Here is a 115,343-nt window from a genome sequence, read left to right as displayed (position 1 = left end):
TAGCTCCAGCGGCTAGAATCTCCGGCCATTTCGCTCTCTCGCTCGAAGCAAAAAGCGCTTCAAGGTCGAGAGTTGAAAGTGGCCTGCGATTCTGAGCGAGCCGCTTGCGCTTTTAAATATAATTTGCGTTTTTTTGAGTAAGTACCATATACTATTTGTATTAGATACTAGGATGTAGAGGTGAATGATGTGTTAGATCGTTTGCAAGCTGTAGAAAACCGTTATGAGAAGTTAAATGAATTGTTAAGTGATCCAGCGATTATTAGTGATTCAAATAAGCTTCGTGAATATTCAAAGGAACAGTCTGATATACAGGAAACGGTAGAGGTGTATCGTGAGTATAAGGATGTTCGTGAGCAATTAAAAGATGCGAAAGCAATGTTAGAAGATAAGTTAGACGCAGAAATGCGTGAAATGGTAAAAGAAGAAGTTTCTGAGTTAGAATCACAAGATAAAACATTATCAGAGCGTCTGAAAATTTTACTTGTTCCAAAAGACCCTAATGATGATAAGAACGTTATCGTTGAGGTTCGTGGAGCTGCTGGTGGAGACGAGGCAGCTTTATTTGCTGGTGACTTATACCGTATGTATAGCCGTTACGCTGAGGTACAGGGCTGGAAAACGGAGATTATTGAGGCTAGCTATACAGAGTTAGGTGGATATAAAGAGATTATCTTTATGATTAATGGTAAAGGTGCTTTCGCGAAGCTGAAATTCGAGAATGGTGCTCACCGTGTACAACGTGTTCCTGAAACGGAATCTGGTGGACGTATTCATACATCTACAGCAACTGTAGCTGTATTACCAGAGGCAGAAGAAGTAGAAATTGATATTCATGAGAAAGATGTTCGTGTTGATACATTCGCTTCTAGTGGACCTGGTGGACAGAGCGTTAATACAACGATGTCAGCGGTGCGTTTAACGCATTTACCGACTGGTGTAGTTGTATCTTGTCAGGATGAGAAATCACAGATCAAGAATAAAGAAAAAGCGATGAAAGTATTACGCGCACGTGTTTATGATAAGTTTAGACAAGAAGCGCAAGCTGAGTATGATCAAAACCGTAAACAAGCTGTTGGTACGGGAGATCGTTCAGAGCGTATTCGTACGTATAACTTCCCGCAAAACCGTGTTACAGACCATCGAATCGGTTTAACGATTCAAAAGCTAGATCAAATCTTACAAGGTAAGTTAGATGATTTCATCAATGCCTTAGTGATGGAAGATCAGGCTCAAAAGATGGAGGCAGCTGAGTAATGCGTGTCTATGAAGCCCTGAAATGGGCTTCTTCTTTTTTACAGGAAAATGGACGAGATGAAAATGCGGGAGAAATTGTCCTTTGTCATGTATTAAAGGTGAACAGAACAGGATTACTTATGAATATGCGTGAAGAAATAACTGAGGATCAAGAGAAAAGCTTTACGGAGTTTATCCACAAGCATGTAGAAGGTATTCCTATTCAATATATGATTGGTTATGAAATGTTTTATGGACGGTCTTTCTTTGTGAATGAAGAAGTATTAATACCAAGACCGGAAACAGAAGAGCTTATAGTGGGAGTATTAGAAAGAATCGAGCACCATTTTGGTGATGAGAAACTACATGTAGCAGATATAGGTACAGGTAGTGGAGCGATTTCTATTACGCTTGCTTTAGAAAATGAAAATCTTCATGTTTATACAGTAGATATTGCACAAGAGTCGATTGAAGTTGCAAAAGAAAATGCAAAAGCTTTAGGTGCAGAAGTAACGTTCTATCACGGTGATTTATTGTCACCATTTCATAAAACGGGTCAAAAGCTAGATGTTGTTGTTTCAAATCCTCCATATATACCGGAAGAGGATTGGCGTGGTCTTTCTCCTGTTGTGAAAGAGCATGAGCCGAAGAGAGCACTTGTTGGTGGTGAAGACGGATTAGATTTCTATCGCCGTTTTATGGAAGAATTGCCGAATGTGTTGCAGAAGAAAGCGATTGTGGCGTTTGAAATTGGAGTAGGACAAGGTGAGGATGTAAAAAGATTGTTACAACAAGCTTTTCCACATGCTCATGTTGAGGTTGTTTTCGATATTAACGGAAAAGATCGTATGGTATTTGCAGAGATGGAGTAAGGTTCACACCTTACTCTATTTTTTTGTGGAAAAATTCATATAGATTTTGAATTTAATAGTTTAGAAAGATGAAAGTCTGTCCACACTGTTTGTAGAAGGGACGGTGGAGGAAATGAAAAAACAAGTTATTGCTTATCTTCTTATACTATTAATTGGTGCACAGTTACTTGTGCAGTTTGGATATATGAAAGCTGATGCGAAAGGGCCTTCAGTTATTCCGAAAGAGGCCGTTCGATTACGAATTTTAGCAAATAGTGATTCAGATAAAGACCAGGCATTGAAACGTAAAGTGCGTGATGAAGTAAAAGCACAAATTGATGGGTGGGTAGCGGATTTAACTTCATTTGAAGAGGCACGCAAAGTAATTCAAAGTCATATTCCAGAAATCGAGAAAACGGTGGAAAATACGTTAAAAAGAGAAGGAAGTAAAGATTCATTTCAAGTGAAATTTAGTAAGAATGTAAAGTTTCCTACAAAGGTATACGGGAATTTTATTTATCCAGCAGGAGAATATGAAGCAGTATTAATCACAATTGGAGAAGGTGAAGGGGCGAACTGGTGGTGTGTATTATTTCCACCAATGTGTTTCTTAGATTTTTCGAGCGGGACAGCTGTAAGAAAAGAAGAGCACGTTGTGAAGGCGGAATCTCCTGAAGAGGAGCAGGTGAAACAACTAGATGAGGAAGTAATAGATAAAGAAGAGAAGAAAGTAGATAAGGTAAAAGAAACGAAAGCTGTAAAGCAGGAAGTAGTAAAAAAAGTAACAGCTTCTGAAAAGAAAGTAGTAAAAAATGAAACAAAAGTCGAAGAGCAGCCTGTAAGTAAAGAAGAAATGAAAACTGTGGAAAAAGTGGAGAAACCTGTGGAGAAAAAACAAGAAAAGCAAAATGAGTATGTAAAAGTAGAAGAGGAAGAAGAAAAGCCAGAAGTTAAATTGTTTATTGTAGAAGCTTTTACATCTTTATTCTCTAAATAGTACTATTAATAAATCCCTCTTCATATATAAAAATGAGGAGGGATTTATTATGAAGAAAGTGTATTTTGCTACGAAAGCAGATGTGGAAAGATTACATTCTTTTTTCGGACAAGCTAATAAAAAAGATGATAAAATAAATGAGTTGTACGCACAATTTATGATTTTGGAAGAGGCGGAAGAAATACGAGCTGTAATTGGTTATGAACAAAGTGGGGAAGATGTGCTTATTCGTTCTTGTTTATTCACACCTCATGTGGATAAACAGACTTTCTTATATTTTTTTGAAATGTTTTTGCAGTATATGAAAGAAAAAAGTGTTCAACAATTGTACTTACTAACAAATCATCCACAATCTGTACCGATCTTTCAGTTCTTTGACTTTTTTACTATAGAAAAGGATGAGGTTTCAGAGGGAATTCAACAGCTAGAACATTTTTGTAAAAATATAAAAGAGCAGAATGCAATAATACTAAATTGTCAGCTATACACAAAGTTATCCACGGATTAATTAGGTTTATCCACATTTTGTGGATAAACCTTGTTTGTCTTTTGGATAAATCTCATAGTAAACTAAAAATAGACAAGTATTTAAGGGTAGAAAAGGACGTGGAAAAAAATGCATACAAATATGTGGGTTGTGGATAATGTTGTGGAAAGAAAAAAATATTATCCACAGTTACAAGAAGCAGCAAAATTATTAAGAGAAAATGAGGCGGTGGCTTTCCCTACGGAAACAGTATATGGGTTAGGTGCAAATGCGATGGATGATGAAGCAATCGCGAAAATTTTCGAAGCGAAAGGAAGACCGAGTGATAATCCACTCATTGTCCATATAGGTACAAAATCTCAGTTAGATGGGATTGTGAAAGAAATTCCACCAGTTGCAGAGAAGTTAATGGCGCATTTTTGGCCAGGACCATTAACAATTATTTTGCCGAGAAAAGAAGGGATTTCAGAGAAGGTGACGGCAGGACTTAATACGGTTGGAGTAAGAATGCCTGATCATCCAATTGCACTTGCTCTTATTGAAGAGGCGAATGTACCTGTTGCGGCACCAAGTGCGAATCGTTCAGGGCGTCCAAGTCCAACATTAGCTTCTCACGTATATGAAGATTTGAATGGGAAGATTGCAGGTATTGTTGATGGTGGTGCAACTGGAGTAGGCGTTGAATCAACTGTAATTGATTGTACAAGCGCGGTTCCAACAATATTACGTCCAGGTGGGATTACGAAAGAACAATTAGAAGCGGTGATAGGTACGGTTTCTTTAGATCCAGCTTTAAAGGATGAGAAGGAAAAACCGAAATCACCTGGAATGAAATACACACATTATGCACCGAAAGCACCACTTAGTATTGTTGAGGGCTCACGTGAGTTTATTCAGCATCTTGTGGATGAGAAAAAGGAAGAAGGATTTAAAGTAGGCGTATTAACGACAGAAGAGTATCAGCATGTATATAGTGCAGATGTTATATTATCTTGTGGTGTTAGAAGTGACTTAGCTATTGTTGCGACTAAATTATATGATGTACTTAGAACATTTGATGCAAGTGAAGTGGATGTTATTTTTAGTGAGTCATTTCCTAATGAAGGAATAGGGAATGCAATTATGAATCGTTTAACAAAAGCGGCAGGACATCATATTATTATTGAATGATAAGGTAAGATTAGCAAACAGAATATTTCTCCTTGGATAAGCATATTGTGAAGTAGCACGTCCAAGGAGGGGCATGAATGACGTTTGAACAGCTAATACCTTTAATAATTATGGCGTTCGCCTTAGGGATGGATGCGTTCTCGGTGAGTCTTGGTATGGGGATGATGCCCCTAAAGTTAAGACAAATCCTGTATATTGGTATGACGATAGGGATATTTCATATTATTATGCCGTTTATAGGAATGGTACTAGGTCATTTTTTATCAGAGAAGTATGGAGATATCGCACATTTTGCGGGTGCTATTTTATTAATTGGACTAGGGTTTTATATCGTATATTCGACCATTTTACAAAATGAAGAGACTAGAACAGCCCCTATTGGAATTGGTTTATTCGTATTTGCATTTGGCGTCAGTATAGATAGCTTCTCAGTAGGACTTAGTCTTGGTATTTATGGGGCACAAACAATTATTACGATTTTACTTTTTGGATTTGTTAGCATGTTATTAGCGTGGATTGGTTTATTAATTGGGAGACATGCGAAAGATATGCTCGGTACATATGGTGAGATAGTAGGTGGTATTATTTTGATTGGGTTTGGATTATATATCCTTTTTCCTATATAATTTTATGTAGGAGGGAATTATGAACAAGTTATTGGAATGGTATGTTAAATTTTTAACCTTCTTTCCTCGATGGCTAAGAAGACTTATAATTTGGGGTATTATTTTGCAAATTTCGATGCTAGGTTGGATTAAGTTAATTCGTGAATGGTGAGATAGTTCCTTTCTGTGAATATTTTGTTTGTACTATATTTATTGCGCTAAAAATTACAGATATAGAAAGGATGAGATGAATGACGAGATTGAAGCAAGTTTTTGGTATTATTATTAGTTTTTTTGTTTTTTGGTTTAGTATGCTCGGTGTACAAATGTTTGCTGAGTTTTTAGATATTGAGTCATTGAAATTTGTTGCGGGAAAGACTGAGGCGGCGCGTGCTTTTTACTCTCCGTACCCGTTTTTAATTGTTTTTCTTATTACATTGCTTTCCCTATACTTCTTCGTAATTAAGCTAGGGAAGCCGAAAAAAGAGAAAATGCCTACTTTAGAGGAAAAGAAGGAAGAATTACAATGATAAAATCCCCTGCTAAAAAGCAGGGGATTTTATATTTGAGTGATGGGAGGAATCTAGCCGCCTTGCTTTTAAATATATCCAGCTTCAGCGGCTAGAATGGTCGGTGGCTTCGCGTCTTCCTGCGAGGCAAAAAGCGCCTCTACGTCAGAAGCTCCATTCCCCTCCCATTCTGAGCGAGCCGCTGCCGCTTTTAGATATTATCCAGCTTCAGCGGCTAGAATGGTCGGTAGCTTCGCGTCTTCCTGCGAGGCAAAAAGCGCCTCTACGTCAGAAGCTCCATCCTCCTCCCATTCTGAGCGAGCCGCTGCCGCTTTTAGATATTATCCAGTTCCAGTGGCCAGCTCTTCGCATCTAAGAACCTCTGCTACTCAAGGTAAAAAGCACCTTTTGTGCGAGAGAACCTTAGCTGGTCAGAGCTAAACAGGCCACTTCCACTTTTAAACTGGCCTAACCAATTCAAATTGTTCTCCTAATTTTGCATAGTTGTGTCCTGCTAAGCGGCTTATTGGTTTGAGTCCTTCGGCGTGAATGCGCCCTTTTTCATATAGATGTTCGGCAATGTGGAAACGAACGACGCGTCCAATTAGTAGATCACAAGCTGGTGAGTCTTCCGTTCCGCCAAGTGGAATTGCACGTTCTAATACGCATTCCATTCGAATATTTGCTTCTTTTACACCTGGAACAGAGATGACTTCACTTTTGATTGGTGTTAGTTTTGCTAGTTCAATTTCACTTTCATTTGGCGGGAGGTTAGCTGCTGTTTCATTAATTGCTGCTACATATGATTCGTCAGAAATATGTACAACAAATTCTCCTTTTTCAATTGCGTTTCGGGAAGTGTCCTTTCTTTCTCCAGCTTTTCGTTGTACAGATACTGAGATAAGTGGTGGATTAGCAGCGACAATATTGAAATAACTATATGGCGCTCCGTTTAATACACCGTCTTTTGTTACAGAAGTAACGAATGCTACAGGACGAGGGATGATACTTCCAGTAAGTAATTTGTAATTATCTTTTTCAGTTTGTTCATCTGGATTAATGGATAACATGCTTGTAATCCCCTTTCTAAATATGAATACTTATTGTTTGTTTACAAGATAACGATGAGAAAATCCTGCTGGAAATAATATTTTGTTTCATAAAAAGAACTTACTTCAATTGTAATGAAGTAAGTTCTTTTTTCAAGAATCTCAAATTTGAGATAAAAATTAAAGTAAAACGTATGCCCCAGGTCCGATTAAAGCTACACCAACAGCGACAGCGATTAACATTAAGTTATATTCATATCCGTTTTGTGTTACCCAGTAACCATTTTTTCCGTGAACAGTGAAGATAGCCATTAACATTGTTCCGCCGATAAATAATGAACCAACTACAATGAAAATACCTGATGCGAATAAGAAACCACCTAGTAATTCAGTTGCGCCAGCCATAAATGCCATAAATACACCAGGGCGTAAACCGATTGACTCCATCCAGCCACCTGTTCCTTTTAAACCGTAACCGCCGAACCAACCAAATAATTTTTGAGCACCATGACCCATGAATGTAATTCCTATAATAAGACGAATAATAAGTAGACCGAAATCCATCATTTTTCAAAACCTCCTAAAAAGTTATTAACTTACCTTACGTAAGTAATAATAAAATAGTTACTTACTTTAGTCAAGTGGGTTTTGAAAAAAGTTTGAATTAAATTTTACAAATTAACAACAAAAAATAAAATGTAGTAAAGACCTCTAGACAAGTTGGGCAAAAAAAGAGAAAATATAAATAGAAGTTAACTTCTAATTGTTATTCAGACAATCAGAATTGACTGGAATTTTGTGAAGCGCTACAATAAGAGTCTATTAGTAATGACGTAATTTATTTCGAAAGCGTTTTTACAGTATAATATTCGAAGTATGAAGTCTTACATGTATCCCGAGCTTTACTAGGGATTGCCCTATAAACTTTTAGGTAAATTATAAGGAGGACTATCCTATGTTTAAAAAATTATTCGGTCTTGGTTCAAAAACAAATGAAGAAACAATCGTAGCTCCATTAACTGGAGCAGTGAAAAATATTGAAGAAGTACCAGATCCAGTATTTGCTGGTCGTATGATGGGTGACGGTGTTGCAATCGATCCTACTGAAGGTGTAGTTGTATCTCCAGTTGATGGTGAAATCGTACAATTATTCCACACAAAACATGCTATCGGAATTAAAGCGAAAAACGGTACAGAAATTTTAATCCACGTTGGATTAGAAACTGTAAAAATGGAAGGCGAAGGTTTCGAAGCTCACGTTTCTGAAGGCCAAGCTGTAAAAGCTGGAGATAAATTAATCTCATTCGACCTAGAATTAATCCGTGAAAAAGCGAAAAGCACAATTACTCCAATTGTTATTACAAACACAGATGCAGCTGAGTCTATTAAGACAACTGTAGGCGTAGCAGCTACAAAAGGTTCAACAGAAGTAATGAAAGTTACAATGAAATAATTGCTATATAAGAGGAATCCGTTTTGTATGAAATGGATTCCTTATTTTTGTTGTATGTTCAGCAGGTATGTTAAAATACTCTAGGCACTTGGAAATAGGGCTTCACATATATGTGGATAAGGCGCATTTTTCTTAGAAAAAATATAAGAGAAATGCGCCTTTTGTATATTCACATTTCTTTTGTTCTATTCTAATGTAAGTTATGATGAGTGATAAGAAATGGAATATAGGGGTGGGTTTGAATGAAACGAGTGTTATTTGTTTGTACTGGCAATACATGTCGTAGTCCAATGGCTGAGGCGTTGCTTCGTCATCACGGAGGAGATAAGTTTGAAGTGCAATCTGCTGGTGTTTTCGCCTATCCTGGGAGCGATGCATCGGTACATGCGAAGGAAGCTTTAGCTGAAAAGGGAATTGCAATCGATCATGCCGCGCAGCAGGTAAACGAAACTTTGATTGGTTGGGCAGATATTGTAGTAACAATGACGGAAAACCATAAGCAAATTGTCCTTGGGCATTATCCGAGTGTCGAAGAGAAAGTAGATACATTATATGGAGTAGCTGAGGGAATAAGTAAGGATATTTCAGATCCATTTGGCGGATCACTTTCTATTTATAAAGAAACGTTAGAAGAGATGGAAAAACTTGTACAAACTTTACTGAAAAACCATTCAGAAGGTTGATGTTTCGTGTATAATACGATATTGGAGATCACTTCGTCCCATTAAAGGATCGAGTGAGAAATGAAGATAATGGATTGAAACTTTGGAGGGGTAAAAATGAAAGTAGTAATAGCATCTGATCACGGCGGTATGAATATCCGCAAAGAACTTGTAAGTTTATTAGAAGAGTTAAATATTGAATATATTGATTTAGGTTGCGAATGTGAAGCTGGTTCTGTTGATTACCCTGACTTTGCGTTTCCAGCAGCTGAAATGGTAGCGAATGGTCAAGTAGATCGTGGTATTTTAGTTTGTGGGACAGGCATTGGTATGTCAATCGCAGCAAACAAAGTGAATGGTATCCGTTGTGCGTTAGTTCATGATACTTTCAGCGCGAAAGCAACGAGAGAGCATAATGACACTAACATGCTAGCAATGGGCGAGCGTGTAATTGGTGCTGGTCTAGCGCGTGATATTGCGAAAATCTGGTTAACAACTGACTATGAAGGTGGTCGTCACGAAAACCGCGTAGGAAAAATTAAAACATACGAAACAAAGTAATAGATTCTAACTATCAGTAGTGTGCAATATAATTTGGTGAACCAACCTGTGAAAGGAAGAGGCGTAATGACAGAAATCGTAAAGGTAAGAGAACAGCTACAAATGTTGCTTTCTGATTTCCAAGAACAAGCTTCATTACAAAGCGGTCAAATTTTTGTAGTGGGTTGTAGCACGAGCGAAGTGCTAGGCGAAAGAATTGGAACATCAGGAACGATGGAAGTAGCAGAGGCGATTTTCTCTGAGTTAAAACAATTTCAAGAGCAAACAGGTATTGAATTAGCGTTTCAATGTTGTGAGCATTTAAACCGTGCTTTAGTAGTTGAGAGAGAAGTAGCGATAAAATATCAATTTGAAATTGTAACAGTTACGCCTGTTAGATCAGCAGGTGGTGCATTGGGGACATACGCGTATCACAATTTGAAAGATCCGGTAGTAGTTGAGTTTATTAAAGCTGATGCAGGAATGGATATTGGTGATACATTTATCGGTATGCATTTAAAGCATGTAGCTGTTCCGGTTCGTACAAGTGTGAAGGAAATTGGAAGTGCGCATGTAACGATGGCCAAAACACGTGGAAAACTAATTGGTGGGGCACGTGCTGTCTATGCGGCAGCGGAAGAGACTACCACTTGCCGTTAAATATGAGAAATTAGGAAGTCATATAGTAACTGTTTATCATAAGATAAAAGGTATGTTGTCTGACTTTATAATAGAAGAAAGAAAAGACCGATTTTCGGTCTTTTTTTTTCTTTTATGATATAGAAAGTCATGTTAGAATGTAGTTGAAAACATGAAGGTTCGAAAGAATTACAACCTGAATTTTCGTTTTTTCTGAATAAATGAGAAAAAACTATTGGGAATCGATGTAATTCGTTCAGAAAAGGGGGATTTTGGTGGATCATTTAAAACGTCAAGATGAAAAGGTATTTGCTGCAATTGAGGCAGAACTAGGAAGACAGCGTTCAAAGATTGAGTTAATTGCTTCGGAAAACTTCGTAAGTGAAGCAGTAATGGAGGCACAAGGTTCTGTTTTAACGAATAAGTATGCTGAAGGATATCCTGGAAAACGTTACTATGGTGGCTGTGAACACGTAGACGTAGTAGAAGATATCGCACGTGATCGTGTGAAAGAAATTTTCGGCGCAGAGCACGTCAATGTTCAACCACACTCTGGTGCACAAGCGAACATGGCAGTATACTTCACGATTTTAGAGCAAGGCGATACAGTACTTGGTATGAATTTATCTCATGGTGGTCACTTAACACACGGAAGCCCTGTTAACTTCAGTGGAGTACAATATAATTTCGTAGAATATGGCGTGGATGCTGACTCTCACCGTATTAATTACGATGATGTATTAGCAAAAGCGAAAGAACATAAACCAAAATTAATCGTTGCAGGTGCAAGTGCATACCCTCGTGTTATCGATTTCAAGCGATTCCGTGAGATTGCAGATGAAGTGGGCGCTTATTTAATGGTTGATATGGCACATATCGCTGGTTTAGTAGCTGCTGGTTTACATCCAAATCCAGTACCACATTCACATTTCGTTACAACGACAACACATAAAACGTTACGTGGCCCGCGTGGTGGTATGATTTTATGTGAAGAGCAATTTGCAAAACAAATTGATAAATCAATCTTCCCTGGTATTCAAGGTGGTCCACTTATGCACGTAATCGCTGCGAAAGCTGTTGCATTTGGTGAGGCACTTCAAGATGATTTCAAAACATATGCACAAAATATCATTAACAATGCGAACCGCTTAGCTGAAGGTCTCCAAAAAGAAGGACTTACACTTGTTTCTGGCGGAACAGACAATCACTTAATCTTGATTGATGTTCGTAACTTAGAAATCACAGGTAAAGTAGCAGAGCACGTATTAGATGAAGTTGGTATTACAGTGAACAAAAATACAATTCCATTTGAAACAGCAAGCCCATTTGTAACAAGTGGTGTACGTATCGGTACAGCAGCTGTAACATCTCGTGGTTTCGGTTTAGAAGAAATGGATGAAATTGCGTCACTTATTGCCTATACATTAAAAAATCATGACAATGAAGCTGCATTAGAAGAAGTACGTAAGCGTGTAGAAGCGTTAACTAGCAAATTCCCAATGTATCCAAATCTATAATAGATTGAAGAAGACTGCCGAGACTTAATTGTTTTGGCGGTCTTTTTTGTGGACATATATTATTTTTAAAGTATGTATACAAATGATGAATAAATTTTGGCGATATAATGAAGGATACAGCTCCCATAATTGGTAAAGATACTAGATAGATTCATCGTAAAATCATGATTTTGCCAAATTTGCCCTTGAATATTAGTAGCGTTTTCTTTACAATCGTAAATAGTGTAAAAAAGCGTGCAAACGCATGAATATCATCTAAAGGAGAGATTCACATGGGAAAACTGTATGTATTTGATCACCCGTTAATTCAACATAAGATTACATATATTCGCGATAAGAATACAGGTACGAAAGATTTTCGTGAATTAGTGGACGAAGTAGCAAGCTTAATGGCTTTCGAAATTACTCGCGACCTTCCACTTAAGGACATTGAAATTGAAACACCTGTAAGCAAAGCGACAACAAAAGTGATCGCTGGTAAAAAACTTGGTTTAATTCCGATTTTACGTGCAGGTTTAGGAATGGTTGATGGAATTCTGAAATTAATTCCAGCAGCAAAAGTAGGACACGTTGGTTTATACCGTGACCCTAAAACATTGCAACCGGTAGAATACTATGTGAAACTTCCAACGGATGTAGAAGAGCGTGACTTTATCGTACTAGATCCGATGCTAGCAACAGGTGGTTCTGCGGCTGAAGCAATTAACTCTCTGAAAAAGCGCGGTGCGAAACAAATTAAATTAATGTGTATCGTTGCAGCTCCAGAAGGGGTAAAAGTAGTACAAGAAGAACATCCTGATGTTGATATTTATGTAGCAGCATTAGATGAGAAATTAAATGACCACGGATATGTAGTACCAGGTCTTGGTGATGCTGGTGACCGTTTATTCGGAACGAAGTAAGACAACTGACGAGCAGGGGAGATTCCCCAGCTCGTCTTTTTTTGCTGTAAGCAAGTAGGGGAGGGGGAGAGGATAAATATACATCGTATATACAACATAAGTTGCATACACCTCACATATAATATAGAAGTCTTACGTCTGAGGAACACTATATTATGGAAGAAAAGCGTTATATCTCGAAAATATAATAGTGACAAACTTGTGAACATTTCCTTCTATTATAAAGAGAAAACTGTTAGAAATTGCATATATGTAACCAGTATTTAGAAGGGGAACGTTTTCATTTTTGGGAGGAAATGCCTAATACTCAAATTTTTAGATTTTTTACGATTTCTCGTTGACACTGTTAATACCCTATTGTATGCTAACAACGGGGATAGATGGTAGGGCTTTCAGTGACAAAATTACATCTATTCCGTGACGAAAATGTAAACTTTTTGTTTTGTATAGGATTTATGCAAAAAAATGAGTTATTATTAACACATCGTGAATGAGGGTTACATATTGGAGGGATGAATCCTTGCAAAAAAACGATCGCAGCCATATAAAAGCTTATGCTTTAATGTCAGGTATTCTCGCTCAGTTAGTCGGTTCTATTCTTGTTGGAACCTTTGGTGGGCAGTGGATTGATAATAAGGTTGGAACGTTTCCGTTGTTTCTTATTATAGGGTTATTACTCGGACTAGGAACAGGGGTATACGCAATGATTCGACTCATTCGACATTACTATTCGGGAGAGCAATGATGATAGACGTACATGGACTTGTCCAAAGACAAAAGAAATATATGTACTACTTGCTTGCGCTTCTAGTGCTAGGATGGGGATTTACCTCTTACAAGGATGTATTTCTTGGACTGATTATCGGTACGATTTTCAGTTTTCTTAGTTTGCGCATCATTGCACGTAGAACAGACAAGCTGCTAGATCGCGTAACAAATGGAGAAAACGTGAAGTTCAAGGCAACAGCGGTAAGTACATATTCAAGATTCGCCACGATTGGGTTATTAATTTTATTTGCAGCCAAATATCAAGAGTTAATCGCGATGTGGGGCCTAGGTGTAGGATTGCTGACAGGATACCTTGTCATGATCATAGATTTTCTTTATTTAGAGTATAAGAGCAGGGAAGAGAGGTGAATTACTAGTGGAACACGGTAAATTAGTTGAATTTCTAGGTTTAACGTTCGATTTGTCATCAGTTATGATGGTTACTGTAGCAGCAGTTATTGTTTTCTTAATCGCTGTTATCGGAACTCGCAGCTTAGCTCTTCGCCCAACCGGGATGCAAAACTTCATGGAATGGGTGTTTGACTTCGTGAAAGGGATTATCAATAGTACGATGGACTGGAAAACAGGTGGACGTTTCTTAACGCTTGGCGTTACGCTTATCATGTTTATCATCGTATCGAACTTCCTTGGTTTACCATTCATGTATTCAGCAACTGAAGCTGGCGAACATATTGCATGGTGGAGATCACCAACGTCTGATCCAGCAGTTACATTAACATTAGCCGTGATGGTAGTTACCCTCACCCATTATTATGGAATTAAGATGAAGGGTACGAAAGAGTACGTAAAAGGTTATTTCCAACCTATGAAATTCTTATTCCCATTAAAGGTTATTGAGGAGTTTGCTAACACATTAACGTTAGGTCTTCGTTTATTTGGTAACATTTATGCAGGTGAGATCTTATTAGGATTACTTGCTAAGTTGGGCGGAGCATCAGTCCTTGGGGCAGTAGGTGCGCTTGTACCAATGTTAGCATGGATGGGATTCAGTGTATTCGTTGGATCAATCCAAGCATTTATTTTCGTTATGTTAACGATGGTTTATATGGCTCATAAAGTAAGCCATGACCATTAATATAATTTAAGTAAGAAAAAATTTATTTTTTTATAATACAAAGGAGGACAAATTAAATGAGTTTAGGTGTAATCGCAGCTGCAATTGCAATTGGTTTATCAGCATTAGGTGCAGGTATTGGTAACGGTCTTATCGTATCACGTACAATCGAAGGTGTTGCTCGTCAACCAGAATTAAAAGGCGCACTTCAAACAATTATGTTCATCGGGGTTGCTTTAGTTGAGGCACTTCCAATCATCGGTGTAGTTATTGCATTCATCGTAATGAACAAATAAGGGAGACTCCCCTTACATAGATGGCGAAGAGTGTTTTTCCGAACTTTCTTCGCCATTGCTTTATGAACGAAACGTATGTCTTTTTTTTTCATATGATCAATCTAGATATTTTGAAGGGAGTGAATCCTTGTGCCAACTTTATTATTAGGGGCTGCCATTCCATTTGGAACGATTGCTTATACATTGTTCATTTTCTTACTTCTGTTAGTGATGCTACGCAAATTTGCGTGGGGTCCTTTAATGGGGATTATGAAAGAACGTGAAGAGCATGTTACTAATGAAATCGACGCTGCAGAAAGAAGTAACGCTGAAGCGAAGAAGTTAGTAGAAGAACAACGTGAAATGTTAAAACAATCACGTGTTGAAGCACAAGAGTTAATTGAAAGAGCGAAAAAACAAGCTGTAGATCAGAAAGATGTTATTGTTGCTGCTGCGAAAGAAGAAGCAGAATCAATTAAAGCATCTGCTGTACAAGAAATTCAACGCGAAAAAGAGCAAGCAATTGCTGCTTTACAAGAACAAGTCGCTTCTTTATCTGTTCAAATTGCTTCTAAAGTAATTGAAAAAGAATTAAAAGAAGAAGATCAAGTGAAGTTAATTCGCGATTATATTAAAGAAGTAGGAGAAGCGCGATGAGCAATGGGATTGTAGCAAAACGTTATGCTGTCGCTCTTTTTAAAATTGCTAAAGAAAAACACGTATTAGAAATGTTTGAAGAGGAATTACGCCTTGTACAAAACGTTTATGTAAAGAACGGAGAACTACATAGCTTTTTAACGCAACCGAACATTTCAAAAGAGCAGAAGAAAACGTTTCTTGCAAACGTATTCGGATCTGTTTCTGAATCTATTTTAAATACGTTATATATTTTAATTGATAACAAACGCATTGATATCTTACCTGAAATTGCAGATGAATATGTTGTTCTTGCTAATGAAGAACGTAACGTAGCGGATGCAACTGTATATTCTACTCGTCTTCTATCAGAAGAAGAGAAGCTTAACATTGCTGAAGCATTTGCAAAGAGAACGGGCAAAGATGCAATTCGCGTGAAAAATGTTGTAGATGAAGATTTACTAGGCGGCATTAAAGTACGTATTGGAAATCGCATTTATGACGGAAGTTTACAAGGAAAATTAGCACGTATTCAGCGTGAATTAATGAAGAATAGATAGGGGTGAAGCACATGAGCATCAGAGCTGAAGAAATTAGCGCACTGATAAAGCAACAAATCGAGAACTATCAGTCTGAAATCGAAGTTAGTGATGTTGGTACAGTTATCCAAGTTGGTGACGGTATCGCGCGTGCTCATGGTCTTGATAACGTTATGGCTGGTGAACTTGTAGAGTTCTCTAACGGCGTTATGGGACTAGCACAAAACTTAGAGGAAAACAACGTAGGTATTATCATTTTAGGACCTTACACAGAAATCCGTGAAGGTGACGAAGTTCGTCGTACTGGTCGCATCATGCAAGTACCAGTAGGAAAAGAACTAATTGGTCGTGTTGTAAACCCATTAGGTCAACCAGTTGATGGTTTAGGCCCAATCAATACAACAAACACTCGTCCAATCGAAAGTCCAGCACCAGGTGTAATGGATCGTAAATCTGTTCATGAGCCACTTCAAACAGGTATTAAAGCGATCGATGCCCTTGTACCAATTGGTCGTGGTCAACGTGAGTTAATCATCGGTGACCGTCAAACTGGTAAAACAGCAGTTGCACTTGATACAATCATTAACCAAAAAGATGAAGACATGATTTGTATCTACGTAGCAATTGGACAAAAAGAATCAACTGTACGTAACGTAGTAGAAACACTACGTAAGCACGGTGCATTAGAGTACACAATCGTTGTAACTGCATCTGCTTCTCAACCAGCTCCATTATTATACCTAGCTCCTTACGCTGGTGTAACAATGGGTGAAGAGTTCATGTACAATGGTAAGCACGTATTAGTAGTATATGATGACTTATCAAAACAAGCAGCGGCTTACCGTGAGCTGTCATTACTATTACGTCGTCCTCCAGGTCGTGAAGCTTACCCAGGGGATGTATTCTACTTACATTCTCGCTTATTAGAGCGTGCAGCAAAATTAAGTGATGCAAGAGGCGGCGGTTCTTTAACTGCACTACCTTTCATCGAAACACAAGCAGGGGACGTATCTGCATACATCCCAACAAACGTAATTTCTATTACGGATGGACAAATCTTCTTACAATCTGATCTATTCTTCTCTGGCGTACGTCCAGCGATCGATGCGGGTACTTCTGTATCTCGTGTAGGTGGATCTGCTCAGATTAAAGCGATGAGTAAAGTATCAGGTACACTTCGTCTTGACCTTGCATCTTACCGTGAGTTAGAAGCGTTCGCTCAGTTCGGTTCTGACCTTGATAAAGCAACTCAAGCGAAATTAAACCGTGGTGCTCGTACTGTTGAGGTATTAAAACAAGGATTACACAAACCATTACGTGTAGAGAAACAAGTTATCATTCTTTACGCTTTAACACGTGGATTCCTAGATGATATCCCAGTAGTAGATATCACTCGTTTTGAAGAAGAATTCCATGCTTGGTTAGATTCTAATGCGACTGACTTATTAGAAGAAATCCGCACAACTAAGAAACTTGCGGATGACGACAAATTTGCAGCAGCAATTAACGGATTTAAAAAAGTATTCGTAGCTTCTGAATAATAATAAAAAGTGAAGCCGACTGTTCAGCCCCATCGGCTAAGGTTCTTTCTCACAGAAGGTGCTTTTTACCTTCTTGTGGGGAAGGTTCTTAGACGAAAGGGGCTAGGAGGCGGAACTAGATTAATAAAAGCGGAAGCGGCTCGTTCTGAATGTGAGGGGAAGAAGTGAAGCCACCGAGCATTCAAGCCGCTGGAGCTAGATAGTATATATAAAAGGCATCTCGGGCTCTGAGATTGCTAAAGGTCATGTAAAGGAAAAGAGTAGGTGCACCTATTCTTTTCCTTCAATCATGAGCAAGAATATCTTGCAACGTAGATTAGGAAGAGGATTCTTACTAATCGTGCCAACTTCCGGAAAAAAGGTGGTGAAAACCTGTGGCATCTTTACGCGATATAAAAGCGAAGATTAACTCGACAAAGAAAACGAGTCAAATTACGAAAGCGATGGAGATGGTATCTGCATCTAAGTTAAACCGTGCAGAGCAAAATGCTAAATCTTTCGTTCCGTATATGGAAAAGATTCAAGAAGTAGTAGCGAGCATTGCGCAAGGAAGCAAAGGGATTAATCATCCAATGCTAAATGCGCGTCCTGTAAAGCGTACAGGATACATCGTTATTACGTCTGATCGCGGACTAGCAGGTGGTTATAACAGTAACGTATTACGTACAGTAAGTAACGTAATTCGTGAACGTCATAATATGGATTCAAACCAATATTCTATTATTGTGCTTGGACGACTAGGACGTGATTATTTAAAACGTCGCGGCTTTAACATTATTGATGAAGTAGTTGGATTATCTGACCATCCATCATTTACTGATATTAAAGACCTTGCTTCTCGAGCAATTGCGATGTTCGCAGATGGTGCTTATGATGAGCTGTACATTTACTACAACCATTACGTAAGTAAAATTTCACAAGAGGTAACGGAAAATAAAATTTTACCGCTTACTGATGTGGCGTCTGACAAACCAACGACAGCTTATGAATTCGAACCTTCTGAAGAAGAAATTTTAAAAGTACTATTGCCACAATACGCAGAAAGCTTAGTGTACGGTGCATTACTAGATGGTAAAGCAAGTGAACACGCAGCGCGTATGACAGCAATGAAGAGTGCTACAGACAACGCAATGGAAGTTATCGATTCACTTACACTTTCATTCAACCGTGCGCGTCAGGCAGCGATTACGCAAGAAATTACGGAAATCGTTGGTGGAGCAGCAGCGTTAGAATAGTAATAAAAAGTGGAAGCGGCTCGTCCAGAACAGGAGGGCATTGGAGCTCCTGACGAAGAGGCGTAGTTTGCCTCACAGGAAGGCGCGAAATGACCGACTGTTCTAGCCGCTGGAACTAGATTCAATAAAAAGTGGAAGCGGCTCTGTCAAAAGAGTCGCGTAAGCTATAAACCAATAAAAAATTAAAAGCTAGCTGCTCGTAGAAAGTTGGCTAATTAAAAGAAAGCTAGGAGGGAACCCGATGAATAAAGGGCGCGTTACGCAAATCATGGGTCCGGTTGTAGACGTTAAGTTTGATGGCGGAAAGCTACCAGAAATCTACAACGCCCTTACGGTAAAACAAAGCAACGAAAACGGAAGTATTAACTTAACATTTGAAGTTGCACTTCATTTAGGTGATGATACAGTTCGTACAGTTGCAATGTCTTCCACAGATGGACTTGTTCGTGGCACAGAAGTAGAAGATACTGGTAAACCAATCTCTGTACCAGTTGGTGATGTAACACTTGGTCGCGTATTTAACGTATTAGGTGATGCAATTGACTTAGATGGTGAGGTTCCTGCAGATGTACATCGTGATCCAATTCACCGTCAAGCACCTGCATTCGAAGAATTATCTACTAAAGTAGAAATTCTTGAAACTGGTATTAAAGTAGTAGACTTACTTGCTCCTTACATTAAGGGTGGTAAGATCGGCCTATTCGGTGGTGCCGGCGTAGGTAAAACAGTATTAATTCAGGAATTAATTAACAACATCGCACAAGAGCACGGTGGTATCTCTGTATTCGCTGGTGTAGGTGAGCGTACTCGTGAGGGTAATGACTTATACCACGAAATGAGCGATTCTGGCGTAATCAAGAAAACTGCGATGGTATTCGGACAAATGAACGAGCCACCTGGAGCACGTCAACGTGTTGCATTAACAGGTTTAACAATGGCTGAGCATTTCCGTGATGAGCAAGGACAAGACGTACTTCTGTTCATCGATAACATCTTCCGTTTCACGCAAGCGGGTTCTGAAGTATCTGCCCTTCTTGGTCGTATGCCATCTGCGGTAGGTTACCAACCAACACTTGCAACAGAAATGGGTCAATTACAAGAGCGTATTACATCTACAAATAAAGGGTCTATCACGTCTATCCAAGCGGTATATGTACCAGCCGATGACTATACTGACCCAGCACCAGCTACAACGTTCGCTCACTTAGATGCAACAACAAACTTAGAGCGTCGTTTAACACAAATGGGTATTTACCCAGCCGTAGATCCATTAGCATCTACATCTCGTGCACTTTCTCCAGAAATTGTAGGAGAAGAACATTATGAAGTAGCTCGTCAAGTACAGCAAACTTTACAACGTTATAAAGAGCTTCAAGATATCATCGCTATCTTAGGTATGGATGAGTTATCTGAAGAAGATAAGTTAGTTGTACATCGTGCTCGTCGTATTCAATTCTTCTTATCTCAAAACTTCCACGTAGCTGAGCAGTTTACAGGTCAAAAAGGTTCTTACGTACCTGTAAAAAATACAGTTAGTGGTTTCAAAGAAATTCTAGAAGGAAAATATGATGACCTTCCAGAAGATGCATTCCGCTTAGTAGGTGGCATTGAAGAAGTTATTGAAAACGCGAAGAAAATGATGGCGTAAGGCCTTAGGAGGGACGAAGTATGAAGACATTTCCAGTCAGTATTGTAACTCCTGATGGACCGGTTTACGAAAAAGAAGTAGAAATGGTAAGTGTAAAAGCAGAGAGTGGGGAAATGGGGATCTTACCAGGTCACATTCCAACTGTTGCACCATTAAAAATTAGTGCAGTTCGTCTGAAAAATGGTGGACACACTGATTATGTAGCAGTAAGCGGTGGCTTTATCGAAGTTCGTCCAGATAAAGTGACTGTATTATCATCATCTGCTGAAGAAGCAAACCATATCGATATCCATCGCGCAAATGAAGCGAAGCGTCGCGCTGAGCAACGTCTGCAAGATAAACAAGCACATGTTGACTTTAAACGTGCAGAAATGGCATTACAACGTGCCGTGAACCGTTTAAACGTTTCCGATATGAAGTAAAAAAATCCGTAAGGGCTTTGCCTTTACGGATTTTTTTTTTGTTTGTTTTATGGATAATTTTACAAAACTGGTATAATTATATTGATGCTTGTATAAGTAGAAGTGTACAACAATTTATATTTCATAAAGGGGATGAATCAATGATTGGTGAAATGAAGCGAGAAGCATTGTACTCTTTAAAGGGAAAATGGGGACTAGGTGTTGGATCAACAATTTTATATTTTATTTTAAGTTATGTCGTTTCGATGGCTGCAATGCTTATACTATTAATTCCAGGAATTATTATATTTCTCTCAGTTGCAAGCTTAACTGGATCATTTGAAGAGGAAACGATGTCAATTGGAGCAGGTATTACCTTTGGGATTTTTTATTTCATTATGATAATTTTGAGTAACGCATCGTATGGGATTACATCATATGGTTATACAAATGTATTTTTACAGATTAGTAAACGAGAAGATGCTAAAGTAGATTACTTATTTGAAGGATTTCGTGGCTTTAAAAGAATGATGAAAACAATGTGGGCAATGCTTGCTATTTTGTTATATACAGGTACATGGATTCCGATGCTGTTAATAGGCTTATTTGCATTGTTAGGTGAAGAAGGGAATACGTCATTTGCAATAGCTTTCTTCGTACTATTAGCAATTTCAATTGTTGGTATGATTGTGATGTATTTTTCTTATGCACTGACGTATTATGTGATGATTGAAAATCCAGAATATAGTGTTTCGCAGGCGATGAAGGAAAGTAAGAATCTTATGAAGGGTCATAAGTTAGATTTGTTTCTTTTATGGCTGAGCTTCATAGGATGGGCTATTTTAGCGCTTTTTACTTTTGGAATAGGATTTCTTTGGCTTAGTCCGTATATGAGTACGACGACAGCACACTTTTATCGCTATATTTCAAAAGGTGAATTTCAATAGGAACATGCTATACTAATAGAATTATTGTGTATAGGAGGCGAGGCTACGCATGATTAGTGATTTAAAAGGAGAAGCACTAGATTCATTAGAGGGAAAATGGGGATTAGCTGTTGGAGCTACACTACTCATTTCAATTCTTATCACGGCTTTTAGTTTTAGTGTTGATTGGGGATTTTCTTTAATTTTCGGTTGGCAAAAAACAAATGGTTCACTTTCAACGAATATTCTTACATTTTTTGTTACTGGACCGTTAACTTTAGGTGGATATTACCTTGGTTTAAATATCCTTCGTGAACAGCAAGCTAGTATTGGTAATGTATTCGTTTGGTTTTCAGAGGGAAAGAGATTTCTAAAATCATTTTTATTATATTTATTAGTAAATCTTTATCTTTTCTTATGGATGTTATTGTTCATTATTCCAGGTATTATTAAATCATTTTCTTATGCGATGACATACTTTATTATAAACGATCATCCTGATTATTCACTGAACCAGGCTATTACAGAAAGTCGTCGTATGATGGATGGACATAAGATGGAGTATTTCATTTTATGTTTAAGTTTTATTGGCTGGTTTATATTAAGTTGTATTACATTAGGGATTGGATTCTTATGGTTAATTCCATATTTCTATACAACATCTGCAGCTTTTTACGAAGAGATCGCAGAAGAATATTATGAGAAAAATATTTAGCACTAAAAAACCCCCGGTATGAATTATTTGTTCATACTGGGGGTTTTTTGTAGAAACTTTATAAACTCATTACTAGTAAGTGGTTTACTGAAATAGTAACCTTGCATATATTTACAGTTATGTTTTTGCAGAAACTTAAGTTGTTTTTCGGTTTCAATTCCTTCGGCAACGACTGAAAGATTTAAAGTATTTGCGAGGGAAAGTATTGTAGAAACGATGGCTCGTTCTTCAGGACGATGATCAGCTAATTGTGTAAATTCTCTCGGTACTTTTAATGTGTCGATTGGAAAAATTGATAAATAAGCAAGAGAAGAATACCCAGTACCGAAGTCATCAATGGAAGTTTGGATACCGTACTCTTTTAATTGCTTCAGTCTTAATAACGTTTCTTTCTCGTCAATCATTGCAATTCTTTCTGTTAACTCAAGGGTTACATATTTTGGATCAACTTGCACGTCGTTTAATATTTGTGAAATGCTTTCGATTAATTGATCTTGCCGGAACTCTTTTGCGGATAGATTAACACTTATTTTTAAATTTTGGTAGCCAAAGGTATGCCATATTTTTAATTGGAGACAAGCTTCTTGTAATACCCAATGTCCAAGTGGGACTACTTGTGGCGTCTCTTCTACAATTGGAATAAACTCACATGGTGAAATGTCACCTAATAGTGGGTGTTTCCAACGTATTAAAGCTTCAGCACCGATAATTTTATTTGTTGTCGTATCAATTTGTGGTTGATAAACGAGATAAAATTCTTTGTTTACTAAAGCGATTGGCAAATCTTTTTCGATTCGAGCTTTTCGTTCCATTTTTTTATATAGTTCTTTCGTGTAAAGAGAGCTACCGTTTTTTCCTTTATTCTTTGCTTCGTACATGGCCATATCAGCATGCTGCAAAATGGATAGCGGATCTTCACCTGCTTCAGGATATATTGCAATTCCGATGCTCGGTGAGATTTGTAAATGTTGATTTTCGATTTCAAATGGCTCATTCATGGCCGCCACAATCCTATCAGCTATTTTTTGGACATCTGGCTTTTTTTTGTAATTCTCGATAAGGATTGTGAACTCATCCCCAGCTAGCCGTGCGAGTTTCATATTTGATGTTGCTATTTTTTCGAGCCTTTTTGCTACTGCGATGAGTAATAGGTCTCCTACTCGATGACCGAGGGTATCATTAATAACTTTAAAACGGTCTAGGTCGAGAAACATAACAGCAAAAGGCTTTTTCGATATTTTTGCTCGTGCAATTGCTTGTTCTAAATGTTGATGAAATGCACGACGATTTGCAAGCTCTGTTAAAGTATCATGGTATGCTAGGAAGTTGATTTGTTCTTGTTGTTGTTTGCTTTCCGTAATATCTTTAATCATTAAATAAACCCCAGAAATTTTCTCCTTTAAAAAGATCGGTACGGCGGTAACGTGCAAGTAGTAAATATCTCTGTTTTTATGGTATGCCCGTATTTCTAAAGAGATAGAATATCCCTTTTTCACACGATGAAAGGCGTTAATCATTTCTTCTAAATCTTCTTCGTATATGAGTGAGTAGTAAGGCTGGTTTAATAATTCATTCGTTTGATAACCGAGTAAAGTAGTACCAGCGTTATTTACTTTGAGAAAATTGCCGTACAAATCTAATGTGAAGATTGGATCTGGATGATGCTCGTATAAAGATTTAAACATTTGTTGATTATGATAAAGTTCATTTTTCTGTTCTACTAAATCTTCTGTACGTAGTTTAATTTGTTTCTCGAGTTCTGAGTTGAATTGCATTTGAGCTAGCAATAATATTTTATTTTGTTTTCGAACTAAACTATGACGTATGAGAACGAAAGAGAAAGTTATTATAAGTCCGATTACTATAATAGGCGCAAAAACGTATTCAACTAATATAAAAACAATAAGCATTACTACCGAAATATACGGTAATGATAATCGGATTGATTCACCAATTTTAGGTGTTAGTAGTACTTGTTCTTGTTTTTCAGGCTCTTTTGTATGGAGAATACAGGCGATTGCTACTAGTGCTAAGGTTACTTGATAGAAAGGAGTAACTGTAAACATAGAATACTCTGGTATGAAGTATTTTATATAAGCATAAATCGCATCTGTAGTAGCATATAAAATTAAAGCACTGCCAAGAAGTGCACCGACCTTTTTAGGTAATAAGGATAGTGGTTTAAATAAAAGGTTGATTCCTATTAAGAGAAAGAGTAAATCAGCCATTGGATAGGTAAGTTGAACAAATATGTCGATATAGGATGTTGTAAAGATGTGAATAGTTCGTTCAATAAGTAAGTAGTAACTTAAAGTAAATTGGGCTGTAACGATAATACAAATATCACATAGCATAAAAAGTTTTTCTAATAAATCTCGGTTGTAAATGATTTCGTATAGAAAGGCAAACGTAAAGCTAACTAAAAAAAGTAAGTAAAAAAAGTCAGATGGATCAACGAACGTATAGAAGTCTTTTACAATTAAACGCTGATAGGCAACGACTATATCACCGATAAAATAAGAGAGAGCTCCAACAGATAATATGATCCAAAATAAACGAGATAGCCCTTCTTTCATGTTTGAAAAATAAAGTATATAACTACAAGCGATAATATCAATTAATAGGGTACTCGTTCCGATTAATAGCTGAAAAGGAAATGAGTATTCATACAGAAAAGGCATCGCTACATAGTGAAGCGTTATAGACAGCAATACAATGCTTATAAGAATACTTACATGTGTTTGTTTTTTCATTTATATCACCTACGGTTTCTTGAAAAGCATATATAAGTTTTATATTTATTTTGCACAATTATAGCAAGTTGTAAAGATAGATTTTAATAATTCTTGTTTCTGTCTCCCAACATATCGACATAGGAATTTGAAGTTTGCTATAATGATTAGAATAGTTGCATTATTTAGAAAAATTTAAAAATAATAATTACTGCAACTAGGACATATTGTTTACTATGTGAACTTGTTCTTAATTTAGGGGGGAGGGTTTCACAATGGCAAGTGTATATGAAAATAGTTATATGATCGTTTTGATTTTCTTGCTATTAGGTATATTGCTGCCGGTAGTGGCTCTTACATTAGGCAGGATGCTGCGCCCAAATAAACCAAGTGCAGCAAAGGCGACGACGTATGAGAGTGGAATTGAGCCTTTTCATGATGCAAACATTCGGTTTCATGCTCGTTATTATATTTTCGCTTTATTGTTTGTGATCTTTGATGTAGAAACTTTATTTTTATATCCTTGGGCTGTTGCGTATGACAAGCTAGGTTTATTTGCATTAATTGAAATGCTCATCTTTGTTGTAATGTTGCTAGTTGGATTAGCGTATGCTTGGAAAAAGAAGGTGTTACAATGGTTATAAATTTTGAGGAATTACATCCAAATGAACGAGCAGAATTAGAACGAAATATCTTTTTTTCTACATTGGAACAGTTGAAAGGATGGGCGAGGAGCAATTCTTTATGGCCGATGACATTCGGACTGGCGTGCTGTGCAATTGAAATGATGGGAGTAGGCTCATCACATTATGATTTAGATCGATTTGGGTCATTTTTTCGGACTTCACCAAGGCAATCGGACGTCATGATTGTATCGGGAACGGTAACGAAGAAGATGGCTCCTATTGTTCGGCGCTTATATGATCAAATGCCCGAACCGAAATGGGTTATTGCGATGGGATCTTGTGCGACAGCAGGTGGTCCGTATGTAAATTCATATGCTGTTGTAAAAGGTGTAGACCAAATTGTACCAGTTGATGTGTATATTCCTGGTTGTCCCCCAAATCCAGCTGCTTTAATTTATGGAATTAATAAATTAAAAGAAAAAATTCGTTACGAAGCAAAGACCGGGAAGCAGGTGACGAATAAATGAGTAATCCAAATAAAGATTTAGAGGAGTTGAAAAAAGAAGCAGCTAGGCGTGCAAAAGAAGAGGCGAGAAAACGCCTTGTAGCGAAACACGAGGCGGAAATAAGTAAGCTTGAGGAAGAAGGTCAAGAAAAAGAGAAAGCGCTACCAAAAAATAATGATATTACTATAGAAGAAGCAAAACGACGTGCAGCAGCAGCTGCCAAAGCAAAAGCGGCAGCGTTAGCGAAGCAGAAAAGAGAAGGAACAGAAGAAGTAACGGAAGAAGAAAAAGCGAAAGCCAAGGCGAAGGCAGCAGCGGCTGCCAAAGCAAAAGCGGCGGCGTTAGCGAAGCAGAAAAGAGAAGGAACAGAAGAAGTAACGGAAGAAGAAAAAGCGAAGGCGAAGGCAGCGGCCAAGGCAAAAGCGGCGGTGTTAGCGAAGCAGAAAAGAGAAGGAACCGAGGAAGTAACGGAAGAAGAAAAAGCGAAGGCGAAGGCGGTGGTAGCGGCCAAGGCAAAAGCGGCAGCATTGGCGAAGCAGAAAGCCTCGCAAGGTGATGGGGATTCGGGAGATGAAAAGGCAAAGGCAATTGCAGCGGCAAAAGCGAAAGCAGCAGCGGCTGCAAGAGCGAAGACAAAGGGGGCTGAAGGTAAGAAAGAGGATGAGCCGAAGCAGGAAGAACTGTCCGTAAATCAGCCGTATTTAAATCAGTATGTTGAGGCTATTAGGGAGAAGTTAGGAGAGGGTGCATTAGTAGATTCCTATATTAATAAACTGTCAAAGGATGTGCCAACTCTTGTGGTGGATCCCGAAAAATATTATGAAGTGATGGAGTTACTGCGATTCCATGAGGGACTTGCTTTTGATTATATGTCAGAGCTACATGCGACGGATTTTGTGACACATATGGAAGTGTATGTTCATTTGTTTTCATATGGTAAGAAACAATCGGTAGCGGTGAAGGTAAAGCTAGACCGGGAAGCGCCGCAAGTCGAATCTGTGACAGCGCTTTGGAAAGGGGCTGACTGGCCGGAGAGAGAAGCGTACGATTTGCTCGGTATTGTATTTAAAGGGCATCCGAATTTAACGCGTATTTTAATGCCAGATGATTGGGTAGGATATCCGCTTAGAAAAGACTATGAACCGTATGATGTGGAGGTGTAGCTATGATCCGCACGGAAGAGATGCTTTTGAATGTAGGACCTCAGCATCCGAGTACACATGGTGTGTTCAGGCTCGTAATTAAGATTGACGGGGAAATTATTAAAGAAGCTACACCGGTTATTGGGTATTTGCATCGCGGGACGGAAAAGATTGCTGAGAGCTTACAGTATACGCAAATTATCCCTTATACAGATCGAATGGATTATTTATCAGCCATGACGAATAATTACGTCATTTGCCATGCTGTAGAGACGATGATGGGGCTTGAAATTACGGAGCGTGCCGAATACTTGCGAGTACTTGCGATGGAGCTAGGAAGAATTGCGAGCCATCTCGTTTGGTGGGGGACGAATCTTCTTGATATAGGAGCGGTCAGCCCGTTTTTGTACGCGTTTCGTGAACGAGAGATGATTATAAATTTATTAAATGAATTATGCGGGGCACGGCTTACTTTTAACTATATGAGAGTTGGCGGTGTGAAGTGGGATGCGCCAGATGGTTGGATTGAAAAGGTGGAAGAGTTTGTTCCGTATATGAGAGAGCAACTGGCAGGTTATCATGATCTTGTTAGCGGTAATGAGATTTTCTTAAATCGTGTGAAAGGCGTTGGTATATATAGCGCGGAAGAAGCGATTTCGTATTCTTTAAGCGGAGCAAATTTGCGGTGCACTGGAGTAAACTGGGATCTCCGCAAAGATGAGCCGTATTCGATTTATGATCGTTTTGATTTTGATATTCCTGTTGGAAGCGTGGGAGATGCTTGGGATCGCTACGTTTGCCGAATGCAAGAAATCGAGGAGTCTTTAAAGATTGTTGAGCAAGCGGTTCAGCAGTTCCCGAAAGATGGAGCTGTGCTGGCAAAAGTACCGAAAATTATTAAGGCACCTAAGGGAGAAGCGTTTGTACGTATCGAATCGCCGCGCGGAGAGATTGGTTGTTATATCGCTAGTGACGGAAAGAAAGAGCCGTACCGTTTGAAGTTTCGTAGGCCATCTTTTTATAACTTGCAAATTTTACCGAAGTTATTGAAAGGTGAAAACATCGCTAATTTAATTACGATTTTAGGTGGAGTTGATATTGTACTTGGGGAGGTTGATGGCTAATGATTGAGACGCTCTTACAATCACCTTCAAGCTGGACGAATTTCTTCATTTTTTTCGGATTAGCGGTACTTCTACTATTTGCAGTCCTTGGCTTCGTTACATATGGAATTTTGGCAGAACGGAAAGTGATGGGGTTTATGCAAGGGCGGATTGGACCAAACCAGGTTGGAGGCCGATTCGGTTTACTGCAAACGGTAGCTGATGTTTTAAAACTATTATTGAAAGAAGATAGTATTCCGAAAGCAGCAGATAAACCGCTGTTTATATTAGCGCCTGTCATTGCATTTGCACCAGCATTTATGGTGCTTGCAGTTATCCCGTTCACTGATAAATTTCAATTTGCAGATATTGGAGTCGGGTTACTTTATTATATTGCTGTTTCCGGTATTACGACGATAGGTGTTGTAACTGGGGGATGGGCATCGAATAATAAATATTCCCTTTTAGGAGGGATGCGTGCGGCGGCGCAAATGATTTCTTATGAGATTCCGCTCGTAATGAGTGTAATTGGTATCGTTTTGTTAGCTGGTAGCCTGAATTTAAATGAGATTGTAGCGGCGCAGGAGAAGGTTTGGTACATTTTCGTACAGCCAATTGGCTTCGTCGTTTTCTTAATCGCAGCAGTTGCAGAGTTAAATAGGACGCCGTTCGATTTGCCAGAAGCGGAGTCAGAACTTGTTTCTGGATATCATACGGAATACTCAGGGTTTCGCTGGGCGTTTTTCATGCTTTCAGAATACGTATATTTCTTCGGGATGGCATCGTTAATTACAGTGCTCTTTTTAGGAGGATGGAATCCAGTCATGTTTCTTGGATTTATCCCAGGTGCCGTATGGTTTGCTTTGAAATTTAGCAGTGTAGTCTTTCTATTAATTTGGTTCCGCGTTACGTTTCCGCGTATAAGAGGTGACCAGTTAATGGAATTTGGATGGAAAGTATTATTGCCGATTGCACTTGCAAATATTTTCTTAACGGCATTGATTAAGGAGTTATTCTTCTAATCTATGAGGGGGGTGCCAGTAAGAGATGAAAGGACTATTTAAAGGGTTAAAATATACATTAAGTAATTTGAGTAAGAAGAAGGTAACGTATGATTATCCAAATCAACCGTTGCCGTTGCCAGACCGTTTTCGGGGGATTCAAAAATTTTATCCGGAGAAATGTATTGTTTGTAACCAATGCTCTAACATTTGTCCGACAGACTGTATTCAGTTAACAGGAAAGAAACATCCGGATCCTACGAAAAAAGGGAAAATTATCGACACGTACGATATTAATTTTGAAATTTGTATTCTTTGTGACTTATGTACAGAAGTTTGTCCGACAGAGGCAATTGTCATGACAAATAACTTTGAACTCGCGGAATATTCACGTGATGATTTATTTAAAAATTTGCAGTGGCTTGACGAAAACGACGAAAACGTCAGGAAGGAGAATAAGGCATGAATGGCGAGTTTGTAGCATTCTTTATACTATCCTTGTCTGCAATTATCGGCGGTGTTCTTATGTTGAACTTAACGAAAGTTATGCACATGATGCTAGCTCTCGTTCTAACATTCCTCAGCATTGCAGGTTTGTATTTTCTTTTATCAGCCGAATTTATAGGCGTTGCACAAATTTTACTTTACTCTGGTGCAATCACAATTATTATGATTTTCGGCATTATGTTAACGAAACATAACGCGGAAAATGAATCGCGTCTTACTCTTCGAAAATGGATTATCTTCTTTGCAGTTGTAGCATTTGGAGCGGTTATGTATTTCGCTGTTAATAATGTTGATTTTGCAAATGAAAGCACACAAGGAAGTTTACCTCTCCATGAAAACAACACACTTCAAATCGGTACGCTTCTCTATTCAAAATATATTATCCCATTTGAACTAACTTCAGTTATTTTACTTGTAGCACTCGTTGGCGCGATTATACTTGCGAAAAAGGACGAGAAAGAGGAGGAATCCAATGAGTAGCGTTCCAGCTTCTGCATATTTAACACTTGCGATTATTTTGTTTTGCATCGGTCTATTTGGAGCTTTAACAAAGCGGAATACAGTAATCGTATTAGTTTGTATCGAATTAATGCTGAATGCTGCCAATTTAAACTTAGTGGCGTTTAGTAAATTAGGCTTATTTCCGAATTTAACAGGTCAAATTTTCTCACTGTTTACGATGGCTGTAGCGGCAGCGGAAGCGGCGGTAGGACTCGCCATTTTAATTGCTTTATATCGTAATCGTACGACAGTTCAGGTGGATGAAATGGATACGCTCAAAGGATAGCATTGTGACCGAAAAAGGGGGAAGGAAACAATGATCGATTATGCATGGCTCATACCGCTTTTCCCACTCGTTTCGTTTTTGTTACTTATTATATTCGGGAAGAAAATTAGAGAAGGAAGCAGCGTACTTAGTATTTTTTTCGTCTTTCTCTCCTTCATACTTGCGGTACTTGTGTTAATAGAAAGGTTTTCAGAAGCAAGCGTGAAGCATAGGTGGGTGTGGCTTAGAGCTGGAGATGTGGATATATCATTCGGCTTTGAAGTGACTGCATTAGGAGCTTTAATGTTATTTATCGTTACGCTTGTGAGTCTGCTTGTACATGTGTATTCGAAAGGTTATATGAAAGGTGATGAACGATTACCAACCTTTTACGCATATTTAGGACTCTTTACATTTGCGATGTTAGGGCTTATTATATCAACGAATTTATTACAGCTTTATATATTTTGGGAATTAGTTGGCCTTGGTTCATTTTTACTTATTGGTTTTTATTTCTTTAAAGAAGAAGCGAAGGCTGCTGCAAAAAAGGCTTTTATTATGACACGTATTGGTGATGTTGGTTTATTTATCGGGATGATTTTAATTTTTTGGTACGCAGGTAGTTTTGAATATGACGCAATATTTAGGGCGATTTATACAGGTGATCTACCTCCTTACATGATTACAATAACAGCGATATTAATTTTTATCGGGGCGATGGGGAAATCAGGTCAATTCCCGCTTCATACATGGTTGCCAGATGCAATGGAAGGGCCAACGCCCGTTTCGGCACTTATTCACGCAGCGACGATGGTCGCAGCTGGCGTATATTTAGTAGCAACGATGTTCCCTTTATTTTCAGCAAGTACAGTGGCGATGCAGACCGTGGCAATCGTTGGAGCTTTCACTGCAATCTTTGCGGCCTCTATCGGTCTTGTGCAAACAGATATAAAGAGGGTGCTTGCTTATTCGACAGTTAGCCAGCTCGGTTATATGATGCTTGCGTTAGGTTCTGCCGGCTATGTAGCTGGTATATTCCATTTAACGACACACGCTTTTTTTAAAGCACTACTATTTTTGGCAGCAGGAAGTGTAATTCATGCTGTGCATACGCAAAACATTAATAAAATGGGCGGTTTACAGAAGAAGATGAAAGTAACTGGTATGCTATTTTTAACAGGTACCCTCGCCATTAGCGGTGTTCCACTGCTTTCCGGTTTTTTCAGCAAAGATGAAATTTTAGCGGCGACTTGGATGAATGGCAATTACGTTTTATTTACTTTAGCAGTAATTGCAGCGTTTTTAACAGCGTTTTATATGTTCCGTCTATACTTTCTTGTCTTTACCGGAGAAGCGAAGACGAAGGAAGAAGTGCATGAATCGCCTCGCGTTATGACGTATCCAATGCTTGTTCTCGGCGTTCTTGCGGTAGTGGCAGGATATATAAATACACCTTGGTTTGGGACGTTTCTCGGAGATTGGTTGACGAAAGATGTAGGGTTTAAGGTTGAAGAAGCGCATGGACCAGTTTGGATTATGATTGTTGCGACACTCGTTTCATTTGCGGGAATCGCTCTTGCATATTTCATATATGGAAAGAAATCAATTTCTAGAGATTGGGCTGGGGGTACGGAAACATCGCTTTATAATCTTTTGAAAGAAAAATATTATGTCGATGAACTATACAACATGACGGTGATCTCTATTACGAAAGGAATCACTCATGTGCTTCGCTTATTTGAAGTGTATGTAGTCGAAGGAATTGCAGTTTTAATTGGAAGTGTAGTTAAAGGCACAAGTAATCTTGGCTCGAAACTTCAAAACGGGAATGTACAAGTGTACGGTACTGTAACGGCGGTTTCGCTCGCTGTACTCGTCATTATTTTGCTCTATACGGGAGGGGATTTACGATGAATGATTTGTTGTTAACGTTCTTCATTTTTTCCCCGCTTTTAGGAATTTTATTGCTTGTATTAACACCGAAAAAGGAATTGCGTACAGTGCGAGCGCTTGGCTTATTTGGGACGGCACTTCCATTTGGAATCGCTATAGTCCTCGCTTGTACATATGCTTCTGGAAAGAATTTGTCACTATTTGATGAAAAGGTGAAATGGATTAAGTTCGGAGATTTAACAGCGGTGGATAAAAGGTGGTTTTCTATTTATTACGAGCTCGGTATTGATGGTTTGTCACTTGTCATGATGGTACTGACGGCTCTTCTAGCGATGCTTGCAGCAATTGCAGCCTTTTCTATTAAAAGAAATTTAAAAGCATTTTATATGTTGTTACTCATGCTAGAAATAGGAATGCTCGGTGTCTTTGCTGCTCAAAATTTAATGTTGTTTTTTATCTTCTTTGAAATTACGTTGCCACCAATGTTCTTATTAATTGGAAAGTGGGGAAAATTGTCGAGTGAAAAGGCTGCGTATAGTTATTTAATATATAACGGTATTGGCTCAGCTATTTTGCTCATTGTTTTCTCAATTTTGTTCGCGAAAACAGGTACAACAAATATTGTGGAGCTGAAAGAGATATTAAGAAGCGTAAACGCAGAGGGAGCACTCGTCATCCCAAGTAGTTTGCAGCTTAGTGTATTTATTGCCATAATGATTGCTTTTGCAATTAAACTACCTGTTTTTCCGTTGCACCGCTGGATGGTCAATGTACACATAGAAGCGCATCCAGCTGTAGTTATGCTTCATGCGGGTGTTTTGCTGAAGATTGGAGCGTACGGTATTATTCGCTTCGGGAAAGGGCTATTCCCGGAATATTTTCACGATATTGCAACGCTAATTGCTATATTAGGCGTAATCAATTTATTATACGGTGCCTTTTTAGCGCTCATCCAAACGGACTTTAGGAAAGTACTGGCTTACTCTAGTATTTCGCATATGGGAATTGTGTTAATGGGACTTGCTTCACTTAATGCACCTGGTACACAAGGAGCACTATTCCAAGTTGTATCACATGGTTTAATTGCAGCCTTGCTTTTCTTCCTACTCGGTGTTATAGAACAACGGTTTGGAACTTCGGATATTACGGTGCTAGGCGGACTTGCGAAAAGTGTACCGATACTTAGCGGATTCTTTTTAGCAGGAGGAATGGCTTCGCTTGGATTACCAGGGATGTCTGGGTTTGTTAGTGAATTTCTTGCCTTTCTCGGTTTATTTCAAGGAGAGCCCGTCATTGCTGCAGTCGGTGTGATTGGCATCATTTTAACCGCTGTATATGTATTAAGGGTGACACTTCAAGTGACATTTGGAAAGAAAGAGTGGGAAGCAAAATCTGATATACACGGATGGGAGTACGTCCCTGTTTTACTACTTATCTTTTGTATTATTGCAATTGGAGTTATGCCAGAAATACTAGGGGATCCGCTTCAAAATACATTGAAAACATTGGGGGTGAAGTAGGATGGATATGAATACGTTACTTAGCTTATCGTGGCATCTAATGGTGCCAGAATTTATTATTCTCGGCGCCGCCATCCTTCTTTCCATATGTGATTTGTTTTTTAAGCTGAACCATAGATATGTAGCTCTTGGTGCGATTGCTGCCATCGTATTAGCAATCGTGTCATTAATTACTCTATATAGCGAACCAGCGGGAGATATTTTAAATGGATCGTTTGTGTTAGATGGATTTTCAAAAGGGTTTAAAACGTTGCTATTAGGTGCCTCAGCTCTCATTTTATGCACCGCAATGAGCGATGATAAGAAGAATCCAATTGAAGATAAGGGTGAATATTATTACTTATTTTTAATGGCACTTCTTGGCGCGATGTTCATGGCTTCTAGTGTTGATTTTATTACCCTTTTCGTTGGTTTGGAGTTACTTTCACTTTCTTCCTATATTTTAGTAGGAATACGAAAAAAGAGCCGTGCATCAAATGAAGCGGCAATGAAATATGTCATTAGCGGAGGAATTGGAACAGCGATCACGCTCTTCGGAATGAGTTATTTATACGGTATTACAGGTTCAACTAACATTGTAGATATGCAAAAGGTACTCACTGGGGAGCTTGCTAGTGGTATTCAGTTATTGTTAGCTCTCGCATTTCTTTTATTGCTAGTCGGTCTCTCATTTAAAATTGCCACAGTGCCGTTTCATATGTGGGCACCTGATGTGTATGAAGGAGCGGCTACACCTGTTACTGCTTTTCTTGGAACGATTTCTAAAATTGCTGGGTTCCTACTCATTATTCGTTTGTTCCTTATGGTTTTTGCAAGTGTATTAATACAAGGAGATATGCAATCTTTATATGGGCATATGAGTATATATATTGCGGTGCTAGCAAGTATTACGATGATTGTTGGGAATGTAGTTGCGTTAAAACAATACAATATAAAGCGTTTATTTGCTTATTCGGGCATTGCTCATGCAGGATATTTACTCGTTCCACTTGTGACATTATCACCATTTACGATGGATAGCATGTGGTTTTATATGCTGGCATACATGCTTATGAATATAGGTGCATTTGCTATCATCCACGGCTTAATCTTACAAAATGATGAGGAAAATATAACGATTTTCACAGGTTTATATAAAAGGTCACCATTTGCAGCGATTATGATGACAATCTTTATTTTATCGCTGGCTGGGATACCAGGAACGGCTGGCTTCATTGGAAAGATTAACATCTTTTTAGGCGCGCTTCATGTAGAGCCAGCACATTACGTACTAGCTTCGATTATGATGGGTACGACAGTTGTTTCATTCGTATATTATTTCCGTATTTTACAACAAATGTTTTTCTGCACGGGAGAGACAGAAGAGAGGATACGGTTACCGTTAAATATAAAGGTTGTTATGAGTCTTTGTGCAATTTCGATTGTAATACTAGGGATTATGCCGATGATTGGGTACAATTTCTTTTATGAATATTTTCCATTAATGAAAGATTTCTTCTTCTTAGGGAACGTGGTACAATAGTGAAAATAAAAGGTGTGGAGTCAGTACTCTGCGCTTTTTATTTTGTGTTAACTTGTAATGTAGATATACGTTTTTGGAAAGAAAATCACGATGTAAAATGTAAGATGTCTATGTGCATTTGAAAAAGTGTAGCTCCTACTTATTATGGTATCGTTTTTATATTCTTTCATAAGTAGTAGCTGAGTAAAAAGGGGTCGATTTTTTGGCACAACTTTTAGGGCAACAAGCACTGATTGCCATTGTTTCGCATTTATTGTTTATTACCATTACGTGGTGGGCCTTACAAGGCATTCACATTGAGCGTTTAATGAAGTCCGGAAAAGTGCTGCAGACGCGAGTATTACTCATCTTAATTACAATTGCAATTGGGACATCTGTAAGTAACTTTTTCCTTGATTATTTAGGCTATTCGAAGAGTTTAACGTATTTAGTAAAGTAAGTGTATAGAACCTCAAATCTCCGTTAACAATGGGGATAGGAGGGGATGAAATTGAAGCTTAAAGCCATTCTTATTGTTGCACTTAGTGTTGTTTTATTTTTGGTTGGATATAGAGAGATGAAACCGATAAGCGATGAACAGAAAATGGAGAGCATGATCAAGGCTTTAGAGAAAAATGATGCTAAAGTAGAAAAATGGTCATGGTTAGCGAGAGAAACAAAAACAATTTCTAACATACATACGTTTCAAAAGTTGTTAAACGATGTGAAGGAAAAGGCAAATATTCAAAAGTGGGAAGTAGAGCAATCTCCAGATGGATATAAAGCTACATCCTATAAAAAGCTTTCTTCTTATGAAGAACGAGTAGTAGTAACTTGGAGTAAAGAAAATACTAAAGAAAACACTTTCATTATCTTTGAAGTAAGTGGGGCGAAATGGGACCCGAAGTATGTTCAAAACATCAATAAAATTTTTAGTGAAAAACCTATAATTTACACTTGTGTTCAAGGTGTACTGAATGATAAGATTGAAGGTGTTTTGCAAAATAAAACCAATCAGGTTTTGAAAGATCTTTCAGCAAGAGCGATCGAACAAGTAGAAGAAAGAGCATTTGTGTCAGTCTCCGCATACAATAAAAAGTGGGATGACGCTCTTTCAACAAATAGAGAGAAAATAAATGTGCAAATAGCAATACGTTCTACAGACAACAAAGATACAATTGTGGTTGGCACACCGATCATAACTTCTGAGTATTGAGTGAATAGATACTGAAAAAAGGACACGGAGGGGAATAATTTGGAAAAGATCATCGTCCGTGGCGGAAAGCGGTTAAACGGCACAGTGCGTGTTGAGGGCGCAAAAAATGCTGTATTACCTATAATCGCTGCAGCCCTATTAGCGAGTGATGGAAAGAATGTACTATCTGAAGTACCAGTTTTGTCTGATGTATACACAATTAATGAGGTATTACGTCATTTAAATGCTGAAGTCGTATTTGAAAATAATCAAGTAACAATCGATTCTTCTAAAGAACTAAACATTGAAGCACCATTTGAATATGTACGTAAAATGCGTGCATCTGTTCAAGTAATGGGACCATTATTAGCACGTAACGGTCGTGCTCGTATTGCACTTCCTGGTGGATGTGCAATTGGTTCACGTCCAATTGACCAACATTTAAAAGGCTTCGAAGCAATGGGAGCAAAAGTACAGGTTGGTAACGGTTTTGTTGAGGCATATGTTGAGGGAGAACTAAAAGGAGCTAAAATCTACTTAGACTTCCCAAGCGTAGGCGCGACAGAAAACATTATGTCTGCAGCTACATTAGCAAAAGGGACAACAATTCTTGAAAACGCAGCGAAAGAACCAGAAATCGTTGACTTAGCTAACTTCTTAAATGCGATGGGAGCGAAAGTACGCGGAGCTGGAACTGGAACGATTCGTATCGAAGGCGTTGATAAATTATATGGTGCAAACCACTCTATTATTCCTGACCGTATTGAAGCGGGAACATTCATGGTTGCAGCAGCAATTACTGGTGGAGACATCTTAATTGAAAATGCTGTACCTGAACATTTACGCTCAATTACAGCGAAAATGGAAGAAATGGGTGTTAAAATTATTGAGGAAAACGAAGGTGTACGTGTTATCGGCCCAGATAAGTTAAAAGCGGTTGATATTAAAACTATGCCTCACCCAGGTTTCCCAACAGACATGCAATCACAAATGATGGCATTATTACTACAAGCTGATGGAACAAGCATGATTACAGAAACGGTATTCGAAAACCGCTTTATGCACGTTGAAGAATTCCGTCGTATGAATGCTGATATTAAAATTGAAGGTCGTTCTGTTATTATGAACGGTCCAAACAGCTTACAAGGTGCTGAAGTAGCAGCAACTGATTTACGTGCTGCAGCTGCATTAATCTTAGCTGGTTTAGTATCAGAAGGTTATACTCGTGTAACTGAGTTAAAACATCTTGACCGTGGCTATGTAAACTTCCATAAGAAATTAGCTGCATTAGGTGCAACTATTGAACGTGTAAACGAAAAAGTAGAAGAAGTGAAAGAACAAGAAGTTTCTGATCTTCACGCTTAATTGAAATAGTCTCTATGTCTTTTGACATAGGGGCTATTTTTTTGGGTTATTACTGTTATAGTCAATAAATTCTATACTTATGCACGTACCAGTAAAAATATTTAGAAAATTTCTGTTTTATACTCTCCCCCTTAAGTATGTTCTAAAAGAAAGAGTTGTTCCATAAGAATAAATGGAGTAAAGCTTTTATATTGGGGGAAAATAGGATGAAATTTTCAAAGCCACTTTTTATTACAGTAGCGCTCTTAATAGCGCTCGTTATTATTGTACCTGCAGCCCTTGTTATTCCATTTGCGAAAGCAAAAGTAGGGGAAGAAACGGCCTCTAAAACTCCTCCAGCGATAGAAAGTATACCAGCTCCAGGAAAAGTAGATACAGCTGTTCAAGTTGCTGTATATCGTGAGAAACAAAAGAAGGTAGAATCATTACCTATGGAGGAGTATGTGACAGGTGTAGTAGCTTCTGAGATGAATGCCAGTTTTGAAATAGAGGCACTAAAGGCACAGGCATTAGCAGCAAGAACATTTGTAGTACAACGTATGCTAAGCGGAGGGAAGAAAAATAATGCGGACGTGACAGATACGGTGAAAGATCAAGTGTACAAAAGCAAAGATGAATTGAAGAAGCAATGGGGCAATAACTACGAAAATAATTTGAAGAAAATCGAAGAAGCCGTTTCGAAAACAGCAGGACAAGTTTTAACGTATGATGGAAAACCAATTTCAGCATCCTTCTTTTCAACGAGTAATGGTCGAACAGAAAATGCAGCTGACTATTGGGGAAATGATTATCCGTACTTGAAAAGTGTAGATAGTCCGTGGGATCAAGCCTCTCCAAAGTTTACGAGCGAGCAAACATTTACAGTAGCTGATTTTCAAAAACGTCTCGGTGTGAAAGTGCTAGCAGACGGGAAGATTGGAAATATTAAAGACCTTACGGAAGGAAAGCGTGTAAAGGATGTAGCTTTTCAAGGAAAAACATTAACAGGAAAAGAAGTTCGTGAAAAGTTAGATTTACGTTCGTCTGATTTCACGTGGAAACAACAGGGAGATAAAATCATCGTTACGACGAAAGGCTTCGGTCACGGCGTTGGTATGAGTCAATACGGGGCGAACGGCATGGCAGCGGAAGGAAAGAAATATACAGATATCGTCGCTCATTACTATAAAGGCGTTGAAATAAAGACGATGAATGATTATGAAGGAAAATTGATGGTGAAGAAATAGGTGTCAGAACTCTGGCATCTATTTTTTCTGTTTAAAATATCATAATTTTCCATTAACTGTTTGATATAATAGGATAAAAAGGCATTTGGGGGAAATGAAATGGCGTTACTAGAGTTGAAACAATTAGGGAAGACGAACCAGTTACCGGCAATTGAGCTAAAGGTTGAGAAAGGACAATGTATTGTTTTGCAATGCAATAATCATACAGCTAAAGTGTTACACCGCATTATTATTGGTGAAGAAGAAGCTTCGACTGGCAATGTACTGTTTGAAGGAGAAGTGATTGGAAAGAAAAATTATTCCCGCATCGGTTTTTGTTTTTTGAAAGATGAGGCATATGATCGTTTGAAGGTGAAAGAATACTTTAAGTTTTTAATAGGGCTTTATGAATCAAAGATAAGTATAGAAGAAGTTGTGCAGTCTGTTGGTCTCCTAGATAAGCTAAACGTTAAAATAGAAAAACTATCATTTTCAGAGAAGCGTCGTCTTCATATTGGACGAATGATGATTCATAACCCGGATTTAATCATTTTGGAAGAACCGGAGCAAAATGTAGATATAGAGAGTACGGTTATTATTCGAAAAGCAATTATGAAAATGAAAGAGCAAGGAAAGGCAATCTTTATTACGTCATCATTTCTATCGGATGCCCTTTCGTTAACAGAGGATGTATACATATTAAACAACGATGGTGTGAAAAAGATAGAAATTGAGCAAGAGGAAGTGGAAGAAGTCGGTGAAGAAAAAGTCATTCAAATGATTCCGCAAATGAAATTAGAAAGAATACCTGCGAAAGTGAACGATAAAATCATTTTACTTGATCCGATGGAAATCCATTTCATTGAAACGCAAAACGGAGTAACGCATATTCACGTTCGTGAAGGTGATTTCGTATGTGCCTTAACATTAAGTGAACTAGAAGCAAGATTAACAGGTTTTGGTTTCTTTAGATGTCACCGCTCTTATCTTGTGAATTTACAAAGAGTACGAGAAGTGATTACGTGGACTCGTAATAGTTTTAGTTTAATTTTGGATGACGAAAGAAAAAGTTCAATCCCGCTTTCGAAAGGACGCATGGATGAATTAAAAGGCGTGATTGGACTGTAAAAGTGCTCCAATAAGCTCAACATGCGATTTATTCAACGGTAAAAATACTCCTTTTACCGGTATTTTACTGCGTAAACCCTTTGTTTTTCATATGATTGAGTCAAGAAAAGCGAAACAAACGAACGAAAAGCGCTAAAGCGACTTTCATCTATAAAGAAGAAAAACAAAGGGGATGAAGAAATGACATTGGCAATTGAAATGAAAGATGTAATGAAAAGTTTCGATGGAAAAACGGCACTTCAAAATGTAAATATTGAGGTGAAGCGAGGAGAGATATTTGGATTCCTCGGACCGAGTGGATCTGGTAAGACGACAACAGTAAAAATTTTAACTTCTCAAGTGCTCCATAGTGTTGGAACGGTAAGAGTATTAGGGAAAGATATTACAGGACCAAGTAGCATCGATTACAAACGAATTGGTATTTTAACAGATAACAGCGGTTTATATGAGAGACTTAGCATTTATGATAACTTATTATTATTTTGTGACTTATATGATTGCAAAAAAGAACGAATCGATGAAGTACTAGCGCAAGTGAATCTATTAGATGATAAAAAAACACCAGTAAAAAAATTATCAAAGGGAATGAAGCAACGCGTCACGCTAGCGAGAGCAATCCTTCATAAACCAGATATCCTCTTCTTAGACGAACCAACATCTGCACTTGATCCAGTAAACGTACAAAACATTCATAAAATCTTAAACGACTTAAATAAAGAAGGAACGACGATTTTCTTAACGACTCACAACATGGATGAAGCAGAAACGCTTTGTAACCGCATTGCCTTCCTGTGTGGCGGAGAAATTGTAGCACTGGATACGCCAGAGAACCTGCGCTTACAATACGCTAAGGATCAAATAGAGGTCGTATTAAAAGATAAACAAAAAGAAGTAGTGCAAAAAGATGAATTAGGCGCAAACCGTATTTCAGAATGGATGAAAAAGGGCGAACTGTTATCTATTCATTCACACGAACCAACGCTAGGCGATATCTTTATTGAAGTTACTGGGAGGGGATTATAATGACATTTTCAATGAAACGGTTTTCGGCTATTGTAAGAAAAGAAATAAATGATGCAGGTAAAAACTCACAAGTTATATTAATGGCGCTATTACCTATTCTACTTGCTGTATTCTATAGTAATATGGATTCTATAAAAGAGTTCTTTGCAGGTTTTGTTATTGTAATGACGATTACCATGGTGGGAAGTTATGTGCAAGCAATTATTATTGCAGAGGAGAAGGAAAAACACACGTTACGAGTATTAATGTTGTCTCCAGCAAGTCCAATAGAAGTTATTTTAGGGAAAAGTGTATTAACTGTATTTTTTGTACTAGCATCTAGTTTTATTAGTTTAGTGATTTTAGATACTTTTAAAGGAAATATTGGTATGCTAGTTATTATTATTTTAATAGGAACATTGTTATGTGTCGTTTTAGGTACTATAGTTGGCTTACTATCCCAAAATATAGCACAAACATCCATAGTGGGGCTCCCGATTTTTCTAATATTCATAATGGGGCCGATGTTAAAGGAAATGGTTAAGAATGAATTTATTATAAAAGTAGTTAATCTTCTTCCAACAAATCATGTTATGGAAGCATTGCAAAAAGTTATAAAGGGAGAAGGATTTATTGCGATTCAAGAACATATTTTAAACAATACAATTTGGACTATATGCCTTATCATTCTTTGTATTATTGTTTATAAAAAGAAACAATTAGATTAAAAACTGAGCCAAAAGTGCTCAGTTTTTTCTTTTTTCTATCATTTCCTCGGAAATTTTGCAATTCTCATACATATTTTTACAGATTTTGTCGAAAAGTAATTAGTTATACGTTGTATAGGATACGTGAATATTGTTCAAAATGATTGCTGAGGTGATGATGGAATGCGAGGAAGAAATAATAAAAAGTCGCAAAAGGTAGTACATTTATTTCAAAAAAGATGGGTGTTTCCGGCACTATACATTGCTTGTGCAGCGGTAATCTTAATGGTTGCGCTATGGTTCCAAGGAGCTAATCCGAAGAAGACTCCAAACCACGATCAAGCAACACCGTATACACAATCGGAAGATCCAGCAGTACCAGTAACAAAATCTTCAGAAGTAGTGAAAATGCCAGCTGCCGCGAATGCGGAAGTAGTCGTACAGAAGAAATTCTATGAAGATGCAGCAACTGAGGCGGAACAAGAAAAAGCACTTGTCTTTTATAACAACACATATTCCCCAAACAAAGGAATTGACATTGCTGCGAAGAATGGAAAAGAATTCAATGTTGCTGCTGCTTTAAGTGGTACAGTAACGAAAGCTGAAAAAGATTCACTTCTTGGTTATGTTGTAACAGTTGATAGTGGAAATGGTGTAGCGGTATCTTATCAAAGCTTAGGCAGTGTGAAAGTAGAAAAAGGTGCAAGAGTTGCACAAGGTGAAGTATTAGGAACATCCGGTCTAAGTGCAATGAATAAAGAGGCAGGTTCTCACGTTCACTTTGAAGTACGTAAAGACAATGTGGCTGTGAACCCTGAACGTTACTTAAATAAATCAGTAACAGAAATTAAAGCTGATGCAGGTGCTGCAAAGGCTACGAATGCTTCTGGTAAAAAAGCTGATGACAAATCTCAAAAAGAAGAGAAGTCAACGAGTACGAAACCAGAAAGTAAAACAGAAGACAAGTCTCAAAAAGAAGAGAAATCAACAAGCGGTTCAACTAGTGACAAAAAAGAAGAACCGAAGAAAGAAGAAAAATCAACAAATGGTTCTACAGAATCATCTAACGATTCTTCTTCACAAGAATAAGAAAGTGAAAAAATCAGCTCCCACTAGGGGAGCTGATTTTTTTATTTCCATATAAAAATACTCAATTTCGAGAAAAAAGTTGCAATAACAAGGAAAAATGACGAGATTCTCGAATATATATTACAAAAGGGAGGGGATACTGTGTCATTTTTATTTGTTCTGTCGACTGCTATTATTTTATTGTTTGTTTTATTCACTTTATATTATTATATTGCCGGTAAGAAAGAGGTTCCCCACCATCAATTATTAGAAGAAGAGTTTGAAAGAGAAGAATGATGCCTTATATATAAGGTGTCATTTTTTTTCGCCAAAATAGTCACTGTTAACGTATTTCTCACAAAAAAATGTAATTTTTCTTAACTTAGTCCGCAAAAATAGTGAACATGTAGCATATATCAGTAGTGCGGGCAATACAATGGTATAAACCAAAGCAAAGAGAGTGTTTGAGGTGAGAAATCGTGAATCATTTCATTATAAATCCAAGAATGTTTAACGCTTACAAACAGCACTCACACTTACTTCTTAGTCGTATGCAGCGAGGCTCATTTCACCCTTCTCACATCCAAATTAGGGAGGCGAGTGGTGTGCACGATTACATCAAAGAGAGAACTATCAAGATTGGTAAGTATATCGTGGAGACAAGAAAGACAGTGCGTGTCATTGCAAAGGAATTTGGGGTATCAAAGAGTACAGTCCATAAAGATTTAACGGAACGTCTACCAGAGATTAATCCAGAGCTCGCAAATGAAGTGAAAGAAATTCTTGATTATCATAAGTCTATTCGTCATTTAAGAGGGGGAGAAGCAACAAAACAAAAGTATAGAAAAGAAGATGTAGAGAAGCCTGTACGTCAATAATGTTACAGTAGCAAACATTCCGTTCACATTCGGTAATATTTTTCAGAAGAATTCTTTTTGCGAATATTACGTTTCTGTTAAATTTATGATAAAATCAGAAATTAGGTGAAAAGAATTCGGGTGTAACCTGATTTTGAATATCGAGGAGGAAAAAACGGGAATGTTTGCGCGAGATATCGGAATTGACCTAGGTACGGCTAACGTATTAATTCATGTTAAAGGTAAGGGTATTGTATTAAATGAGCCATCTGTTGTGGCGATTGATCGTAATAGTGGTAAAGTATTAGCAGTAGGTGAAGAAGCGAGAAGCATGGTGGGACGTACGCCTGGTAATATTGTAGCAATTCGTCCACTTAAAGATGGTGTAATCGCAGATTTCGAAATTACAGAAGCAATGTTAAAGTATTTCATTAACAAATTGGACGTAAAGAGCTTCTTTTCAAAACCTCGTATTTTAATTTGTTGTCCAACAAATATTACATCAGTAGAACAAAAAGCAATTCGTGAAGCTGCTGAGCGTTCAGGTGGTAAAACAGTATTTTTAGAAGAAGAACCAAAAGTAGCCGCAGTTGGTGCTGGTATGGAAATCTTCCAACCAAGCGGTAACATGGTTGTTGATATTGGTGGAGGTACAACAGATATCGCTGTACTATCTATGGGTGATATTGTTACCTCTTCCTCTATCAAAATGGCTGGCGATAAGTTTGATATGGAGATCTTAAACTATATTAAACGTAAGTATAAGCTATTAATCGGAGAACGTACTTCAGAAGATATTAAAATTAAAGTTGGTACAGTATTCCCAGGTGCACGTAGCGAAGAGCTTGAAATTCGCGGACGTGACATGGTAACAGGCTTACCACGTACAATTACAGTATGCTCTGAAGAAATTACAGAAGCATTAAAAGAAAATGCAGCTGTTATTGTACAAGCTGCAAAAGGCGTATTAGAGCGCACACCACCAGAACTATCTGCAGATATCATCGACCGCGGTGTTATTCTAACAGGTGGCGGAGCTTTACTACACGGTATCGACATGCTTCTAGCAGAAGAACTAAAAGTACCGGTATTAATTGCTGAAAACCCAATGCACTGCGTTGCGGTTGGTACAGGTATTATGTTAGAGAATATCGACAGATTACCAAAGCGTGCTTTGAGATAATTTGAAAGAACTAAGGCTAATGCCTTAGTTCTTTTTTCGTTTTTATATTTTTTTATTTTGTTTTTTTGCGAAAATGGAAGGAAAATAGAGAAATATGAAGGAAACAGGTAAAATATTCATATATATGGTTAAATTTAATATTTCCTTATTTGAAAACGTTTATAATATAATGAGTCGAATACGACATTAAGGCAAATAATGTTTCAATACATATTGCCTTTCCCTAATTTGGGCATACACTCTTTTCTACCTCCGTGTCAGTTGCAAAAATGTGCAACTATTTTAATGGAATAGAGTGTGTGCATTTTTTTTTAGGAAGTTGTGCTAAATATAAAATGTTACTTTGTAATGACAAACAATAAACAAAATGGGATAATAGCAATATGTCCAAGTGGTAAGACCAATATTACAAAAGGGGCGATTGTTACATGCTAAATATAGAACAAATTAAAGAAATCATTCCTCACCGCTATCCATTTTTACTTGTTGATAAAATATTAGAAGTAGATGAAGGCAAAAGAGCGGTTGGGATTAAAAATGTATCCGCAAACGAAGAATTCTTTAACGGACACTTCCCTGACTATGCAGTTATGCCTGGTGTACTTATTGTAGAAGCATTAGCACAAGTCGGAGCAGTTGCAGTATTAAAGAAAGAAGAAAACCGCGGAAGACTTGCTTTCTTTGCAGGTATCGACAATTGCCGTTTCAAAAAACAAGTACGCCCAGGTGATCAGCTTCGTCTAGAAGTAGAAATGACACGCGTACGCGGCCCAATTGGAAAAGGAAAAGCAATCGCAACAGTAGATGGTGAAGTTGCATGTGAGGCAGAAATTACATTTGCGATTGGTGATAAAAAAGAATAGATAGTACTGAAAAATCTCCTTGTGAAAAGACAAGGGGATTTTTTAATTTCTGCTATATAACGATGAGACGATAATATACAAACTAATCAGAAAATATCTTGTAAATAGATGGTAATTACCATATACTTACTTTATTATTTATCTAGAAAATAGGATAAGTGATAAAGGTAATAAAGAAATAAGGGCATTGTCATATTGTTAAGGTACTTAAATAAGACAAAGTAGAAGGTTATTGATTATGATGAAATGTGGGGAACTCAGCAAGAATATTAATTAGACGTATGAAATCGAGCATAAGAGAGAGAAAAGGGAAATGTCGCATTTCACAAAAGGAGATTATGAATATGTTCGGGAGAAAGAAAAGAAAACCATTACGACAATTAATTACACATAAAGAGCCTAAATCGCGTATTACAGAACAATACCGCAACATTCGCACAAACATTGAGTTTACATCTATAGATAATCATGTTCGTTCTATTATTGTTACTTCAGCCGATCCAGGTGATGGGAAAACAACAACAATCGCAAACTTAGCAGTTGTTTTCGGACAACAAGGAAAGAAAGTTTTATTAATTGGAGCTGATTTGCGTAAGCCGACGATACAAAACTTATTTGCCATTCATAATTCAAATGGGTTAACGAACTTATTATCAGGACAAGCAAAACTTATGCAATGCATTCAAAAAACAGATATAGAGAACGTATACTTAATGGCAGCAGGTCCAATCCCGCCAAACCCAGCAGAACTATTAGGGAGCCGGACAATGGATGAGGCGTTGCTAGAAGCATATAACATGTTTGATATTATATTAATTGACACACCACCTGTCCTTGCGGTTACGGATGCACAAATACTTGCGAATAAATGTGATGGAATCGTACTCGTTGTACGAAGTGAAAAGACGGAAAAAGATAAAATCGTAAAAGCGAAACAAATATTAGATAAAGCATCAGGAAAACTACTAGGTGTTGTTTTGAACGATAAAAGAGAAGAAAAAGAGCAGTATGGTTATTACTAAAATATGAAAAAGCCAACAAAAAAAATGTTGGCTTTTTTGTTTTCTGAAAATTATTTATCAAGTTATACAATGTAAAAAGCATGATATGATAAAATTTTTGGGAAATCATTGGAATGTGTTGTCATATTTAAGATTATTTTGTAAGATTAAACTTGTTTCTTGTGAACAAATATAGAACTGAATTATTAAAAATAAAAAATGTAAGATTTATATGTTATAATTTTTCCTATGTGTAAATTTTAGAAAGTTGGAGGAACTTATGGAAGAAACAATTAGTTTAAAAGAGTTATTTCATATCTTAAAAAAACGTTTAGCAATGATCCTCGTAATTGCATTTGGTGCAGCTATTGTAAGTGCTATCATTAGCTTTTTCTTCATGACACCAATCTATCAATCTTCGACGCAAATTCTTGTTAATCAGAAGAAGCAAGAAGGATCTGCAATTCAATTTAATGAAGTGCAAACAAATATTCAATTAACAAATACATATAAGGTTATTATTAAGAGCCCTGTTATTTTGGATCAAGTGAAAGAAAAGCTAGGTTTAAATATAACAGTACAAGAGCTAAACAAGAAAATTGAAGTAGCTAACGAGAAAGACTCACAAGTAGTGGCGTTAACTGCGCAAGATAAAGATCCAAAACTAGCTCGTGATATTGCTAACACAACTGCAGAAGTGTTTAAAGGTGAAGTTGCTAAAATTATGAGTATTGATAACGTAACAGTGTTATCAAAAGCAGAAGTTGCAGAAAATTTATCTCCAATTAAACCACGTCCAATGCTAAATGTAGCAATTGCTTTCGTTATTGGTTTAATGGCTTCAATAGGTCTTGCATTCTTACTAGAATACTTAGATAACACAGTGAAAAAGGAAGAGGATGTAGAAAGCTTACTTGGCTTACCGGTATTAGGGATTGTAGCTCGTATGGATGAAGAAACAATGAACGTGAAATCACACGCTCCATCATCAAGAAAAGTGAGGGGACAAACAATTGGCTCTTAATTTATTTAAAAAGAAAAAGAATCATCGTCAACGCCGTCAATTAATTGCTCATCAACAACCGAAATCACCAATTTCAGAGCAATATCGTAATATTCGAACGAATGTTGAATTTGCAGCTGTTGATACGAATTTACATTCATTAATGGTCACGTCTGCAAACCCAAGTGAAGGGAAAACGACAACGACAGCGAATATGGCAGTTGTTTTTGCTCAACAAGGAAAAAAGGTTTTATTAATTGATGCAGATATGCGTAAACCTGCAATGCATCAAATGTTCCAAGTAGATAACATTTTTGGACTTACGAATGTACTAACACATAGTGAACGTTTAGAAAAATGTGTGCAAACAACATTAGTTGATAATCTACACTTTTTAGCATGTGGTCCAATCCCACCAAATCCAGCTGAATTATTAGGTTCAAAATCAATGAAAGAACTTCTTGGACAAGCATACAGTATGTATGATCTAGTTATTTTTGATATGCCGCCAATTTTAGCTGTTACCGACGCACAAATTATGGCAAATGTATGTGATGCTTCTATTCTTGTAGTTCGTAGTGAATCAACAGAGAAAGAAACAGCAGTAAAAGCAAAAGGGTTATTGGAGTCTGCAAAAGGTAAATTGTTAGGTGTTGTTTTAAATGACCGTGAACGTGAACAAGGATTATATTATTATTACGGTGCAAACTAATTAAAAGAGTGAGATATGGTTGAAACATATCTCCTTTTCTTCCTTGAATATGAGATGTCTCATATTCAAGGAAAAAAAGATTAGTAGAAGAGAGGGAGGATAAAATAAATGATTGATTTACATTGTCACATTTTACATGGCATCGATGACGGTGCACAAACAGTAACAGATAGTTTAGCAATGGCGCAACAAGCCGTAGCGGAAGGAATACATACAATTGTCGCAACGCCGCACCATCAAAATGGCAAATATGTAAATGAACGTACCTCAATTATTCATCACGCAAAACAATTAAATGATGAACTACAACACCATAATATTCCACTTACCATTTTACCTGGGCAAGAGGTCAGGTTATATGGAGATTTATTAGAAGACTATGAAGCTGGTAAAATCGTTACCTTGAATGAGACGAATAAATATATATTCATTGAATTCCCATCAAATCATGTACCTCGTTATGCAGAACAACTACTATATGAACTGCGTGTAAAGGGAATGATTCCAATTATCGTTCATCCGGAACGTAATGCCGAGTTAATCGAGCGGCCAGATAAGTTATATAACATTGTAAATAAAGGGGCATTAACGCAAGTAACGGCAGGTAGTTTATTAGGGAAATTCGGTAAAAAAATTAAAAAGTTTTCACTTCAACTTGTAGAACATAATTTAACACATATGGTCGCTTCAGATGCACATAACACGACATCAAGAGGATTTCATTTAGCGGAAAGCTATGAATTAATTGAGAAAGAATTCGGAATGAATGTTATGAGTGATTTGAAAGAAAATCCGTACTTATTAATTAGCGGGAAGGCAATTTACAAAGAAGATCCGGAACAAATTCGTCGTAAAAAATTGTTCGGTATTTTTTAAATAAAAATTGGTGATGTCTCCTAACCGTTATCAATGGGGGCACTCGGTCGTGCTGTGGGTAGAAAATTTTTATTTCGAACCTACCTTAGACGCTTGTCGTCGGGAGTATGACGTGAGGATGGGTTAGATGCCCATAATTTTATTTGTAATAGAAACTCTACCTATAGAGTTATAAATATGACTCTATAGGTAGGGTTTTTGTTATTGTTACATATGAATAAAAAGATATAGGAGGGCTACAATTGAAAAAGGTAAGAAAAGCAATTATTCCAGCAGCTGGCCTGGGAACAAGATTTTTACCAGCAACAAAGGCAATGCCGAAAGAAATGTTACCGATCGTTGATAAGCCGACAATTCAATACATAGTAGAAGAAGCGATAGAATCAGGAATTGAAGATATTATTATTGTTACTGGAAAAGGAAAGCGCGCGATTGAAGATCATTTTGATCATTCTTTTGAATTGGAGCAAAGTTTACTAGAAAAAGGGAAGCATGAGATGTTAGAAAAAGTACAAGCTTCTTCAAAAATTAACATTCATTACATAAGACAAAAAGAACCAAAAGGTTTAGGGCATGCAGTATGGTGTGCTCGTAAATTTATTGGAAATGAACCATTTGCAGTACTACTTGGTGATGATATTGTCCAAGCAGAAACACCATGTTTACGCCAATTAATGGATCAATATGAAGGTACACAGTCATCTATAATTGGTGTACAAACGGTGCCTGAAAATGAGACGCATCGTTATGGAATTATAGATCCGATTGAGCAAAATGACCGTCGTTATCAAGTGCGTCAATTTGTAGAAAAGCCGGCAGAAGGTACAGCACCATCTAATTTAGCTATTATGGGTCGTTACATATTAACATCAGAAATTTTCATGTTCCTTGAAAATCAACAAACAGGTGCTGGTGGGGAGATTCAATTAACAGATGCGATTCAAAGGTTAAATGAAATACAAAGAGTGTTTGCTTATGACTTTGAAGGAACTCGTTATGATGTTGGGGAGAAGTTTGGGTTTATTAAAACAACGATTGAAATGGCACTTCAGAATGAAGAGCTGAAAGGCGAATTAATGGAATATATGAGTAGCCTTGTTGAAAAAGAAAATATACATATATAAAAGTGGGGTGGAAGAGTTTTGACCTTAGTAAAATTATCTGATGGGGATGTCACAGAAGTAAATGAGAAAAAAATAGATTGGGAAGTTGTAAATGCTCGTAAAGGGTATTTATTTACTAAACGTTGCATGGATTTTATAGGGGCTTTATGTGGCTTGATTTTATTATCACCGCTCTTTTTAGTTATAGCGTTGATTATTAAATATGAAGATCCAAAAGGAACGGTGTTTTTTAAGCAAATTCGTGTAGGTAAAGATGGAAAAGAGTTTCATATGTATAAATTTCGCTCTATGGTTGCGGATGCGGAAGAAAGACTCAAAGATTTATTACAATACAATGAAGTATCCGGTGCAATGTTTAAAATGAAAGAAGATCCAAGGATAACAAAAATAGGGAAATTTATTAGGAGAACGAGTTTAGATGAGTTGCCACAATTAATTAATGTTTTAAAAGGTGAAATGAGTCTTGTAGGTCCAAGGCCCCCTTTACCACGTGAGGTAAAGGAATATACAGCATATGATAAACAAAGATTATTAGTAATTCCAGGTTGTACAGGACTTTGGCAGGTAAGTGGCAGAAATAATCTTGGGTTTAAAGAAATGGTTCAATTAGACTTACAATATATAGAAAAAGGTTCGATTCTATTTGATATTTTTATTATTTTTAAAACAGTGAAAGAAGTATTTTGTAGTAAGGAAGCATATTAAGATTCTTAGTTCCTTTTATTTTAAAAAAGAGCGTGAATATATAAATTTAGAGATAAAAATCTTCCTGCATGTATAAAGAATGAAAACTAGTGAAAAAAGATAAGCTAGAAATTAGAGCATAATTTAGGGGTGTAAAATGATAGATGTGATTATACCTGTTTATAATGGGTACGAAGAAACAAGAGAGTGCATTGAATCGTTATTGAAATCTAAAAATTTAGTAGAGCATCATTTTATTTTTATAAATGATAAGTCACCAAATGAGCATATTTTTGAATTATTAAATAGTATTGATGATAGACGTGTTACGATTTTAAATAATGAGAGTAATTTAGGTTTTGTTAAAACTGTCAATAGAGGAATGAAATTATCTGAGAATGATGTGATTTTATTAAATTCTGATACTGTTGTTACAGAAAATTGGATTGATAAAATGTATAATGCTGCATATTCAAATGAAAAAGTTGGTACAGTGACAGCGTTAACTAATAATGGTACGATCGCTTCGGTTCCGTATTTTAACCAAGATAATAAATTACCGGAAGGGTATACAATTGGAGAATTTTCCAATTTAGTGGAGAGAGTCTCAGAAAGGGTATATCCAACTCTACCTACAGCTGTAGGACATGCAATGTATATTAAAAGAAGCATAATTAATGAGGTTGGTTTTTTTGATGATGATTCTTTTGGAATGGGATATGGAGAAGAAGAAGATTTTTCATGTCGAGTAATCAAAAGTGGTTATAAAAATGTTTTAGCGGATGATACATTTATTTTTCATTATGGTAGTACATCTTTTAAGGGCGAAAAAGCAAATCTAATCGCTCAGAATAAGAAAAAGCTTTATAAGAAGCACTGGATTCATCCTTTTAATGTGAAGAGGTTTTTATTATTTGATAAAAATGTGAAGAATATATGTAGTAAAATTCAGGACGAAATGAATAATTAATTTTGAAAGGTTTGGAAAATGAAAAAAGTAGATCAGTTCATCATTTTCATGCTTCTTATAGGAGTATTCTTTTTAAGGTATATTAAGGTCTTCTACGAACAATGGTATATATTGGATATATTTCTGTTAATATATGTTTTTGTTAATCTTGTACAAATTAATAAGAAAAGTTTAGGGATGTACCTTTGGTATTTTATATCAGTGTGTATTTTTATTTTCTGTGTGTCTTTAAATGTGATGGAATATGGAGCGGGTAAAGTCTTTTCTGATAATATTATGATGGCCCTTATGCCAATCACATTAATAATATATTTTTCATATTTAAATCAGAAATATTCTTTTGATATTCTTTTACAAACATCCAGAAAAGTGATACTATTTTTGAATGTTTATTTTTGGATAAACACTCCTATTATAGTAATACAATTTTTAACTGAAAACTTTATGATGGGACGTTTTCTATCATGGGGAATGTATAATTTTGATCATATGACAGGATTTATGGGACCATTTGGAACAGGAATTTTAAATGTTTTTTGGGTGAGTTTGTTAATAGGTAACATATTATTTTACTTGATAACTCGCAATAAAAAGTGGTTTCTTATGTTTGTACTAGAGGTTCCGATTATGTTACTTTTATCATATTTTAATGAAAATAAGGCGTTTATCCCAACTGCAATTTTATTTATAGCAGTAATTTTAGGATATGTGTTTTTATGCAATAAAATCACTGTTAAGGCTGTTGTTAAATTACTTATTCTAGGTGGCATAGGCGTTATAATTGGGCTTATAATGTATGAGTATATAGAAATAGTAAAGGAACAGGTAGATAGTTTAATTGAAGTAGCTTTAGATTTTGATACAAATGCTGCTCTGAATACCCATAATGAACGTGCCTATTTGAATTATCTAGCATTTAAATACTATCATGCGGATGGCTTAGGATTGGGGATAAATAATATTGATTTTAAAACTCAAATGATTCATAAAAATTTAGGCATAAATAGTTTTTCTTTAATGCTAATTCAAGGTGGTATTTGGTATTATCTGGTTAATCTGAATATCTATGCCTTAGTTGCAGTTGGGGCTTTAAAGCGGAAATTTGATATTCAAGCAGTTAGCTTATATATAACTTTCATCGTTATATTTGCTTTTCTATCTTTCGTAACGCAACCGTTTAGAGATCATTACACTATGTTTATGGTAGCGATTTTAATTTTATTTGTAGCACTTTTTGTGAAAAACAATAGTAAAACAGAAACAGGAAATACTAAGATTAATTGAAAAATTATAATTTTTGACTGAAAAGAATCTGCCTATAAATAAAAAGTCCCTTTAAATTTTTAGGGACTTTTTATTTATGTGGGCCATTTATTAAGTTGAAAGTAGTAAAAATTTTTAGAGGGGGGAATTTAAATTTGAGTAAGGTTTCAATTATAATTCCTGCTTATAATTCAGAGAATACAATAAAAAGCACTATTTATTCTTGCCTGAATCAAACATATAAGGATATAGAAATAATTGTTATAGATGATGGTTCAAGTGATAACACAGGTAATATTGTAAAATCAATTGAAGATTCTAGAATTAAATATAACTTTTATGAAAATCAAGGTAGATCTATAGCAAGAAATACAGGATTGAAATTAGCTGAAGGGAAATATATTCAATTCTTAGATTCGGACGATACAATAGATCCGAAAAAAATTGAAAAAGCAATACATTTATTGGAAGGGAATTCCGAAATTGATGCGGTACAATGTGGAACTAATTACTGGAAGAGAAATCAATTGATAACGAAAATACAAGCTAAATCTCTTTCTAGAAAAAAAATGGACAAGTTATTATTAAGGAAAAATTTATTTCCAATTCACTCAGTTATTTTTAAAAAAGAATTAGCAGGCCATTATCCCGAAAAGTTATCTTATTGTGAAGATTGGTATTTCTGGGTGAAAACATTATTAAAGGTAAATATATTTTCACAGACAGATTATTATGGAGCTAATGTATTTGTTCATGAAAATAACACAATGACAGATTACCGCAATATGTTATTAGGTGAGTTTTACATATTATTAAGGATTAAAAAGGAAGTTGATTCTAAATCTTTAATTAGAGATTTGAAAATAATGAAGCAATTTGTGAATTATTGTTTAAAATATGATGCTGATGATATAGATAATTTGGATATCCCAGTTTTTAAAATTGCTCCATATTTAAGATATATTAATTATATAATTAATTCCTCTAAAGGAAAAAGACTATTGAAAAAAATGGTGATATTAAAAAATAAAATCATTAAGAAGAAGCAAGTTTATTAGAGCGAGATATAAAGGAAGTGTGAATAGAGTGAGAGTAGCAGTAGATGCATATTTCAATAATAATTTGGGGGATGATTTATTCCTCGATATTTTAGTAGATAGATATAAAAATGTTACTTTTGATTTTATGCTATGTGATGAAATGGCATGTAAGGCTTTTACTAATCATCCTCGTGTAAATTATAAAAGCCGCAAGGAAGTTTTGCGAAATATTATAAAATATGATGCTTATGTATTTATTGGAGGTTCAATGTTTCAAGAACCTGAATATTGGAAGAAAGCATGGAGGAAATTTAATTTAACAGTTTCTATATTTAAATTATTTAAAAAATCTACATTTGTATTAGGATGTAATTTTGGTCCATATGAAACGGTAGAATATAAAGAAAAATATTTGAGAACCTTTAAGAAACTCACACATATGACAGTTAGGGATCAATATTCTTTCGACTTACTAAAAGATAAAGGTATTAATATTACTGTACATCCGGATATTGTCTTGTCGAAGAAATGTTATGAAAGAGAGAGTGGAAAATCTAATATTGTAGGGATTTCAATAATCAATTGGCCTAAGAATAATAATGAAAAAGGCTACATTGATTTTAATGTAAATTTGATTAAAGAGTTAGTAAATGAAAATAAAAAAATAAGAATTTTTGCCTTTCAAAATACTAGTGAGATTAGTGATTATAAAATTATAAATAAAGTAATTAAGAAATTGGACAATAATGTTCAAAAAGAAGTAGAGGTTATTTCTTATGATGGAAATATAAAATCCTTTTTAGGAAAATACTCTCAATGTGACTCGATGATAACAGCTAGATTCCATTCACTAATTATATCTCTAATTAATGGTCAAACTATTTATCCTGTGATATATAGTGAAAAAACATTAAATACAATGAAATTTTTAGGGATAGATGTAGAGTATATGAGGCTTGAAGAGATATCAATAGGTAATGTTGCAGAGGTAAAAAAGAATCTTATTGAAGATGAAGAAGCATATAGAAAAGATGAAATTGTTCAATTGGAAAAGAAGGCACAAGGACATTTTTTACATTTAGATAATTTATTGAGAAAATGAGTGGAACATTTATGAAGTTGATTAAATCTTTTTCAGTATTAGCGCTTATAACAATAATAACGCAGCTTTTAATGATGTTTAGAAATATGTTAATGGCAAATCATTTTGGTGTTAGCGCTGAAATGGATTCTTACAATTTAGCTAATGTACTTACTGTTAGTACTATGGGAATTGTTTCAGCGGCCGTTACGACTATTTTGATACCGTTATTGTCAAATTTAGATGATTCTAGAGAAAAAAGAGAATCCATTAATACATTTATAACAGTACTAGGGCTATTTAGCTTGTCTCTTATCTTATTCTTTTTTATACTTGGTTATCCGCTAATTAGTTTGTTTACACCTGGACAAGCTAGGGAAATACAAGTATTAACATTTCAATTAACTTTAATTTTAGCTATCTCACAATTGTTTAAGGTGTATACAGGAATTTCTACAGCATTTTTACAGACAAATGAAGACTTTATTAACCCTAAAATTGCAACTTTATTGGCTGGTATAGTAAGTGTGAGTTATTTTGTTTTTTCAGCAAGTCCTAATATGCATGCTATAACAATTGTATTAGGGGCTTCATTTATTGTCGAAGCAATTTATGTTGCGATAAAGCAAAGAAAGATAGCATTTGAATTGAAATTATGTTTAAAGCTCTCCAATCCTACTTTTAAATTGTTAATGAAAAATACTTTACCCATTATATTAAGTTCGGCAGCATTTCAAGTTTCTTTAGTGTTTTCTAATTTTATTGCTAGTTATTTTGGGACTGGATATGTATCAATCTTTGGATATGGAAATCAAGTTGTGAATATATTCCATAGCTTAATAATCTTAAATATCATTATGATACTATATCCTAATTTGGCAAGAAAATTTGATGAGAGTATTGATAATGCTAAGAAATCTTTGATTACGTATATAAGCTTGACAAATTTATTAGTTATCCCAATTGTATTTGGGTTTATTGCTGTAGGCGATATCATTATAGAAATCCTTTTCGAGCGGGGTAATTTTAGTTCGGAAAATACAAAACAAGTATATTTAATGAGTGCAATTTTATTTCTATCTTTTCCCATTAACACTGTTAGGGACTATATATACAGGAGTTTCTATTGTCTAAATGATACGCGGACTCCATCACGTAATTCATTATTTGTGGTAGCGATTAATATTATTTTAATTATTCTCTTAATTCCTTTCGTTAAAGTTTATGCTATAGCCATAGGACCAGTCCTTTCATCAATTATATCATTAGTACTATCCTATAATAAACTCAAGAGGAAAATTGGTCCATTAGATAGTGGAAAAGAGATGTTAAAAAACCATTGTATTCTTATACTTAATGGTTTTGTGATGTGTTTGTTAGTAATTGGATCGAAAAAGGTTTTAATGCAATTAGATTTATATTCTATAGTTGAATTGTTTATTCTTGTGATTATAGGTGGAGTAGTATTTATTTCCATGTCCTACTTTACACAGAAAAAATTAATTTTAGGAGCGTTAAAAGTTAAGAATAATTCTCAGTGATTTTGAAGTTTTAATAGATTGTAAAAACTAGAATAGGAGCTGTAAAGAATGAAAGGCATTATTTTAGCAGGTGGAAGTGGAACAAGATTATATCCATTAACAATGGTAACAAGTAAACAATTGTTACCTATATACGATAAACCAATGATTTATTACCCACTATCTACATTGATGTTAGCGGGAATTCGTGAAATTTTAATTATTTCAACACCAGAGGATACACCACGTTTTGAATCTTTGTTAGGAGATGGATCTCAATTTGGTATTTCTCTTCAATATAAAGTACAACCTAGTCCAGATGGATTAGCACAAGCATTTATTATTGGTGAAGAATTTATTGGTGATGATTCTGTAGCTATGGTATTAGGAGACAACATTTATTATGGTAGCGGGATGAGAAAAATGTTACAGCGTGCAGCTCAAAAAGAAAGTGGAGCTACAGTATTTGGTTATCATGTACATGATCCAGAGCGTTTTGGTGTAGTTGAATTTGATGAGAATGGGAAGGTATTGAGCGTAGAAGAAAAACCAGAAGAGCCAAAATCGAATTATGCAATTACTGGTCTATATTTCTACGATAATCGTGTAGTTGAAATTGCGAAAAATGTTAAGCCATCGGCACGTGGTGAATTAGAAATTACATCTATAAATGAAGCGTATTTAAATAAGGGTGAATTAGAGGTTGAATTATTAGGACGTGGATTTACATGGTTAGATACAGGTACACATCAAAGTCTTGTGGATGCAACAAACTTTGTAAAAACAGTTGAAGATCATCAAGGAATTAAAATCGCAGCACTTGAAGAAATTGGTTTTATTAATGGATGGATTAATAAAGAAACTTTAATTGAATCAGGTGATCAATGCTCTAAAAATGGCTATGGTCAATATTTATTAAAAGTAGCAAACGGTGGTATTAAATACTAATTTGGAGTGAACATAATGAAAATTGTAGATACAAATTTGTTAGGTGTAAAGGTAATTGAACCAAAAGTATTTGGAGATCACCGTGGTTGGTTCATGGAAACTTTTAGTGATCAGGCAATGAGAGAAGCAGGTATTGATTTACAATTTGTACAAGATAATCAATCATTTTCTGCAACCAAAGGAACACTTCGTGGTTTACACTATCAATTAAACCCTAAAGCACAAACCAAGCTAGTACGTTGTACACGTGGGTCAATATTTGATGTTGCAGTAGATATTCGTAAGGGAAGCCCTACATACGGTCAATGGTTCGGTATTGAGTTAAGTGCTGAGAATAAAAAACAGTTATTAATTCCAAAAGGATTTGCACATGGATTTATGACATTAACGGATGATGTTGAGGTGCAGTATAAGGTTGATGAATTGTATGCACCTGAATGCGATCGAGGAATCATATGGAACGATGCTGAGGTTGGTGTAGAGTGGCCAATGGAAATTCAACCAGTGCTATCTGAAAAAGACGAAAAAGCACCTTCATTAAAAGAAGCAGAAAATAACTTTGTATACGGGGAGTAAAAAATGAAAATTTTAGTAACCGGTTATAATGGTCAGCTTGGATATGACGTAGTAAAACGTGGAGAGAAGCAAGGATTAGAAATGCAAGGTATTGGAATAGAAGATTTAGATATTACAAACGAAGCTGCGGTTGATGAATTTGTAGATAAAGTAAAACCAGATGCAATTATTCATTGTGCAGCATATACGGCTGTTGATAAATCTGAAGATGATAAAGAACTTTGTTGGAATGTGAATGTAGAAGGTACAAAATATCTTGCGACAGCAGCAAAAAAATTAAATGCTAAATTTGTTTATATTAGTACAGATTATGTATTTGATGGAGAAGGAACTCATGCATTTGTAGAAACTGATGCGCCTAATCCGGTTGGGTACTATGGTTTAACAAAGCATGAGGGGGAAAAAGTAGTTAGAAGTTTAATAGATAACAACTTTATTGTGCGTATTTCATGGGTATTCGGTATTAATGGAAATAACTTCATTAAAACGATGCTTCGTTTAGGTGAAACACGTAATGAACTGAACGTTGTGGGAGATCAAATAGGATCACCAACTTACACGTATGATTTAGCTCGGTTGTTAGTTGATATGGTTGTAACAGAGAAATATGGTACATATCATGCTACAAATGAAGGTTTCTGTAGTTGGGCTGAATTTGCACAAGAAATTTTTAAAATAGCAGGACAAGATGTGAAAGTAAATAGTATTACAACAGAAGAGTATCCTACTCGTGCAGTACGTCCTAAAAATTCACGTATGTCTAAGCAGAAATTAATTGATAATGGATTTGAGCCATTACAAGATTGGAAGAAAGCGACAAAACATTATATTACACAATTACAGCAAGAGGTGAAATAAGATGGAAAAAAAGAAAGTATTAGTAACAGGTGGCGCAGGTTTTATCGGAGGAAACTTTGTACAGTATATGGTAAATAAATATCCAGATTATGATATTGTAAATTTAGATGTATTGACATATGCGGGAGATTTAACAAAGCATAAAGATATTGAGGACAAAGATAATTATTCGTTCGCTAAGGTTGATATTGTAGACCGTCAAGCAGTAAACCAACTATTTGAACAAGAAAAATTCGATTATGTTGTGCATTTTGCTGCAGAGAGTCATGTGGATCGTTCTATTGCTGAACCTGAAGTATTTATTAGTACCAATGTATTAGGGACACAAGTATTATTAGATGCAGCAAAAGCGTTTGGTATTACTAAATTTGTTCATGTATCGACAGACGAAGTATATGGTGAATTAGATTTTGATCCAACTACATTCTTTACAGAAGAGACGCCTTTACAACCAAATAGCCCATATAGCGCAAGTAAAGCTTCTTCAGACCTATTAGTTCGAGCATATCATGAAACATTTGGATTACCAATTAACATTACACGTTGCTCAAACAATTATGGACCATTCCATTTTCCAGAAAAATTAATTCCATTAACAATTTCACGTGTATTAAATAATGAAAAGGTTCCTGTATATGGGGACGGCAAAAATATTCGTGATTGGTTACACGTTATTGATCATTGTGCCGCAATTGACCTAGTTATGCATGAGGGTGCAAATGGAGATGTTTATAATGTTGGTGGACATAATGAGCGTACAAATTTAGAAGTAGTAAAAACTATCATTAGTACACTTGGCAAATCGGAAGAATTAATTGAGTTTGTTCAAGATCGTTTAGGTCATGATAAACGTTATGCAATTGATCCAACAAAGCTAGAAAAGTTAGGTTGGAAACCAACTTATACATTTGAAACAGGAATTGCTCAAACAATTCAGTGGTATTTAGATAATGAAGAATGGTGGAAAGCGATTGTATCAGGTGAATACAAGAGTTACTTTGCGAAGCAGTATACAACTCTATAAGTAATAGAGGCTATTAATATGAGTACCATTCAATAGAATGATTTTGAAATGAAGGTGATAGATTTTATTACCTTCATTTTTTATAAATAATAATGTGGGAAATTTATAATCCTATGACGAAACTAAGGAGAGAACAAATTGAAAATATTGCATATTTCACTGGGATTACCACCTTATCGCACAGGTGGGTTAACAAAATACTCAGTAGATTTAATGCATTCACAAGGACAAGAGCATCAAGTGTTTCTTTTGTATCCAGGGAAATTTACGCTCTCGAAAAGGACAGCTGTTAAGAAAAATAAACCATATGGAAGTATATCGGTATATGAATTAATTAATCCTTTACCAATTCCTTTATTAAATGGGATTAATCAACCTGAACATTTTATGAAGGAAGTAGATCATAAGGTATATGAGGAATTTTTAATAGAATTAAAACCAGAGGTAATTCATGTACATACCTTAATGGGGATACACAAAGAATTTTTTGAAACAGCAAAGAGATTGAACATAAAAATTGTATTTACTACACATGATTATTTTGGTCTTTGCCCAAAAGTAAATTTGATGGACTCAAAAGGTAACATTTGTAATGATTTTAATGATGGGAAAAGCTGTATAGAATGTAATGTGAATGCATTAAGTCTTCCGATGGTTCATGTGATGCAATCGTATCCATATCGTTATTTAAAAGATAGTAGTATAGTGAAATCGCTAAGGAAAATTAAAAAGAATCAAACTAAAAATAATAATGCAGCTCCTAGTGTGGAACAAGGGGTTGGAGAAATAGATGTGTATTTAGCGACGCAGTATATAGAATTAAGAAATTATTATTTAAAAATATTTAAATTAGTAGATTACTTCCATTTCAATAGTTCTATAGCAAAAGAGCAATTTGAAAAATATCTTGATGTGAATGGGAAGATAGTCTCTATTAGTCATCAAGATATTTCTGATTATCGTCAAGAGTGTCTTGTTAAAAAAAGGGACAGCTCAGTAGTTAAATTAGGATATTTAGGGCCTATAGATACTTATAAAGGTTTTTATAATTTGAAAGATAAATTGAATTCTTTAAAGGGAAAGGGATATACTAATTGGCACCTAGGGGTTTATGGTGACTCTGTAAATGATCCGGACATTTATAATCCGGAATATTTCACTTTTTATGGCCGATATAACTATAGTCAATTAAAAGATATTTTTAGTGAAGTTGATTTACTAATTATACCTAGCATTTGTAAGGAAACCTTTGGATTTATTGGGTTAGAAGCACAATCGTATGGCGTTCCAGTTATGGTCTCTGAATATGTTGGTTTCAAGGATTTAGTACGAGATGGAGAAACTGGCTTTATATATAAAGTAACTGGATATGATTTTATTGATAAATTATCAATGATTCTTGACAATACTTCATTGTTAGATTATGTAAAGGAAAATCTAATGAAATTGGATTTTCCTCATTTAATGGAGCAACATACTAAAGAAATAATAAACCTGTATCAAGAGGTAAGAGCGGGAGAAGAATAGATGAAACACGTATTTATTATTGGATCGAAAGGAATCCCAGCGAAGTATGGGGGATTTGAAACGTTTGTAGAGTATTTAACGGAACGAAAGCAAAGTGAAGATATTCAGTATCATGTATCTTGCTTAGCGGATAACAATGAAGAGTTTCAGCATAATAAGGCCAGATGCTTCAACGTGAAGACACCTGAAATTGGGAGTGCAAAAGCTGTTGCATATGATATATTAAGTTTAAGAGAGTGTATTAGTTATATTAAAAAAAATAATCTTAAAAACTGTATTGTATATATACTCGCATGTCGTATTGGCCCATTTTTCTCTTTTTATAAAAAGAAGTTAGAAAAAATGGGTGTTCAAGTCTTTGTAAATCCAGATGGTCATGAATGGAAAAGAAGTAAATGGAGTCCAGCTATTAGAGCTTATTGGAAAATATCTGAAAATCTAATGGTCAAGCATGCTGATTTACTGGTATGTGATTCTAAAGGTATTGAGTCATATATTCAAAAGGATTACAAAAAGCATGAACCAAAGACAACTTTTATTGCCTATGGTGCGGATGTTACAACCTCTCTTTTAAAAGAGGACGACAGCAAGTTAATTGAATGGTATAAGCAGTATGATGTGGCTGGGAATGAATATTATTTAGTAGTTGGTCGTTTCGTTCCAGAGAATAACTATGAATTAATGGTCCGTGAGTTTATGAAATCAAATTCTAAAAAAGATTTTGTTATCATTTCGAATGTTGAAGAAAATCAATTTTATCAAGAATTATTAACAAAAACGAATTTTAATAAAGATCCACGTATTAAATTTGTTGGCACTGTTTATGACCAAGACTTATTAAGAAAAATTCGTGAAGATGCATTTGCCTATTTCCATGGTCATGAAGTGGGTGGAACGAATCCATCATTATTAGAGGCGTTAGCATCGACGAAATTGAATATGCTTTTGGATGTAGTATTCAATAAAGAAGTCGGTGAAGAAGGTGCGGTTTATTTTTCTAAAGAAGAAGGCGATTTAGTTAATTTAATTCAAGAAGTAGAGGCTTATTCTGAAGATGAAATTGATAAGTTAAGCAACAAAGCTAAAGATCGAATTATTCATGAGTATTCTTGGGAGAAAATAGTGAATGATTATGAGAAGTTATTTTTAAATTCTTGATATATATATTTATGCTTTTTATTAATGGGATATTAGAGTAGCATTTAGTTTACAAGTCATTTACAATTTATATGTATATCCGTATAGTATTATATGGAATGAAATTTATAATGTTGAAATTGTTAACCGAAAGAAGGAAAAACGATGAAGAAAAAGATTCTATTTTGGATTCTAGGTATCATTGGTGTTCTTGTTATTGCTGGTGGTGTATATGCATATACTGTTTACTCTAATGTATCTAATACATTAAATACAGTACATAAGCCTTTGGATCGTGATAAGTCTGATAAACGAGATAAGAAAGTAGAAATCGCGGATAATAAACCTATATCTATTTTACTGATGGGTGTAGATCAAGAAGGTAATGGAACAGGTAGATCCGATTCACTTATGTTATTTACCTTAAACCAAAAAACAAAATCTATGAAAATTACAAGTATCCCACGAGACTCTTATACGGAGATTGTAGGGAAAGGAAAAAAAGATAAAATCAACCATGCCTATGCTTTTGGTGGCATTGATATGGCTGTAAAAACAGTAGAGAATTTTCTTAATGTACCAGTCGATCATTACATTGAGGTAAACATGGCTGGATTCAAAGATATTGTAGACGCTGTTGGGGGTGTTGATGTAAATAATGATTTGGAGTTTACATCAAGGGAGCAACATTTTGCTAAAGGTAACATCCATTTAAATGGTGAAACAGCATTAAAGTATACTCGTATGCGTTATGAAGATCCACGTGGTGACTTCGGTCGTCAAATGCGCCAACGTCAAGTTATTCAAGCTGTAATTAAGAAGGGTGCAAGTGTATCTTCTCTAGCGAGCTACGGTGATGTATTAAAAGCAATTGAGAAAAACGTAAAAACAAGTTTAACGCAAGATCAAATGTTTGATATTCAAAAGAATTATAAAGATTGTATGGAGAACAGTGAAGAAATTCAAATTCCAGGCGACGGCCACAAAGCCGCTGATGGTATTTGGTACTACTATGTTCCAGAGGCAGCGAAACAAGATATAACGAATAAGTTAAGAGCACATCTTGAATTAACTAAGTAACATGTAATAACCCAACTCCTTTGGAAGGAGTTGGGTTTATTTTTGCATGGATTTATATTAGTATTATATATTGTGAGATTAATAGATGAGGTGAATCGATGAATAAGAAAGCAGTACTTGTCCTTGTTGTTTTTGTATTATTTGTTGCTTCGATTGTGAGCGGTAAATTGTACTGGAATAAGAAGATTGCGAATGCAACAGGACAAACGAGTGAAGTAACGAAAACAAAGGCTGAAGTGAAAGATAGCGGAGCGAAGAAAGAAGAGAAAAAACAAGATGCGAAGTCATCTTTTAATGAGGCATACGCGAAGAACTTGCCAGATGCAGTGAAAGAGAAGTTAAAGAAAGCTGCTGAGGATAAAAAGGCAGTAAACCTTATTATTGTTGGTGATGAAGGTTCTTCATCTGAAAAAGGTGCTTGGGCAGCTAAGTTAACAGCTAATTTAGAAACTGCTTACGGTAAAGGTTTATGGAATGTGACTGTAAAGGAATATAAGGGTGAAAGCACAGAAGAGTTAATTGCGAATAAGCGTGATAAAGAGATTGCGAAAGAGAATCCAGATGTAATTTTATTTGAGCCACCATTTATTACTGATAACGGTAAAACTGGTAATGGGAACTCTGTAGTAAATACACAGAAGTTCGTTCAAGCACTTTCTACTAGTGCAAAGGGTGCTACAATTATGATTCAACCATCAAATCCAGTGTATGGTGCGAAAAATTACCCGAAAGCAATTGAAGCATTAAAACAATTTGCAACGCAAAATAATTATACATACATTGATCATTGGGGAGCATGGCCGGATGCATCGACAAAGGCTATCTTACCATATTTAAAAGAAGAATTCGGTTTCCCAACTGCTAAAGGTCATGAAGTTTGGGCACAATATGTAACGGATTATTTTGTAGCTAAATAATAAAAGGGGAGAGGGTATCGTCGACAAAATATGTTCGACAATACCTTCTCTTTTTTTATAGGATTTTTGCTATACTAAACTGTACTATAATACATGATGGAAGGAGGAGAATGATGAAAATACTTGTGGTTGATGATGAATCGAGTATTCGTAATTTGATTCGGATGCAGTTGGAGATGGAAGGTTATGAAGTATTGGCAGCGGCTGATGGGAGAGAAGCTTTAGAGCGATGGAATGAAGGGCCGGATGTATTGATTTTGGATGTTATGCTTCCGGATACGGATGGGTATGAGTTGCTTCGTTTGTTCCGTGAGAGGGATAGAGATATTCCGGTGCTTATGTTAACAGCAAAGAGTCAGATGAATGATAAGTTGCTTGGCTTGCAGCTTGGTGCTGATGATTATGTGACAAAGCCGTTTAATTATGCGGAGCTTATTCTTCGGGTTAAGAATATGGCGCGGCGTGTAAAGAAGACGGAGGCGGCTGTAAGTCATGAAGTAATTGAGGCTGGAGAGATAGTGATTTGTCCTAAGGAGAGAAAGGTACATGTGAGTGGACAAGAGATTCAGTTAACGTACCGAGAGTTTAATTTATGTCAGTTATTTGTTTCAAATCCGCAGCGTGTGTTTATGAGGGATGAGTTACTTGAGAAAGTATGGGGATTTGAGTATATCGGAAATACGAGAGCAGTTGATATTATGGTGCAGAGACTTCGCAAGAAGCTTGGGACGAGCGGAGAATATATTAAGACAATTTATGGCGTTGGCTATAAACTGGATTGTTAAGTGGTGATGGTATGTCTTTAAAGCGAAATATGGTGTTTGGAATAGTTGGGCTGTTAATTCCGATTTTTGTTCTTTTATATGCAGTTGTTTATATTACGTTAGAAAAGAATATGTATCATAACGCAGCAGATTCTTTAGAAAAGTTAAGTGTAGAAGCACAAATTTATACGATGAATTATTTAGAGAAGGAAGCAGAAGTGGATACGCTTGGTCCGAATTCACTTTTAATTGCGTCGTATTTAGCGAAGCGTATGGATGTCCGTGTGCAGATGATTGGGAAGAATGGCGATGTTGTTGCAGATACACAAAAAGGAGCATTGCTTCACCGTAACATCGACATTGAGAGTTCCTTGAAGGGAAAGAAGTCTTACGTTTTTGAGGAGGCGGATCCAGCTCCTATTCTTTTGTTTTCAAGCCCAGTATATTATGGAAACGATGTCATTGGAAGTATTCGTTTTATAAATGAGTTAACGGGTGAGAAGGAAGTTTTAACAAATGTGAGCTGGACTTTCTTAATGACGTCTCTTTGTTTAGTAGCTACCGGTATTTTCTTTGCGATTCGTTTGGCGAAGTCTCTTCATAAACCAATTGATCAGTTGAGACAAATGGCACAGCGGCTCGCGAATGGTGATTATAAGAGTAAGATTGAGTTAAATGAGTACGTGGAAATCGCTCAGCTTTCAGCATCTTTTAACGCGATGGCCGATGGAATTGAGCTGCATATTAAGCAATTGCAGGAGGAGAAAGAGAAGCAGAAAGATTTCCTAGACCGCATTACACATGAGCTAAAAACACCGCTAACGGCAATTATCGGTTATGTTGATTTAATTCCGAAGTTACAATCGAAAGAAGATGTACAGGAAAGTCTTCGTTATGTGGCTGTGGAAAGTGAGCGTTTATTATCACTTGTAGAGGAATTGCTTAAGTCCTCGAAATATGGAACGAGTACGTTTGAAGTATCACCTACAGTTGTGAACATAAAGGAATTGGCAGAAGAAGCAGTTTCAATTGTGAAGCCTCGTCTAAATCAGTTTGAAATTGCAGTGATAAATGAGTTAACGGATGTACATGTTGTTGCGGATTTTGATAAGACAAAGCAAATTTTCTTAAATGTGCTTGATAATGCAATTAAGTATAGTGATGCTTCGCACATTCGTATGAATGTAATTGTAAATGAGCATGAGGCGAAGGTCTTTGTTCATGATGATGGCATCGGTATAGATGAAGTGGTGCTTGCAGAGTGGAATGAGTCTCCGAAAGGAAAGGCACTTCCTTCTAGTTACGGGAATGGTTATGGTTTGTATATTTGTCAGGAGATTATGAGTAAGCAGGGCGGAAGCATGCGGATTGAGAGTAGTGAAGAAATAGGTACTACAATATTCATTACATTTTTGCTTCCGAGAAGGATGGAAGACATAAAAAACTTGAAAGCGGTTAAATGATACATTTATGAAACAATTATGCGGTATTTTCGAAACAACGTTTTTTTATCTTGGAGGTAGGCAGAAATGAAAAGGCTATCATTTCAAATTCTTATGTTTGTCATTTGTATGATTGTTTCTCTTGTTTTGTTTTATGTTATGGAGAAGCAAATATATAATCGAATCAACATTGTAAATGATAAACAAGCCGTTTTACAAAGGGTGAATGAATCTCTTCCAATTGAAGTGAAAGTAAGACATGAAAAGTGGGGAGAAATCGTTGTAACGGATGAAGTTCGTTTGCATACGATTGTTTCATTCTTTGACCGAATTCGAATAGAGCCTGAGGGCGTTAAGAGCCAAGAACAAGTATTTACTGGAGAAGTAACGTACTTGAATGGACATAAGCGTACTTTTGCAGTAGGTGACTTGTTCCAGTATGGGGAAAATGTATACGGAAAGAATGGCATGGATCCGATGATTTCAGCACTTCAAACGTATTTATTAAGCCTGTATTACACGCCAGAGCGTATTAGTGATTTCTTTGCTTCAGCAAAGGATGTCGTAGTACGTCAAGGTGATGTGGTACGTACTATCAATCTTACGCACATACTTGATTCTATTCGGTACGCAAAGCAAATTACAGATTACGGAGAAATTCAGAAGTTATTACAATCGCAGAATGAACCGATTGCTTATATTACAGCTTATAAAACAGGTAAGCGTGTAAAGAATGATCGTGAAGATATTCTTACGATTTCTGTGTATCCATCGTACTTTGTTGTGCAATATCTCGGTGATAATAACGGAAATGTCATGTATATGAAAGGCTCTCTAGCAGAGTTATTCGTAAAGGAGAATGCGTCATGAGAAAGATAGCCTTTTTCTTCTTTTTGCTAGTAATTGGAGGAGCGATGTCTAGTTGCTCTCGAGATACAACCTCTATTAAATATAGTAAAAATGGTCTCCCTATTTTGGATGATCGTCATATTGTTGCGTATGTAGCGGCTCGTGAGGAAGTTGGTGAAGCGTTACTTTCATCATTTTGTAAGCCGCGCGGATGTACGTATGAATTTATTCGTCTTTCAACAGAAGAACTTCTTCGTAGAGTGGAAGAAGAAGCTGGAAATCCGAAGGCGGATATTATTATTGGCGGTACAGTAGATGCGCATCAAATGATGAAGCAAAAAAATCTTTCTATTCCTGTGATAAGCCAACATGCAAATCGTATTTCAAAAACTGTTAAAGATAAAGATGGTTATTGGTACGGTTATGAAGTGGAGAAGCTGGCAATTGCGATTAATAAAGAGCGGTGGAACGAGGAAATAGCGCCGCTCGGTCTCTCGTATCCGTTAAGATGGAAAGATTTATTGAATCCAGTATATAAAGGAAAGATTGTCATGCCCGATCCAAATGTTTCAGGTACAGCATATACGTTTTTCCAATCACTTATTGATACGTTAGGTGAAGAGGAAGCGAAGGAATATGTGAAGAATCTGGCGGAACAAGTTGGAGAAGTAACAGTGAATGGTTACATCCCAGCAGAACTTGTTGCGAGCGGTGAATATATGATAGGCATCAACTTTATGGGAGATCAGAGAATGCTTCAAAAACAAGGCTTTCCGATTTTAAGTAACGAACCTGAGCAAACAGGGTTATCTGTTAATGCGATTTCGAAACTAAAACGTGCACCGGGTGGTATTATTGCGGATTTATTTATTGATTATTGTTTATCAGAAGAAGCGGGGCATATTTTAGAAAAGGTGTCGTTTGGCGTACCAACGATGTTTGCGAAGAATGAGAAAGAAATAGAAGGACAGCCGGTTAGAAGAACAAACCAAAATATATCAAATAGCGGAATAATCGAGATATGGAATAGACAGCGTCTCTCTCTGAAGTGAGAAAAGGAGACGAAAATATATGTTTAAATGGCTTAAGCCAGCACCTGCAATTGAAAGATTGCCAGCGGATATGATCGACCGTGTATATCGACTACTACGTATTCGTGTGTTAATCGGGATTTCAGTTGGATATGCTGCTTATTATTTAGTTCGTAGTAACTTTACATTATCAAGTACGTATTTAGTACAAGAATATGGTTTTAGTACAGCTGAAATTGGTCTACTAGGTTCAGTAATGGCAATTGTTTATGGATTTAGTAAGTTCTTTATGGGTAATTTATCAGATAAAGCTTTCGCCCAGCGCTTTATCGCAGTCGGTTTATTCTTATCAGGGCTTGTAAATATTTGTTTCGGCTTTGCATCATCATTTGGGATGATTGTTACATTACTTGTTGTTAACGGTATTGTACAAGGTATGGGAGCACCACCTTGTAGTATTGTTATGACGAAATGGTTCTCGAAGAAAGAACGTGGTACGAAAACAGGCCTTTGGAATATTTCACATAACGTTGGTGGAATGCTTGTGCCACCACTTGTCGGAATTGGTGTAGGTATTTTCGGTGAAAATCATTGGCAAGGCGGCGTGTTTATTTTCCCTGCGATTATCGCAATGGTAATTGCAGTTCTTGTTTGGATCAATGCGAAGGATACACCAGAATCTGAAGGTCTTCCTCCAATTGATGAGTATCGTAATGACTATGAAAATCTTGAAAAAGCAGATAATGCTAATAAGATGTCACCAAAAGAAATTTTAATGAAGTATGTAGTGAAAAATAAATTTGTATGGTTCTTATGTATTGCGAATGCTTTTGTTTATTTAATTCGTTTCGGTGTTATTAACTGGGTTCCACTTTATTTAACGACAGTTAAAGGATTTTCAAAAGCAGAAGCGCATGCGGCATATGCAATCTTTGAAGGTATGGCAATTCCAAGTTCATTAATCGTTGGTTTTTTAAGTGATAAATTATTTAAAGGAAAACGTATGCCATTATGTATTATTAGTATGGTTGGAGTTGTTATTGGTACGTTTATATATTGGCAAGCAACTAGCGTACTTGTTGTAAGTATTGCAGTTTCTATTATCGGTTGTTTAATCTATGTACCACAGTTCTTAATCGGTTTAAGTGCGATGGAATTAGTACCGAAATTTGCAGTTGGTACGACAGTTGGTATGTGTGGTCTATTCGGTTATGTAGGCGGAAGTCTTGTAGCTAACGCAGCAATTGGTGTTATTGTTGATAGTTCTGGCTGGGATGGTTGTTTCATCTTACTATTAACAGGAGCGGTTTTATCAACAATCTTCTTATTTATTGTTCAACGTGGACATGAGAGAAAAGATCCTAAAGTAGCGTAATATTTTGTTTGAAAAGCTATCCAATTGTGTGTGATTGGATAGCTTTTATATTAGAAAAAACAAACAGTATGTAAAATTGCAGTTTAATATATAAATGATTTTTGTTAATTAATATAATTTTTTTAGATTCCATAAACCAAATAGATACATAGTTATACCGAAAAATCCGCCAGCGCAACCCCAAAGCACAACATCAAATAAAGAAATAGAGATTTTTTCTGAACCTACATAGGGAAGGATATAATTCATAAAAACAAACATTTGAAAGCCCCAAAGTACACCTGCTTTCAAGCCAGCTTTTCTTAATTTTTTCTTGTGTTTTAAATATTCTTCTTTTGTTGCACATTCAGTCTCATTTAAACCTTTTTTCTTAAATTTAAAGGTTAAATAGTTAGCGTAAATCACATTAGATAGAAAAATAAATATAGTTCCTATAGATATTGTGTGGTTCATAGTATCAACAAGTAACATAATAAGCATTACCAACATATTTAACCACCACAAACCAATTCCAGCTACAGATAAATGTTTATTGATTTCTTGCTTTTGATATTCATCTCTCTCACTCATTGTTCCGACAAAACTATTATAGACTCTTTCTTTCCATTCAATTTTCATCATTTAATCTCCCTCCCAAAATAGACTGTTTAAATCTGTTTTTAGTGCTTTTGCTAATTCGATACATAAGGCTAAAGAGGGGTTATATTTATTGTTTTCAATTAAATTTATTGTCTGTCTCGCTACGTTAACTTTTTTAGCTAATTCTAGCTGCGATAGACCTTCAGATTTTCGATATTGTTTAACGTTATTCAAATATAACCCTCCCATTGATGGTTGTAGACCTCGTGTACCAAAATGTCAAATATATATGACAAAATAGCGATGGTGCAATTAGGAAAATGATTTTAATGATTCATTTTGGCAAGAAGTTTGTTAATAAAGAATGGCTTCCATTCAATTAAAATTACCCTTTTTCCTTTCCTTAAATCTATCTTAAAAGATATAATGTCATATTTCTAATCATTGGAATTTTTGTTACAATATAAATGGATGTGTAAAACTTTGTAAAAACATTGTAATAATATGTAATCTATTTTCAGAAAGTTTTATACAATTTTTATATTAAACTATTAAGTTATAAAAGGGAGAGAGACTATGTTACCAAATACGGTTCGTACTCCAAACAAGAAGAAGAAATGGATTATTATTGGGGTTATTGCACTAATTGTTATTGTAGCGGCAATTAATATTTTTGTTATGCAAGGTAAGAAGAAGGGTGCATCAACAAATGCTGATGCTGTAAGTTTTGAGAAAGTGACAGAACGTAAGCTGAATAATACGAAGTTAATTTCTGGTCAGGTGAAGCCTGGTAATATTGAAAGCTTCTATGCAGATCCGACCAAAGGGAAAGTGAAAGATATTGAGGTAAAAGAAGGGCAAGAGGTAGAGAAAGGCACGAAGTTATTCTCTTATGATAATGAAGAGATTAACCTTCAAATGAAGCAAGCAGAGCTTGATCAGAAGATGGCAGATATGCGTTATGATCAAGGGAAAAAGAAGATTGATTCGTTGAAGAAAGAAATTAAGAAGGCGAAAGATAGCGGAGCTGGGAAAGAAGTAACGGATCCGATGGACGAGCAAGTAAACGAGTTAGAGATAGGGCAAAAAACAATTGATCTTGAGAAAGAAAAAGGGAAGTTGCAGAAAGAAGAGTTAAGTAAGAAGCAGAAAGAACTTACGATTTATAGTAATTTTGCTGGTGTTATTCAAAAGTTAGATAAAGATGCGGCACAAAGTTCATCTCAAGCGTTAGGTGGTCAAGGAAAAGCGTTTTTACAAGTAGCTTCTAAAGATCCATTCCAAGTTCAAGGTACGTTAACTGAGCTTCAAAAGTCACAAATTCAAAAGGATCAAACATTCACTGTAACTGCAAAAGCAAATAATAAGAAGAAGTGGACAGGTAAGATTACAGAGGTAAGTGAGTTCCCAACAAGTGCAGAGATGGCGCAAGCTGGCGGCATGGGTGAAGCAACTCAAAATATGTCCCAATATACATATAAAGCTAGCCTTGATAGTCAAGACGGTTTATCTCCAGGTTACCACGTTTCTCTGCAAGTAAACTTAGAGAATAAGACGATGATTGCTGTTCCAAGTAAAAGCATTGTAGAAAAAGGTGATGATGCATTTGTTTATGTTGAGGAAAAAGGAAAGCTTCGTAAACAAAATGTGAAAAAAGGTTCTACTGATGGAGACTGGACAGAGGTTGTAGAAGGCGTAACAGTGGGGCAAAAGGTGGTTAAAAATCCTTCCGACGATGTGTATGACGGAATGGAAGTGAAAGAGAAATGATTACGTTAAATAATATTGCTAAAACGTATTATCAAGGAAAATTGGCGGTGCCGATTTTGCATGGTATTAGTTTAACAATTCAGAGCGGTGAGTTCGTTTCGATTATGGGACCGTCTGGTTCTGGTAAGTCGACGCTTATGAATATTATCGGTTGTTTAGATCGTCCAACAGAAGGTGAATATATGCTGAATGACGTGAATATCTTAACAGCAGACGAGTCAAAGCTTGCTTTAATTCGTAATGAATACATTGGCTTTGTATTCCAGCATTTTAATTTACTACCTCGTCTTTCAGCGGTGGAAAATGTTGAGCTTCCGCTCGTATATGGTGGCGTGAAGAAAGCAGAGCGTCGCAAGCGTGCTTTGGAGGCGCTAGGTAAAGTTGGATTGGCAGATCGCGTGCATCATTTACCAAATGAGTTATCAGGTGGACAGAAGCAGCGTGTAGCGATTGCAAGAGCGATTGCAAATAATCCAACGTTCATTATGGCCGATGAACCGACTGGTGCACTTGATACGAAGTCTGGTGAGCAAGTTATGAATATTTTCACGAAGCTTAATGCAGAAGGTACGACGATTGTTATGGTTACGCATGAAGAGGAAGTGGCAGCGTATTCTTCCCGCCGCATTGTACTGCGAGACGGGAAAGTTACAGAAGATAGAAGGTGTGCGGTATGAGTTTACTAGATAGTATAAAAATTGCCCTCTCTTCTATTTTAGCTCATAAATTGCGTTCAGCTCTTACGATGCTCGGTATTATTATCGGGGTAGGTTCAATTATTACTGTCGTTGCGATTGGGCAAGGCGGGGAAGCTGCATTGAAATCGCAGTTCGTTGGGGCAGGTAATCAAACGGTTCCGATTCATTATAGTGCAGATATAAACGATCCTTTCGGTATGGGAATGGTAGAAGCACCGAAGATAACTGAAGAAGACATTTTTGAAATTAAAAAAATTCCAGAAATTTCACATGTGGTAACAACAAATTCCAGCATGGAACCACTTGATATTGAAGATAAAAAAGAAATGGTGAGTATTACTGGATTAGATAGCGAGTACTTTGCAGTAAATAAAGTAAAGTTGTTAAAGGGACGTTCTTTACAAGAATCAGATGTGGATCAAGGTAATAACGTTGTTATGATTAGTAAACAAATGGAAGAAAAGGTGTTTAAGGATGCCAATCCAGTCGGTAAAATTATTGAAATGAAAGGTCAACCGATGCAAATTATCGGTGTCTACAAATCAGATAATGAGTTTATGGGAATGGGACCATCAGAAGCACTAGTTCCAATTTCGTTATGGCCGACACTGTATGGAAAAGATGAAATTCAAAATATTTCTGTTCAAGCAAAAAATGTAGATAATCTAGAAAAAGCAGGTAAAAAAGCTGCAGATGTTTTAAATAGTCGTAAACCGACTGATGCAACTGGTAAATATGAAGTTATGAATTTAAAAGAAATTCAAGAAGGTATTTCGAAGATGACCGGTATTATGACAATGATTATCGGTGGTATCGCTGGTATTTCATTAGTCGTTGGTGGAATTGGTGTTATGAACATCATGCTTGTATCTGTAACGGAGCGTACACGTGAAATTGGTGTACGTAAAGCACTCGGAGCAACACGTAGTAAAATTTTATTACAGTTTTTAATTGAAGCTGTTATGTTAACACTTCTAGGTGGTTTAATCGGAATTGGTCTTGGGTATGGCGGAGCATATATCGTTTCTACATTCGCAAAATGGCCGCCACTCGTTTCATGGGAAGTTGTCGTTGGAGGCGTACTGTTCTCGATGACACTCGGTATTATTTTCGGATTAATTCCAGCAAATAAAGCTGCAAAATTAGATCCAATTGAAGCATTGCGTTATGAGTAATTAATAGTGTAGTAGAACTACACATTACCGTTCTAGTGGGCGGTTCGTAGCCTCTTGCATGAGGAAGTGAACCGCCCGTTAGAACGGGTTATATAAATAGAAGGAGGCGTTATAATGGAAGCAAATATTAATACGCAAGATGTAGGTACGAAGAAGCCATCATTATTAGGAATGATTACTTCTCCAGGTGAGCAGTTTGAGAGAATGAAAACGAGTAATGCAGTTTGGGGTGCATTTTGGCTACTCGTTTTAATAGCTGGGCTTGTTGGTGGATTTGCTGCTTATGTATATTCTCTAACACCGGAAGCAATTGAGCTTAATAAGGAATTAGGTGTTACTGTTTCAGCTGCAATGACATATGGTATGGGATTTGGGATAATTGCTATTAGTATGGCATTTGTCTTTCTACTTAGTGCTGTGGTGTATAAAGTGTTAATGGTATTTATAAGCAATGATACTTCTTATAAAAAATTATTAGCGATTACTGTATATTCAAGTGTTATTTCATTACTAGGTTTATTAATAAATACGATTTTAGCATATATCTTAGGTGGATCGGGTCAAGAAATGTACACTGGCCTAGAACCGATTTTTGCTTCAAGTAGTGGTGTTGTAAAAGGTATTGTAAGTAAATTTGAAGTGTTTACAATTTGGGGATATGCAGTTACATGGCTAGGTCTTCAAATTACAGCAGGTTTAACTAAAAAGCAGGCAACAATTATTACTATTGTTTTCTTTGTTTTAACTCTTGGAATGGGAGCTTTACAAGGTATGTTCCAATAAGGAAATAAAATAGAAAAGGTGACTCTTCAAAGGAGTCACCTTTTTTATTTCTACCCTTACTTCAAATACCACCAACAAAATTTCAAATACTACATAGTGTAATTTCAAATTCTGTCGGTAGTATTTGAAATTACTCACAGTGAAATCTTTTCTTTGTTTTTATATTGTGAAGGTACCGCGGAATACTAGAAAGGTATACCTTTTAGAAACGGGTACTGTGTGAAGCCAGCGACTTTTAAAGAGGCAGTTGTTTTGTATGAAGGGATGATTGTAAATCAAATAAAGAAATTAGGTATTCGTAAAGATTATGAAGAGTATTATCAATGTGGTTTAATTGGTCTTTGGCATGCGTATGAAAGATTTGATGCAAAGAAGGGATGTTTCCCTGCATATGCAGTTGTAACGGTGCGAGGTTATATATTAGAGAGATTGAAGAAAGAGTTCGCAGTGCAGGAGAGATGTGTATGTGTAGGAGAGTATGAGGATATCTTTCATTTTGAGGATGTTGAAATAAGAGTGAAGGATTTTATGAGCGTGTTAGATGAGAAGGAGAAGTATATTATTTTTGAACGCTTTTTTGTAGGGAAGACGATGGGGGAAATCGCTTTAGAGACGGAAATGACATATTATCAAGTAAGATGGATGTATCGGCAAGCACTCGAGAAAATGCGAGATAGTGTAAGAGGATAAAAATAGCAAATAGAATGGAAGGTAAGGAGATACTACCTTCCATTCTACTTGTTATTAAGGTGATGAATCTTGCATGTTCATTTGGGATAATACATATCCAGCTTTCCATAATTGCTGACTTAACTTATGGGAACTAATTTGTATCGTTACGGTAGTTCCGTTTGAAAAATGAATTTTAGCTTGTTTAGCTTTTTTGAAAAACTCTATTGTATGAACATGTTTGAAGAAAAGCCAAATACAATTTGGAGAAGCAGGAGATTCTGTTGGGAAAGCACAAATATATTCTCTATGATTGATCGGAATTGGAACGTTTTGTTTAAATTTAAATTTTGTTTTTACGGCATTACGTCTCCCTTGATAAGTAGAATGAATATTTGTTAGACAAGATTTCTGTATAAGTTGGAGAGCAGTTTGACAGGAGTAAAGATGGTTTCCGCTACTGTCGATAATTTTTGTACGGTAATAAGGGTGTTTACATGGTTCAAGCATCATTGTAGAACTAGAAATAAAAATGTTGTTTTCATTATCCATAATTCTATATCCTCCCTTATAATTTTAATTCTTAATATAATTATATATAAATTAAGTAAATTGATTGTTAATATTCTATTTCATATTGTAAATTTTGGCTATTCGTTTACAATCAATAGGTGATAGTCTTTCTAATTTGCATCGCTTGTACATATATATGAAAATAGAAAAGAGTAGGCGGTGATATAGTATGAAGAAAAAGTATATTATTATGGCTTTAGTTGTCGTTCTCCTAGTATATTTAGCAAACAGTAATCCGAGTAAGGGCGAATATACAGAATGGGCAGCGAAGCAGTTTATGAAGCGTAATGATGTGAGTAAGAAGCTAGATGAAGTTCAAAAAGAGAATGAAGAGGGTCTCCTTGGCGACTTGGCATCGGCCGGTAAAAAGTTAGCGAAAAAGTATGTTGAGCCACAAGTTGGGTTATTAATTGATCATTATACGAAGCGAAATGATTATATATTCTTCTCAACATATACGACTGAGTTTGATATAGGTGAAGAACATTATAAGTACGTATGCGTCGGTTTTTCAAAGATTTTTATTCCGATTGAAATGCCGAAGAAAAAAGACGAATCTGCAAAATGATGCAGATTCGTCTTTTTCATTTTATAGAGTAATTGGAACTTCAGATACATTTTTTTCTATAAGGCGAGCTCCCTTTTTTCTTGTATTTTCATCAATGGATGAAAATACAGATGAGGCAAGGATTGTATCCATTACTTGATTTACGACTTGTGCATCAATTGGTGTGATGGGCGTATCGATAGAAAAAACGACTGTTTTTCCATCTTCTTTCGCGAAAATCAACTCTAGTACTTGCATGTGTTATTCCCTCCTTTGTATTTATCCCGCTATTTACGGGATTCGGGTCTGCCGGTTAAATTGCGGGCTAATAATCAATGGGGATGAATAAAATCCCCACTGATCTGAGTTTTACTTTATAGTTTAGAAAGATCTGATGTGCTTACAAGTTGTACAGCGTGAAGTGGTGATGCCTGTAAGGAAGCAAGAGCATGAGCTACGTCGTGTACTTGATCTAAGCTTGCATTTGTTTTAACACGTTTAAATTGTTTGCTCTTGAAAACTGTTTTGCCGTTCTTATCTAATCCGTTGTTTAATACTAGACGTAAAGTTAAATCCATTACGATTGTTTCAATTGCCATGTGTATCACCTCCTTTCACTTTATAAATAGGGCGTGAATGTCATGTTTTGGCGTGAAATTTTTTCTTTTTTTTGGTACCCTTAAAAGATTAAGAGAGGAGAATTCTGGATAATGAATCGTAAATGGTTATTTTGGATTCCTGTATTACTATGGATGGGGCTGATTTTCTATTCTTCGGCACAACCATATAAAAAGCAGGATATGCGTTCAGATATTGAACAATATGTAAATGTTGAATTTGTGAAAGAGCATTTTTCATGGGTATCTATCGATTATGGTGGAGGAACACCTGTTAGTATTGCGAATAAAGGTGTAGGCGGATTTATTGAGTTTTTCCTTCGTAAAGGTGCTCATTTTATGGTGTTCTTTATGCTAGGTTCATTGATTTATTACGCTTTTCATCGATCAGGTCATTCGAGGAAAAGATGTTTTATATATGCCCTTCTTTTCGTTGCGGGTTATGCAACATTTGATGAGATTCACCAATGGTATACGGGGGACCGTACACCAATGTGGCAAGATTCATTGCTTGATACGTGCGGCGGATTAACAGGAATTATAATAAGTAATTGGTTTTGGAATAGAAAAAAGCGCTAATCTCATTTTGAGATTAGCGCTTTTTTTGCGGGTAGTAAAACTCTACGTAACTGGCCTGATTAAAGTTTCACTTTATACACCAAGTAATTCTTTTAGTTCGTCTGTTGATAGTTCAGTCATCCAACTATCGCTTGTGATGACCGCATTGTTTAGAGATTGTTTTCTTTCTAGCATTTCATCAATTTTTTCTTCTAATGTTCCTGTTGTAATGAGTTTGTGAACATGAACAAATCGTTTTTGACCAATGCGATATGCGCGGTCTGTTGCTTGATTTTCCACAGCTGGGTTCCACCAACGATCGTAGTGAATGACATGGTTGGCAGCGGTTAAGTTTAATCCTGTTCCGCCAGCTTTTAAGGATAAGATGAAAATGTCATACGTTCCGTTTTGGAACTCCTCAATCATCTTGTCACGATCTTTTTTCGGTACACTACCGTTTAAGAAGAGGACACGCTGGCCAAATTGTTCTTCTAGCACACGTTTTAGCATGTTTCCCATGCCGATGTACTGAGTGAAGATGAGGCAACTTTCATTTTGATCTTTTATATTTTCGATGAGCTCCATTAACGTTTTTGTTTTCATAGAGCGTTCAACGACATTTTGTGGTTCTTCTTCTTTTAAATAAAGAGCAGGATGATTACAAATTTGTTTTAGCTTGTTCAACATAAGTAATATAAAGCCGCGTCTTTCAATTCCGCTTAATCCTTCTACATTTTGCAGTGTATCTTGAACAAGTTGTTCATATAAGGAAGCTTGTTCACCAGTAAGAGGACAGTAAGCTTTTTGTTCTTGTTTATCTGGTAAATTTAATGCGACTGTTTGATCTTTCTTCGTTCGGCGCAGTAAAAATGGTGAGATAAACCGTTGAACTTGCTGGATTTTTCCTTCATCACGATCTTTTTCAATCGGTGTGACGAAGCGGCGTTGGAATTGTCCTAAGCTTCCGAGATATCCATGATTAATAAAGTCGAAAATGGACCAAAGTTCAGCGAGGCGATTTTCCATTGGTGTACCAGTTAAAGCGATTTTGTGATTTGCCTGCAAGTTTCGTACTGCTTTCGACTGTTTCGTATGTGGGTTCTTAATATTTTGTGCTTCATCCAAAATAACAGCATCCCAGCATAATGAAGTCAGTTCTTCCTCATCGAGTTGAGCCAATGCATAAGATGTTAATACAACATCTGCTGATTGAAGGAAATCTTCAAATGAATTGCCCTTATCTCTATTACTTCCGTAATGTAATTGGACACGTAAATTTGGTGCGAAACGCTCAAATTCCTTTTGCCAATTTCCAAGAACAGATGTCGGCGCTACGATTAATGCAGGGCCTGTTTTGAGATTGTTTTCTTTTATATATAGTAAGTAAGAGATTGTTTGAATACTTTTCCCGAGTCCCATATCGTCAGCTAGCAATGCTCCAAATCCAAGCTTCCGTAAATATAATAACCATTCAATACCGTGTTGTTGATACGGACGAAGTGTTGCGTTTAGTGAAGTAGGGACATCTACCTTTGGAATATCTCCAATATGAAGCAGCTTTTGGAATAATTCCTCATAATATCCATCTAGTTCGATTTCAATATCAGTAAACGGACTATCATCTTCTACAATTTCTGTTTCAGCCGTATTTGATAAATGTTGCTGCAGGACATCTTTCATCTCTAGTCCGTACTTATCGGCACGGTTCATGAGTTTCCTTACTTCTTCGATAAAGGCTGGATCTAGTCGCATCCATTGACCGTTTATATTAAATAGACGTTTGTTTTGTTCAACGAGCTCGAAAAATTCGCTTTCTGATAAATCAATGCCGTTCGTCGAAATGCGCCAGTCAAAATTAACGAGCGTATTCATACCGAAGAACGATTGTGTTTGTGCTGTATTTTGCTTCAACTGGACACGTAATTTCGGTTTTGTTGCTTTTAAATTTTGCCACCATGATGGTAGTAAAATTGTAATGCCGGCTGCAAGTAATTCGTTGCTTGCATCTGTTAAGAAGTTCCAAGCTTCTGTTTCAAAGAGCTCATTTCGGAATGTATCTCCTTCTTTTAACCACGGTATGAGCTTACTAAAACCTTCTTGTGTTTCTGTAATCCGTTCTTCGTAATCGTGCCATCTTTTCGGTAAGGAATCGATGTTTTCATATACATATATGCGATGAGCCCCGCGCTTTGGTGTCACAATTGTTTCAAGCTTCCACATTTCAAATTCTTCTTGTGGTTCTTGTAGTCTTAGTCCGATTGTAAACGGAAGATCATCTTCAATATAACCAATTTTTCGAAGCCAATCTTCTTCATGTAGTGCTGTTTCCAATTGTCTTTTCGTAAAGTCGTAATGTTCATATAGCCTTTTAGCATCTTCCCAGCCGTCATTTGAGCGATTATCTTGTAATATGCTTTCATTAACTGCTGCTGAGAAAAGAGATGCTAATGTGTCATCTTCAATTGGTGTATTTTGAACTTTCCAAGATGGCTGTTTAGGCCAATGATTCATATCTGGTACGAAGCTACCACTTGTAAAGGCGTTCCATAATTCATTTGCATCTTTTGTAAGTGCTGTAATAGGTCCGTTTATGTGCATATGTGCAAATGAATTCATTGGTTTGTTTGCAATGTATTCAAAGGCTTGTGCATTTGTTAGTAGCACACCTTGTTTTCCTTCGAAGGTTGCTTCTTTTAGAGAAGTACCGTAGAAAGAAGTGGAGTGCCATGTGAATGCATTTCGTTTCCAACTTGTTACGGATAATGGAGTACCGCTGTCATCTTCTCCCCAAAGGAACCAACCTTGACTAACATGCTGGAGCCTAATTGTTACTTCAGTTTGATTGATCATCGATTAATTTTCCTTTCCGTAATTCCTCTTGTAGTGCACGCAGACGTGAATGGAGATTGGCGATGTGAATAATGAAAGCATCCCATTCATCGGTACGTTTTAATCGTTTATACAATGTACGTAATTTCTTTAAGTAACGAACTGCGCGTTTATATGATTTACGATTTCGTTCTTCAATCGCCTCTACAGCAGCAAGATGGTAAAGAGGAAGTGCCGCTTCTGGCGCTTCTTTTTCAATATCTTTCAGTGGCTCTTTCAACAGCTCAATTGCTTCAAATCCATATAGGAGATGAAGCTCTGCCCATGTACGATACTGTTTTTTCGCGAGTACGTACTGTTCATAGTTTGTGAAACTATACGGTAATAGTTCTTGTAAGATCATTTCGAAACCAGCTTGTTCATTTGTATGTGTTGCATATGTTTCATACATGATTACAAATAGCCGAACGACATCTTTTATGAAAATCGTATTTTCGTGATCTTGGATCGTTTTCTTTACTTGTTTATACGTAAAGGAAAGCCAGTTTTTTGCACGATCCCAATGCATGGCACTTAATAGTTCTTCTAACCAATAGAAGTATAGACTCACAACAGAAGCAGGCTGTTTTTTTAGTAAGTCCATCGCTAGTAGATCTTCGTCATTTAAAAAGAGAAGATGAGAAGACGCTAACGCTTTGGATAGTGGATTGATTTTCGTATCGATTCGTTTTTCTTCTTCTTGTATTTTCTCTTTATTGTTTAAAAGTTCACTCCATATGTGACGATAAATGAAAAATCGCTCTTGCGTATAAGCGTCGGTAGAGAAGAATACTTCATGAACAAGACGAGCTGTTTCTTGCAAAATTATTTCAGACTCTGAAGGAATCGCTTCTGATTGTAAGTCCCGAACGATGGATTCCACTTTGTCTACAAATAGGCGAATGACATTAACAGGTTGGTGATAAGAATACGTTTTGTTAGCTTCGAATGCCTGAATTTCTTCTAATAATTTTTGAAAGCAGTACAGTGCTGCGTGTAACCTGAATAATTCATGTATGGCGATGACGCGCGGAGCTTTCCGCTCAAGTTTCGTATAGAAATCTGTAAAGATACTCATAAGAAAATACATTTGTTTATAAGTAAGGCGAGCTTGTTCTTTTTTAAATGATTCATATTCTTTTTCAAAATAAGATTCCCAACTTTTATAATCCGTTTCTTCAAAAGCTGATGATTGCAATACTTGTCTTGCAGTTCGAATAGGAGGAAGGGAAGGTTTCGTATTATTTTTAAATAAAGTTAATACATCTCCTACTTGCCCGAAACTAGAAGCTGCAGATAGTAATACAGCGAGCATATGCTCACATTGTGTTGGTGCGAAGCAATCACAATAACTTTCAGCGACGTTACGAATCGGAATATGAACGCTATATACGTTGCCTTCCGCATCTACAGTTCCTGATAGTGTATAACCATCAAAGTCAACGTTATAGACAACACCACTACGATATAGGTGCCGAGCTGTAGCGACATGTTCCTGATCAGCTGTTTGCTGTGGATCTAGTCCTTGAACGAACTCATTCGCAATCATCATAATTTCATCTTTCGTAATTGAGTGTTGCAGCATAATATTCCTCCGTACACATATTTCTTTCCTTTACCATTATAAACAAAAAATGCTCAAAACAGAAAAAATGAAATTTGGATTACATAACTTGAAAATCATGGTAATATATAAAATGTTAATTTCGTATATGAATATATACGTATAGGAGGAGAAATAATTTGTCAGATTTACAGACGAAGTTAGGTAGTGGAATGAATAAGTTACAAGAAGGAATAGAACAAGGGAAAATGAAGTTGCAAGTTGCACAAGAAATTGCTCAATTGAAAAAGGGAATGCAAGTGCAAATGCAGAAAAAAGCAGAGGTTCTATTAGAGGTTGGACAGCAAGTGTATGTTCAATTAAGAGGAAGTGGAGTAAATGAAGCGAGCTTAAAAGAAATGATTGCTCCAGTTCAAGAATTTGATGTAGCTATTTATCAAGCAAGAAAGCGCATTGTTGAATTGCAAAAACAACAAGGTGAAAAAGCTACATGTGAATGTGGTGGACCTTTATCAATAAATGATAAGTTTTGTGGTTCATGTGGAAAGCCTAACCCGATGTTAGCAGTAGAAAATGAAGGTGAAACGGTAAATTGTATTTCATGTAATGAGCATATCGATAAAAACTCTACTTACTGTCCAGTTTGTGGAATTAAGCAAAGTGGGGAGTGAATTAAATGTATTGTCGCACATGTGGAAAACAACATGGTGAAGAAGTAAATTATTGCCCAAATGAAGGTAGTATGGAGATTGCAGGAGCTATAGATGCAGTAACATTAGAAAAAGATACTGCAAAATACTGCAAAGGTTGTGGCAGTGAAAATGCCCAAAAAAATTTATATTGTAAAAAGTGTGGGTATTCTTTATCTGTTGTGAAGAAAAAAGAACAATCTGTAAAATTGCCTACAATGGATGGTGCTCCTAAAGTTGAATTTAAAGCAGATAAAGCCGTTTTACAAAAAGGTTTGATTGGTGGGGCTGTTGCAAGTATTCTCATGTTAATTGCTGGTTGGATTGGTAGTTTATTATTTGCCTCTATGTTAAGTGAGATGTTTAGCAAATTTGCGAAAGAATTAGAAATGTTGCCAAGTTTTTATTCGAGTGCAACTTCTACGATGTTAAGTTATCATTTACTTGGTTTTACAGCTAACGATGATAGTGGATTGATATTTTCTTTATCTTGGCATACTCCATTTACATTATTATTAATCATTCCATTTATTATTTTTGCTGGTACAGGAATTTGGTTAGGGAAACAGCATGTTGCGAAAACGATTAAAGATCAAATCTTTATGGCAGCAACAGTTGGTATTATTTATGGAGTCTTTTTATTCATTATAAGTTTTATAGCATCACAATCTTTTGCAATTCCATTCTCAGAAGCAGGTAAGATTACGGTTGGCTATTCAGCGATTAAGAGTTTATTGAGTGGTTTTGTATGTGGGACATTATTTACCTTATTAGGATTTATTGCTCATACAAGCAAAAACAATATGGCAGCAGCATTTCAAGAGTTAATGCCATATGGAGAGTCTGTTTATTACGGTGTTTCAGCTATGATAAAAGGACTTTTAGTAACAGCAGTAGCGGTTTGTATTATGGCGTTAGTAAGTAAGGAAGATGGTATTGAACCATTAAAAGAAATAACAACTTTAAAATCTGAAAGTACATTATTAGCATTAGAGTTAACACCTCAATTATGGAGTATGGCTCATTTTGCGCCGTTAGAAGTATCAAGTCCAGCACTTAGTAAGGAATTTACTAGAATTGGTAAGAAATCAAATACATATGAGAGCACACTATCGTTTTCATTTATATCAGGCGTCTCTGTAAATGGCGTAGAGCTTAGAGAGATATTGATTTCAAAAGGAGCAAATGAGGAAAGCCTTGCAGAATTTGATAAAGTGAATAACGTATTCCATTACGGTTTATTACTGCTTATTATTCCGTTGTTCTTTATGTTTAGAGCGGGAAGAAAGTTAGCTAAATTACCGACTGCCAATATATATATTACATTAGCGGTATGCAGTGGTTCTTACACAATTATGATGATTGTAATGAATATGATTTCTAAGTTCCAAATTAATGTTTCAGGAACTGTAACAAGTTTATTTGGAACAAGTGGAACAGTACTATCTATGCAAAATTCATTTATATATTTAACTTTGTTTAGTCTTATTGTGACATATGTAGCGGCATTTGCTGGAATGAAATTAGCTAAAAAATAGGAGGAGAGCACGTTGAAGTTTTGTGGAACATGTAAAAAGAATGTTGCAGACCATTTGAACTTTTGTCCTGAGTGTGGGAGTAAAGTAGAAGTAATCGTTGATAACACTGCTGCTTCATATACAGAATTACAAAGCGAGACAAAACCAGTGAAAAGTAAGAAAAATTTATTTTTAATCATTGGTTTTGCCATTATTGCTGCATTATTATTTGGGGCATATAAATTTGGAGCATATAAGTTTTCAAAAGAAAAGCAAGTAAATGTAATGATTGAAGCATTCCAAAAGAAAGATATTAATGCAATTGATGAGTTTGTAAAAGCGAATGATTCAAGCTTAAAGATTAAGACAGAGGATATTAAAGCGTACATGCGTTATTTAAAAGAGAATCCTTCTTACAACAAACAATTACTTTCTTATTTACAGAAAGAGACAGTAGATCAAAAGTTAACAAAAGATAAACCTTCATTTAAGGACGGGGAAATAGTAGAAGAGGGAAAAGAGTGGTTCTTATACCCAAAGTATAAGTTCAGCATGAAATCTTATTATATGAGCGTTAGTACAACTGCAAAAAACGCAGAAATATATGTGAATGACAAAAAAGAAACAGAGCTTTCTAGTGATAAAACTTCGAAAGAGTTGGGGCCATACTTCCCAGGTACATATGTTGTAAAGGCAACGGCGAAGACAGAACTTACTGAATTAGAAACAGAGAAAGAAGTAGATTTAGCGGATGAACAGAGCGAGAAGGTGAAAGTGGATTTATCGCTTGAAGGCAAGTATGTAAGTATTTCTTCTGATGAAAGTGATGCAACTGTATTTGTGAATGGGAAAAAACGTGGAAAATTAAATTATGGAAGTTATAAGCTTGGCCCTGTATCCACAGATGAAACAGTAGAAGTACATTTAGAGAAAACTACTGATTTTGGTGTGATGAAATCTGAAAGTGTTAAAATTGGAGACCAAAGCACGTATTACTTAAAATTCCCGGAAGAAACATCAAGTTCAGCAGTGGGCGAATTTGTAAGAAATCATATTTATGATAACGTACGTGCAATTTCATTAAATGATTTTAGTTTAATTGAAAATAATTATGATAAGAGCGGGAAATCGTATAAGGAAGACCGTGATTATATACAGTATTTACACAAAAAAGGAATTACAGAAGACTTATTAACGATGGAAGTTCGTAATGTAGAGCGTCAAAGTGCTACGAAATATAAAGTAACGACATATGAAGAGTATCATATTCGTTACGGTGATGGATCTGTGAAGTTCAAAAGTTTTAATAACGAACATATTGTAACTGTGAATGGAAATGGAAAGATGTTGTATCATTCTCTTGGTGCAAATAATACGTTGAAATCAGAAGATGTATCTGGTCCAACTCGTTAATATGAGAGAGGCTGTTCAATATTGAACAGCCTCTTTATTTTGTAGCTAAATCAATATTTCGTGCCAAACCGTTGATATCTTTTTTTACAATTATGAGTGCGTTTCCTTTAATATCGCTTGTACATACGGATCATGTAATATTTGCTCTATAATTGGTAACATGTTTTGTTCAAATGGAATGTCGATAGGAAATGGCTTTTGTGAGCCAGGTTTGATTCCATATCGGACAAATTTGTGATGTGTATTTTCTTCAGACTTGAGCATAATTAATTTATATCGATTGTCATCACCAGCGAGTGAAAAGTCAATGGAAGTAGCGTCGTATGCTACTTCATCTTTATATATATACGGTTTTGGTGTACCGATCCAGTCTACTTTTGCTTCTACATTCATGGATATAACCTCCTTATATGTATTATAAAAAAATAAAAGCCAGCTCTCAACAAGGAGAACTGGCTTCAGCAGTCATTGGTTATTTTAAAATTTTCACTTTAACAGTTTTGCGTCCCCATTTTTGAGCAGCACTATCTGATCCAAGCAGGATGTCGATACGGTTACCTTTAATTGCACCACCAGTATCTCCAGCGATAGCTTCTCCGTAACCTTCTACCCATACTTTAGATCCTAATGGGATTACTTTCGGGTCAACAGCGATCATTTTCATGTTTGGATTCGCAGTTAAATCATGACCCATTGCAGTTAATACACGGCCGCCATATGTGCCACCGTTTTCGCTCGGGTGAGCTGTATATGCTGTAGCTACCACAGTTAACTCACGACCACCAGATGGTGTGCTAGTTTCAGCAGCTTTCACAGCAGGCTTAGCAGCTGGTTTTGCTTGTGCTGCAGGTGTTTGAGCCTTAGCTGGTGCTTCAGCTTTAGCAGGGGCAGTTGTTTCTTGTTTCTCAATCACAGGTGCTGTACCTGTTAAGAAAGGAACATGAACATAAGCTGTTTTCCCGTTATATTCAAATTGTAACCACTCATTTTGTACTTGGTTCGTTGTTTCGATTACATCGTCTTTCTTCAACTTTCCAAGAATTTCTGAGTTTGTGTTCGCTTCAGCACGTACGTTTAATACGTTAGCTGTTACGTAGTAGATGCTTTTTGTGAACTCTGCACTTACGAATGCGTCTTTACCGTCTAAAGTAACTTTTGACCATCCGTTTTCTGTATTTTGAACATCTATTTTATTACCGTTTAGTAATTTACCGACAACTTTTGATTCCGTAGTAGGGTTTTCGCGTACGTTTAGTACGTCTGTTGTTACAACAGTTTCTGCATTAGCAGATGATGTGAAAATCCCAAGACCAAAAACTGCTGCTGTTGCTATACCAATTAATTTTTTCATGATAGCCTCCATTGCGTTTGTTTTCGTGTCCTCATTATAGCAACAGATTTTTTCGGATTTGGGGAAAACACACAATTACAAACCATTCGTAATCAGTCGTTAATATCCTGTAATATAACAAAAAATATAGGAAAGCGTTTTTCATTCTATATGACTCATAGGTTTCTAGTTATATTCGAAATATTTAATACAACATGTTTTTTTCGACATAAATAAAAATATTACAAGGGTGTTACATGATGTTTACTAAACGATTACATTCCTTGAGTATTTTACCGTTTTATGGGTAATATAGTTATATAAACATAAACATTTTGTTTGTGAAGCTATAAACACGTGCTATATACTAGCAAAAAAACCGCATAATTGTTACAAAACGAAAGGGTTGCAAGGAAGAACTTTGCCCTTTTTTACATATGTAACACATCCTTTTTTAGGAAAATACATTCCTATCCGCGTTTTTCTCACACAATTTGACAGCAGTATTTCTAACTTGTAGCTCTTGCAGAGTGAAAAGGTTATACGAAAGGTAAGGCTGTCCATAAGAATTCGAATTGGTGAAGGTGAAAGTAAGAAAATCACCGCAAAATTATAGTTTTCTATCCGATTTTACATATCGGAATTTATGTTATTTACAAAAACGAAACCTACGAAGGGGGATTTGATGAGGAAACTGACAAAAACATTCATCGTTTCATTAACATTATGTATTGCATTTACAATTTGGGGGATTATTCCCGAATCTATTATTGGAAAAGGTAGCTTAGGAAATGTAACAACCGCAATTCAAACTGCATTAGTTAGTAAGTTCGGGTGGTTTTATATTATTTCCGTTTCTATTATTTTAGGTGTGTCTATCTTTTTAATTGTTTCGAAATACGGTTCTATTCGTTTAGGTAAAGATGATGACGAACCTGATTATAGTTATATGACATGGTTTGCTATGTTATTTAGTGCTGGTATGGGTATCGGCTTAGTCTTCTGGGGCGTTGCCGAACCATTAAACCATTTATACGCACCTCCGTTTGGAGAAGGTGCAACTGAGGAAAGTGCGCGCCTTGCACTGCGTTTTTCATTTTTCCATTGGGGATTACATCCTTGGGGACTATATGCGTTTGTAGCGTTATGTATTGCTTACTTTACCTTTAGAAAAGGAAAAGCAAGTACGATTAGTGCGACAGTAGGTCCGTTATTTAAGGGCGGGGAACACGGGCGTATTGCTCATTCATTTGATGTGTTAGCTGTTTTCGCAACTGTGTTTGGTGTTGCAACGTCATTAGGTCTCGGGGCGAAACAAATTGCAGGTGGTGTTAGTTATTTAACATCTATCCCGAACTCATTAACGACTCAGTTAGTTATTATTGCAATCGTAACAGTATTATTTATGTTATCTGCGCAAACAGGTCTTGATAAAGGAATTAAATATTTAAGTAATACGAACATTATTTTTGCGTTTGCACTTATGATTATTGTATTATTTGCGGGTCCAACAAACTTTATTATGAATTACTTCACTTCAACAATCGGTTCTTACATTCAAGAATTGCCAAGCATGAGCTTCCGTTTAAGTCCATTAGACGAAGGTGGAAACCAATGGATTCAATCGTGGACAATTTTCTATTGGGCATGGTGGATTGCATGGTCACCGTTCGTAGGTACGTTTATTGCTCGTGTTTCACGAGGACGTACCATTCGTGAGTTTGTAATCGGTGTGTTACTCGTACCGACAATAATTGGTGCCCTTTGGTTCTCTGTTTTCGGCGGAACAGGTATTCATATGGAGCTGTTTGGTGATGCACATATCTTTGAAAAAATTAAAGAGATGGGAACAGAAGTAGGATTGTTTGCTATGTTTGATCAGATGGGAAGCTTTGGATCAGCTTTATCTGTTCTAGCGATTCTTCTTATTTCTACATTCTTTATTACATCTGCAGATTCTGCGACATTCGTTTTAGGGATGTTAACGACACATGGTAGTTTAAACCCACCAAATCGCATTAAAATGATTTGGGGTATCGTTCTAGCCGCGCTAGCTTCTATCTTATTATATGTTGGTGGATTAGAAGCCTTACAAACGGCAGCTATCATTGCAGCATTCCCGTTCGTCTTTGTTATTTTCTTTATGATGGCAGCATTATTTAAAGAGTTACAAAAAGAAGGACGTAGGAAGCGTCATTAATAATAGAAGGAAAAGAGCTGATTTCATATCAGCTCTTTTTTTATACCTCTATTTGCCGAGCAGTAAGAACACCACCTCAAAATTCAGCAAAAGCAAATAAGTCGAGCTACTTGTAAAAGCCCGATTGGTGATGGCTAATTAAAGTTTCACTTTATATAGAAGGAATTTGAAATGCGGGTAGGGGAAATAAAATACTTTATCATATAAGTAGTATGCCTTTTATACGAAGGGAAATCGATTAGTTTCGACAATTTTCGATATCTTTCAAATTCTATTCATATTTTTGTCAAAAATATGTCGGAAATGTGTTGTCACTTTTATATATATGTGCTATATTATTTCCTGTAAGCGATTTCAAATAGTTTTAAAGCGCATTCAAGGGGGACATCTAGAATAATGAAACGTTACGAAAGAAAGTGGAAGCATATTTGTTTGAAACGTGTGGCACATCGTAGTGTCCAAGAAAGCACGGAACCTAAGACTGAAACGCGCAAAGAACAGCAAGAGAAGCAATTGGTTCTACAAAAATAGCAATCACTTTTTCGTATATAAATGAAGGTCGATCGTTCGTTGGGGGATGGACGTGAAATTACTTTCAGCTAAGGGGTATTGTCTGATATATAATTTATACGGCAATAAATAAGCACAGAGCATACGGCGCTCTGTGCTTATTTTTATTATTTATCTTTTTTAAATCGAACTGTCTTATCCCAGCCAATGACTTGTTTCTTGCTCTTTGCACGTAAGTATAAGATTAAGCTACGAATAAATAAGTACGTAAAGAGCTGTGCGTACGTAAAGTACATAATAACGCTAATAAAAATATTAGTCGGTGTAAAGGTTCGTTCGACACTCTGGGCACTAAATAATTGAGAAACATATGTAATATATGCGACATACCACATAAATAGTAGCGGAATGCTATATTGAATTTGGAATATCCCGAGTAGCCCAATTACAAACCAAACGTTTGAAATGATTAGGAATAGCCAAAATACAACATACACTAGAACTTGTTGTAAGGAATGAACAAGCAGCTTTCCTTTAAAGAAACTTAATGATGAGAACATTTTTTCTAAAATATATAAATTCCCTTGGAGCCAACGTGTACGTTGTTTAATAAGAATTTTTAAATGCTCTGGTTCTTGTTCCCAAGTAATTGATTCTGGGACGATTGGTAAGAGATAACCTTTTTGTGTAATTCGTAATGTTAATTCAGCATCTTCTGCAATTGCATAAGGATCATAGCCACCAAGCTCTTCTAGTGCGGAGCGACGAAGAAGCATATTTGTTCCTGTCAGTGAGCCTGTTTGGAATAGTAACCAGCGTCCAGATTGCATAAGGAGCTGGAAGATTTGAAATTCCAGTGAAATCATTCGCGTCAGCCAGTTTCGCTTTTCGTTTACTGTACGAACATGTCCAACAGCTCCAACAGCATCTTCAGTTGTTTCAGCGTGCTCTACAAGCATTCGCAGTGCGTGTGGTTCAGGTTGGTTATCTGCATCGTACACACAGAAGTATTCACCATCTGAAATACTAAGCCCATAGTTTAGTACACGTGATTTACCCTTCGGTTCACCAGGGGGAACACGAATGTGGCGAATATGAGCATAAGCCTTGTCAAAATCATCGCCGATTTCAGGTGTTTCGTCTTGAGAGTTATCATTTAATAAATAAATAGTTAGCTTTCCAGGATACTCAATCTTAGCCATTGCTTCTAAAGTATCTTTAATAACGACGCCTTCATTATGGGCAGGTATGAAAATATCGACGCTCGGATAATGTTCTAATGTACGATCTTTTCGTTTACTATTTCGGTGAATTAGGCCCGCGATTGTTAAGAAAGAGTAGTAAACGAGTAAGCCAGAGAATAGAAAAGCCGTAAAAATAAGTACATATTTAATTGAAAATGTGATACTGATCCAAAAAACGAGTACGCAAAACAGAAGGAATAAAAGAAGTATAACGAGAGTCATCATAACAGGGTCTGTCCTTTGTTTCCAATTTGCTCGCGTGAAATTTTTATATCTCGGATTGCTTCAGCAGCAAGCCATTGCTCCATTTTTGGCTTTAGGCGGTTCATTACAATGTCAGCACCAGCTTCATTTGTGTTTTGTAATAAAATAACTAGCGTATTATTATCATATTCAGCAGCAAGGTCAAAATCATTCCTTACCGTTTCAACTAATAAGGAAGCTACACGGTCCATAACACTTTCCTTCGTATATTTACTAAAGGAAGTGAAATCAAAGTAAATGATAAAGCCTGTTTCATTGCGACGATTCATTGCAGTCGTTAATAACGCTTGGCGTCTCTCGAATTCTTGTCTTGTTAGTAATTTGGATTCTCCAATATATTGTTCCAATGTTCTCACACGCTCAGTTAAAGTTTTATTTTCATGAATCACTTTTTTCAATAGGTGAGTTGTTATATATACAATGAAGAAGTTAGCTGCCATCAGGAAGTGGATAATCATATATTGCCATTGATCTGATGTACTCCATAAATGAAGCCATGCTTGATAAAACAAATAAAATACGGAAATAATGGTTCCTAGTATGAAGAAAACAAATGCTGTTTTGTCAGCTAAAAATAAGAATAGTACGTTTACGATTACGTATATTATTGTAAAAATGAGCGCATGCTCATATTTCGTCACATATACAGTAGTAAAATAAAATACAATTTGTAAAATCCACATAGAGAGGATTTTATAGAACTTATCTTTCACAAAACTTTCCTCCTTAAAGCTATTTCATCAATAGATACTTGTAGTATGCGCAATTATTAAGAAATTGACCATGCCGTGAAACTCTTTTGAAGGGCAACAACAAGTAGTATCTCTATTTTCATAAGAAAAATAAAAAGACTTAAACATTATTGTATCATAATGTACTTATATTTAGGATAAATTGATTAATAGATACATAAAAGACGTTTGGATTGCATGAAAAAAGTCTCCTCTTGTAGAAAGAGAAGACTCTATATAAGTTTATAGGAACATCATACCTGCAACTGCTGCATTTAAGAAGTTCGCTAATGTACCAGCGATAACTGCTTTAATCCCTAATTGTGCAATTTGTTTACGGCGAGTAGGAGCTAGTGTTCCTGTTACACCTAATTGAATTGCGATAGAAGAGAAGTTTGCAAATCCACAGATTGCGAATGTTAAAATTAGATTTGTTTTGTCAGAGAACTCTGCCATGTGTGGTCCTAAATTTGCGTATGCAACGAATTCGTTGATTGCAAGTTTTTGACCGATAAAGCTTGCTGCTTGTATCGCTTCACCAGGAGAAACCCCGATTAAGATTGCGAATGGTGATAATAAGTAACCAAAGATTAAATCGAGGCTAAGTTTAATATCGAACAGAGAACCAACCCATCCTAATAATCCATTTAATAAAGCGATTAATGCGATGAAAGCCATTAACATTGCTGCTACGTTAATAACCAGTTGCATACCTTCAGATGCGCCGCGTGCAGCTGCATCAATAACATTTGCGTCTTCACGTTCTGTAGAAAGTTCAACGTTATTATCTACTTTTTCTGTCTCTGGCATGATTAGTTTCGCAATTAATAAGCTCGATGGAGCCGCCATAATTGCAGCTGCTAATAAGTGCTCTAACGGAATACCCATTGCTGCATAACCGACAAGAACAGATCCAGCAACAGCTGTCATACCGCTTACCATAATAGTGAAGAATTCACTATTTGTTAAGCGTGCTAAGTAAGGTTTAATTAAGATTGGAGCTTCAGTTTGTCCTAAAAATACAGTCGTTACTGAGTTTAGGCTTTCTGCTTTAGAAGTTCCAAGAAGTTTACTTAATGCACCACCAACGATGCTAACAAATTTCTGCATAATACCAAAATAATATAAGATTGCTACTAATGAACTAATAAATACGATTGGAAGTAGTGCTTGAATAAAGAATACAAATCCCCAAGGTCCCTTTGCGTTGACTAAATCCCCAGTAACGAACTTAATACCCTCGTAAGAAAAATTAATTAATCCTTGAACACCGTCAGCAGCGTGTTTTAAACCTGCTTTACCAGCGTCCCATCGTAATACGATAAATGAAAATGACATTTGTAATGCTAGCGCAATTAAAATTGTGCGCCAATTAATAGCTTTGCGGTTGGAAGATAGTAAGAAAGCAATTGCTAATACTCCAATCACGCCGCCAATTCCCCATAAAAGATTCATGCAGTGTATGCTCCTTCCTCATAGTAAAAACAGTGTATAAACCAGTTGTCTATACGTTTACGAATATAACATCTTTAGTAACTTATCATAATGGACATCGGAGGTCAAACGTCTAATGAAAAGTTTAAATAAAAAGAAAATTCTTCAAAAAAACACATATAAAATAAATAGACATGAAATAGGTTATGTTTTTTATGAAAATATATACATTATGATAACGTTATGCATTGTTTTTGCAGAATAAAGTGTATGAAATAGAAGAATGGATACATTATTTTTGTAGAGAGAAGGTAGGAGAAAGGGAGTAATATGTTGAACTCATAGCAAAAAAGCCTTCTAGTAAACTAGAAGGCTTTGAAACTATTAATTAAGGTGCTTTCGTGTATCCTAAGAAGTGGCTCTTCCAATAAGATTTACTTAATGAATCGATTGCGACACCTTTATCTCCAGCTTGGATAAACGATCCGCCTCCAAGGTAAATACCCATGTGTGAAGGACCAGATTTATAAGTGTTTTGGAAATAAATTAAGTCACCCGGTTGTGGACTTGAAGTTTTTGGTAGGCTACTCCAGTATCCCGCAACACTTTGACGGCTAATGTTATGACCAAATTTCTTAAATACGTGGTAGATGTAGCCACTGCAGTCTACGCCGTTGGCAGAAGTTCCGCCCCAAACGTATGGTACACCTTGCATTGATTTTGCGTATGCAAGTACGGAAGAACTGTCGCCGCTATTGTTGCCTGTATTATTATTGTTGTTGTTATTGTTTTGATTGTTATTTTGGTTATTGTTAGGCTTATTATCTACTGCGCCTCCAACTGGTGTTTTAGACAGATAACGTGTTCCGATATAACCAGTTTGACCGTTGTAGTTAATTTTGCTCCATCCAGAGTTTTCAGAGATTACTTGAACCTTCTGTCCTTGTGGAAGTGCGCCTATGATTCTATAATTTGTACCTTCGCCGCTACGTACATTTAGTGCAGAAGCATTAATGTAGTAGTCGCCAATTGCACCTTGGTTAGGTTTTTCAGGTTGTTTTGGTTGCTCAGGAGTAGTAGTGCCACCTTTAACGAATTTTACAAATTCGCTACTAACAAAGCCTGTTTTTCCTTGGTAATTCACTTTAAACCAACCGTTTTCAGATCCAACTACGTTTAATGTTGTACCGTTTAAAACGCCACCAATTACACTATGGTAAGCGGCAGGGCCTGTACGAACACGTAAAGATGTAGCGTTAACCACGTAAGAACCACCAGTTTGAATAGTTCCATTATTGTTTTGCTCTTGTTTGTTGCCTTCTGTAACGTTTTCGTTGGAACCGCCTTTTGTTACATAGTCTTTGCTTACATAAGCAGTTTGTCCTGCGTAATTGATTTTGAACCAATCTTGAACTTCTCCAACAACTTGTACTACTTGTCCTTTTGTAATAGAACCTACAGTTGTGTGAGAAGTGCTAGGACCTGTACGAACGCGAAGGGAAGATACATTTACTGTATAGTTTCCGCTTGCTGGTTTTACTTCTTGGTTGTTATTATTCGTATTGTTGTTTGAAGAACCCGCATTAGAAGAAACGCCAGATACGAATTCGCCACTTACATAACCTACTTGTCCATTATGGTTAATTTTCACCCAACCATTTTCTTGTCCAATTACGTTTAATGTTTGTCCTTCATATACACGTCCAGAAACAGAACTAGATGTGTTAGGAGCTGTACGTACACGTAATACATCAGCGGTAACTTTATTGTTTCCACCTGTACTTACATTGTTGTTTGCTGCTCCACTTTTTGATACAAATTCGCCACTAACAAAGCCTGTTTGTCCATTAATGTTAATTTTGAACCAACCATTTTCTTCGCCAATCACGTTTAATGATTGACCGTTATAAACGCGTGAGATGATGTCGTGAGAAGTGCTTGATCCTGCACGAACATGTAATACGCTCGCGTTTACCTTATAAGATGAGCTGTTTGATGCAGAAGCTTGGACAGTTGTAGCAGCTTTTTGTGTATTTTGTTCAGGTGCAGCTTGAACACTATCAAGTGTAGGTGCTGCTCCTCCTGCTACAGACACTGCCGCAAGACCGGCAAGATACTTTTTCATAATTTGTCGATTCCTTTCTGTCTGTAATGTAGTGAAGAAATATTTACCAACTGTTAAAAATTCTAAAGAGCATGTCGATTACTGTCAAGACTTATATAGGAATCTGAATATGACAAAAAGATTACAAGAAAAAAATCAAGGCATAAAATTACACCTTGATTTCCATTTAAATGCATATATTGAATATGAAAGGACAGAAATTATTCGTGTTTAAGAAGAGGCCATATTGGATTGTAACAAGATTTGATTAAAAGATTTTTGCAGTTTTTTGGTGATAGGCCCAACTTGCCCATCTTGAATCGCGGTCCCATCAAGGTGGGTCATTGGTAAAATTTCAATCGTTGTGCCTGTAAAAAAGCATTCATCTGCTTGATAAACGTCACGAACGCTGAAAAGTTCTTCCTGTACAGGAATGTGAAGAGTATTCGCTAAAGAAAGGACATATTGACGAATAATGCCATTTAAAATAAGGTGATTGGCTGGATGTGTGTAAAGAGTTCCGTGTTTAATTAAAAAGAAGTTGGAATGGCTTCCTTCCGTTACAATACCATTCCTTACGAGAAGTGCCTCTTTACAACCTTTCCGTTCAGCTTTCGTAGCAGCTAGTACGTTTGGTAATAAATTTAATGATTTAATGTCACAGCGTAGCCATCGAGTATCGGGTTCTGATATAGCACGTATACCATATTCAATCCATAATGCTGGTCTTTCTTTTTTTGTAATATAGGCATAAATTGTCGGAGGGTTGTCATATGAAAATATATGTGTGCGAGCTTGTACACCACGAGATACTTGCAAATAAATTGTGCCATCTTCATGGAAATGATTTCGTTCAATTAATTTGTAAAGTAAAGTGATGAGCTCAGCTTTTGAGAAAGGGAGCGATAATTCTATTTCTTCCATGGAGCGATATAATCTCGTTATGTGCGGATCTAATAAGTGAAAGTTCCCTTTATATAGGCGAATCACCTCGTAGACACCATCTCCGAACTGCAAACCTCTCTCTTCAAGTTCTATGTACGTTTGTTGTTTTGTTGTATCAATAACTTCATCATTCCAAAGTACAAATTTTTCGTATGCCAATTTCCGTCCCATCCTTTCGTAAGTACGTAAGTAACGTGAAACTTTCATTCATGCGAGATAAAAATCACTATAGTAATTTTTATGTAAGCAATTCTCTACATATGACCGTATATGTATTTGTAAATCATAGAGAAGTAAGGATGATTTACCCCGCATTAACGGGCAGTAAAACTTCCACTTAAAAATTAGGGTGGAGCAAAGAAGTGAATTGGGCGAATAACTGCCCGATTGGTAAGGGCTGATTAAAGTTTCACTTTACAGCATTTTGTATATACAAATTCGAAAATAAGAATGAGAATCCTGCTTTTAAATAAAAAAAGCAACATTCTTATGGAATGCTGCACAAGGAGGGTAGCTATCTTTCATAGGGACATTGTCTTGTTGAATGTTTTGTGTATGGAAACAAAACATGTTGAAAGACAATTATAAGAAAGTAGAAACAAAAGATTTACACATTTCTTTAAGGGATCTTACGAAAGATGAAAGATAAGAAATATGTAGAACCTCGTTTACATATTTTATTATAGAGATTCTTCATTAACGCTATGTGAACATTTGGTAAAGGTTATGTAATTTTAAAGTTAATGAATATAAGTAGTTGTATGGAAGAAAATAAAAAAGAGGCTGAGATTACTCAGCGCTCTTCTTTTCTTCTTTAATAACTGTTTTTACTTCACCAGTTTTAATCTTATTACTTTCAGAGAAGCGAAGTAAGTCACCTTCAATGATTTTATCAGACATGTTCAATTCATTTTGGGCACGATCAATTAGTGGTTGAGATTCTTCTTTCGGTAATTGTACAACTTCGCCAGTAGCACGATCGTAGAATGTACTGTTTGTGTACATGTATTTATCTGTAACGAAGCTACCGTCACGAAGAACAACAAATCCTTTATTATCAGGTGAGAATACATCATGACCGAATCGAACGTCATTTGTAGAATCTACACCAAGTAAGTTTAGAATAGTTGGTTTAATATCAATTTCTCCAGTTGGTTTCGAAATTGTTTTACCTTCTTTTTGACCTGGAACGTGAATAAACATCGGTGTTTTTTGTAAGTTCATATGGTCAAATGCAGTGATTTCTTCTTTTCCTAAGAACTGTGCCATTGCACGGTTATGGTTTTCAGAAATACCGTAGTGGTCACCGTAGAATACGATTACTGAGTTGTCGTAAATACCTTCTGCTTTTAGACGCTCAATAAAGTGTTTCATTGCTTCGTCTAAGTAACGAGCAGTTACCATGTAACGGTCAAATACTCCATCACCAGAATTATATTCGTCGATTAATTTTGTACTGTCATCGTAAGTGAATGGGTAATGATTCGTTAAAGTAAGGAAGCGAGTATAGAATGGTTGCTTCACTTGTTTTAACATATCAATAGATTGATCGAAGTATTCGATATCTTTTAATCCCCAGTTTAATTTTGTTTCTGGCGTAATCTTGTAGTCAAGCTCGTTGTAGTAACGATCATAACCAAGTGCTGGATACATAATGTTACGGTTCCAGAATGTTGCGTTGTTTGCGTGGAATACCGACGTGTGATACCCTTGCTGACGTAAAATTTCTGGAGTTGCTGTATATTCATTATTACCGTGTGTGAAGAATACAGCACCGCGGTCTAGTGGGTATAAAGAAGTATCTACTAGGAATTCAGCATCAGATGTTTTACCTTGCCCAGTTTGATGGAAGAAGTTATCAAAGTAATAACTTTCTTTCGTAAATTGGTTTAAGAATGGTGTAACTTCTTGTCCGTTAACTGTTGCGCCAATTAAGAATGTTTGTAATGACTCAAGAGAGACAACAATTACGTTTTTCCCTTTTGCAGTACCGAACATATTTGGATCTGGTTTACTTTGTGTTGTTTTCACGTAGTTTTCTGTTTCTTGTAATTTACTACCGTCAGCGAATGCTTTTTGTGAACTTGATTTTGCTTGTAAGCCAAGATCGTATACTTGGTGTACATATAATCCTAAGTTTTTAACAAGCATAACGCGGTCGAATGAACGTGTTAATAATTCTGGACGTTCAGCTTCTGCAAGTCCTAAGTTTGCGAAGAAAATAGCAACTGTTGATACGAAGTATAGGGAACGCATCGGGCGTGCTACACGCTCTGTAGGTGCAAAGTTTTTCATTTTCTTCAACAGAACGAAGAATATGATAATGTCTGCAAATGCAAGAATAATTTTGTAGTTAAATAATTCTTTTACACTAGAACCTAAACTTCCAAAGTTAGATGTTTGTCCTAGCACCGGTAAAGTAACGAAGTCATTGTAGAATCCGTAGAACATTACGTTACCAACAAGAACGATTGTTAAGACAAAATTAATTCCAAGTGCTATATAGTTACGTTTTTTCCCTTTTGCAAATAATGCAAGACCAACAAGCAGTAATGATGCTGCTAATGGGCTAAGGAATAAAATGAATTCTTGCATGAAAGATTCAAGTTTTAAATCAAAGCTTGTGCGTGTAATAAGGTAAGTTTTCAGCCATAAGGCTAAAGCTACGAATACAGTGAAACGCACATTTTGAAATTGTGATTTCAAGGTTTCTTTCATTCATTTCCACCCTTTCTCTATCAGGCTTGGTCGATTTTGGAGCGAAAAATGCTAAAATAAAAAATACATAGTTTTCTTGGCCATAATTAAAGGTTCTATATTCACCCATATACGACTATAACTATGCATACCCTTTTGGTTTCTTTTGTTGCTCATAAGCATAACGTCATTTCTGTATTATACAACAAAATTCATTTCTGAGAAACACTATAACATTTTACATTTTTTGTATAAGATTTGTCACTACCAGAGAAAACTTTAACATTCGTTTATATGTCCGTCAACTAGAAAATATAACAAAGGTAGAGCAGAATGTTAAGTGGAAGTGAAAATTTTCTTTGTTGAGAAATAAGAAATGAAGATGGGTAAGGGTTATCTAGAAATCTATTATATGAAGGAAATCGTGTGAAAATTAACGAACACTTGTTCTTTTTTAGTTTGTTTGTTACAATGAAAGTTCATTGATAGGTTTTGTGTAATTTCCATGAACTTTTACTGATAACATATTCTAGCTTATTTCTTTTTAAAAATAGGGAGGCTTTTACATGAAACAAAAATTTTCAGTTGAAGCGTTTTGGAAGAAAGTAAAACATGTTGCAAAGCAAGCAGGGCAGTCGGTCATTTATGCAAGTTTATTACTGTTTTACGTTTTACAAAGACCCGATGTTCCAAAACGAGTGAAAATTATTGTAATTGGAGCACTTGCTTATTTTATTGCACCGATTGATGCGATTCCAGATTTCATTGCTGGAATTGGCTATACGGATGATTTGGGGGCGTTAACGGCCGCACTAATACAGGTGTCGTTATACGTCAATGAAGATGTGAAAAATAAGGCACGAGTGAAGTTGGCAGAATGGTTTGGTTCGGATATAGACACAACATTTATCGATCAGAAATTAGGTCAATAGGTGAAACCTGTCATAAGGTGACAGGACGAACGTAAGCGAGGAAGTGCATTATGCCATCAGGAAGAACGCATACGAAAATAAACTTAATATCCCTTCCGGTTGTTTTGTTTTTGCTCTTTTCGTATGGATTAACAAATTTTGATTTTTTATTAACTTTTGCAATTGGTTTTTTAGTAGGTACTTCATTTTTAACACCAGATTTAGATACGTACAGTAATGCTTATAACAAATGGGGTTTCTTACGTATATTTTGGTATCCTTATAAGAAAGTAATGCCGCATCGATCTTTCTTTACGCATACGATTATACTTGGTGATGTGATTCGTATTGCGTACATGTTAATCGTCTTTTCTCCATTTTTATTTCTATTAAATGTAATCGCACTGGATGGTAATTTAATAGAAATTGCGAAGAAACACGAGGTTGAAATTGTAACGTTCTTAATGGGAATTGTTGTGGCAAGTACGCTCCACATTATAGCGGATAAAGTGAATACGCGCCGAAAGAAAATGATGAGAAAAAAGAAGAAACGCAGGAGATAAAGTGAACGAATTTGGAAAAGGCCCCTTGCAATTTGCAAGGGGCCCTTTTTAAACAAACATTTGTTTAAAATTAAGCTTTCAGCACTTTAATTCCTTTTACAATGTTCCAGATGAAGTAGTATAAGCTGATGATTCCGCAAATAGCTAAGACAATCATTGATCCAATTCCAAGTGTTACATCTGGTTGATCAGATCCAAGACCCATAATTCCTAAAATAGTTACGCCAATGAATGTAGCGATACTTGGAATGATGTGTGTCCATAGAGCACGTTTTGCATGTGGTTTTGTTTCAGTGTCTCCCACAATCCAAACGATAATAGGGAATAAGATAGGGGCAAATAGTACACTAAAGTATGATAACGCAGCTAATATTTTATTTCCGTTCATATATATCACCTCATGAATAATTTCTGTTGTTATACTATTATTATGCAATAATTTTGGCAAACTTCCTATCGATAAACATTACAAGAACGTGACGATTTTGTAAGATTTTCTATTAAATAATAAAATTTTCAAAAAAATCTTTTTTAATAGAAATTGTTATGGTACAGTATAAATGAAAGTTGTTGAAAACGTTTTCTTAAACGTTTTTTTATTTTAGGCTTAAAGGTATGATGACCTGATAGTCTATTGATGAGGTTATTCTATTTAAAAGGGGATTCTTTAGGGGGAGAGAACAATGAACACATGGACACAAGTTTATGATCCATTCGGAAACATTTGGATTTCGGCAGCGGTCGCACTTATTCCGATTATCTTTTTTTTCTTAGCTTTAGCAGTTTTCCGCATGAAGGGGTATGTAGCAGGATTTATTACAGTTGTACTTACAGTTTTAGTAGCGTTATTCGCTTATAAAATGCCGTTCAAGATGGCAATGGCAGCAACCGGGTACGGTTTTTTGTACGGGTTATGGCCAATTGCTTGGATTATCATTATGTCCGTATTTTTATATAAAATTTCTGTAAAAACAGGTCAATTTGATGTGATTCGTGCATCGGTATTATCGATTACGAACGATCATCGTCTACTCGTTATTTTAATTGGATTTTCATTTGGAGCATTTTTAGAAGGAGCGGCAGGATTTGGGGCACCAGTAGCGATTACAGCAGCGCTTCTTGCGGGTCTTGGGTTAAATCCTTTATACGCAGCAGGTCTTTGTTTGATTGCAAATACTGCACCAGTGGCGTTCGGAGCGATGGGAATTCCGATTACAGTTGCTGGACAAGTAACAGGTATTGATCCACATAAAATTGGACAAATGGCTGGGCATCAATTACCGTTCCTATCATTATTTGTTCCATTCTTTATCGTATTTTTAATGGATGGATTTAAAGGTATAAGACAAACGTGGCCTGCGTTACTTGTAGCGGGTAGTTCATTTGCGATTACGCAGTTCATTACAGCGACATTTTTAGGGCCGGAACTTCCGGATATTACATCGGCACTTGTAAGTTTAATTAGTTTAGCGCTGTTCTTAAAAGTTTGGCAGCCGAAAGAAACTTATCAATCCGGGCAAGCAAATAGTGAAGTAGCAGCAACGACAGCAGCATCGATGCCGAAATTAACGTTTGGAAAAGTGGTGAAGGCATGGTCTCCATTTATCGTATTAACGGTTATGGTAGTCATTTGGAGCCAAAGTTTCTTTAAGGCATTATTCGCTCCAGGAGGGGCTTTAGAAAGTCTTGTATTTAAGTTTGAAATTCCAGGTCTACATAATTTAGTAATGAAAGCAGAGCCCATTGTAAATAAACCAACGCCTTACGAGGCAATTCTAAAGTTTGATGTATTATCGGCAACTGGAACAGCGATTTTAATTGCTTGTATCATTTCCATGTTTATTTTGAAAATGAATGTAAAAGATGCAGTAGTGACATTTAAAGAAACGTTAAGCGAATTAAAAATGCCAATTCTATCTATCGGATTCGTACTAGGGTTTGCATTTATCGCAAACTATTCTGGTCTATCTTCTACGTTAGCGTTAGCATTAGCCGGAACTGGCGGACTATTCCCGTTCTTCTCACCATTCTTAGGCTGGATTGGCGTATTCCTAACAGGGTCTGATACGTCTGCGAATGCACTGTTCTCGAATTTACAAGCCATTACAGCGCAGCAAGTCGGTGTATCTGAAGTGCTTCTCGTTGCAGCAAATACAACGGGCGGTGTAACAGGAAAAATGATTTCTCCGCAATCGATTGCAATTGCTTGTGCGGCAGTTGGACTTGCTGGAAAAGAATCGGATTTGTTCCGTTTTACAGTAAAGCATAGTTTATTCTTCGTAATTATTGTTGGTATTATGACGTATGTGCAGGCTTATTATTTAACTTGGATGATTCCGTAATGTCTATTATAGAAATGAGAATAAGCATAAATGTAGTTATATAGGGATTTTACTGTTGTATAACGTAGGGTTTAAAATGATGAAACACCACTTATGGGGCAGATGTAAATAAGGAATTTTTTAGAATTGGTTTTTGGAGCAGAAAAAGAAAGATAATTTTTAAATAAAATAATTGAACAATGTTGTTTATAAAGCTCAATTTATTAAAGAAAGTCTTTCTTCTAAAATTGAAGATAGCTTGTCTTGGCAGGGTAAGTGAAATAGACGGTGAATCACCTTTAATAATTTTGAGCTTTTTTATTTGTATAAAAAATAGAAACAGTTATTATTTAGTAGAAATTTTATATATGCAACTATGTAACGCATAGTGCTTTTAAAAAGAAGTGGTACTTGTTACTGAAATATATTATATCTTTAGGTTTATATATGATTAAAATGTCTGATTTTTTAATTTTTACTTTTATCATCTATAGTAAAATTGAATTATAGAAGTGGTAGAACTGAAAAAATATAGGCGAGGTGTTAAAATGGCCAGAAGTACAGAGTCAATGCAGAGAGCAATTTATTCACATGGAGATACCGTAAGATATATAGAACCTGATGAGGCCATTACTATACGAGATCAAGGATATATTAAAGGGTATACTTTATATTGTGAAAATCATCTTAAATCTGGTTGTAAAGCTGAAGTCAAGGTGGTAAACAGAGGACCAGATAATCGTTTTTTTAATTTGATGCCTGAGGGAGAAGGACGAGAGGGACACTGTATCGACTGCTCATATATTTTGAAGACTATTCCAGTTAGAGAGCGATTTAGGGATGTCCCCAAAGACAAAAAGTTAGTAGTGGATATAGATGAACGAGATATGTTTGGCAGCAAGCAGACTAAAGTAATAAAATCGAAAGAAAAGAAAGAATCTGCAAAGAATCAAGTTTTAGCAGTTCCAGAGAAAATTATTACAAGGAAGGTTCCCGGAGTTAGAAATGAATATATTAGAACTATTAGTGAACTTATTGAATTACTGCATAGTAAAGATGATTTAATCATTAGAAACGTATTAAGGCAATTATATGTTACTAATAAACTATATAAAAGAGAAAGCTATCAATTGTTATGGGAAAAAAGGCCTAATCATACATTTATAGTTGAAGGTTTTTTAGATAAAAATGACTTAGAGAAATTAGAGCAAAAAGGGTATGGGTTTGCTTACCCGTTCTATAAAAATAAACCAGATCAAATACGTATTATGTTGATTTATAATGGGAATGGAAAAAAGAGATTTCAAATGACATTAAAAAGTTTACTGAAATGGATCGATAAAAAGACAGATGGAAATCGAAAACTAGCTCTTATAAAAGGGAATATTGTTGATTATTATGAAGATAAAAGAATCATTTTGTTAAATGTAAGAGATATTGATATTAAATATAAACTAAAAGAATATAGTGCAGAGCAAGTTTCTCAATTTAAAGAGACGAAAAATCTGCCGTTACAAAAGGATAAAGCAGATAACGAAAAGGTAATTAACTATCCAGAATGGAGTGAAGAAAACAAGAAGCAGCCGTCATATGAAGAAAAACTAAGAGAAGTTACGTCTAAAAGTGTTAGGGAGATGCCACCTTTAAAATCTAAGGAATTACCAAAAGAGACAGCTATTCCAATCAGGACGAAGAAAATAGATGTACTTACAACGGATTTTTTGCTTCAGTTTATTGAGGATGCGCATCTGCAAAGAATGAGGGATACAAGTGTTGGAAAAGTGCCTTTAGCAAGATGGTTTGATTCATATTCTGAAAGTGAATATGCAATGATTCCGTTAGAAAAGCTTAAAGGGGTTGATAACTCTAAACGAAGAGAAGGGAGTTGGCTAGAACAATTATATAGTTTGAATAGAATACGACAGAATTTAGAAAGTGTTCAGAGATATGGGATTGAAGAGTTTAAGGAATTTATAAAAAAGGAATCAGATATTATCTTTGATTACTATCAGGATTTCGATAGTTATTATGTTTCGATGCAGGGAACACATAGAAGTGTTATAGCAAAAGTTTTGAATATAGATTATATTGGGGCTAAAATAACTACAGTCCATAAATTAAATGGAAGATTAGAGGAAGAGAAAGAGCAATTTAAAGAGCAGTGGAGAAATTTATTAAATATTATTAAGGAGATTAACCTTGTTTCTAAATATGATCCTAATAAAAAATGTATAAATCTTTATGCGAGTAACAATGTATTTATTATCTCCATTAAAAATATTCAACCACCAACCCTTTATCAAGATGGAAAATATAATTTTGGTTATTGGATTTCGGTATTTAAAGATATAAAAGCTGAGGGAGATAAATTAAATAAAAAACCATTATTATTACGGAAATGGATTTTATATTATAAAAAGAAAAGTAATGTTTTTTGGCGTTCGAAAGAAGAGTATTACTATAAATTGTTAGAGAACTATACTTTGAAAACAGAGATAAAATAAGTTGGCTTTTAGGCTGTGATGCTCTTTCTTATCTAATAAAATGTATTCTTATTACTGTTTTCTTACCTACAATACCTACAGTTACGGATAATCAAGATATCCTTTGAGCAAGTAGCGTTTCAAAATGGCTGCTTGTTTTTTTACTTGCTTCTTCTAATACATGAGCGTATATATTCATGATTGTCTGTATATCGCTATGTCCTAAACGTTCTGATATGACTTTTAAATTTTCGTCTTGCGTTAATAAATAGGTAGCATGAGTGAAACGTAGCCCGTGTAATTTAATATGGCGTAATCCATGTTTTTGGGGAAAATAATGCCACCTACTGCTAGCTTTTTCAGGAGTAAGTGGTTTACCATTCCATGTTGAGAATAAGAAGAAATGTTCTTCACCTTCCTATAAATCACCACAGGCAATACGTTTTTCAGCCAAGTACTTTTTATATTGTTTTAATTTGACTGTAAAAGCGGGAAGGATAGAAATAGTTCTTTTTGATTTGCTCGTTTTAGGCTCTTTTAATAGTATCTCTTTGCCTGCTCTGCCAACTGTTTGTTGGATATGAATCATATCATTATCAAAATTAAGATGTCCCCATTCTAAGCCTAATAGCTCGTCCCTACGCATGCCAGTAACGATAGCTAATTGGAATAGCATCTTATTCATTTCTTTTTTTGCTCCGTTAAAGCCAAAATCTTAATGATTTCCTTTTGATCGTAAGGCTGTATCTCTTGTTTCTTTCCTTTTAATTTTGAGCCATCCATAGGGTTCTTCTTGATAAATCCCCATCCCATTCACAAGCCTTTTTGAATAGCATTTTAACTCTTGTATGGATTGAATTTATTGTGGTAGTTGCTAATCCCTTAGTTGGTAAATTCTCATGGAATAAAGTAACTAAATGGAACAGTTTAGAAAGGGTATTGAACGCCAAGACTCCTGTAGCAATAAGGGGTAAAGATGTTGTCTCCTGTTAAAACTGTTTAAAAGCATCGTATAACGTGGATGATTCCGTAAAGAGCGAAAGAAATAAACTTTGAATTTTTCAGATTATGGTGTATGATGGGAAAGTATTGAAAATTAAATCAGTGATAAACTAGGGGTGCCTAACGTATGCGTAGGCTGAGAGAGAAGCGCGTGAACTTCTTAACCCTTTGGACCTGATCTGGCTCGTACCAGCGTAGGGAAGTTAACGGCTTTACATAATGATGTCTTTATGAGCCAGGTCCTTATTTTTCTATGGACCTGGCTCTTTTTATTTTGGCATGCGCTGGCCATATCTCGTCCTTGTCACGAACAGGGGGGCAATAAAGTTTATGAAACAATCTGTTTCAGCTGAGCAAATTGAATTGAAATCGAGTTTACCAGGGAGTAAGAAAGTATATGTGGATGGACCACGAGAAGGTATGAAAGTCCCGATGCGTGAGATTGAACAAAGCGAAACGAATGGCGTTCCAAATCCGCCAATTCGTGTGTATGATACGAGCGGTCCTTATACAGATCCTGCGTATAAGGTCGAGTTGGAAAAAGGCATTCCAACGCCGCGCCACTCTTGGATTATGGGGCGTGGTGATGTAGAAGCATACGAAGGGCGTGAAGTGAAACCAGAGGATGACGGTGTGAAAGTGGCTTCGAAACATACACCTGTTTTCCCGCAAATGGATCGTAAGCCGCTTAGAGCAAAGGAAGGTGCAAATGTTACGCAAATGCACTATGCACGTAATGGCATTATTACGTCTGAGATGGAATACGTTGCGATTCGTGAAGGGGTAGAGCCGGAGTTTGTTCGTAAGGAAATCGCAGAAGGCCGCGCTATTTTACCGGCGAATATTAATCATCCAGAAGCTGAACCGATGATCATCGGGCGTAACTTCCATGTGAAGGTAAACGCGAATATCGGAAACTCAGCTGTATCTTCTTCGATTGCAGAAGAAGTAGAGAAAATGACGTGGGCAACGCGCTGGGGTGCAGATACGATTATGGATTTATCTACAGGTAAAAATATTCATACGACGCGTGAGTGGATTATTCGTAACGCACCTGTACCAGTTGGAACTGTACCAATCTATCAAGCACTGGAAAAAGTAAACGGAATTGCAGAAGATTTAACGTGGGAAGTATATCGTGATACGTTAATTGAGCAGGCGGAGCAAGGCGTTGATTACTTTACGATTCACGCTGGTGTATTGCTTCGTTACATTCCAATCACGGCAAAGCGTACGACAGGTATCGTTTCACGTGGTGGTTCGATTATGGCACAGTGGTGTTTATTCCATCATAAAGAAAACTTCCTATATACTCACTTTGAAGAGATTTGTGAAATTATGAAGCAGTACGATGTTTCGTTCTCTCTTGGAGATGGATTACGTCCAGGGTCTATTGCAGATGCAAATGACGAAGCACAGTTTTCTGAGCTTGAAACACTTGGTGAATTAACCAAAATTGCTTGGAAACATGATGTGCAAGTTATGATCGAAGGACCTGGACATGTACCGATGCACTTAATTAAAGAGAATATGGAGAAAGAGCTTGATATTTGTCAGGGCGCGCCGTTTTACACACTTGGGCCGTTAACGACAGATATTGCACCAGGTTATGACCATATTACATCAGCGATTGGAGCTGCGATGATTGGCTGGTTTGGAACGGCGATGCTTTGTTATGTAACGCCGAAAGAACATTTAGGTTTGCCAAACAAAGATGATGTACGCACGGGTGTTATTACGTACAAAATTGCAGCGCATGCGGCTGATCTTGCGAAAGGACATAAAACGGCTCATCAGCGTGATGATGCACTTTCAAAAGCACGCTTCGAATTCCGTTGGCGCGATCAATTTAATTTATCTTTAGATCCTGAACGTGCGATGGAATATCACGATGAAACGTTGCCTGCAGAAGGGGCAAAGACAGCTCACTTCTGTTCAATGTGTGGACCGAAGTTTTGTAGTATGAGAATTTCACATGATATTCGTGAATATGCAAAAGAAAATGATTTAGAAACGACAGAAGCAATTGAAAAAGGAATGAAAGAGAAAGCAGAAGAATTTAAAGAAGCTGGTAGTCATTTATATCAATAACACGTTACACCTCTTTACTTGATTGATCACACTGTAGTACCTAACTTTATTATAGAAGAAGCCCCATTTGCTAAGACGGTAGCAAAATGGGGCTTCTGTTGTTTAGAGGGCAAAGAAGAGATGTACCCAGTAGAATAAGAGGAATAGTGTGACGACTGTTGTGAGCGGGATAACGATAAGGGATACACTTAAATAGTCTTTCCATTTTACTTTAATTTTGTTTTGTTTCAGAATATACATCCAAATGAGTGAAGCTAGTGTACCAATTGGTAGTAATAGTGAACCGATGTCACTACCAATGATGTTTGCAAGATAGATTGTTTTTAATGTGACTGGATCTAATCCCATTTCTGTTAATGTGATTGTACCAATCATAAGGGCAGGATGGTTATTGAAGACGTTAGAGAGGATGGATACAAGTCCGCCCATCGCAAAGCTAGCATAAAGTAGATGCTGATTCACAACTGGCTCGAGCCATTGTACAAGTGCAGCTGTTAATCCTGCGTTGTGGAGTCCGTAAATAATGACGTACATAGAGAAGGCGAAAATTAAAATGTGCCACGGTGTTTTTTTCAGAATGTCGACAGGATTTGTTCGTAAGTAGTACCATCTCCAAATGAGAAGAACGAGTGAACCAAGTACCGCAACGATTTCAATTGGGATGGATAAGAAGGATGCAACGAATAGAAGGCAGCGCATAAGGAAGACGAAGCCTAATACTTTTAACATGAATCTTGTCCGTTTTTGTTTCGTATCAACAGAATTATTTCCTTTTAGTGGATGGAAGTTTTTCGTGAAGAAAATTTCTTCAATATCATATGAAGAAACAGGTAATTTTTTCGGAAGTTTTTTCTTCAAAACTGTATACATGAGCCATGACATAAATAATAAGCCTAGTGTTGCAGGTACAAACATCATAGCGGTATGCATATAAAGAGTCATATTAACGATATTTAATGCAATTAAGTTTACGATATTACTTACACCAATTGGTGCACTAGACGCAGTAGCGATTAAAGCGCCACTTAATAAATAAGGAATTTGTTGGTGTGGTTTTAATTGAAGGTTTTTTAGAAGGAGAATTAAAATGGGAGTTGTAATTAAAATACTGCCGTCGTTATTAAATAAAAGAGTCATAAGAAAACATAATAATTGAATATACCAGTATAGACGGCGGCCAGAACCTTTCGCTAGATTTGCCAGTTTCGCTGCGGACCAATGGAAGAAGCCGAAGCTTTCTAATATAACTGCCATAACTATGGTCGCTAATATTGTTATGGAGGCTCCTCCTATTTTACTAACAATATCTATGACGTCTGGTTTTGACACAAGTCCAGTAATTAGGATAATGCCAGCACCGATTGCCGCTGGCCACGCCTCATTTAAACCTCGAGGCCGCCAAAAGATAACAATCATTGTTAAGAAAAATACAATAATAGTAATCCATATTTCAATGCTCATATTTTGCCTACCTTTCTATTTTCCCTTAAACAGATGTAGCTTGTCTCAAGTTTATATTGGTAGTATATTCAGCAAAAAATAAGAAGAACTAGACGTATAACGAGATGAAGCGAATATGTGTTTTTCAAGCTAAAGGACAAGTGTCATTAGTAGTGAAATAACTATTGTGATAGGAGTCTATAAATTGATTGGGCAGTAAGGTAGTAAATGAGATTTATATGGGCGATTATGGAGATGTATCGGCGCAACTTAAAATATATCAGCGATTATTGAAATATATCGGCGCAACTCAAAATATATTAGCGGTTATTAAAATATATCGATTTAACGACAAAACATGACAAAAGGAGTCTATCCCAAAATGCTTTTTGGAACAGACTCCAAGGTTATATTATTTTTCCTTCAAAAAAGTACGATCTTTTAAGAATAAATTCCAGAAGAAAATAAATCCAGGTAGTAAAATTGCGATTCCAATTGCGTATAGAATGAGCAGTGCATAGAACGTTTCTTTCGTTGTAAAGCTTGTAAATACAGTTACGTCAGGATAAATAATATACGGTAAATGTGCGACCCCGTAAGCATAGCTTGCAAATGCATATTGAGCGACGACAGCTAAAACGGCAATGCGAGGGTATCCTAGTGTATTGTACTTTTTGTTTGTCCACCAAAGGGACGAGTATCCGATAACGAATAAAACAATAGAAACTGTAAACCACGGGAATTGCTTTATTAATCCTTGCATAAGCCAATGTGTTTCTGGATCCATTACAACGAGGGCAATAATTGCCGTGACGAGCGTTGCAGGACCAAGGATGATGGCATTTCTTCTATAAATTCTATACGTATCTTCTGAACTTTGTTCTCTCGAAAAATCAGCAAGAAAGAGAGAGGAGAGAAATAGTTCAGACGTTAGTCCGAAGAGCATATAACAGTAGATAACCGGGCTAGAAAGAAGTTTTCCATATAGGAGTACTTCTTTTCCTTCAGACATTGTAATATAGGCTCCCTCTGTAACGGGTAAAACGGTAATTAATAGTGCTGGAATTAATAGACCGGTAATACCTGAAATAACCCGAAGAAGGTATTGATATTTTGGCAAGGAGTAAGCAAATACCATAAATGTACTACGTACTGCAATGAGCACTAAAATTAACATAACTGGTACGAACATTACTGTCGCAAGAGTAAAGGCCGCTTTCGGAAAGAAGCCGAGAAATGCGACAACGACGAAAACGAGAAACGTATTTGTTACTTCCCAAGTTGGTGATAAGTACCGATTCGCAAGTTTGGCAGCGAGCGTTGGATGTTTTGCGTATACCATGCCCCAAAAACCAGCTCCAAAATCGATAGACCCTAATATACTGTATACGAAAATAAGGGCCCATAAGATGATGATTGCAATACTTTCCTCATGCACGAGAATCGCCTCCTTGGTGTTGTAAATCATTCTTTAATGGATGTCTTCTAAAGAATGTCCGTAGAACAATGACTGTTAAAATAGCGAGTCCAATATATAAAATGATGAACAAAACAAATAAAGGACCGACGAAATCAGCGCGTGTAGATGCATCGACTGTACGTTGCATACCATAAATTGTCCATGGCTGACGACCGCTACAACTGAAAATCCATCCGAATTCAATACCGAGCATCATAATTGGTCCGCATGCGGCAGTCCCCCAAAGTAGCCACTTCGGTAGTTCTGTTCCTTTTTTTCGGTAAACGAAGTACCAATATAAGAGCGCAATTGCTGCAACAGCAAAGGTAAACGCAGCAGTGCCGACCATTAAGTTGAAAAGAGTATGTGTATAAAATGGTGGCCATGTTTCTTGTGGAAATTCGTTTAGACCTTTTACGACAGTGCTAGGGTCTAGTCCCACTAATAAGCTAAGCATGTTTGGAATTTCAAGTGCATAGTTTAGTTCAAGTGTATTAGGATCCACAACTCCGCCAATGGATAACGGTGCGTGTGATGTCGTTTCAAATAAAGCTTCAGCAGATGCAAGTTTTTCAGGTGAGTGTTTATGTAAGGCAATCGCTGATTCATGTCCTGAAAGCCACATCGTAGCGCCTGTAATAAATGTAACGACAAGCCCTAATAGTAGCCCTTTTTTATGATAAGCAATTTCACGTGTACTTAAATTTTTCTTCAATAATTTAAATCCAGCGATAGAAGCAATGACAGCCGCACCAGTTGCATAAGCCGTAATAACGACATGGAATGCACTTGTGCCAAAACTCGGATTAAAGAAAGCTTTCCACGGATCAACGTTAAAAACAGATCCGTCTGGATTCATTGAAAAACCTGCTGGTGTATTCATCCATGTATTTGCTGATGTAATAAGAACGGCGGATGCCGTGGCACCAAGCATGACGAAAAATAGCGAGATTAATCTCATAAATGGAGGAAGTTTATCGGCTGCATATACGTAAATCGACATGAATAAAGCCTCCAAAAAGAAGGCGAAAATCTCAATTTGGAAGGGAACAGAAATAACTTGTCCAACAATTTTGGCAAAACCAGGCCAAAGAAGTGAGATTTGCACACCGACAATTGTTCCAGTTGGAATTGCTACACCGAGAAGAATAGCAAACGCCTTTGTCCATCTTTTCGCCATAATGGCATAGTCGGAGTCTTTCTTCCAGTGATAGAGTATTTCGCTTATAAAAATCATCAATGAAAGCCCAACGCCAAGTGTTGCAAAGATAATGTGGAATGCTAATGAAGAACCAAAAAATGCTCTTGCTAATGTTACCGTATCCATATGTAAACTCCTCTTCTTTTTTGCCATTATTTTCTGATTGAATTGGAAGATTTATTCAAAAAAACTACCAAAAATATATATGTATTTAAAAAGTGAATATGATAATATAATGTTGTAATATTTTGAATAGAAAGAAATAAGTAGTTGCTTATATTTTGTTTGTTTTTTGCACAGGAATCTTTTATAATCTTTTATGCGAACATAAGTTCTGTTTTTCGGAAAAGAAGTTTATGTGAAATGGAGAGGGTGTTTTATGTATCCTGAAGTCATTAAAAAGATGGCATTTTCAAAAGAGCATAGAGATTTATTATTGAAGTTATATAATAAAGAGATTACACGTCGTGAATATGATCGACTTGTACAATCGCTATATAAACCTTCTAAAGGGGTTTGCGAGGGGTAGAAATGCGGGAGACAATCTAATAGATTGTCTTTTTTAAATTTATGTATGTTCTGATAAAATTAAGGTTAGCCTTACTAGGGAGGTGAAAAGATTGCGGAAACGTTTATATATAGGGATTGGGGTTATCTTCTTAATCGCTTTAGGTGGAATTGTATTTTGGTCAGCTTTACAAGGAAACCGTACAGAAAATTTTATTTTAAGACATATGGTGAATGACAATGGAACGCTTGCCACGTATCGTTTAGTAGATACTAAGGCAGGTACGGGTGAAGCTAAGGGACGTGAAGCTTTATCAGAATCGGCGGGATTATGGTTACAATATACACTTGATAAAGATGATCAGGCGTTATTTGATGAGCAAGTAAAGGTTATTCAAGATAATTTCGTATATAAGAATCATATCGTTTTATGGAAACTCTCTGAAAAGGGAGAGAGGCAGTCAGCTACAAATGCACTTATAGATGATCTTCGTATTATAGAACAATTATATCGTGCTTATGAAATGTATAAGGAAGAGCGTTATAAAAACGTTGCCGATCAATTAAGTGATGCTGTACTTCGTTATAATAAAAAAAATAATTATTATGTTGATTATTATGATGCAGATGCAGGGAAACAAAATAATTTTGTAACAACATCATACATAAATCCGCGTGCATTCTCCTATATGAAGAAGTACGGCAAAGTTTCTGCTCAGCAATATCAGGAAGTCGTTCAGTTTTTAGCGGATTATCCAAGGCATGGCTGGGCATTCCCAAAAGAGTATAAAGAAGATGGTACATTTACGTACGATAAAGAAGTGAATCTTATTGACCA

Annotated in this window: 116 protein-coding genes, 1 pseudogene and 1 riboswitch (1 of these 118 cut by a window edge); of the genes and pseudogenes, 93 read left to right on the top strand and 24 right to left on the bottom strand. The window is 36.2% G+C overall.

The features are described from left to right. Positions 1-189: 189 nt before the first annotated feature. The 8 genes from prfA to AC0OM3_RS19485 all read left to right on the top strand — a co-directional run bounded on the left by prfA (position 190) and on the right by AC0OM3_RS19485 (position 5,876). Positions 190-1,257 carry a peptide chain release factor 1 gene (prfA, locus tag AC0OM3_RS19520; protein ID WP_000887064.1) on the top strand — a complete coding sequence of 356 codons (1,068 nt, stop codon included), beginning with the start codon at positions 190-192 and terminating at the stop codon, positions 1,255-1,257. After that, the gene (gene prmC, locus AC0OM3_RS19515; RefSeq protein WP_474212746.1) at positions 1,257-2,108 is read left to right on the top strand and encodes a peptide chain release factor N(5)-glutamine methyltransferase; all 852 of its coding nucleotides are present in this window, start codon (positions 1,257-1,259) and stop codon (positions 2,106-2,108) included. The genes prfA and prmC overlap by 1 nt, the downstream gene beginning before the upstream one ends. A 112-nt stretch (positions 2,109-2,220) precedes the next feature. Beyond that, a complete protein-coding gene (gene spoIIR, locus AC0OM3_RS19510; RefSeq protein ID WP_002097913.1) occupies positions 2,221-3,084 on the top strand; it encodes a stage II sporulation protein R in 864 nt (287 codons plus the stop codon). A 49-nt stretch (positions 3,085-3,133) separates the two neighbouring features. After that, a complete protein-coding gene (locus AC0OM3_RS19505) occupies positions 3,134-3,592 on the top strand; it encodes a hypothetical protein (RefSeq protein WP_000758439.1) in 459 nt (152 codons plus the stop codon). Between the two features lie 108 nt (positions 3,593-3,700). Then, a complete protein-coding gene (locus AC0OM3_RS19500) occupies positions 3,701-4,741 on the top strand; it encodes an L-threonylcarbamoyladenylate synthase (RefSeq protein ID WP_000557350.1) in 1,041 nt (346 codons plus the stop codon). A 77-nt stretch (positions 4,742-4,818) separates the two neighbouring features. Further along, positions 4,819-5,367, top strand: coding sequence for a manganese efflux pump MntP (locus AC0OM3_RS19495; protein WP_000142472.1), 549 nt, complete (start codon positions 4,819-4,821; stop codon positions 5,365-5,367). A gap of 19 nt (positions 5,368-5,386) precedes the next feature. Beyond that, entirely contained in the window at positions 5,387-5,518 is a 132-nt protein-coding gene (locus AC0OM3_RS19490) for a hypothetical protein (RefSeq protein WP_001037634.1), read from the top strand. A 79-nt stretch (positions 5,519-5,597) separates the two neighbouring features. After that, entirely contained in the window at positions 5,598-5,876 is a 279-nt protein-coding gene (locus AC0OM3_RS19485) for a DUF3935 domain-containing protein (RefSeq protein ID WP_000197472.1), read from the top strand. A gap of 437 nt (positions 5,877-6,313) precedes the next feature. Here AC0OM3_RS19485 and AC0OM3_RS19480 read toward each other — a convergent pair whose 3' ends face one another. Then, positions 6,314-6,925 carry a flavin reductase family protein gene (locus AC0OM3_RS19480; RefSeq protein ID WP_000949038.1) on the bottom strand — a complete coding sequence of 204 codons (612 nt, stop codon included), beginning with the start codon at positions 6,923-6,925 and terminating at the stop codon, positions 6,314-6,316. 159 nt (positions 6,926-7,084) lie between these two features. Further along, on the bottom strand, positions 7,085-7,471 hold the full coding sequence (locus tag AC0OM3_RS19475; RefSeq protein WP_000968614.1) for a DoxX family protein: 387 nt from the start codon (positions 7,469-7,471) through the stop codon (positions 7,085-7,087). 388 nt (positions 7,472-7,859) lie between these two features. Here AC0OM3_RS19475 and AC0OM3_RS19470 point away from each other — a divergent pair, with 388 nt between their 5' ends. The 19 genes from AC0OM3_RS19470 to AC0OM3_RS19380 all read left to right on the top strand — a co-directional run bounded on the left by AC0OM3_RS19470 (position 7,860) and on the right by AC0OM3_RS19380 (position 22,376). Next, the gene (locus AC0OM3_RS19470) at positions 7,860-8,357 is read left to right on the top strand and encodes a PTS sugar transporter subunit IIA (protein WP_000473665.1); all 498 of its coding nucleotides are present in this window, start codon (positions 7,860-7,862) and stop codon (positions 8,355-8,357) included. Between the two features lie 242 nt (positions 8,358-8,599). Then, entirely contained in the window at positions 8,600-9,040 is a 441-nt protein-coding gene (locus AC0OM3_RS19465; protein ID WP_000832367.1) for a low molecular weight protein arginine phosphatase, read from the top strand. A gap of 96 nt (positions 9,041-9,136) precedes the next feature. Further along, complete coding sequence (gene rpiB / locus AC0OM3_RS19460; RefSeq protein WP_000869545.1) at positions 9,137-9,580, top strand: ribose 5-phosphate isomerase B; 444 nt, start codon at positions 9,137-9,139, stop codon at positions 9,578-9,580. A gap of 66 nt (positions 9,581-9,646) precedes the next feature. Further along, positions 9,647-10,219: a TIGR01440 family protein gene (locus AC0OM3_RS19455; protein WP_000136371.1), complete on the top strand. Its 573-nt coding sequence runs from the start codon at positions 9,647-9,649 to the stop codon at positions 10,217-10,219. 254 nt (positions 10,220-10,473) lie between these two features. After that, positions 10,474-11,715 carry a serine hydroxymethyltransferase gene (glyA, locus tag AC0OM3_RS19450; protein WP_474212741.1) on the top strand — a complete coding sequence of 414 codons (1,242 nt, stop codon included), beginning with the start codon at positions 10,474-10,476 and terminating at the stop codon, positions 11,713-11,715. A 272-nt stretch (positions 11,716-11,987) separates the two neighbouring features. Next, complete coding sequence (gene upp / locus AC0OM3_RS19445) at positions 11,988-12,617, top strand: uracil phosphoribosyltransferase (protein WP_000517539.1); 630 nt, start codon at positions 11,988-11,990, stop codon at positions 12,615-12,617. A 380-nt stretch (positions 12,618-12,997) separates the two neighbouring features. Continuing rightward, positions 12,998-13,111 (top strand): DUF4024 domain-containing protein, encoded by a 114-nt coding sequence (locus AC0OM3_RS19440; protein WP_000232962.1) that lies wholly within the window; start codon positions 12,998-13,000, stop codon positions 13,109-13,111. Between the two features lie 26 nt (positions 13,112-13,137). Continuing rightward, on the top strand, positions 13,138-13,362 hold the full coding sequence (locus AC0OM3_RS19435) for an AtpZ/AtpI family protein (protein ID WP_474212738.1): 225 nt from the start codon (positions 13,138-13,140) through the stop codon (positions 13,360-13,362). Next, on the top strand, positions 13,362-13,754 hold the full coding sequence (locus AC0OM3_RS19430) for an ATP synthase subunit I (RefSeq protein WP_000567600.1): 393 nt from the start codon (positions 13,362-13,364) through the stop codon (positions 13,752-13,754). The genes AC0OM3_RS19435 and AC0OM3_RS19430 overlap by 1 nt, the downstream gene beginning before the upstream one ends. A gap of 7 nt (positions 13,755-13,761) precedes the next feature. Further along, entirely contained in the window at positions 13,762-14,481 is a 720-nt protein-coding gene (gene atpB / locus AC0OM3_RS19425; protein ID WP_000399872.1) for a F0F1 ATP synthase subunit A, read from the top strand. Positions 14,482-14,537: 56 nt separating this feature from the next. Continuing rightward, entirely contained in the window at positions 14,538-14,756 is a 219-nt protein-coding gene (gene atpE, locus AC0OM3_RS19420; RefSeq protein ID WP_000052064.1) for a F0F1 ATP synthase subunit C, read from the top strand. Positions 14,757-14,885: 129 nt separating this feature from the next. After that, positions 14,886-15,392, top strand: coding sequence for a F0F1 ATP synthase subunit B (gene atpF / locus AC0OM3_RS19415; RefSeq protein WP_001142618.1), 507 nt, complete (start codon positions 14,886-14,888; stop codon positions 15,390-15,392). After that, complete coding sequence (gene atpH, locus AC0OM3_RS19410; RefSeq protein WP_000064683.1) at positions 15,389-15,931, top strand: F0F1 ATP synthase subunit delta; 543 nt, start codon at positions 15,389-15,391, stop codon at positions 15,929-15,931. The genes atpF and atpH overlap by 4 nt, the downstream gene beginning before the upstream one ends. A gap of 11 nt (positions 15,932-15,942) precedes the next feature. Further along, positions 15,943-17,451, top strand: coding sequence for a F0F1 ATP synthase subunit alpha (gene atpA / locus AC0OM3_RS19405; protein WP_000027521.1), 1,509 nt, complete (start codon positions 15,943-15,945; stop codon positions 17,449-17,451). A 374-nt stretch (positions 17,452-17,825) separates the two neighbouring features. Next, a complete protein-coding gene (gene atpG / locus AC0OM3_RS19400; RefSeq protein ID WP_000157696.1) occupies positions 17,826-18,686 on the top strand; it encodes a F0F1 ATP synthase subunit gamma in 861 nt (286 codons plus the stop codon). A 241-nt stretch (positions 18,687-18,927) separates the two neighbouring features. Then, entirely contained in the window at positions 18,928-20,334 is a 1,407-nt protein-coding gene (gene atpD / locus AC0OM3_RS19395; RefSeq protein ID WP_001032593.1) for a F0F1 ATP synthase subunit beta, read from the top strand. A 20-nt stretch (positions 20,335-20,354) separates the two neighbouring features. Next, positions 20,355-20,756: a F0F1 ATP synthase subunit epsilon gene (gene atpC, locus AC0OM3_RS19390; RefSeq protein ID WP_000847211.1), complete on the top strand. Its 402-nt coding sequence runs from the start codon at positions 20,355-20,357 to the stop codon at positions 20,754-20,756. A 140-nt stretch (positions 20,757-20,896) separates the two neighbouring features. Then, positions 20,897-21,682, top strand: a complete 786-nt coding sequence (locus AC0OM3_RS19385) for a DUF975 family protein (protein WP_000578832.1) — start codon at positions 20,897-20,899, stop codon at positions 21,680-21,682. Between the two features lie 49 nt (positions 21,683-21,731). Further along, complete coding sequence (locus AC0OM3_RS19380) at positions 21,732-22,376, top strand: DUF975 family protein (RefSeq protein ID WP_474212731.1); 645 nt, start codon at positions 21,732-21,734, stop codon at positions 22,374-22,376. Positions 22,377-22,399: 23 nt separating this feature from the next. Here the strand turns inward: AC0OM3_RS19380 and AC0OM3_RS19375 are convergent, their stop codons facing one another. After that, complete coding sequence (locus tag AC0OM3_RS19375) at positions 22,400-25,129, bottom strand: EAL domain-containing protein (RefSeq protein WP_000744999.1); 2,730 nt, start codon at positions 25,127-25,129, stop codon at positions 22,400-22,402. Between the two features lie 254 nt (positions 25,130-25,383). Between AC0OM3_RS19375 and nuoA the strand changes: the two genes are divergently transcribed. From nuoA to pgtP, 47 genes are all read left to right on the top strand, one after another. After that, the gene (gene nuoA / locus AC0OM3_RS19370; protein WP_000179273.1) at positions 25,384-25,752 is read left to right on the top strand and encodes an NADH-quinone oxidoreductase subunit NuoA; all 369 of its coding nucleotides are present in this window, start codon (positions 25,384-25,386) and stop codon (positions 25,750-25,752) included. Continuing rightward, positions 25,743-26,261, top strand: coding sequence for an NADH-quinone oxidoreductase subunit NuoB (gene nuoB / locus AC0OM3_RS19365; RefSeq protein ID WP_000236331.1), 519 nt, complete (start codon positions 25,743-25,745; stop codon positions 26,259-26,261). The genes nuoA and nuoB overlap by 10 nt, the downstream gene beginning before the upstream one ends. Then, a complete protein-coding gene (locus tag AC0OM3_RS19360; RefSeq protein ID WP_474212728.1) occupies positions 26,258-27,403 on the top strand; it encodes an NADH-quinone oxidoreductase subunit C in 1,146 nt (381 codons plus the stop codon). Before nuoB ends, AC0OM3_RS19360 begins: the two co-directional genes overlap by 4 nt. Positions 27,404-27,405: 2 nt before the next feature. Continuing rightward, positions 27,406-28,506, top strand: coding sequence for an NADH-quinone oxidoreductase subunit NuoD (nuoD, locus tag AC0OM3_RS19355; RefSeq protein ID WP_208906385.1), 1,101 nt, complete (start codon positions 27,406-27,408; stop codon positions 28,504-28,506). Then, positions 28,506-29,507 (top strand): NADH-quinone oxidoreductase subunit NuoH, encoded by a 1,002-nt coding sequence (nuoH, locus tag AC0OM3_RS19350; RefSeq protein ID WP_000573426.1) that lies wholly within the window; start codon positions 28,506-28,508, stop codon positions 29,505-29,507. Before nuoD ends, nuoH begins: the two co-directional genes overlap by 1 nt. Before the next feature lie 25 nt (positions 29,508-29,532). Further along, positions 29,533-29,952, top strand: a complete 420-nt coding sequence (gene nuoI, locus AC0OM3_RS19345; RefSeq protein WP_000677191.1) for an NADH-quinone oxidoreductase subunit NuoI — start codon at positions 29,533-29,535, stop codon at positions 29,950-29,952. After that, complete coding sequence (locus AC0OM3_RS19340) at positions 29,949-30,473, top strand: NADH-quinone oxidoreductase subunit J (protein ID WP_001012813.1); 525 nt, start codon at positions 29,949-29,951, stop codon at positions 30,471-30,473. The genes nuoI and AC0OM3_RS19340 overlap by 4 nt, the downstream gene beginning before the upstream one ends. Further along, on the top strand, positions 30,466-30,780 hold the full coding sequence (nuoK, locus tag AC0OM3_RS19335) for an NADH-quinone oxidoreductase subunit NuoK (protein ID WP_000100079.1): 315 nt from the start codon (positions 30,466-30,468) through the stop codon (positions 30,778-30,780). The genes AC0OM3_RS19340 and nuoK overlap by 8 nt, the downstream gene beginning before the upstream one ends. A 30-nt stretch (positions 30,781-30,810) precedes the next feature. Further along, positions 30,811-32,673, top strand: coding sequence for an NADH-quinone oxidoreductase subunit L (gene nuoL / locus AC0OM3_RS19330; RefSeq protein ID WP_474212726.1), 1,863 nt, complete (start codon positions 30,811-30,813; stop codon positions 32,671-32,673). Further along, positions 32,670-34,172: an NADH-quinone oxidoreductase subunit M gene (locus AC0OM3_RS19325; RefSeq protein ID WP_474212724.1), complete on the top strand. Its 1,503-nt coding sequence runs from the start codon at positions 32,670-32,672 to the stop codon at positions 34,170-34,172. The genes nuoL and AC0OM3_RS19325 overlap by 4 nt, the downstream gene beginning before the upstream one ends. 7 nt (positions 34,173-34,179) lie before the next feature. Then, the gene (nuoN, locus tag AC0OM3_RS19320; RefSeq protein WP_474212832.1) at positions 34,180-35,694 is read left to right on the top strand and encodes an NADH-quinone oxidoreductase subunit NuoN; all 1,515 of its coding nucleotides are present in this window, start codon (positions 34,180-34,182) and stop codon (positions 35,692-35,694) included. 202 nt (positions 35,695-35,896) lie between these two features. Then, a complete protein-coding gene (locus AC0OM3_RS19315) occupies positions 35,897-36,133 on the top strand; it encodes a DUF1146 family protein (protein ID WP_000057889.1) in 237 nt (78 codons plus the stop codon). 51 nt (positions 36,134-36,184) lie between these two features. Next, positions 36,185-36,889 (top strand): YwmB family TATA-box binding protein, encoded by a 705-nt coding sequence (locus AC0OM3_RS19310; protein ID WP_474212722.1) that lies wholly within the window; start codon positions 36,185-36,187, stop codon positions 36,887-36,889. A 39-nt stretch (positions 36,890-36,928) separates the two neighbouring features. Beyond that, positions 36,929-38,233, top strand: coding sequence for a UDP-N-acetylglucosamine 1-carboxyvinyltransferase (gene murA / locus AC0OM3_RS19305; protein ID WP_000411274.1), 1,305 nt, complete (start codon positions 36,929-36,931; stop codon positions 38,231-38,233). Between the two features lie 206 nt (positions 38,234-38,439). Continuing rightward, entirely contained in the window at positions 38,440-39,459 is a 1,020-nt protein-coding gene (gene spoIID, locus AC0OM3_RS19300) for a stage II sporulation protein D (protein WP_000672650.1), read from the top strand. A 99-nt stretch (positions 39,460-39,558) separates the two neighbouring features. Continuing rightward, on the top strand, positions 39,559-40,566 hold the full coding sequence (locus AC0OM3_RS19295; RefSeq protein ID WP_001185928.1) for a LytTR family transcriptional regulator DNA-binding domain-containing protein: 1,008 nt from the start codon (positions 39,559-39,561) through the stop codon (positions 40,564-40,566). Positions 40,567-40,746: 180 nt separating this feature from the next. Next, positions 40,747-41,589, top strand: a complete 843-nt coding sequence (locus AC0OM3_RS19290; protein WP_474212719.1) for an ABC transporter ATP-binding protein — start codon at positions 40,747-40,749, stop codon at positions 41,587-41,589. Beyond that, positions 41,589-42,296 carry an ABC transporter permease gene (locus tag AC0OM3_RS19285; protein ID WP_474212717.1) on the top strand — a complete coding sequence of 236 codons (708 nt, stop codon included), beginning with the start codon at positions 41,589-41,591 and terminating at the stop codon, positions 42,294-42,296. The genes AC0OM3_RS19290 and AC0OM3_RS19285 overlap by 1 nt, the downstream gene beginning before the upstream one ends. Before the next feature lie 162 nt (positions 42,297-42,458). Further along, on the top strand, positions 42,459-43,364 hold the full coding sequence (locus AC0OM3_RS19280) for a M23 family metallopeptidase (RefSeq protein WP_001214926.1): 906 nt from the start codon (positions 42,459-42,461) through the stop codon (positions 43,362-43,364). 141 nt (positions 43,365-43,505) lie between these two features. Continuing rightward, positions 43,506-43,640, top strand: coding sequence for a hypothetical protein (locus AC0OM3_RS19275; RefSeq protein WP_000008901.1), 135 nt, complete (start codon positions 43,506-43,508; stop codon positions 43,638-43,640). Positions 43,641-43,948: 308 nt separating this feature from the next. Next, the gene (gene spoIIID, locus AC0OM3_RS19270; protein WP_000544012.1) at positions 43,949-44,221 is read left to right on the top strand and encodes a sporulation transcriptional regulator SpoIIID; all 273 of its coding nucleotides are present in this window, start codon (positions 43,949-43,951) and stop codon (positions 44,219-44,221) included. A 160-nt stretch (positions 44,222-44,381) separates the two neighbouring features. Beyond that, the gene (gene mreB / locus AC0OM3_RS19265; protein ID WP_000457978.1) at positions 44,382-45,383 is read left to right on the top strand and encodes a rod shape-determining protein; all 1,002 of its coding nucleotides are present in this window, start codon (positions 44,382-44,384) and stop codon (positions 45,381-45,383) included. Between the two features lie 428 nt (positions 45,384-45,811). Beyond that, entirely contained in the window at positions 45,812-46,246 is a 435-nt protein-coding gene (fabZ, locus tag AC0OM3_RS19260) for a 3-hydroxyacyl-ACP dehydratase FabZ (RefSeq protein WP_000931959.1), read from the top strand. A 344-nt stretch (positions 46,247-46,590) separates the two neighbouring features. Continuing rightward, positions 46,591-47,268, top strand: a complete 678-nt coding sequence (locus AC0OM3_RS19255) for a CpsD/CapB family tyrosine-protein kinase (RefSeq protein ID WP_474212714.1) — start codon at positions 46,591-46,593, stop codon at positions 47,266-47,268. Between the two features lie 259 nt (positions 47,269-47,527). Continuing rightward, on the top strand, positions 47,528-48,271 hold the full coding sequence (locus AC0OM3_RS19250; RefSeq protein ID WP_474212712.1) for a YveK family protein: 744 nt from the start codon (positions 47,528-47,530) through the stop codon (positions 48,269-48,271). Beyond that, entirely contained in the window at positions 48,261-48,962 is a 702-nt protein-coding gene (locus tag AC0OM3_RS19245) for a CpsD/CapB family tyrosine-protein kinase (RefSeq protein ID WP_001207180.1), read from the top strand. Before AC0OM3_RS19250 ends, AC0OM3_RS19245 begins: the two co-directional genes overlap by 11 nt. Before the next feature lie 108 nt (positions 48,963-49,070). Then, positions 49,071-49,838, top strand: coding sequence for a tyrosine-protein phosphatase (locus AC0OM3_RS19240; protein ID WP_474212710.1), 768 nt, complete (start codon positions 49,071-49,073; stop codon positions 49,836-49,838). A gap of 242 nt (positions 49,839-50,080) precedes the next feature. Next, on the top strand, positions 50,081-50,962 hold the full coding sequence (bpsC, locus tag AC0OM3_RS19235; protein ID WP_098607246.1) for a UTP--glucose-1-phosphate uridylyltransferase BpsC: 882 nt from the start codon (positions 50,081-50,083) through the stop codon (positions 50,960-50,962). An 18-nt stretch (positions 50,963-50,980) separates the two neighbouring features. Then, complete coding sequence (locus tag AC0OM3_RS19230) at positions 50,981-51,667, top strand: sugar transferase (protein WP_474212707.1); 687 nt, start codon at positions 50,981-50,983, stop codon at positions 51,665-51,667. 136 nt (positions 51,668-51,803) lie between these two features. After that, positions 51,804-52,616 (top strand): glycosyltransferase family 2 protein, encoded by an 813-nt coding sequence (locus AC0OM3_RS19225; RefSeq protein ID WP_474212705.1) that lies wholly within the window; start codon positions 51,804-51,806, stop codon positions 52,614-52,616. An 18-nt stretch (positions 52,617-52,634) separates the two neighbouring features. Next, entirely contained in the window at positions 52,635-53,900 is a 1,266-nt protein-coding gene (locus AC0OM3_RS19220; protein WP_000754881.1) for a hypothetical protein, read from the top strand. A 134-nt stretch (positions 53,901-54,034) separates the two neighbouring features. After that, positions 54,035-54,937 (top strand): glycosyltransferase family 2 protein, encoded by a 903-nt coding sequence (locus AC0OM3_RS19215; RefSeq protein WP_474212703.1) that lies wholly within the window; start codon positions 54,035-54,037, stop codon positions 54,935-54,937. Between the two features lie 28 nt (positions 54,938-54,965). Then, positions 54,966-56,021: a polysaccharide pyruvyl transferase family protein gene (locus AC0OM3_RS19210; protein ID WP_474212701.1), complete on the top strand. Its 1,056-nt coding sequence runs from the start codon at positions 54,966-54,968 to the stop codon at positions 56,019-56,021. Between the two features lie 11 nt (positions 56,022-56,032). Continuing rightward, positions 56,033-57,541 carry a murein biosynthesis integral membrane protein MurJ gene (murJ, locus tag AC0OM3_RS19205; protein WP_474212699.1) on the top strand — a complete coding sequence of 503 codons (1,509 nt, stop codon included), beginning with the start codon at positions 56,033-56,035 and terminating at the stop codon, positions 57,539-57,541. A gap of 48 nt (positions 57,542-57,589) precedes the next feature. Further along, positions 57,590-58,468, top strand: coding sequence for a glucose-1-phosphate thymidylyltransferase RfbA (gene rfbA / locus AC0OM3_RS19200; RefSeq protein ID WP_000676103.1), 879 nt, complete (start codon positions 57,590-57,592; stop codon positions 58,466-58,468). A gap of 15 nt (positions 58,469-58,483) precedes the next feature. Further along, positions 58,484-59,044 carry a dTDP-4-dehydrorhamnose 3,5-epimerase gene (rfbC, locus tag AC0OM3_RS19195; RefSeq protein ID WP_061655202.1) on the top strand — a complete coding sequence of 187 codons (561 nt, stop codon included), beginning with the start codon at positions 58,484-58,486 and terminating at the stop codon, positions 59,042-59,044. 3 nt (positions 59,045-59,047) lie between these two features. After that, positions 59,048-59,902, top strand: coding sequence for a dTDP-4-dehydrorhamnose reductase (gene rfbD, locus AC0OM3_RS19190; RefSeq protein WP_474212696.1), 855 nt, complete (start codon positions 59,048-59,050; stop codon positions 59,900-59,902). 1 nt (position 59,903) lies between these two features. Continuing rightward, positions 59,904-60,926: a dTDP-glucose 4,6-dehydratase gene (gene rfbB / locus AC0OM3_RS19185; RefSeq protein WP_474212694.1), complete on the top strand. Its 1,023-nt coding sequence runs from the start codon at positions 59,904-59,906 to the stop codon at positions 60,924-60,926. 138 nt (positions 60,927-61,064) lie between these two features. Further along, positions 61,065-62,453 (top strand): glycosyltransferase, encoded by a 1,389-nt coding sequence (locus AC0OM3_RS19180; protein WP_098607237.1) that lies wholly within the window; start codon positions 61,065-61,067, stop codon positions 62,451-62,453. Beyond that, the gene (cps2T, locus tag AC0OM3_RS19175) at positions 62,454-63,611 is read left to right on the top strand and encodes a beta 1-4 rhamnosyltransferase Cps2T (protein WP_474212692.1); all 1,158 of its coding nucleotides are present in this window, start codon (positions 62,454-62,456) and stop codon (positions 63,609-63,611) included. Between the two features lie 144 nt (positions 63,612-63,755). Beyond that, on the top strand, positions 63,756-64,670 hold the full coding sequence (tagU, locus tag AC0OM3_RS19170; protein WP_000727065.1) for a polyisoprenyl-teichoic acid--peptidoglycan teichoic acid transferase TagU: 915 nt from the start codon (positions 63,756-63,758) through the stop codon (positions 64,668-64,670). Positions 64,671-64,768: 98 nt separating this feature from the next. After that, positions 64,769-65,587: an SGNH/GDSL hydrolase family protein gene (locus AC0OM3_RS19165; RefSeq protein WP_474212689.1), complete on the top strand. Its 819-nt coding sequence runs from the start codon at positions 64,769-64,771 to the stop codon at positions 65,585-65,587. 113 nt (positions 65,588-65,700) lie between these two features. Beyond that, on the top strand, positions 65,701-66,372 hold the full coding sequence (locus tag AC0OM3_RS19160; RefSeq protein ID WP_000699553.1) for a response regulator transcription factor: 672 nt from the start codon (positions 65,701-65,703) through the stop codon (positions 66,370-66,372). An 11-nt stretch (positions 66,373-66,383) separates the two neighbouring features. Further along, entirely contained in the window at positions 66,384-67,814 is a 1,431-nt protein-coding gene (locus AC0OM3_RS19155; RefSeq protein ID WP_474212687.1) for a HAMP domain-containing sensor histidine kinase, read from the top strand. Between the two features lie 66 nt (positions 67,815-67,880). Next, a complete protein-coding gene (locus tag AC0OM3_RS19150; protein WP_000826618.1) occupies positions 67,881-68,663 on the top strand; it encodes a DUF3919 family protein in 783 nt (260 codons plus the stop codon). After that, positions 68,660-69,694 carry an ABC transporter substrate-binding protein gene (locus AC0OM3_RS19145; RefSeq protein ID WP_224980556.1) on the top strand — a complete coding sequence of 345 codons (1,035 nt, stop codon included), beginning with the start codon at positions 68,660-68,662 and terminating at the stop codon, positions 69,692-69,694. Before AC0OM3_RS19150 ends, AC0OM3_RS19145 begins: the two co-directional genes overlap by 4 nt. A 19-nt stretch (positions 69,695-69,713) precedes the next feature. Further along, entirely contained in the window at positions 69,714-71,048 is a 1,335-nt protein-coding gene (gene pgtP, locus AC0OM3_RS19140) for an MFS transporter (protein ID WP_000477602.1), read from the top strand. A 108-nt stretch (positions 71,049-71,156) separates the two neighbouring features. Here pgtP and AC0OM3_RS19135 read toward each other — a convergent pair whose 3' ends face one another. Both AC0OM3_RS19135 and AC0OM3_RS19130 read right to left on the bottom strand, forming a co-directional pair. After that, entirely contained in the window at positions 71,157-71,669 is a 513-nt protein-coding gene (locus tag AC0OM3_RS19135) for a DUF3278 domain-containing protein (RefSeq protein ID WP_474212684.1), read from the bottom strand. Continuing rightward, on the bottom strand, positions 71,670-71,861 hold the full coding sequence (locus tag AC0OM3_RS19130) for a helix-turn-helix transcriptional regulator (protein ID WP_001067016.1): 192 nt from the start codon (positions 71,859-71,861) through the stop codon (positions 71,670-71,672). A gap of 342 nt (positions 71,862-72,203) precedes the next feature. Between AC0OM3_RS19130 and AC0OM3_RS19125 the strand changes: the two genes are divergently transcribed. From AC0OM3_RS19125 to AC0OM3_RS19105, 5 genes are all read left to right on the top strand, one after another. Further along, positions 72,204-73,397, top strand: a complete 1,194-nt coding sequence (locus AC0OM3_RS19125) for an efflux RND transporter periplasmic adaptor subunit (protein WP_474212682.1) — start codon at positions 72,204-72,206, stop codon at positions 73,395-73,397. Then, the gene (locus AC0OM3_RS19120; RefSeq protein ID WP_000631626.1) at positions 73,394-74,074 is read left to right on the top strand and encodes an ABC transporter ATP-binding protein; all 681 of its coding nucleotides are present in this window, start codon (positions 73,394-73,396) and stop codon (positions 74,072-74,074) included. Before AC0OM3_RS19125 ends, AC0OM3_RS19120 begins: the two co-directional genes overlap by 4 nt. Beyond that, on the top strand, positions 74,071-75,270 hold the full coding sequence (locus AC0OM3_RS19115; protein ID WP_000054349.1) for an ABC transporter permease: 1,200 nt from the start codon (positions 74,071-74,073) through the stop codon (positions 75,268-75,270). Before AC0OM3_RS19120 ends, AC0OM3_RS19115 begins: the two co-directional genes overlap by 4 nt. A 114-nt stretch (positions 75,271-75,384) precedes the next feature. Continuing rightward, entirely contained in the window at positions 75,385-76,053 is a 669-nt protein-coding gene (yknW, locus tag AC0OM3_RS19110; RefSeq protein WP_474212679.1) for a YknW family membrane protein, read from the top strand. A 219-nt stretch (positions 76,054-76,272) separates the two neighbouring features. Continuing rightward, positions 76,273-76,743 (top strand): sigma-70 family RNA polymerase sigma factor, encoded by a 471-nt coding sequence (locus tag AC0OM3_RS19105; RefSeq protein WP_089148620.1) that lies wholly within the window; start codon positions 76,273-76,275, stop codon positions 76,741-76,743. 54 nt (positions 76,744-76,797) lie between these two features. Here the strand turns inward: AC0OM3_RS19105 and AC0OM3_RS19100 are convergent, their stop codons facing one another. Then, positions 76,798-77,274, bottom strand: coding sequence for a competence protein ComK (locus tag AC0OM3_RS19100; protein ID WP_000368311.1), 477 nt, complete (start codon positions 77,272-77,274; stop codon positions 76,798-76,800). A 190-nt stretch (positions 77,275-77,464) separates the two neighbouring features. Between AC0OM3_RS19100 and AC0OM3_RS19095 the strand changes: the two genes are divergently transcribed. Continuing rightward, entirely contained in the window at positions 77,465-77,863 is a 399-nt protein-coding gene (locus AC0OM3_RS19095) for a DUF4359 domain-containing protein (protein ID WP_000731405.1), read from the top strand. A gap of 21 nt (positions 77,864-77,884) precedes the next feature. Here AC0OM3_RS19095 and AC0OM3_RS19090 read toward each other — a convergent pair whose 3' ends face one another. Then, entirely contained in the window at positions 77,885-78,100 is a 216-nt protein-coding gene (locus tag AC0OM3_RS19090) for a DUF2922 domain-containing protein (RefSeq protein ID WP_001197590.1), read from the bottom strand. A gap of 116 nt (positions 78,101-78,216) precedes the next feature. Beyond that, positions 78,217-78,441: a DUF1659 domain-containing protein gene (locus AC0OM3_RS19085; protein WP_000963860.1), complete on the bottom strand. Its 225-nt coding sequence runs from the start codon at positions 78,439-78,441 to the stop codon at positions 78,217-78,219. A 111-nt stretch (positions 78,442-78,552) separates the two neighbouring features. Between AC0OM3_RS19085 and AC0OM3_RS19080 the strand changes: the two genes are divergently transcribed. Next, positions 78,553-79,038 (top strand): VanZ family protein, encoded by a 486-nt coding sequence (locus tag AC0OM3_RS19080; protein WP_001080707.1) that lies wholly within the window; start codon positions 78,553-78,555, stop codon positions 79,036-79,038. A gap of 72 nt (positions 79,039-79,110) precedes the next feature. On the opposite strand, the gene AC0OM3_RS19075 is transcribed toward AC0OM3_RS19080, so the two are convergent. Both AC0OM3_RS19075 and AC0OM3_RS19070 read right to left on the bottom strand, forming a co-directional pair. After that, positions 79,111-81,867 (bottom strand): DEAD/DEAH box helicase, encoded by a 2,757-nt coding sequence (locus AC0OM3_RS19075; protein ID WP_000610126.1) that lies wholly within the window; start codon positions 81,865-81,867, stop codon positions 79,111-79,113. Further along, a complete protein-coding gene (locus tag AC0OM3_RS19070; protein WP_474212675.1) occupies positions 81,851-83,470 on the bottom strand; it encodes an SWIM zinc finger family protein in 1,620 nt (539 codons plus the stop codon). Before AC0OM3_RS19070 ends, AC0OM3_RS19075 begins: the two co-directional genes overlap by 17 nt. 158 nt (positions 83,471-83,628) lie before the next feature. Here AC0OM3_RS19070 and AC0OM3_RS19065 point away from each other — a divergent pair, with 158 nt between their 5' ends. From AC0OM3_RS19065 to AC0OM3_RS19055, 3 genes are read left to right on the top strand one after another with little or no spacing between them, the layout of a single operon-like run. Beyond that, positions 83,629-84,120, top strand: a complete 492-nt coding sequence (locus tag AC0OM3_RS19065) for a zinc ribbon domain-containing protein (protein WP_001281753.1) — start codon at positions 83,629-83,631, stop codon at positions 84,118-84,120. Positions 84,121-84,125: 5 nt separating this feature from the next. Continuing rightward, positions 84,126-85,676 (top strand): zinc ribbon domain-containing protein, encoded by a 1,551-nt coding sequence (locus tag AC0OM3_RS19060; protein ID WP_474212673.1) that lies wholly within the window; start codon positions 84,126-84,128, stop codon positions 85,674-85,676. A gap of 12 nt (positions 85,677-85,688) precedes the next feature. Then, positions 85,689-87,068 (top strand): zinc ribbon domain-containing protein, encoded by a 1,380-nt coding sequence (locus AC0OM3_RS19055; RefSeq protein ID WP_474212671.1) that lies wholly within the window; start codon positions 85,689-85,691, stop codon positions 87,066-87,068. A 90-nt stretch (positions 87,069-87,158) separates the two neighbouring features. Here the strand turns inward: AC0OM3_RS19055 and AC0OM3_RS19050 are convergent, their stop codons facing one another. Together AC0OM3_RS19050 and AC0OM3_RS19045 are read right to left on the bottom strand one after the other, a co-directional pair. After that, positions 87,159-87,461, bottom strand: a complete 303-nt coding sequence (locus AC0OM3_RS19050) for a DUF3910 family protein (protein WP_001100117.1) — start codon at positions 87,459-87,461, stop codon at positions 87,159-87,161. Between the two features lie 79 nt (positions 87,462-87,540). After that, positions 87,541-88,419, bottom strand: coding sequence for a cell wall-binding protein EntA (locus AC0OM3_RS19045; RefSeq protein WP_000733340.1), 879 nt, complete (start codon positions 88,417-88,419; stop codon positions 87,541-87,543). A 664-nt stretch (positions 88,420-89,083) separates the two neighbouring features. On the opposite strand from AC0OM3_RS19045, the gene opuD reads away from it, so the two are divergent. Continuing rightward, a complete protein-coding gene (gene opuD, locus AC0OM3_RS19040) occupies positions 89,084-90,598 on the top strand; it encodes a glycine betaine transporter OpuD (RefSeq protein ID WP_001230114.1) in 1,515 nt (504 codons plus the stop codon). A 677-nt stretch (positions 90,599-91,275) separates the two neighbouring features. On the opposite strand, the gene AC0OM3_RS19035 is transcribed toward opuD, so the two are convergent. From AC0OM3_RS19035 to AC0OM3_RS19010, 6 genes are all read right to left on the bottom strand, one after another. Then, positions 91,276-92,577, bottom strand: a complete 1,302-nt coding sequence (locus tag AC0OM3_RS19035; RefSeq protein WP_208906362.1) for a glycosyltransferase family 2 protein — start codon at positions 92,575-92,577, stop codon at positions 91,276-91,278. After that, positions 92,574-93,329 (bottom strand): nucleotidyl cyclase domain-containing protein, encoded by a 756-nt coding sequence (locus AC0OM3_RS19030; protein WP_000653233.1) that lies wholly within the window; start codon positions 93,327-93,329, stop codon positions 92,574-92,576. Before AC0OM3_RS19030 ends, AC0OM3_RS19035 begins: the two co-directional genes overlap by 4 nt. Positions 93,330-93,590: 261 nt before the next feature. After that, positions 93,591-94,802 (bottom strand): NupC/NupG family nucleoside CNT transporter, encoded by a 1,212-nt coding sequence (locus AC0OM3_RS19025; RefSeq protein ID WP_001051029.1) that lies wholly within the window; start codon positions 94,800-94,802, stop codon positions 93,591-93,593. Between the two features lie 367 nt (positions 94,803-95,169). Then, positions 95,170-96,906, bottom strand: a complete 1,737-nt coding sequence (locus AC0OM3_RS19020; RefSeq protein ID WP_474212667.1) for a C40 family peptidase — start codon at positions 96,904-96,906, stop codon at positions 95,170-95,172. Between the two features lie 210 nt (positions 96,907-97,116). Further along, positions 97,117-98,001: a D-amino-acid transaminase gene (locus AC0OM3_RS19015; protein WP_081114046.1), complete on the bottom strand. Its 885-nt coding sequence runs from the start codon at positions 97,999-98,001 to the stop codon at positions 97,117-97,119. A 618-nt stretch (positions 98,002-98,619) separates the two neighbouring features. Next, on the bottom strand, positions 98,620-100,548 hold the full coding sequence (locus AC0OM3_RS19010; protein ID WP_000665350.1) for an LTA synthase family protein: 1,929 nt from the start codon (positions 100,546-100,548) through the stop codon (positions 98,620-98,622). Positions 100,549-101,093: 545 nt separating this feature from the next. Here AC0OM3_RS19010 and AC0OM3_RS19005 point away from each other — a divergent pair. Together AC0OM3_RS19005 and AC0OM3_RS19000 are read left to right on the top strand one after the other, a co-directional pair. Next, positions 101,094-101,459 (top strand): YkvA family protein, encoded by a 366-nt coding sequence (locus AC0OM3_RS19005; RefSeq protein ID WP_000810373.1) that lies wholly within the window; start codon positions 101,094-101,096, stop codon positions 101,457-101,459. Positions 101,460-101,509: 50 nt separating this feature from the next. After that, positions 101,510-102,001 (top strand): metal-binding protein, encoded by a 492-nt coding sequence (locus AC0OM3_RS19000; RefSeq protein ID WP_001139059.1) that lies wholly within the window; start codon positions 101,510-101,512, stop codon positions 101,999-102,001. A 70-nt stretch (positions 102,002-102,071) separates the two neighbouring features. On the opposite strand, the gene AC0OM3_RS18995 is transcribed toward AC0OM3_RS19000, so the two are convergent. Continuing rightward, a complete protein-coding gene (locus tag AC0OM3_RS18995; RefSeq protein WP_151521661.1) occupies positions 102,072-102,389 on the bottom strand; it encodes a magnetosome magnetite crystal formation protein family in 318 nt (105 codons plus the stop codon). A gap of 295 nt (positions 102,390-102,684) precedes the next feature. Here AC0OM3_RS18995 and lldP point away from each other — a divergent pair, with 295 nt between their 5' ends. Further along, on the top strand, positions 102,685-104,343 hold the full coding sequence (gene lldP, locus AC0OM3_RS18990; RefSeq protein ID WP_001099332.1) for an L-lactate permease: 1,659 nt from the start codon (positions 102,685-102,687) through the stop codon (positions 104,341-104,343). Between the two features lie 548 nt (positions 104,344-104,891). Continuing rightward, positions 104,892-106,826, top strand: coding sequence for a hypothetical protein (locus AC0OM3_RS18985; RefSeq protein WP_474212664.1), 1,935 nt, complete (start codon positions 104,892-104,894; stop codon positions 106,824-106,826). Between the two features lie 91 nt (positions 106,827-106,917). Here AC0OM3_RS18985 and AC0OM3_RS18980 read toward each other — a convergent pair. Beyond that, positions 106,918-107,451 (bottom strand): annotated as a pseudogene (locus AC0OM3_RS18980) (site-specific integrase). 35 nt (positions 107,452-107,486) lie between these two features. Continuing rightward, on the bottom strand, positions 107,487-107,618 hold the full coding sequence (locus AC0OM3_RS18975; RefSeq protein WP_255831465.1) for a hypothetical protein: 132 nt from the start codon (positions 107,616-107,618) through the stop codon (positions 107,487-107,489). Positions 107,619-107,909: 291 nt separating this feature from the next. Then, positions 107,910-108,025: riboswitch (TPP riboswitch) on the top strand. Positions 108,026-108,137: 112 nt separating this feature from the next. On the opposite strand from AC0OM3_RS18975, the gene thiC reads away from it, so the two are divergent. Further along, positions 108,138-109,898, top strand: a complete 1,761-nt coding sequence (gene thiC, locus AC0OM3_RS18970) for a phosphomethylpyrimidine synthase ThiC (protein ID WP_061884764.1) — start codon at positions 108,138-108,140, stop codon at positions 109,896-109,898. A 102-nt stretch (positions 109,899-110,000) separates the two neighbouring features. Here the strand turns inward: thiC and AC0OM3_RS18965 are convergent, their stop codons facing one another. Continuing rightward, positions 110,001-111,359, bottom strand: a complete 1,359-nt coding sequence (locus AC0OM3_RS18965) for an arsenic transporter (RefSeq protein ID WP_046946616.1) — start codon at positions 111,357-111,359, stop codon at positions 110,001-110,003. A gap of 188 nt (positions 111,360-111,547) precedes the next feature. On the opposite strand from AC0OM3_RS18965, the gene AC0OM3_RS18960 reads away from it, so the two are divergent. Next, positions 111,548-111,700 carry a hypothetical protein gene (locus AC0OM3_RS18960; protein WP_163050879.1) on the top strand — a complete coding sequence of 51 codons (153 nt, stop codon included), beginning with the start codon at positions 111,548-111,550 and terminating at the stop codon, positions 111,698-111,700. 50 nt (positions 111,701-111,750) lie between these two features. Here AC0OM3_RS18960 and AC0OM3_RS18955 read toward each other — a convergent pair whose 3' ends face one another. Both AC0OM3_RS18955 and cydA read right to left on the bottom strand, forming a co-directional pair. Next, positions 111,751-112,776 carry a cytochrome d ubiquinol oxidase subunit II gene (locus AC0OM3_RS18955; protein WP_000544169.1) on the bottom strand — a complete coding sequence of 342 codons (1,026 nt, stop codon included), beginning with the start codon at positions 112,774-112,776 and terminating at the stop codon, positions 111,751-111,753. Beyond that, positions 112,769-114,124 (bottom strand): cytochrome ubiquinol oxidase subunit I, encoded by a 1,356-nt coding sequence (gene cydA / locus AC0OM3_RS18950; protein WP_046946617.1) that lies wholly within the window; start codon positions 114,122-114,124, stop codon positions 112,769-112,771. Before cydA ends, AC0OM3_RS18955 begins: the two co-directional genes overlap by 8 nt. A 253-nt stretch (positions 114,125-114,377) precedes the next feature. On the opposite strand from cydA, the gene AC0OM3_RS18945 reads away from it, so the two are divergent. After that, entirely contained in the window at positions 114,378-114,527 is a 150-nt protein-coding gene (locus AC0OM3_RS18945) for a hypothetical protein (RefSeq protein WP_000283182.1), read from the top strand. Between the two features lie 91 nt (positions 114,528-114,618). Further along, positions 114,619-115,343: the 5' portion of a hypothetical protein gene (locus AC0OM3_RS18940; RefSeq protein ID WP_001231670.1), read on the top strand. 361 nt of this gene lie beyond the right edge of the window; 725 of the gene's 1,086 nt are visible here — the first part of the coding sequence; the start codon lies at positions 114,619-114,621; its stop codon lies beyond the right edge, outside the window.

This window comes from Bacillus sp. FAU20, from assembly GCF_056033865.1.
Note: the sequence above shows the minus strand (reverse complement) of the source record. Positions and strands in the feature narration are given on the sequence as shown.

Coding starts and splice junctions, on each gene's coding strand:
- prmC (WP_474212746.1), top strand. CDS start 1,257: ATGCGTGTCTATGAAGCCCTGAAATGGGCTTCTTCTTTTTTACAGGAA.
- spoIIR (WP_002097913.1), top strand. CDS start 2,221: ATGAAAAAACAAGTTATTGCTTATCTTCTTATACTATTAATTGGTGCA.
- AC0OM3_RS19505 (WP_000758439.1), top strand. CDS start 3,134: ATGAAGAAAGTGTATTTTGCTACGAAAGCAGATGTGGAAAGATTACAT.
- AC0OM3_RS19500 (WP_000557350.1), top strand. CDS start 3,701: ATGCATACAAATATGTGGGTTGTGGATAATGTTGTGGAAAGAAAAAAA.
- AC0OM3_RS19495 (WP_000142472.1), top strand. CDS start 4,819: ATGACGTTTGAACAGCTAATACCTTTAATAATTATGGCGTTCGCCTTA.
- AC0OM3_RS19490 (WP_001037634.1), top strand. CDS start 5,387: ATGAACAAGTTATTGGAATGGTATGTTAAATTTTTAACCTTCTTTCCT.
- AC0OM3_RS19485 (WP_000197472.1), top strand. CDS start 5,598: ATGACGAGATTGAAGCAAGTTTTTGGTATTATTATTAGTTTTTTTGTT.
- AC0OM3_RS19480 (WP_000949038.1), bottom strand. CDS start 6,925: ATGTTATCCATTAATCCAGATGAACAAACTGAAAAAGATAATTACAAA.
- AC0OM3_RS19475 (WP_000968614.1), bottom strand. CDS start 7,471: ATGATGGATTTCGGTCTACTTATTATTCGTCTTATTATAGGAATTACA.
- AC0OM3_RS19470 (WP_000473665.1), top strand. CDS start 7,860: ATGTTTAAAAAATTATTCGGTCTTGGTTCAAAAACAAATGAAGAAACA.
- AC0OM3_RS19465 (WP_000832367.1), top strand. CDS start 8,600: ATGAAACGAGTGTTATTTGTTTGTACTGGCAATACATGTCGTAGTCCA.
- rpiB (WP_000869545.1), top strand. CDS start 9,137: ATGAAAGTAGTAATAGCATCTGATCACGGCGGTATGAATATCCGCAAA.
- AC0OM3_RS19455 (WP_000136371.1), top strand. CDS start 9,647: ATGACAGAAATCGTAAAGGTAAGAGAACAGCTACAAATGTTGCTTTCT.
- upp (WP_000517539.1), top strand. CDS start 11,988: ATGGGAAAACTGTATGTATTTGATCACCCGTTAATTCAACATAAGATT.
- AC0OM3_RS19440 (WP_000232962.1), top strand. CDS start 12,998: ATGGTAGGGCTTTCAGTGACAAAATTACATCTATTCCGTGACGAAAAT.
- AC0OM3_RS19430 (WP_000567600.1), top strand. CDS start 13,362: ATGATAGACGTACATGGACTTGTCCAAAGACAAAAGAAATATATGTAC.
- atpE (WP_000052064.1), top strand. CDS start 14,538: ATGAGTTTAGGTGTAATCGCAGCTGCAATTGCAATTGGTTTATCAGCA.
- atpH (WP_000064683.1), top strand. CDS start 15,389: ATGAGCAATGGGATTGTAGCAAAACGTTATGCTGTCGCTCTTTTTAAA.
- atpA (WP_000027521.1), top strand. CDS start 15,943: ATGAGCATCAGAGCTGAAGAAATTAGCGCACTGATAAAGCAACAAATC.
- atpD (WP_001032593.1), top strand. CDS start 18,928: ATGAATAAAGGGCGCGTTACGCAAATCATGGGTCCGGTTGTAGACGTT.
- atpC (WP_000847211.1), top strand. CDS start 20,355: ATGAAGACATTTCCAGTCAGTATTGTAACTCCTGATGGACCGGTTTAC.
- AC0OM3_RS19385 (WP_000578832.1), top strand. CDS start 20,897: ATGATTGGTGAAATGAAGCGAGAAGCATTGTACTCTTTAAAGGGAAAA.
- AC0OM3_RS19380 (WP_474212731.1), top strand. CDS start 21,732: ATGATTAGTGATTTAAAAGGAGAAGCACTAGATTCATTAGAGGGAAAA.
- AC0OM3_RS19375 (WP_000744999.1), bottom strand. CDS start 25,129: ATGAAAAAACAAACACATGTAAGTATTCTTATAAGCATTGTATTGCTG.
- nuoA (WP_000179273.1), top strand. CDS start 25,384: ATGGCAAGTGTATATGAAAATAGTTATATGATCGTTTTGATTTTCTTG.
- nuoB (WP_000236331.1), top strand. CDS start 25,743: ATGGTTATAAATTTTGAGGAATTACATCCAAATGAACGAGCAGAATTA.
- AC0OM3_RS19360 (WP_474212728.1), top strand. CDS start 26,258: ATGAGTAATCCAAATAAAGATTTAGAGGAGTTGAAAAAAGAAGCAGCT.
- nuoD (WP_208906385.1), top strand. CDS start 27,406: ATGATCCGCACGGAAGAGATGCTTTTGAATGTAGGACCTCAGCATCCG.
- nuoH (WP_000573426.1), top strand. CDS start 28,506: ATGATTGAGACGCTCTTACAATCACCTTCAAGCTGGACGAATTTCTTC.
- nuoI (WP_000677191.1), top strand. CDS start 29,533: ATGAAAGGACTATTTAAAGGGTTAAAATATACATTAAGTAATTTGAGT.
- AC0OM3_RS19340 (WP_001012813.1), top strand. CDS start 29,949: ATGAATGGCGAGTTTGTAGCATTCTTTATACTATCCTTGTCTGCAATT.
- nuoK (WP_000100079.1), top strand. CDS start 30,466: ATGAGTAGCGTTCCAGCTTCTGCATATTTAACACTTGCGATTATTTTG.
- nuoL (WP_474212726.1), top strand. CDS start 30,811: ATGATCGATTATGCATGGCTCATACCGCTTTTCCCACTCGTTTCGTTT.
- AC0OM3_RS19325 (WP_474212724.1), top strand. CDS start 32,670: ATGAATGATTTGTTGTTAACGTTCTTCATTTTTTCCCCGCTTTTAGGA.
- nuoN (WP_474212832.1), top strand. CDS start 34,180: ATGAATACGTTACTTAGCTTATCGTGGCATCTAATGGTGCCAGAATTT.
- spoIID (WP_000672650.1), top strand. CDS start 38,440: ATGAAATTTTCAAAGCCACTTTTTATTACAGTAGCGCTCTTAATAGCG.
- AC0OM3_RS19295 (WP_001185928.1), top strand. CDS start 39,559: ATGGCGTTACTAGAGTTGAAACAATTAGGGAAGACGAACCAGTTACCG.
- AC0OM3_RS19290 (WP_474212719.1), top strand. CDS start 40,747: ATGACATTGGCAATTGAAATGAAAGATGTAATGAAAAGTTTCGATGGA.
- AC0OM3_RS19285 (WP_474212717.1), top strand. CDS start 41,589: ATGACATTTTCAATGAAACGGTTTTCGGCTATTGTAAGAAAAGAAATA.
- AC0OM3_RS19280 (WP_001214926.1), top strand. CDS start 42,459: ATGCGAGGAAGAAATAATAAAAAGTCGCAAAAGGTAGTACATTTATTT.
- mreB (WP_000457978.1), top strand. CDS start 44,382: ATGTTTGCGCGAGATATCGGAATTGACCTAGGTACGGCTAACGTATTA.
- fabZ (WP_000931959.1), top strand. CDS start 45,812: ATGCTAAATATAGAACAAATTAAAGAAATCATTCCTCACCGCTATCCA.
- AC0OM3_RS19255 (WP_474212714.1), top strand. CDS start 46,591: ATGTTCGGGAGAAAGAAAAGAAAACCATTACGACAATTAATTACACAT.
- AC0OM3_RS19250 (WP_474212712.1), top strand. CDS start 47,528: ATGGAAGAAACAATTAGTTTAAAAGAGTTATTTCATATCTTAAAAAAA.
- AC0OM3_RS19240 (WP_474212710.1), top strand. CDS start 49,071: ATGATTGATTTACATTGTCACATTTTACATGGCATCGATGACGGTGCA.
- AC0OM3_RS19225 (WP_474212705.1), top strand. CDS start 51,804: ATGATAGATGTGATTATACCTGTTTATAATGGGTACGAAGAAACAAGA.
- AC0OM3_RS19220 (WP_000754881.1), top strand. CDS start 52,635: ATGAAAAAAGTAGATCAGTTCATCATTTTCATGCTTCTTATAGGAGTA.
- murJ (WP_474212699.1), top strand. CDS start 56,033: ATGAAGTTGATTAAATCTTTTTCAGTATTAGCGCTTATAACAATAATA.
- rfbA (WP_000676103.1), top strand. CDS start 57,590: ATGAAAGGCATTATTTTAGCAGGTGGAAGTGGAACAAGATTATATCCA.
- rfbC (WP_061655202.1), top strand. CDS start 58,484: ATGAAAATTGTAGATACAAATTTGTTAGGTGTAAAGGTAATTGAACCA.
- rfbD (WP_474212696.1), top strand. CDS start 59,048: ATGAAAATTTTAGTAACCGGTTATAATGGTCAGCTTGGATATGACGTA.
- rfbB (WP_474212694.1), top strand. CDS start 59,904: ATGGAAAAAAAGAAAGTATTAGTAACAGGTGGCGCAGGTTTTATCGGA.
- cps2T (WP_474212692.1), top strand. CDS start 62,454: ATGAAACACGTATTTATTATTGGATCGAAAGGAATCCCAGCGAAGTAT.
- tagU (WP_000727065.1), top strand. CDS start 63,756: ATGAAGAAAAAGATTCTATTTTGGATTCTAGGTATCATTGGTGTTCTT.
- AC0OM3_RS19165 (WP_474212689.1), top strand. CDS start 64,769: ATGAATAAGAAAGCAGTACTTGTCCTTGTTGTTTTTGTATTATTTGTT.
- AC0OM3_RS19160 (WP_000699553.1), top strand. CDS start 65,701: ATGAAAATACTTGTGGTTGATGATGAATCGAGTATTCGTAATTTGATT.
- AC0OM3_RS19155 (WP_474212687.1), top strand. CDS start 66,384: ATGTCTTTAAAGCGAAATATGGTGTTTGGAATAGTTGGGCTGTTAATT.
- AC0OM3_RS19150 (WP_000826618.1), top strand. CDS start 67,881: ATGAAAAGGCTATCATTTCAAATTCTTATGTTTGTCATTTGTATGATT.
- AC0OM3_RS19145 (WP_224980556.1), top strand. CDS start 68,660: ATGAGAAAGATAGCCTTTTTCTTCTTTTTGCTAGTAATTGGAGGAGCG.
- pgtP (WP_000477602.1), top strand. CDS start 69,714: ATGTTTAAATGGCTTAAGCCAGCACCTGCAATTGAAAGATTGCCAGCG.
- AC0OM3_RS19135 (WP_474212684.1), bottom strand. CDS start 71,669: ATGATGAAAATTGAATGGAAAGAAAGAGTCTATAATAGTTTTGTCGGA.
- AC0OM3_RS19125 (WP_474212682.1), top strand. CDS start 72,204: ATGTTACCAAATACGGTTCGTACTCCAAACAAGAAGAAGAAATGGATT.
- AC0OM3_RS19120 (WP_000631626.1), top strand. CDS start 73,394: ATGATTACGTTAAATAATATTGCTAAAACGTATTATCAAGGAAAATTG.
- AC0OM3_RS19115 (WP_000054349.1), top strand. CDS start 74,071: ATGAGTTTACTAGATAGTATAAAAATTGCCCTCTCTTCTATTTTAGCT.
- yknW (WP_474212679.1), top strand. CDS start 75,385: ATGGAAGCAAATATTAATACGCAAGATGTAGGTACGAAGAAGCCATCA.
- AC0OM3_RS19100 (WP_000368311.1), bottom strand. CDS start 77,274: ATGGATAATGAAAACAACATTTTTATTTCTAGTTCTACAATGATGCTT.
- AC0OM3_RS19095 (WP_000731405.1), top strand. CDS start 77,465: ATGAAGAAAAAGTATATTATTATGGCTTTAGTTGTCGTTCTCCTAGTA.
- AC0OM3_RS19090 (WP_001197590.1), bottom strand. CDS start 78,100: ATGCAAGTACTAGAGTTGATTTTCGCGAAAGAAGATGGAAAAACAGTC.
- AC0OM3_RS19085 (WP_000963860.1), bottom strand. CDS start 78,441: ATGGCAATTGAAACAATCGTAATGGATTTAACTTTACGTCTAGTATTA.
- AC0OM3_RS19080 (WP_001080707.1), top strand. CDS start 78,553: ATGAATCGTAAATGGTTATTTTGGATTCCTGTATTACTATGGATGGGG.
- AC0OM3_RS19075 (WP_000610126.1), bottom strand. CDS start 81,867: ATGATCAATCAAACTGAAGTAACAATTAGGCTCCAGCATGTTAGTCAA.
- AC0OM3_RS19070 (WP_474212675.1), bottom strand. CDS start 83,470: ATGCTGCAACACTCAATTACGAAAGATGAAATTATGATGATTGCGAAT.
- AC0OM3_RS19060 (WP_474212673.1), top strand. CDS start 84,126: ATGTATTGTCGCACATGTGGAAAACAACATGGTGAAGAAGTAAATTAT.
- AC0OM3_RS19050 (WP_001100117.1), bottom strand. CDS start 87,461: ATGAATGTAGAAGCAAAAGTAGACTGGATCGGTACACCAAAACCGTAT.
- AC0OM3_RS19045 (WP_000733340.1), bottom strand. CDS start 88,419: ATGAAAAAATTAATTGGTATAGCAACAGCAGCAGTTTTTGGTCTTGGG.
- opuD (WP_001230114.1), top strand. CDS start 89,084: ATGAGGAAACTGACAAAAACATTCATCGTTTCATTAACATTATGTATT.
- AC0OM3_RS19035 (WP_208906362.1), bottom strand. CDS start 92,577: ATGATGACTCTCGTTATACTTCTTTTATTCCTTCTGTTTTGCGTACTC.
- AC0OM3_RS19025 (WP_001051029.1), bottom strand. CDS start 94,802: ATGAATCTTTTATGGGGAATTGGCGGCGTGATTGGAGTATTAGCAATT.
- AC0OM3_RS19020 (WP_474212667.1), bottom strand. CDS start 96,906: ATGAAAAAGTATCTTGCCGGTCTTGCGGCAGTGTCTGTAGCAGGAGGA.
- AC0OM3_RS19015 (WP_081114046.1), bottom strand. CDS start 98,001: ATGGGACGGAAATTGGCATACGAAAAATTTGTACTTTGGAATGATGAA.
- AC0OM3_RS19010 (WP_000665350.1), bottom strand. CDS start 100,548: ATGAAAGAAACCTTGAAATCACAATTTCAAAATGTGCGTTTCACTGTA.
- AC0OM3_RS19005 (WP_000810373.1), top strand. CDS start 101,094: ATGAAACAAAAATTTTCAGTTGAAGCGTTTTGGAAGAAAGTAAAACAT.
- AC0OM3_RS19000 (WP_001139059.1), top strand. CDS start 101,510: ATGCCATCAGGAAGAACGCATACGAAAATAAACTTAATATCCCTTCCG.
- AC0OM3_RS18995 (WP_151521661.1), bottom strand. CDS start 102,389: ATGAACGGAAATAAAATATTAGCTGCGTTATCATACTTTAGTGTACTA.
- lldP (WP_001099332.1), top strand. CDS start 102,685: ATGAACACATGGACACAAGTTTATGATCCATTCGGAAACATTTGGATT.
- AC0OM3_RS18985 (WP_474212664.1), top strand. CDS start 104,892: ATGCAGAGAGCAATTTATTCACATGGAGATACCGTAAGATATATAGAA.
- AC0OM3_RS18975 (WP_255831465.1), bottom strand. CDS start 107,618: ATGGGATGGGGATTTATCAAGAAGAACCCTATGGATGGCTCAAAATTA.
- thiC (WP_061884764.1), top strand. CDS start 108,138: ATGAAACAATCTGTTTCAGCTGAGCAAATTGAATTGAAATCGAGTTTA.
- AC0OM3_RS18965 (WP_046946616.1), bottom strand. CDS start 111,359: ATGAGCATTGAAATATGGATTACTATTATTGTATTTTTCTTAACAATG.
- cydA (WP_046946617.1), bottom strand. CDS start 114,124: ATGGATACGGTAACATTAGCAAGAGCATTTTTTGGTTCTTCATTAGCA.
- AC0OM3_RS18945 (WP_000283182.1), top strand. CDS start 114,378: ATGTATCCTGAAGTCATTAAAAAGATGGCATTTTCAAAAGAGCATAGA.